At 68.7% G+C, this 82,228-nt stretch carries 67 protein-coding genes and 1 pseudogene (1 of these 68 running past the window's edge); 32 read left to right on the forward strand and 36 right to left on the reverse strand.

Going from position 1 to position 82,228, the window contains the following annotated elements; translation table 11 throughout:
• A pseudogene (locus KAH28_RS12415) lies at positions 1-119 on the reverse strand (PA0069 family radical SAM protein); its annotated part reaches 706 nt to the left of the window's first position; the annotation flags it as partial.
• 266 nt (positions 120-385) lie between these two features.
• Between KAH28_RS12415 and KAH28_RS12420 the strand changes: the two are divergent.
• Positions 386-1,552, forward strand: a complete 1,167-nt coding sequence (locus KAH28_RS12420) for a protein kinase family protein (protein WP_290577063.1) — start codon at positions 386-388, stop codon at positions 1,550-1,552.
• A complete protein-coding gene (locus KAH28_RS12425) occupies positions 1,539-3,365 on the forward strand; it encodes a hypothetical protein (protein WP_290577065.1) in 1,827 nt (608 codons plus the stop codon). Before KAH28_RS12420 ends, KAH28_RS12425 begins: the two co-directional genes overlap by 14 nt.
• Before the next feature lie 84 nt (positions 3,366-3,449).
• On the opposite strand, the gene KAH28_RS12430 is transcribed toward KAH28_RS12425, so the two are convergent.
• From KAH28_RS12430 to KAH28_RS12450, 5 genes are all read right to left on the reverse strand, one after another.
• Entirely contained in the window at positions 3,450-3,896 is a 447-nt protein-coding gene (locus KAH28_RS12430; protein ID WP_290577067.1) for a hypothetical protein, read from the reverse strand.
• Positions 3,893-5,812, reverse strand: a complete 1,920-nt coding sequence (locus tag KAH28_RS12435; RefSeq protein WP_290577069.1) for a hypothetical protein — start codon at positions 5,810-5,812, stop codon at positions 3,893-3,895. Before KAH28_RS12435 ends, KAH28_RS12430 begins: the two co-directional genes overlap by 4 nt.
• A complete protein-coding gene (locus KAH28_RS12440) occupies positions 5,812-7,878 on the reverse strand; it encodes a hypothetical protein (protein ID WP_290577071.1) in 2,067 nt (688 codons plus the stop codon). The genes KAH28_RS12435 and KAH28_RS12440 overlap by 1 nt, the downstream gene beginning before the upstream one ends.
• Positions 7,875-9,026 (reverse strand): tyrosine-type recombinase/integrase, encoded by a 1,152-nt coding sequence (locus KAH28_RS12445; RefSeq protein ID WP_290577073.1) that lies wholly within the window; start codon positions 9,024-9,026, stop codon positions 7,875-7,877. The genes KAH28_RS12440 and KAH28_RS12445 overlap by 4 nt, the downstream gene beginning before the upstream one ends.
• Positions 9,027-9,210: 184 nt before the next feature.
• Positions 9,211-9,477 (reverse strand): hypothetical protein, encoded by a 267-nt coding sequence (locus KAH28_RS12450; protein WP_290577075.1) that lies wholly within the window; start codon positions 9,475-9,477, stop codon positions 9,211-9,213.
• Positions 9,478-9,536: 59 nt separating this feature from the next.
• Between KAH28_RS12450 and KAH28_RS12455 the strand changes: the two genes are divergently transcribed.
• From KAH28_RS12455 to KAH28_RS12480, 6 genes are all read left to right on the forward strand, one after another.
• Entirely contained in the window at positions 9,537-10,475 is a 939-nt protein-coding gene (locus KAH28_RS12455) for a glutathione S-transferase family protein (protein ID WP_290577077.1), read from the forward strand.
• A gap of 667 nt (positions 10,476-11,142) precedes the next feature.
• Positions 11,143-12,459 (forward strand): acyl-CoA dehydrogenase, encoded by a 1,317-nt coding sequence (locus KAH28_RS12460; RefSeq protein ID WP_290577079.1) that lies wholly within the window; start codon positions 11,143-11,145, stop codon positions 12,457-12,459.
• Between the two features lie 43 nt (positions 12,460-12,502).
• Entirely contained in the window at positions 12,503-13,741 is a 1,239-nt protein-coding gene (locus tag KAH28_RS12465) for a thiolase family protein (protein ID WP_290577081.1), read from the forward strand.
• 15 nt (positions 13,742-13,756) lie between these two features.
• Positions 13,757-15,379, forward strand: a complete 1,623-nt coding sequence (locus KAH28_RS12470; protein WP_290577083.1) for an AMP-binding protein — start codon at positions 13,757-13,759, stop codon at positions 15,377-15,379.
• A 12-nt stretch (positions 15,380-15,391) separates the two neighbouring features.
• The gene (locus tag KAH28_RS12475) at positions 15,392-16,504 is read left to right on the forward strand and encodes a DUF5938 domain-containing protein (RefSeq protein ID WP_290577085.1); all 1,113 of its coding nucleotides are present in this window, start codon (positions 15,392-15,394) and stop codon (positions 16,502-16,504) included.
• 74 nt (positions 16,505-16,578) lie between these two features.
• The gene (locus KAH28_RS12480) at positions 16,579-17,346 is read left to right on the forward strand and encodes a glucose 1-dehydrogenase (RefSeq protein ID WP_290577087.1); all 768 of its coding nucleotides are present in this window, start codon (positions 16,579-16,581) and stop codon (positions 17,344-17,346) included.
• A gap of 848 nt (positions 17,347-18,194) precedes the next feature.
• Here KAH28_RS12480 and KAH28_RS12485 read toward each other — a convergent pair.
• Positions 18,195-19,376 (reverse strand): lipid-transfer protein, encoded by a 1,182-nt coding sequence (locus KAH28_RS12485; protein ID WP_290577089.1) that lies wholly within the window; start codon positions 19,374-19,376, stop codon positions 18,195-18,197.
• A 162-nt stretch (positions 19,377-19,538) separates the two neighbouring features.
• Between KAH28_RS12485 and KAH28_RS12490 the strand changes: the two genes are divergently transcribed.
• The 8 genes from KAH28_RS12490 to KAH28_RS12525 all read left to right on the forward strand — a co-directional run bounded on the left by KAH28_RS12490 (position 19,539) and on the right by KAH28_RS12525 (position 32,178).
• Positions 19,539-20,588, forward strand: a complete 1,050-nt coding sequence (locus KAH28_RS12490) for an NADP-dependent oxidoreductase (protein ID WP_290577091.1) — start codon at positions 19,539-19,541, stop codon at positions 20,586-20,588.
• 59 nt (positions 20,589-20,647) lie between these two features.
• Complete coding sequence (locus KAH28_RS12495) at positions 20,648-23,386, forward strand: LuxR C-terminal-related transcriptional regulator (protein ID WP_290577093.1); 2,739 nt, start codon at positions 20,648-20,650, stop codon at positions 23,384-23,386.
• A gap of 236 nt (positions 23,387-23,622) precedes the next feature.
• The gene (locus KAH28_RS12500) at positions 23,623-25,512 is read left to right on the forward strand and encodes a hydantoinase/oxoprolinase family protein (RefSeq protein ID WP_290577094.1); all 1,890 of its coding nucleotides are present in this window, start codon (positions 23,623-23,625) and stop codon (positions 25,510-25,512) included.
• A gap of 13 nt (positions 25,513-25,525) precedes the next feature.
• The gene (locus KAH28_RS12505) at positions 25,526-25,924 is read left to right on the forward strand and encodes an acetone carboxylase subunit gamma (RefSeq protein WP_290577096.1); all 399 of its coding nucleotides are present in this window, start codon (positions 25,526-25,528) and stop codon (positions 25,922-25,924) included.
• 17 nt (positions 25,925-25,941) lie between these two features.
• Entirely contained in the window at positions 25,942-28,092 is a 2,151-nt protein-coding gene (locus KAH28_RS12510) for a hydantoinase/oxoprolinase family protein (protein WP_290577098.1), read from the forward strand.
• A gap of 10 nt (positions 28,093-28,102) precedes the next feature.
• Positions 28,103-30,358 (forward strand): hydantoinase B/oxoprolinase family protein, encoded by a 2,256-nt coding sequence (locus tag KAH28_RS12515; protein ID WP_290577100.1) that lies wholly within the window; start codon positions 28,103-28,105, stop codon positions 30,356-30,358.
• Positions 30,355-31,086, forward strand: a complete 732-nt coding sequence (locus KAH28_RS12520; RefSeq protein ID WP_290577102.1) for a hypothetical protein — start codon at positions 30,355-30,357, stop codon at positions 31,084-31,086. The genes KAH28_RS12515 and KAH28_RS12520 overlap by 4 nt, the downstream gene beginning before the upstream one ends.
• A gap of 81 nt (positions 31,087-31,167) precedes the next feature.
• Entirely contained in the window at positions 31,168-32,178 is a 1,011-nt protein-coding gene (locus KAH28_RS12525) for a carbon-nitrogen hydrolase family protein (RefSeq protein ID WP_290577104.1), read from the forward strand.
• 9 nt (positions 32,179-32,187) lie between these two features.
• On the opposite strand, the gene KAH28_RS12530 is transcribed toward KAH28_RS12525, so the two are convergent.
• The 3 genes from KAH28_RS12530 to KAH28_RS12540 all read right to left on the reverse strand — a co-directional run bounded on the left by KAH28_RS12530 (position 32,188) and on the right by KAH28_RS12540 (position 36,130).
• Positions 32,188-34,191 (reverse strand): acetoacetate--CoA ligase, encoded by a 2,004-nt coding sequence (locus KAH28_RS12530; RefSeq protein ID WP_290577106.1) that lies wholly within the window; start codon positions 34,189-34,191, stop codon positions 32,188-32,190.
• 115 nt (positions 34,192-34,306) lie between these two features.
• Positions 34,307-35,320: an NAD(P)-dependent alcohol dehydrogenase gene (locus tag KAH28_RS12535; protein ID WP_290577108.1), complete on the reverse strand. Its 1,014-nt coding sequence runs from the start codon at positions 35,318-35,320 to the stop codon at positions 34,307-34,309.
• Positions 35,321-35,371: 51 nt separating this feature from the next.
• Entirely contained in the window at positions 35,372-36,130 is a 759-nt protein-coding gene (locus KAH28_RS12540) for a glucose 1-dehydrogenase (protein ID WP_290577110.1), read from the reverse strand.
• 183 nt (positions 36,131-36,313) lie between these two features.
• On the opposite strand from KAH28_RS12540, the gene KAH28_RS12545 reads away from it, so the two are divergent.
• Both KAH28_RS12545 and KAH28_RS12550 read left to right on the forward strand, forming a co-directional pair.
• Complete coding sequence (locus KAH28_RS12545) at positions 36,314-37,096, forward strand: SDR family oxidoreductase (protein WP_290577112.1); 783 nt, start codon at positions 36,314-36,316, stop codon at positions 37,094-37,096.
• 24 nt (positions 37,097-37,120) lie between these two features.
• Complete coding sequence (locus tag KAH28_RS12550; RefSeq protein ID WP_290577114.1) at positions 37,121-37,807, forward strand: GntR family transcriptional regulator; 687 nt, start codon at positions 37,121-37,123, stop codon at positions 37,805-37,807.
• Between the two features lie 6 nt (positions 37,808-37,813).
• Here KAH28_RS12550 and KAH28_RS12555 read toward each other — a convergent pair whose 3' ends face one another.
• From KAH28_RS12555 to KAH28_RS12595, 9 genes are read right to left on the reverse strand one after another with little or no spacing between them, the layout of a single operon-like run.
• Entirely contained in the window at positions 37,814-38,992 is a 1,179-nt protein-coding gene (locus KAH28_RS12555) for a thiolase family protein (protein WP_290577116.1), read from the reverse strand.
• Between the two features lie 4 nt (positions 38,993-38,996).
• The gene (locus KAH28_RS12560; RefSeq protein WP_290577118.1) at positions 38,997-40,460 is read right to left on the reverse strand and encodes a hypothetical protein; all 1,464 of its coding nucleotides are present in this window, start codon (positions 40,458-40,460) and stop codon (positions 38,997-38,999) included.
• A 4-nt stretch (positions 40,461-40,464) separates the two neighbouring features.
• On the reverse strand, positions 40,465-41,838 hold the full coding sequence (locus tag KAH28_RS12565; protein ID WP_290577120.1) for an acetyl-CoA carboxylase biotin carboxylase subunit: 1,374 nt from the start codon (positions 41,836-41,838) through the stop codon (positions 40,465-40,467).
• 2 nt (positions 41,839-41,840) lie between these two features.
• The gene (accB, locus tag KAH28_RS12570; RefSeq protein ID WP_290577122.1) at positions 41,841-42,338 is read right to left on the reverse strand and encodes an acetyl-CoA carboxylase biotin carboxyl carrier protein; all 498 of its coding nucleotides are present in this window, start codon (positions 42,336-42,338) and stop codon (positions 41,841-41,843) included.
• Positions 42,335-44,119 (reverse strand): pyruvate, phosphate dikinase, encoded by a 1,785-nt coding sequence (locus KAH28_RS12575; RefSeq protein ID WP_290577123.1) that lies wholly within the window; start codon positions 44,117-44,119, stop codon positions 42,335-42,337. The genes accB and KAH28_RS12575 overlap by 4 nt, the downstream gene beginning before the upstream one ends.
• Complete coding sequence (locus KAH28_RS12580; protein WP_290577125.1) at positions 44,116-44,730, reverse strand: hypothetical protein; 615 nt, start codon at positions 44,728-44,730, stop codon at positions 44,116-44,118. The genes KAH28_RS12575 and KAH28_RS12580 overlap by 4 nt, the downstream gene beginning before the upstream one ends.
• On the reverse strand, positions 44,727-46,208 hold the full coding sequence (locus KAH28_RS12585) for an AMP-binding protein (RefSeq protein WP_290577127.1): 1,482 nt from the start codon (positions 46,206-46,208) through the stop codon (positions 44,727-44,729). Before KAH28_RS12585 ends, KAH28_RS12580 begins: the two co-directional genes overlap by 4 nt.
• A 7-nt stretch (positions 46,209-46,215) precedes the next feature.
• On the reverse strand, positions 46,216-47,766 hold the full coding sequence (locus KAH28_RS12590; protein WP_290577129.1) for a hypothetical protein: 1,551 nt from the start codon (positions 47,764-47,766) through the stop codon (positions 46,216-46,218).
• Positions 47,763-48,518 carry a PEP-utilizing enzyme gene (locus KAH28_RS12595; RefSeq protein WP_290577131.1) on the reverse strand — a complete coding sequence of 252 codons (756 nt, stop codon included), beginning with the start codon at positions 48,516-48,518 and terminating at the stop codon, positions 47,763-47,765. The genes KAH28_RS12590 and KAH28_RS12595 overlap by 4 nt, the downstream gene beginning before the upstream one ends.
• A 183-nt stretch (positions 48,519-48,701) precedes the next feature.
• On the opposite strand from KAH28_RS12595, the gene surE reads away from it, so the two are divergent.
• Positions 48,702-49,496, forward strand: coding sequence for a 5'/3'-nucleotidase SurE (gene surE / locus KAH28_RS12600; RefSeq protein WP_290577133.1), 795 nt, complete (start codon positions 48,702-48,704; stop codon positions 49,494-49,496).
• A 13-nt stretch (positions 49,497-49,509) separates the two neighbouring features.
• Here surE and KAH28_RS12605 read toward each other — a convergent pair whose 3' ends face one another.
• Positions 49,510-49,926, reverse strand: coding sequence for a hypothetical protein (locus KAH28_RS12605; RefSeq protein WP_290577134.1), 417 nt, complete (start codon positions 49,924-49,926; stop codon positions 49,510-49,512).
• 642 nt (positions 49,927-50,568) lie between these two features.
• On the opposite strand from KAH28_RS12605, the gene KAH28_RS12610 reads away from it, so the two are divergent.
• Positions 50,569-53,310 (forward strand): LuxR C-terminal-related transcriptional regulator, encoded by a 2,742-nt coding sequence (locus KAH28_RS12610; RefSeq protein ID WP_290577136.1) that lies wholly within the window; start codon positions 50,569-50,571, stop codon positions 53,308-53,310.
• Between the two features lie 66 nt (positions 53,311-53,376).
• Here the strand turns inward: KAH28_RS12610 and KAH28_RS12615 are convergent, their stop codons facing one another.
• Entirely contained in the window at positions 53,377-54,933 is a 1,557-nt protein-coding gene (locus tag KAH28_RS12615; RefSeq protein ID WP_290577139.1) for a carbon-nitrogen hydrolase family protein, read from the reverse strand.
• Between the two features lie 126 nt (positions 54,934-55,059).
• Between KAH28_RS12615 and KAH28_RS12620 the strand changes: the two genes are divergently transcribed.
• Entirely contained in the window at positions 55,060-56,208 is a 1,149-nt protein-coding gene (locus KAH28_RS12620) for a glycosyltransferase family protein (RefSeq protein WP_290577141.1), read from the forward strand.
• 2 nt (positions 56,209-56,210) lie between these two features.
• On the opposite strand, the gene msrB is transcribed toward KAH28_RS12620, so the two are convergent.
• Positions 56,211-56,639: a peptide-methionine (R)-S-oxide reductase MsrB gene (gene msrB, locus KAH28_RS12625; protein ID WP_290577143.1), complete on the reverse strand. Its 429-nt coding sequence runs from the start codon at positions 56,637-56,639 to the stop codon at positions 56,211-56,213.
• Between msrB and KAH28_RS12630 the strand changes: the two genes are divergently transcribed.
• Genes KAH28_RS12630 through KAH28_RS12650 form a run of 5 tightly spaced genes read left to right on the forward strand, consistent with a single transcriptional unit; the run spans position 56,638 to position 62,934 of the window.
• Positions 56,638-57,645, forward strand: coding sequence for a hypothetical protein (locus KAH28_RS12630; protein ID WP_290577145.1), 1,008 nt, complete (start codon positions 56,638-56,640; stop codon positions 57,643-57,645). The two genes, msrB and KAH28_RS12630, sit on opposite strands and share 2 nt — an antisense overlap.
• Positions 57,646-57,676: 31 nt before the next feature.
• Positions 57,677-59,794, forward strand: a complete 2,118-nt coding sequence (locus KAH28_RS12635; protein ID WP_290577147.1) for a M13 family metallopeptidase — start codon at positions 57,677-57,679, stop codon at positions 59,792-59,794.
• Between the two features lie 57 nt (positions 59,795-59,851).
• A complete protein-coding gene (locus tag KAH28_RS12640) occupies positions 59,852-60,418 on the forward strand; it encodes a RimK/LysX family protein (protein WP_290577148.1) in 567 nt (188 codons plus the stop codon).
• A 36-nt stretch (positions 60,419-60,454) separates the two neighbouring features.
• The gene (locus KAH28_RS12645) at positions 60,455-61,975 is read left to right on the forward strand and encodes a UUP1 family membrane protein (RefSeq protein WP_290577149.1); all 1,521 of its coding nucleotides are present in this window, start codon (positions 60,455-60,457) and stop codon (positions 61,973-61,975) included.
• Positions 61,975-62,934 carry an alpha-L-glutamate ligase-like protein gene (locus KAH28_RS12650; RefSeq protein ID WP_290577150.1) on the forward strand — a complete coding sequence of 320 codons (960 nt, stop codon included), beginning with the start codon at positions 61,975-61,977 and terminating at the stop codon, positions 62,932-62,934. The genes KAH28_RS12645 and KAH28_RS12650 overlap by 1 nt, the downstream gene beginning before the upstream one ends.
• Here the strand turns inward: KAH28_RS12650 and KAH28_RS12655 are convergent.
• From KAH28_RS12655 to KAH28_RS12670, 4 genes are read right to left on the reverse strand one after another with little or no spacing between them, the layout of a single operon-like run.
• Positions 62,912-63,439: a DNA-deoxyinosine glycosylase gene (locus KAH28_RS12655; RefSeq protein ID WP_366918182.1), complete on the reverse strand. Its 528-nt coding sequence runs from the start codon at positions 63,437-63,439 to the stop codon at positions 62,912-62,914. The genes KAH28_RS12650 and KAH28_RS12655 overlap by 23 nt on opposite strands.
• A 43-nt stretch (positions 63,440-63,482) precedes the next feature.
• Positions 63,483-63,797 (reverse strand): hypothetical protein, encoded by a 315-nt coding sequence (locus KAH28_RS12660; RefSeq protein ID WP_290577154.1) that lies wholly within the window; start codon positions 63,795-63,797, stop codon positions 63,483-63,485.
• 54 nt (positions 63,798-63,851) lie between these two features.
• Positions 63,852-64,811 carry an MBL fold metallo-hydrolase gene (locus tag KAH28_RS12665; RefSeq protein ID WP_290577156.1) on the reverse strand — a complete coding sequence of 320 codons (960 nt, stop codon included), beginning with the start codon at positions 64,809-64,811 and terminating at the stop codon, positions 63,852-63,854.
• A gap of 1 nt (position 64,812) precedes the next feature.
• Positions 64,813-65,661 carry a class I SAM-dependent methyltransferase gene (locus KAH28_RS12670; RefSeq protein ID WP_290577158.1) on the reverse strand — a complete coding sequence of 283 codons (849 nt, stop codon included), beginning with the start codon at positions 65,659-65,661 and terminating at the stop codon, positions 64,813-64,815.
• A 161-nt stretch (positions 65,662-65,822) separates the two neighbouring features.
• On the opposite strand from KAH28_RS12670, the gene KAH28_RS12675 reads away from it, so the two are divergent.
• Entirely contained in the window at positions 65,823-66,458 is a 636-nt protein-coding gene (locus KAH28_RS12675; RefSeq protein WP_290577160.1) for a hypothetical protein, read from the forward strand.
• A 19-nt stretch (positions 66,459-66,477) separates the two neighbouring features.
• Here KAH28_RS12675 and KAH28_RS12680 read toward each other — a convergent pair whose 3' ends face one another.
• Positions 66,478-66,942, reverse strand: coding sequence for a hypothetical protein (locus KAH28_RS12680; protein ID WP_290577162.1), 465 nt, complete (start codon positions 66,940-66,942; stop codon positions 66,478-66,480).
• A 165-nt stretch (positions 66,943-67,107) separates the two neighbouring features.
• On the reverse strand, positions 67,108-67,641 hold the full coding sequence (locus KAH28_RS12685; RefSeq protein WP_290577164.1) for a GNAT family N-acetyltransferase: 534 nt from the start codon (positions 67,639-67,641) through the stop codon (positions 67,108-67,110).
• A 142-nt stretch (positions 67,642-67,783) separates the two neighbouring features.
• On the opposite strand from KAH28_RS12685, the gene KAH28_RS12690 reads away from it, so the two are divergent.
• Positions 67,784-68,539 carry an SGNH/GDSL hydrolase family protein gene (locus tag KAH28_RS12690; RefSeq protein ID WP_290577165.1) on the forward strand — a complete coding sequence of 252 codons (756 nt, stop codon included), beginning with the start codon at positions 67,784-67,786 and terminating at the stop codon, positions 68,537-68,539.
• On the opposite strand, the gene KAH28_RS12695 is transcribed toward KAH28_RS12690, so the two are convergent.
• A complete protein-coding gene (locus KAH28_RS12695) occupies positions 68,521-69,738 on the reverse strand; it encodes an NAD(P)-binding domain-containing protein (RefSeq protein ID WP_290577166.1) in 1,218 nt (405 codons plus the stop codon). The two genes, KAH28_RS12690 and KAH28_RS12695, sit on opposite strands and share 19 nt — an antisense overlap.
• 70 nt (positions 69,739-69,808) lie before the next feature.
• Positions 69,809-70,822: an IS30 family transposase gene (locus KAH28_RS12700; RefSeq protein ID WP_290577168.1), complete on the reverse strand. Its 1,014-nt coding sequence runs from the start codon at positions 70,820-70,822 to the stop codon at positions 69,809-69,811.
• 84 nt (positions 70,823-70,906) lie between these two features.
• Here KAH28_RS12700 and KAH28_RS12705 point away from each other — a divergent pair, with 84 nt between their 5' ends.
• Positions 70,907-71,857, forward strand: a complete 951-nt coding sequence (locus KAH28_RS12705) for an alpha/beta hydrolase (RefSeq protein WP_290577170.1) — start codon at positions 70,907-70,909, stop codon at positions 71,855-71,857.
• Positions 71,858-71,869: 12 nt separating this feature from the next.
• On the opposite strand, the gene speA is transcribed toward KAH28_RS12705, so the two are convergent.
• Positions 71,870-73,765, reverse strand: a complete 1,896-nt coding sequence (gene speA, locus KAH28_RS12710) for a biosynthetic arginine decarboxylase (protein ID WP_290577172.1) — start codon at positions 73,763-73,765, stop codon at positions 71,870-71,872.
• Positions 73,766-73,821: 56 nt separating this feature from the next.
• Between speA and speE the strand changes: the two genes are divergently transcribed.
• Positions 73,822-74,679 carry a polyamine aminopropyltransferase gene (gene speE / locus KAH28_RS12715; RefSeq protein WP_290577174.1) on the forward strand — a complete coding sequence of 286 codons (858 nt, stop codon included), beginning with the start codon at positions 73,822-73,824 and terminating at the stop codon, positions 74,677-74,679.
• 22 nt (positions 74,680-74,701) lie between these two features.
• Here the strand turns inward: speE and KAH28_RS12720 are convergent, their stop codons facing one another.
• On the reverse strand, positions 74,702-75,118 hold the full coding sequence (locus tag KAH28_RS12720) for a DUF4124 domain-containing protein (protein WP_290577176.1): 417 nt from the start codon (positions 75,116-75,118) through the stop codon (positions 74,702-74,704).
• Between the two features lie 55 nt (positions 75,119-75,173).
• On the opposite strand from KAH28_RS12720, the gene KAH28_RS17475 reads away from it, so the two are divergent.
• Positions 75,174-75,383 (forward strand): CDGSH iron-sulfur domain-containing protein, encoded by a 210-nt coding sequence (locus tag KAH28_RS17475; protein ID WP_366918179.1) that lies wholly within the window; start codon positions 75,174-75,176, stop codon positions 75,381-75,383.
• Between the two features lie 8 nt (positions 75,384-75,391).
• Here KAH28_RS17475 and KAH28_RS12725 read toward each other — a convergent pair whose 3' ends face one another.
• The 4 genes from KAH28_RS12725 to KAH28_RS12740 form a co-directional block, all read right to left on the reverse strand.
• A complete protein-coding gene (locus KAH28_RS12725; protein WP_366918183.1) occupies positions 75,392-76,984 on the reverse strand; it encodes a cation:proton antiporter family protein in 1,593 nt (530 codons plus the stop codon).
• A 74-nt stretch (positions 76,985-77,058) separates the two neighbouring features.
• A complete protein-coding gene (locus KAH28_RS12730) occupies positions 77,059-77,397 on the reverse strand; it encodes a P-II family nitrogen regulator (RefSeq protein ID WP_290577180.1) in 339 nt (112 codons plus the stop codon).
• A gap of 120 nt (positions 77,398-77,517) precedes the next feature.
• On the reverse strand, positions 77,518-79,986 hold the full coding sequence (locus tag KAH28_RS12735) for an acyl-CoA dehydrogenase (protein WP_290577182.1): 2,469 nt from the start codon (positions 79,984-79,986) through the stop codon (positions 77,518-77,520).
• A 22-nt stretch (positions 79,987-80,008) separates the two neighbouring features.
• A complete protein-coding gene (locus KAH28_RS12740; protein WP_290577184.1) occupies positions 80,009-80,668 on the reverse strand; it encodes a TetR/AcrR family transcriptional regulator in 660 nt (219 codons plus the stop codon).
• Between the two features lie 169 nt (positions 80,669-80,837).
• On the opposite strand from KAH28_RS12740, the gene KAH28_RS12745 reads away from it, so the two are divergent.
• Positions 80,838-82,202, forward strand: a complete 1,365-nt coding sequence (locus KAH28_RS12745) for a DUF1329 domain-containing protein (RefSeq protein ID WP_290577185.1) — start codon at positions 80,838-80,840, stop codon at positions 82,200-82,202.
• Positions 82,203-82,228 lie beyond the last annotated feature (26 nt).

Consider the following 82,228-nt stretch of genomic DNA (forward strand, 5'->3'; position numbering starts at 1 on the left):
TAGCCGCGGCGGCGCCAATGTCGGCATAGCAGCTCGACGGCGTTGGGCTTGTAGAGAAGCTGTGTCTCGAAGTCGAGCCCGGGCGAGTAGTCCCAGTAGGCGTGGCTGGGACGGGCGTAGGAACCGCAGGGTGGAACAAGCATGTAGACCAAACGCCCAAAACTGAGAGCCGACGGGCATTGAAGGTAGGACAGGGTAAATCTACAGTTCACAGTTCAGCGGCCCCAACTTTAGGGCAGATATGCATCTACACATGTTGAGTTGGCGCGAACGGTCGGAGTCGTTGGATGCGGCTCGACAAGAAGCCTCTGCTCACCGGAACAATTTTCGGTAACCTGCACTAAATGTAGTATTCCATTGGGGACAACCGAATAGGACTTAGAACTTGAGCGGATCTACGGGAAGCGAAATACTCATTGATGCTCTCGAAAATGGCGAAGTCTTGGAGGGCCGATACAGTGATTTGAGGCTGATCAACGGACGGGGTGACGCCCGTCGAGGCGTTTTTTCGCTGGTGTTCGTGGCTTGGGACAGAATCGAAGAACAGCATGTGGCTGTAAAGTTCTTTGATCCCGATGTGACTACTAATAGTTACCGTCTTGATGGTTTTTATAGAGAGCATGCACTTCTCAAAACACTAGTAAACAAGAAGCGCTGTTTGCAGGTGATGTCGGGTCTGAAAGATTACTCCCTTGCAATACCCAGCGCCAAGTTCAGTTTGCCCTGCAAGTACTTTGTCGTCGAGTGGCTTGAGTTTGATATCGAGAGTTTCTTCTGGTCGGACGACCGCCTCTCCCCAGAACAGGCCCTTCGTATCTTTCACGACCTCGTGCTTTCTGTGGAAGCTCTTCATCGCCACGATATCGCTCATCGCGACTTAAAGCCAGACAATTTAAGAGCTAGGAACGCCGCCCTCAAGCGAATAATCGTCGCGATCGACCTTGGAACGGCCGCTCGTTTGGATTCAACAGCACTTAAGGATGAGTACGACAAGCCTGTTGGCGCCAAGGGGTATGCTCCTGTTGAAGCGTTTGTTGGCTTCGCTGGTGATCGGGAAATCGGCGAAAAGGCGGATGCGTTTGCGCTCGGCTGCATGCTTTGGGAGCTGTTCAATGAGGGCTTCTTCTTTAAGTCCGGTTTGCTAGCACATAACACCCAACTTTCAGCGATCTATCAGGCTATCCATATGGAGGTGCACGGCCTTGGTGGTGCTACTTTTCCGAACTTAAACCGAGCAATAGACAAATACTCTCACGCAGTAAATGGGGTCAGATTGACCGAACCAGACTGTACGGTCCCGCCTGGAGTCGCGCCTTTAGTTGAAGAAGTAATTCAATCACTGACTAATATTGACTACAGGAAACGAATGGCGCTAGATGTTGTTCGTTCTCGCGTCTTGTCGGCCATTCGAGTCGTGGCCAACGAACGGCTCTACCAAAAGAGATTGGCTGAGCGGAGGGAAAGGCGGGAAAATAGACGTATTAAAAATGAGATGAAAGCAGCCCGACTTCGGGAAGCGATGGACTGCAGAGCCAAAGATGCAATTCTCTAAAGTGCAAAAAGACTTTAACGATGTAGAGGCGAGGTCTGAAGCCACGGAGGTTGTCTTTGCGGACGTAATAGGAATTGCTCATCGCTTAAAGTTGCCTCCTCCAGAAGAACTGGCCGAGATCGCGGAAATTCGATCTGAAATGGTCTCCCTAGAGGATAAACGCTCTCAGTTCACTAATGAACTCACAGATGCGATCGTCGCAGAGCTGGAGCGCCGGCTGTCCTCATTCGAAAGGTTTGGCACACAAAGTAAGTATCTGAGATCCGTCGCGGACTTGGCGGCGCTGGCGGGCAGAAGCGATGATGAGGCGCTTCACTTACGTGCAGCCCTATCTTACAAGGAATCCGTCTCGACAAAGAGGCAACTTGCAGAAAATCGGCTTCAAGCGAACGCTCTGGACGAGGCATTACACTTATTCTCCTCTCCTGAACTGGCTGAAGATGTCCCTTCCAGACTACGCCTCGGTTATATGGCCGTGGTGTCTATGGATCTCCAGCGCGCCATGGCTGAAGTTACTGAAGCACTCAAAATTGATTCAACCGATTATGCGGCTCGACTTTTCGAGGGAGCTCTCCATCTAGCAACTGGCCATCCCCAGTTTGCAATTCGCAGCTTTCGCGTTGCGATGCAAATGCGCCCAAGCTCTAGTGTTTTGTACTGCAATCTCGGTATTGCGTATCTCCAGCTTCGGCAGCGAGGGAAGGCTCTGGATATGCTGCGACGCGCTATTCAATTAAATCCAATAAATTCTGGTGCTATAAGGCTTTTCGCTGACCTTGCCAGAAATATGAATCGCGATGACCTGGCAATAGGGCCATTGGAACACTGTCTGCGGTTGCATGCGGATAGGGCGGATCTTTGGTCTAGGCTTGCGAGAGCAAAATATTTCTTGCGCGATTACATTGGCGCGTTGAATGCGCTTAAACATGAGTCTGCTCTTTCCGACAATAGCGCACTTTGGAATAACATGGGCGCGGTTTATGAAAAACTGGGGCAGCGTTCGCAGGCGATTAAGCGGGTAGCACACGCTCTGGCACTCGCCGAGACGGAAACTCCTGTTGATGCCCTGCGGGCAGCTAGGAATATGGCGCGATTGCTTGCCAGTCAAGGCGAGCACAAAGAAGTATTGGCGCTTACGGCCAGTATCGTCCACATAGATCCCGACCAACTACTGGTTCGTGATAAGGATTTATCGGACTTGACGGCTTTTCGACTTAGGGCGCTAATTAATTTGGAGGAGTTCGACGTTGTCAACCGTGAGATGCAAGCATTGCTTGAGCGTGAAGATACAGCGCCTCAGCTTCGGCGGTGGATGGCAATAGCGGGAATTGCCTTCTCTATTAACCGGAGCAGCCAAAGAGACTTGCTTGTCTATCTAACCGGTAAGGGCTGGGAGCTGGTCGAGGACAGTAGTTCCGTCAATACGGCTGAGCTTGTTCCGCTGGTCAATAATATTGCTTGTGCTTGCGCTGAACTCGGCGAAGTGGATGAAGCGGAGACGAGGCTTCAGCGGGTGTCATGGGCAATCGGGCGAGATCCGTTCGTTACTGCGACCAAGGGGTTAATAAGAATTAGAAAAGGCGATATTGATCGTGGGACCGCGCTCTATCGGAAAGCTATCCGGCTCGCGCATTCCCGGGCGGATGCCACCAAGATTAGACAAAAGATGAACCTAGAGTTGGGTATGGTCTACTTGGAGAAGAACCCTAAGACAGCTCAAAAATACCTGAAACAAGTTGTTCATCCTGCGCGCAACGCAGACAGCCTGTTGGCGGATCTCGCTCGTCGTTTGCTTCGATCATTGGAATCGTGATCATTCATTCGATCGATGCTGTCTAAATTGTCGTAAATCTGCTTTGAGCGGTTTCGTGGATAACCGAGGCCACCTCCAAGTGAGTTAAGTGCCCGAATCGGTGCGGTTTATGAAGTTGATTTTGGGGGTGTTGTCCGGACCTCGAAATATGCCCAATTCCTCAGTCATACGAAGGTGTCGCCTCTCTAGCGCGGCAATCCGGTTCAGCAGCACGCCCCGCTCTTCTCGTGCCGTCTCCAGTTTGGAACGGAGGTTCGCGTTTGCGACACGCTTCTTGTCGTAAAGTGATCGCATGCTCTGGCCAGGCTTCTTTTTGGCGTTTTGCTCGATCAGCTCCGCCAGGTCGGGGTACCGCTTGCGGCTCAGTGTGGAACGCTGAAACCCCGCCTCGACAGCGACGGAGGAAAGGGTCATCCGGGCTGTGGGCGACACTCGCTTCGGCTTGCCCTCCATCATTCGCTGGTAGGCCTTCCACAGGGCTCTGGCAGTCTTGTTGTTGACCCAATAGGGCGTTGAGGAACTTGTCGTCATTGTGGCTCCCGTTGGGCGTCGCGGTGGCTCTCAATGAGAGCGATGGCCTGTTCGACCATGGCCAGATCCGCCTTTTTCTGTTCGCGGGCGAACGCATCTCTGGCGGACAATTCTTCAAGCCCGTAGCGCACGCTGTCGCGCAAGGCGGTTAGCTCGGGTAGGCGGTGGCTGTCTATGATGGCCTTGCTGCACGGCTTTCCTTCAGCCTTGGTCATGCAGCCCCTCACCGTGAGGGCGCTCTGCCACTCGCAGTCATCATCCACCAGTGCGCACAAACCGAGTGTGTTGCGTTTCAGAGTGCCTGAGCGGGTGAGTCGCTTGATCTCGTCAAGGCTCAGTAGCGGCGTATCACCGACGACGGACCGCTTATGATCGTCGCCATAAGGCGAGAAGAATCGCTCGTCGTCAATGATTCGCGAGCGGGCCTGGTTGTAGGCGTCGGCATAGATGCGGGTGAACTCCTCAGCATTGGCACGTCGGGTGCCCGTGACCAGCGGGTGATCCGGGTGCGAGGCTGCGAGGTGCCAGTAGTTGCGACAGTAGTAGGCCGTCATCTGCCATGTCTGATGCTTAGCCTGGAAGCTCAGACTATCGGGACTGACCAGCCCGCTGGCAGCGGCGTTGACCAGCACCGTACGGCGGATCTGGTGGGCCGAAACCGGCCACTGCCGCCCTACGGCGTACTTTGTCTCGTCGAGGTCCGGCGTGAGTTGCTTGGCTTCGGCCCAATCCTCCTGAGTGATGCCCAGGTCTGCGTGCTGCGCGATTCGTGTCAGACCGGCGTTTGAGATAGGTTGGCCAAACTGAAGTTTCCCTTTGCGTTTCTCCGAGGGTGCACGGCGTCGGCCGAAGTCCATCTCCAGTACTTGAAACAAGTGGTCGCTCAAATGGGGCGGGTTCGGATGGACGGTGATGTAGGTGTCCAACAGCCGCTCTAGCGCCTGTGCTGCGGGGGCGACCTTAGGTGATGCAACCCAAATCGCATGCGGATTGTCTTGGGTCTTGGTGGTGGGGCCGGTCAGCAAATGAGTTAGGTTGTCGCCAATCTGCTCCTGGCGTAGACAACCCCGGCGAAGCGCCAGTATTTCGCTCTTGCGGGCGCAGGTGCCGGCGATGAGCGTCCAGAAGGCTGCGGTCCGCACCAGAGCAAAGTAAGAAGCCAGCGGGGTTGACACGTTGCCCACGCGATCCATCTGGCGCCGCAAGCGAGGTCTGTCTGACATCAGTGTCGCCCAGTGGACTTTCCCGCCTGGTCGTCTCTGATCGCATGTAGCGTGCGCCCAGGCCGCCAGTACCTCGGCAAGTTCATCGGCTACAGTAAGGTAGTCGGACAGAATCTCCTGTGCAGTGTCGTCGACGACCTGGTAGATCCGCCGTGGAATGACCGCATGCTGCCGATGCGACAGCGTGTCGATGTTGCGCAGCGCCCGGATCTGGTCGTGCTCCAGAAACGTCCAGCCGAGGGTGTCTCGCGCGGCCAGTGCGACACGCGCGATGCTGACGATGGCGCGCATCTTGTGATTGTGAGGCTTGCTCTGGCCGGGTTTCGGCGTGGCGACGAAGTCGATGACGACGTTGGGGTGGCGATGTAAATCTTTCAGCCTTACCCTCTGGTCGGCGCAATGAGCGGCGAGCCGGGCGAGATGCCAGCAAGTTCGAAACGCAGTTAAGGCAGCAAGGGTCTTACCGTGCGTCAGTCGCAGCAGGGCCAATCGCTTTGCGTCGTGCGAGTTATCCGGCCAGTTGACCGTTACGCGAAGACGCGGGCGCGACTTGTCGCTCGGAAACAGCCACACGTCGTCCGTGAGGCGGCTCAAGACATTGCCATGGTAGTCGACACTGACCACAGGGTTGTCTTCGGTCTCGATGCCCGTTATCTCGTGGTCCGAATAATCCAGCTTCAACGTCAGCGCCACTAGAATTCCTCCAGCCGAATGATCGTCGCGAACAGGGGATGCGGCTCGGTGCCGATTCGCTCACGCATGCGGTCGACATTTGTTTGCTGCTCCGGGTGACGCGTCAGGTAGTCCGTGACGATCGCGTCGATGAGCGCTATCGGTCGCTCACTCGCTGTGTTTGTCGCGACACGCCAACGGAGGACATGCTGGTAGCTCAGCAGGCGGTGGATGTAGTCCATCGAGTCCTCTCCCCGGTAATGGACACAGCCAAGGCATGCCGCCTCGTTGCAGCCTCCACCAGCGGTGTCGGCGGCAATCGGCTCACGGTGGCCAGGAGAGGCGCAGTTGCCTGGCGCCAGCGCGGAATGCTGTTCAGTGGCCCAGTGCCGGGACCATTCCAGCGTCGCCCAATGGAGGTTGCCTTTGCCGCCGTAGTGGCTCATCGCGACCTGCGGGGTATTGCCCAGATCGCGAGATACATGCAGCGAGTCGCCGCCGTAGCGCCGCAGTAGCCACTCGGCCTTGGCACGCCGCAAAGTGCGGGCGCCAAAGGCCGGCGCATCCGAGGCATCGAACCATGTTCTAAAACCCTTGATAGATTCATCAGAACACTGCTTTATGCGCCATGTGAGCGTACCGGTGCGCGCGGCGGCCTCCAGTGCCCTGCCACCGTTAGTGTTCGTAGTAATTGCCGGGAACATCGGCGTGTCGGTAGTGATGCCGCCCGGAACACATGCTTCAAGGAACTGTATGTGCTGGTCCAGCCGACGCGAATAGACGGTGCCTACACGGGGGCGGATGTGTCGGCCTGCACGCGCCTTCCAGATCGGCGCATTTGTCGCGTGCTGACCTACCGTGAGGGCGCGTGCCACCGATAGGTTGACCCCGGTAATGGCAATGAACCGGTGCAGTTCTGCGACGATGCGCAGGTTGATCATTTTGAGGTTGGCTGCCAGCGGATCGATAGCGGCGCCGTAGCTTCCGTATGGGGCGGGCAGTTCGGCGTCTACGCGCTGACCCTTACTGTTCCAAAGGCGGATGACTTCGTGGGCGCGGATTGCCGTGCACAGTCCATTGGCCGTCAGCGCGTCGATCACAACGTGCAGGTTGGCGCAGTACCGTTTGAGCTCGGCGTCGCCAGCGGCCTCCGTCGTCAGGCCGCTTCGTCGTAAGCGCGGCAGTGAGAGGGTCAACTTGATCTGATAGGCCGGCTGATGTATCGCGGCCGCAATGAAATGCAGCGGAGGCTGTATGTACTGGTGAACGGTTGCTGCACGGAGTTTTCCGGCGCGCCACTGCCTGACCAGATGCTGAGAGTAGGCTTGCAATGTCTCAACTGCGGTGTCCAGAGACAGCGTCTGGCATACCTCGTCAGCCCAGACGATCCAGCCGCGAAGTTTTCCCCACTGCGTTCTGAGAGATGTGGTCGATGGGCTTCGCTCGGTGAAGCGGGCACGAAACTCCTTGCTCAGCGCCTCTATCAAGCGCGGACGGGGCGCGGTCATATCAAGGCTATTCAGACGCGCTTGTCGAATGGTTCGCCACTGGTGGAGGGGCAGTCCAGCGTCACCGGGGATCAGAAGGCGAGCGAAATCTGCTTCCCTTGTACTGTGCTGTCCATCCAGCACAAAGCGCCAGTCGTCGTCACTTGGAGATTCTGCTTCGGTCGGCGGAAACAATACAGACCGCTCTGCGTCGGAGAGTGGAAGCGCTGTGACCGATCGGCGCAGGGTCGGACGGAATTTTTGTGATACAGCGTCACAGCGCGCCAGCAGCGGCACTATCGTTTCGCGCCGCAATGGCGCACCCGACTGATCCACCCACTGCACAAAGCGCCTCAGTGCGCCCGCGAGAGTGCCTGTGCTTGCGGGTGCCAGCCCCCAGCCCCGAATCTCGGCGACCATACCGGCCAGCACCGCGATGCGGTCCGGGTCAGTGACCCATGATGACGTATCGGTTCGCCGAAAGACGCGCGAGTCCATCGCTGAGCTTTCCGGCCAGATCAGGCGCTTCAGGTCTACGGGGGTGCCGTAACTATCTGTCCCAAGCTGCCAGTCGAATTTGTCCGGTGCCATGCCGGTCATGCGACTGGTTCCGGCACGCCGAGCCACTCTTCCCACGCGGCTGATGCCGCGTCCATGCGCTCGTCCTCCTCCACGAAATCGATGTAGAGCATGCTGCTGGCTGCGCTCGTGTGGCCCATTAGCCGCATCAGCACGGGCATTATTTGGTCGGGTGTGTGCCCGGCCTGCATCGAGGCCAGCACGAAGGCTGTTCCGAAGGTGGCGCGCGTGTCGTGGAATCGGAAGTTCTGGAGACGCAACCCTTGAGCCGATGCGAGCTTCCGCAACTGGGTCATGTCGTGCGAATAGGAGCGCGTGGACAGCGGCGCGCCTTGGTTGCTGAGTAGCACGAGGTCCTTCGCTTGCGGCGCCGCCTTTTTCGCACGCGCGTCACGACGGCCAGAGCGACAGTAGGTAAGCAACTCGCGCAACAGTGGCTCCGGGATCGACGGGTGATATGTCGCTCCGGCCTTGGTTGGGATCCCGTGCTCCGGCCCGACAGATATGGAGAACCAGCCCGGTATATCGTGTGACGGGAAGTTCTGACGCAGCGAGGTGTGCGTCAGACCCAGTATTGTTCCGAGCCGCATGCCTGAGAAGAATCCCAGTTTCAGGGTCAGCAGGAACTCCAAACGGAAATACTCTGCAGCGATCCCAAGTAGCGCGTCTCGATCAGTCATGCGCACCGGGACGCACCCTTCCTCGACGCCGCGACGACTCTGCTTGCCGCGCCGGATCGCCAAGTCGGACGAAACCACGTTAGTGACACGCTCGCGCCCAATGGCGTCGGCGTACCGAACTGCCACTACGCGAGGCCGATAGGGCTCGGCGGAACGGTGAAGATAACCAACGTAGGTCGCCCAGCCGTAGAAGGCCCGCAACACCGACATACGGTTGGCCGCAGTAGACCTGGCCAGGGTCTGGTCATGGATGCGGTCCATGACATGCCCGCGATACCGATAGGTCGGTCGCAGGGAACGCTCATTAGGGAAGTGGGACCAATCAAGTTCTTCCCTCTCCAGCCAGGAGGCATACCCCGCTAATGCATTGGCGTGCAGCATCACGGTCTTTGTGCTGCCCCGAGTTGCGTGGGCCTCGAAGGCCCGCTCGCGGAGGTATGCCATCGCAGGCAGCCAGGGCTCGCCATCACTCCAGATAATCGCGGGCATCTCCACCACCGGCCCGTGGGCCTCGTAATCGAGCTGTCCGTTTGATTCCGTTATCCGGAGGCGCTGACCTGGATACGTTTCTACTCTGGCAATGGGATTTCCCCGAGCTTGCACGGCAGCATCATGCGCGCGTTTGATCCCGATGTCTACGCTATGAATACTCACGCATGAAACGGCGTAGCGTTCACTCCACTGTGCAATAGATGCAGCCGTGCTCGCAGCCCATGTAGGGGTTGATGGAGTTCTCGAAGGGAACATCGGGCGAGCTGTTGCGGCTGACGATGCTGCGGCTCGTGACGGGGTGCAGGACCGTCTCCAGCCGTGGCGCCGGCGCTTCGGGGTCGTCGCCCGGCCAGCCGTCGTCGGCAGCCTCGCGCCCGAAGGCGCTGAAGCGGTGGCCGATATTGTCCGCGGCGCCGCGCCCCTTGCGGGGCGGAGTCTTCTGCGTCATGCCGTCCTCCTTGCCGCCGGCAGGGCATCATGAGCGCTCGAGTCCATCAGGGAAGCATCGTGGAAGGCAACGCAATCATCCTGCATCACTACTGGCTTTCCCCTTTCTCGGAGAAGATCCGGCTGCTGCTTGGCCATTGCGAACTGGATTGGCTCTCCGTCGAGCAGCCGCCGCGGCTGCCGCGCCCCGAGCTGACGCCCCTGACCGGTGGTTATCGCAAGATGCCGGTGATGCAGATCGGCGCCGATATCTATTGCGATACGCACGTCATGGTGCCCGAGTTGATGCGTCGCGGCGGACGGCCCGAGCTGCTTCCGGCAGCGCGCGCCGAGGAGATCACCGAGCTGGCCGACTGGGTCGACTCGCGGCTTTTCATGACTGTGATCACCGCCTCCATGGGGCTGTCCGCGGTCAATGCGCTGCGGCGCGACCACGGCTACGGCTGGGGCGAGCTGCTGCGCGTGATCACCGATCGCGTGCGCATGATGCGCGGCGCTGACGTGCCGCGCATTCCGCCCAAGCAGGCGCGTGCCGAACTCAAGGAGTTTCTCGGTCGCTTCTCGCAGGAGATGGAAGGCGCCTATCGCTTTGGTGAAGTACCCACGCTGGCCGACTTCTCGCTCTTTCATGTGCTGGGCTTCGGGCATGCAACGCTGCGCGCCGGCTTCCTGGATGCCTATCCGCGCCTGCTGGAATGGTACGCCCGCATGGGTGCCATCGGGCATGGCCGCTACCGCGACATCTCGCGCGCCGAGGCGCTGGCCGTGGCCGCGGAGAACGAGCCGGCCGAGCTGCCGGTCTTCGACGGTGGGGTGCCCCAGGGCCTAGCCATCGGCGATGCCGTGCGTATCGCGCCGGCGGATTACGGCACGACCCCTACCGAGGGCGAGCTCGTCGCCGCCACCGCCGAGCGCTGGATCATCGCGCGCGACGCCGGCGAGCTCGGCCGGCTGCATGTGCACTTCCCCCGCCAGGGTTTCCGCATAGCCACGCGCTAAGCGCTTTCATGAGCAACTGAGCCTCCCCGCATCACGGAAAGTTTGGTTCGGGGGCTGCCGTACCCCCTGACTTATTGATGCCTCCGGCAAGCAGGCGGAAGAGCTGCTGGAGCCCACAACAGGGCCGCGAGGCCGCCGGCGGAACGGAAGAGGCAGCGTTGTTAGCTACTGGCTGCAGCGGCGCACCGTAAGTGAGGTGCTTGCCGTCGTCGGAGTGATGGATCGCGAACGGGCCAATCGCTTGTGCTATGCCCAACCGTTTCGTGCCTTTCGAGGCGCTTCTCCGCCGGTTGGGCTGCAGGGGGCAGTGCTCCAGTCCGCGCAATGTGCTTCCCGTCGCCCTTTTGCGGGCGCCCTGAGGCCGCGTCATCGCCTTGGTGCGCAGCCCCGGAAGGCACGCCGGCGCGGGCTCTCGGCCCGCTCTGCCAAAACTACCCGGTGGGGTAGTGCCTGGCCCGCCGGGGCCTCCTAGCATCCCTTCCATAACGACTCGTCAGAGCGCCATGCAAAAAGGCGTCGTGGATGGAGGAGAATCCGGCCAGCGTAGCGCGTACCCGCTCAGGGATGCGGCGCACAGCCACCTCCGATGTCCTTCCGGCGGGTTCTCGGGATACCCGTAAGCAGCCGAAAGGCTGCGTACGCGTCGATGACGTCACAGGAGGCAGTCATGGCAGCAAGCGCCGAAGAAGTTCAGAACCTCACCAATGCAGAGGGCAGCGGGTCGCGGATCCATCAGTGGCCGGCATCCCCCAAATCCGCACTGGGCATCTCCGGCGCCGAGCCGCCGATGACCGATATCGAGGTGGAGTTCCAGCAGACGCTGCGACGCTTCGCACTGGAGGTCATGCGCCCGATCGGTCGCAAGCTCGACCGCATGACGCCCGAGGCGATCATCGCCGACGACTCCCCCTACTGGGAGTTCCGCAAGAAGTACCTCGAGCTGGGCATCGACCTTGCGCAGCTCTTCGAGATGCCGCCGGAAGTGCGCTCGCGCATGTTCTGCCTGATTTTCGAGGAACTCGGCTACGGCGACGGCGGCCTGGCGATCTCGGTGGGCGCCGGCGTGCTGCCGCAGTACCTGTCGGCGCTGTTCGGCAACCAGTTCCTGATGGAGCGCTTCCCGCAGGAAATGCTGGGCTGCTGGGCGATCACCGAGCCGGACCACGGCAGCGACACCCTCGACCCGACCGGCGCGGCACGCCACGCCGACGGCAAGGTCAGCCGCTCCAACTGCATCGTCAGCTTCAAGGGCGACAAGATGGTCATCAACGGCCAGAAGTCGGCCTGGGTTTCCAACGGTACGGTGGCCGAGGTCTGCATCCTCTACGCCGCGGCTGATACCGGCAACGGTGCCGACTACGAGCATGGCTGCGTCGTCGTGCTGCCGCTTGATCTACCCGGAATTTCGCGCGGCAAGCCGCTGGACAAGATCGGCCAGCGCGGTGACCCGCAGGGCGAGATCTTCTTCAATGACGTCGAAGTGCCCATGGAGTATCTGCTCGCCGGACCGGAGGACTTCCAGCGTGCTGTCTACTGCATTCACGCCGAGGCCAATGTGCTGATGGGCGCGACCTGGACCGGCGCCGCCCGCGCCGCCGCGGACATGGCCTTCGAGTACGCCCACGAGCGCAAGCAGGGTGGCGTGCCGATCATCCGTCACCAGCGCGTCGCGCAGCGCATCTTCGAGATGTACCGCAAGGTCGAGGCCGGCTGCGCGCTGACCCGCCGCGCGGCGCACTACAACCAGTCGGCCGATGTGCCGGCGCTTCAGGCCGCGATGATGGCCAAGGTGAGCGCCACGCAGTGGGCGCATGAGGTCACCAGCGAGGCGATCCAGATCTTCGGGGGCAATGGCCTCACGGCCGAGTACCCGGTCGAGAAGATGTTCCGCGATGCGCGTTCCTCGATGATCGAAGACGGCTGCAATGAGCTGCTCTCCATCAAGGGCGGTTACCTGATCAGCGACGCCCAGAAGGGCGCCTAGAAAGCCAGCGAGCCAACGGGCGCAGACCCGACACGGGGGCGGTATGAAACAGCAGGCCATTGTCGCCGGCGCGGGTATGACCCGCTTCGGCAATCACCGGGACACCGGACTCAAGGCGCTGGCGGGGGAGGCCATCCAGGCCGCCCTCGCCGACGCCGGCATCGACGCCCGGCAGCTGCAGGCCGCCTATATGGGCAATGTCGCCGCCTCGGTCATCACCGGTCAGGTCTGCGTGCCTGGCCAGATGGCACTGCGCGAGCTGGGCGTCGGCCGCATCCCCGTGGTCAACGTCGAGAATGCCTGCGCCACCGCCTCCACCGCCTTCGAGCAGGCCTGCTCGATGATCACGCTGGGTCGCTACGACATCGTGCTCGCCTGCGGCTACGAGAAGCTCTACCACGAGGACAAGCAGCGCACCTTCTCGGCCTTCACCGGCGCGGTGGACGTCGAGAACATGGAGGGCGTGCTGGCCGACATCCAGGCACGGGTGAAGGCCGTGGGCATGGACGCCGACCTCGAGGGAGCCGGCACCAAGCGCTCGCTGTTCATGGATATCTACATGGCGTGGGCCGTGGAGCACATGAAGCGCTACGGCACCACGCGCGAGCAGTTCGCGGCGGTCTCGGCCAAGAACGCCTTCCACGGCAGCCTCAATCCGCGCGCGCAGTTCCAGCAGGCGCTCACCGTCGAGGACGTGCTGGCGGCGCGCGAGATCGCCTGGCCGCTCACGCTGCCCATGTGCTCGCCGGTCGGCGACGGCGCCGCGGCGGCGGTGGTCATGAGCGAGCGCATGGCGCGCCAGCTCGCCATCGGTGATCGCGGCATCCGCGTCGCCAGCAGCGTGCTCGCCAGCGGCTGGGACTATGCATCGGAGGAGGAAGCCCAGCTGCCCGCCGTGGTCGCTAAGCAGGCCTACGAGGAAGCCGGCATCGGACCCGAGGACGTGAGCTGCATCGAGCTGCACGACGCGTCGGCGCCGTCCGAGCTGATCTATTACGAGCATCTGGGTCTGTGCGCACCCGGCGAAGGTGGTGCGCTGGTCGAGTCCGGCGCCACACGCCTCGGCGGACGCATCCCGGTGAACACCTCGGGCGGTCTGCTGCGCAAGGGGCATCCCATCGGTGCCACCGGCATCGCCCAGATCGTCGAGCTCACCGAGCAGCTGCGCGGCGAATCCGGCAAGCGCCAGGTCGAGGGCGCCCGCATCGGCCTCGCCGAGAACGGCGGCGGCTACATCGGCCGCGATGCCGCGGCGCTGGCCGTGACCGTCCTCACCAAATAGCAAGGGGGAGACGACATGTCCGAACACAACGAGTTGATACTCGGCCACATCGTGGCCGACTGGGTCGAGCGCGACCCGGACCGCACCATCCTGACCTTCGTGCAGGTCGCGCCCGACGGCAGCCTCGTCGACGAGACGCGGACCTATCGCGAGATCCAGGACAACGCGCACCGCATCGCGGGCGCGCTGCAGCAGGACGCCGGCATGGCGCGCGGTAGCCGCTTCGCGATCATGATGCAGAACCATCCGGAGTTCGTGGACACCATGGTCGCGAGCTCGATCGCGGATACCGTGTTCGTGCCCATCGATCCGCGCACGCAGGGCCAGAAGCTCCGCTACATGCTCGACTTCGCCGAGTGCGAGGGCATCGTCACCGCCGACTATGCGCTCCCGCAGGTGCTCGCCGTCGTGAAGGACCTGCCGCGCATCCGCTGGGTCTGGGTGGTCGGCGACGGGGTCATCCCGGACGGCCTGCCCGGCGTCCAGCGCATGGCCGACATCCTCGCGCGGCCGGTGCCCGACCTGCCCATGCTGGCGCAGGACCCGACCGCGCCCATGCAGATGCTCTATACCTCCGGCACCACCGGTGACCCCAAGGCCATCCTCTCGCCCTACGCGCGCTTCGGCGGCATCGCGTCGCTGGGGCCGGCGCTGGGTCTGCGCGAGGACGACCGCCCCTACACCGGCCTGTCGCTGACCCATGCCAACGCCCAGCTCATCACGCTCGGCAACGCCCTCAAGATGGGCACGCCGGCGGTGTTCAGCCGCAAGTTCACCAAGTCGCGCCTGTGGGATATCACGCGCCACTACGGCTGCACCATGTTCAACCTGCTGGGCGGCATGACCACCGCCATCTACAGCGAGCCGCGCAAGCCCGACGACGCCGACAATCCGGTGCGCTACGTGATCGCGGCCGGCATGCCCGCACAGATCTGGGAATCCTTCGCCGAACGCTTCGGCCTGGAGATCTTCGAGTTCTATGCCACCGCCGAGGGCGGCCTCTGCATGAATCCGCCGAACACCGGTCCGGTGGGCAGCATCGGCCGGCCGCCGCCCACGATGGTCGCGCGTGTGGTGGACGACGAGGGCAACGACTGCCCGCCCGGCGAGCCCGGCGAGCTCATCTTCCAGAACGCCGATGGCACCTGTGCCCCGGTCGCCTACTACAAGAACGAGGAAGCCTCGGAGAAGAAGACCGCCGGCGGCTGGTTCCGCTCCGGCGACATCGGCAGCGTCGACGCGGATGGCTGGTACTACTTCCATCACCGCAAGGGCAGCGCCATCCGCCACAACGGCGACTTCATCAACCCGGCCTACGTCGAGAAGGCGATGGCCGAGCACGACGCCGTCGACGATGTCTACGTCTACGGCGTCACCGCCGGCAACGGTGTCGCCGGCGAGAAGGACGTCGTCGCCGCCATCGTGCCGGCACCCGGAGTGCGGGTCGATCCGGCCGCGCTGTTCGCGCACTGCCGGGCCACGCTCGAGCCCAACTTCGTGCCGACCTATATCCAGGTCATGGACGAGATTCCCAAGACCGCCTCGGAGAAGCCGCAGGAGCGCTTCTGCGTGGAGGCCTTCGAAAACCACCCGGACCGCGTGCACACCGCACCGGCCGCCGCCAGAAAACACGCATAAGGAGACGCAGACATGAGCAAGCCCCAGGTCGTCATCTACGGAGCAAGCGGATACACCGGCAAGCTGGTCGCCTGGCACCTCGCCGAGCGCGGCATCCCCTTCATCGCCGCCGGGCGCGACGAGAAGCGGCTGCAGGAAGAGATGGCCAAGGTGCCCGAGCTGAAGGGCCACGAGTACCAGTGCGTGGCCTGCGATCTCGACTACGACAAGCTCAAGGAGCTGTTCACCGGCACCACGGTGGTCTACAACATCGTCGGCCCGTTCATGCAGCTCTCCGAGCCGGTCGTGAAGGCCTGCCTCGACGCCGGCGTGCACTACCTCGACACCACCGGCGAGCAGGACTGGATCATGATGCTGGAGGAGCGCTACGGCGAAGCCTTCAAGAAGAAGGACCTGCTGCTCTGCCCGGCCAACGCCTTCATGTGGACCGCCGGCGAGATCGCCGCCCAGGTCTGCCTCGAGTCGCCGGGCATCGACACGCTGGACATCCTCTACATGGCCGACTCGGCCACCAGCGTGGCGTCGACGGCATCCTTCCTGCGCATGACCTGCCGCGACCAGTACTACCTCAAGAACAACGCCTTCGAGGTCTGGCCGCACACCAAGGACTACAACGTGTCCGTCCCCGGAACGCACCAGACCTACCAGGCCCTGCCGTGGAGCGGCGCCGCCGAGCCGGTCTGGTTCCGCAACGACGACCGCGTGCGCAACTGCGAAGTGCTGGTCGCCTTCAAGAACCGCGACGTCATGAACTGGGTGGTCGAGCGCATCACCGAGTGGTATGACAACTACCGGGACATGCCGCGCGACGAGTTCGAGAAGATCAGCAACGAATGGGGGCGCGGCCTGGTGAGCGTCGAGCCGCCGCGCGAGATCCGCGAGGAGAACCGCAGCATTCTCTCCTGCCACGGTCGCGGCAACACCGAGTCCCGCACGGTGGTCCTGCGCGGCAACTCGCCGTACATCCAGGCCGGCGTGTGGTCGGCCGAGTCCATCCGCCGCATCCTCACCGGGCAGCTCCGAGCCACCGGCTTCGCCTCGCCGTGCCAGGCCTTCGGTCATCGCGAGCTGCTGGCGGCCACGGTCGAGTGCGGCTATCTGACCTGGACCGAGACCTCGCACTGACGTGCCGGACCGCCTGCGCCGCGACCGGGTGGCGCAGGCGGTAGCGCGATACAACAACAAACGGGAGACAGACCATGGCGCGCCTGACAGGCCGTAATGCCCTGGTGACGGGAGGTGCACGGGGGCTGGGCGCCGCGCAGTGCCTGACCCTGGCGCGCGAGGGTGCGCGCGTGGCCGTCGCCGATGTCGATGTCGCTGCCGCCGAGGAGCTGGCGAACCGCATCAATGCCGACGACGGCCACGCCGTCGCGGTGGCGCTGGACGTGACCCAGGAAGCGCAGTGGGAGCGCGCCCTCGATGAAGCCGAGGGCGAGCTGGGCGCGCTCGACATCCTCGTCAACAACGCCGGCATCGCGGCGCTCGGCAACGCCGAGGACACCACCCTGGAGGACTGGCGCCGGGTGATGGCGGTCAACCTGGATGGCGTCTTCCTCGGCACCCGTGCCGGCATACGGCGCATGAAGACGCGTGGCGGCAGCATCGTCAACATCTCGTCGGTGAAGGGCATCGTCGCCGATACCTTCACCGCCGCCTACGACGCCGCCAAGGCCGGCGTGCGGAACTTCACCAAGTCGGCGGCGCTGCACTGCGCGTCGAGTGGCTACGGCATCCGCGTCAACAGCGTCCACCCGAGCTACATCATGACCGACATGGTCAAGGACGCCGCCAGCACGGTGCCGGACCCCGACGGCTTCCTCGCCATGGTGCTCGCCAAGCATCCCATGGGCCGGCTGTGCGAGCCGGAGGACGTCGCCAACGCCGTGCTGTTCCTGGCCTCGGAGGAGTCGCGGTACATCAACGGGTCGGAGATCGTTGTCGATGGGGGGTACACCGCGCAGTAGTGGTTGTGCCCGCCAGGCGCTTGCTGACGTCTGGGCGTTCGGCGCTTGGGGCTTCCCCGTTGGTCCCGTCCGTGCTCGCGGGTTCCGCGCCTCGTGACCTTGGCGCTTGAGTCTTCCTCGTTGACCCGGTTGCGCTCCAGGGTTCCGCGCCACGGAACTTCGGTGCTACCGAGTGATGCCGCTCGACCGGCGCGGGTTCCTTTGGTTACGGCCAAAGGAACCAAAGCCATGGTGCCGCACGGGTGGCCTGCCGCGCCGGAGGCGCGGCAGGTGCCCGGCCCGGGAGTCGTGCTCGGGGGCACGGGTGAACAGGACATCCCTGTCCTGGTCACCCTTGCTCGACGTCCTGTCTCGCAGCCCCACTGCGCGCGCCTCCCGGTCCGGCCACCCGTGAAGGCACCCCCCTGAACGGCTCGTCGCTTCGCGACATCGCGGCAATGGAGTGGTGCTACTTCTTGGCTTTGGCGATGTTGCGAAGCAACGAGCCGACCATGTCCCCCTTCAGGAGGCGCGGCGACTGGTGGTGCGCGCAGGGAGTCGGCCGGCCAAGGATGGCCGGCCGAGCCGCGGAGGACAGGATGTCCGTCCGCGGCGACCCCGGAGCGCGCCGCCAGTCGCCGGGACTCCGGCCCGCCCTCCGGGCGGGCCGGAGCGCCTTCTGCGGGGTGCGCTCTTTTGGCAACTTTTCTGTCGCAAAACAGAAAAGTGGCCCGCGCCGGTCGAGCGGCAACGCCCGGTAGCGCTTTCGCTCCGCGGCGCGGAACCCGCGAGCACGGACGGGACCAACGAGGAAACCGCACGTGCCGAGTTGCCAAGCACAGAATCTGCGCCGATACCGGCCCGCGGCCTCAAACCCGCTCGTACATCGTCACCACGCACGCTCCCCCCAACCCGAGGTTGTGCTGCAGGCCGATGCGGGCACCCGCTACCTGCCGCACGCCGGCGTTGCCGCGCAGCTGCTCGGTGAGTTCGAAGCACTGTGCGAGGCCGGTGGCGCCCAGGGGGTGGCCCTTGGACAGCAGCCCGCCGGACGGGTTGGTGACGACCTTGCCGCCGTAGGTGTTGTCGCCGTCCATGATGAAGCGCTCGGCGGTGCCGTCCGCGGTCAGCCGCAGCGCTTCGTAGCTGAGGAGCTCGTTGGTCGTGAAGCAGTCGTGCAGCTCGCAGACGTCGACGTCCTCCGGGCCGACGCCGGTGCTGTCGTACACCGCATCGGCCGCGGCGCGCGCGAGATCGCTGCCGATGAGCTTGATCATGGAGCGGTCGTCGAAGGTGGATGCGAAGTCGGTGGTCATGGCCTGGCCGCGGATGCGAACGGTCGAGTCGATGCCGTGGCGCCTGGCGAAGGCTTCGCTGACGAGGATGGCCGCGCCGGCGCCGCAGGTCGGCGGGCAGCACTGCAGGCGGGTGAGCGGGCCGAAGATCGGCGGTGATGCGAGCACCTCGTCGACCGTCACCGGCGCGCGGAAGATGGCGCGCTCGTTGTGCTCGGCGTGACGCCGGGCCTTCACCGAGATGCGCGCGAAGACCTCGGGCGCTGTGTCGTGCGCGTCGGCGTATTCGGCGCCGGCGCCGCCGAAGAGGTGCGGTGCCATGAAGGCATTGGGCGCCGGCTGCAGTTCCTGCGCGAGCTCGGTGAAGCGGTCGAGCGGGCCCGGGCGATCCTCCCACAGGGCGCGCAGCGCACCGGGCACCATCTGCTCGAAGCCGACGGCCAGCACGCAGTCGGCGACGCCGTGCGCGATCGCCTGGCGCGCGAGGTAGAGCGCGCTGGAGCCGGTGGCGCAGTTGTTGGTGACGTTGATGACCGGGATACCGCTCATGCCGACGCGGTAGAGGGCGCGCTGTCCACAGGTGCTGTCGCCGTAGACGTAGCCGGCGTAGGCCTGCCCGATGGCGCGGAAGTCGACCCCGGCATCGGCCAGCGCGTCGCGGACGGCCCGCTCGCCCATCAGGTCGTAGGGCGCGCTCGCGCCGGGCTTCACGAAGGGCGTCATCGCCACGCCCGCCACTACCACGTCGCTGCCCATCGCCGCGTCTCCTCTTTCATTGTCGGGCCCGGCAGCCTAATCTGGACGTGCAGCCGGCGCCCCCGCCCTTAGGAGTGGGGCGGGCATGCGGCAGCGGGGCGGAGACTCGCACGAGCAGACCGCGGAAAGCGGCCCCGCCCTTCGTTTCGAGGAGACAATCCGATGCTGGACACCGTGACCACCGTCAACCGCCAGTGGCACCTTGCGCGACGCCCCGAGGGCGTCTTCAGCGAGGCCGACTTCGTGCTGCGCGAGGCCGAAGTGCCGGAAACGCTCGCGGATGGCGAGCTGCTCATCCGCCTCGTCTATCTGTCCATGGATCCCACCAACCGGGTCTGGACGCGCGAGAAGTACACCTACATGGATCCGGTACCGGTGGATGGCGTCATGCGCGGCATCGCCATGGGCGAGGTGGTGCGCTCGCGCAACGCCGACTTCCCGGAGGGCGCAGTGGTCACCGGCGTTCTGGGCTGGGAGGACTATGCGGTCTCGGATGGCACCGGTCTGTCCATCGTGCAGCCGCAGGAGGGCGTGCCACTGCCCGCGCACTTCGCGCTGTTCGGTCACATCGGCATTCCGGCGCATGTCGGGCTTACCGAGATCGGGAAGCTCAAGGCCGGCGAGACGCTGGTGGTGTCCGCCGCGGCGGGCGCGGTCGGATCGCTGACCGTGCAGATCGGCAAGATCCTCGGCGCGCGCGTGGTCGCCATCGCCGGCAGCGACGAGAAGTGCCGCTACCTCAAGGAGACGCTCGGCGCCGACGCCACCATCAACTACAAGCGCGGCCCCATCGGCGAGGCCATGGCCGCCGCCTGTCCCGACGGCATCGATGTCTACTTCGACAACGTCGGCGGCGAGATGCTGGAAGCCGCGCTGGATCTCATCAACATGCACGCGCGCATCGTCATGTGCGGCGCCATCTCCATCTACAACAGCGACTGCGACGTGCCCGGGCCGCGCAACCTGTTCAATCTGCTGTTCAAGCGCGCGCGCATCGAGGGATTCGTGTGCTTCGACTACGCGGCGGATCCGGCGCTGTGGATGCGCGTGCACGAGGACATCGCGCGCTGGCATCGCGAAGGGCGTCTGACCTATCGGCTCGACATCGTCGAGGGCCTGGAGAACACGCCTGCCGCGGTCGCGCGCCTGTTCACCGGCGCCAATCAAGGGAAGCAGCTGGTGCGCGTTGCCGATGAGCCGGTGGCGGCCTGAATGCGCCGGCGGCGCGCCGCGGACCGGGCAGTCGTCGCGCTGATGCATCGGCGGGTGCCATGAGCGCGCCGCAGCGCCGCGGTCGGACATCGCGGGCGGCGGCGGCGCCGCCCGTCCCGCAGCGCGCCGCAGTCGACGTCGAGATCCCGCGTCGCGAGCTGCTCGACCGCATGCTGCAGCACGCCGCGACGCAGCTGCTGGTCGTGCAGGGGCCGGCCGGCTACGGCAAGACCGTGCTGCTGCGCCAGTACTGCGCGTCCCGCGGCGAACGCGGCGATGCGGTGGCGTGGGTGCGCGTCGAGCCGGGCACCACCGATGCGGCGCAGTTCCTGCACATGCTCTGCGATGCGGCACGCAGCCTCACCGGCCGCGCCGAGCGCAAGACGCGCGGCCGCGAAGCGCCGGCCCCGTCGATCCGCGACTTCGCCGACATCGTGGCGCGCGTGCGCAAGCCTGCGGTGCTGGTGGTCGACAATTTCGAGCAGGGGGCCAACGTCGAGTTCGGTCGCGTGCTCTCCCAGGTCATCCGGCTGCTGCCGCCTTCGCTGCAGCTCTGCATCGGTACCCGCGTCATGCCGGTGACCCGGCTCGCGCGCATGCGCGTGCAGGAGGAAAGCTTCCTGCTCGACGAGGCGGATCTGCGCTTCCAGCCCGCCGAGACGCACGAGTTCTTCCGCGACACCGGCAACCTGCCAGGCGAGGAGATCGACAAGCTGCATCAGCGCACCGACGGCTGGCCGGCCGCGCTGCAGTGCTTCCGGCTGTGCATTCAGCGCGGGCGCGTGCAGCGTAGCGCGGCCTATGCGGGCGAGGGCGTGACCCCGGAACTCATCGACTTTCTCGCCACCGACGTCTTCGAGGCGCTGGAGCCCGATCAGCAGCATTTCCTGCTGCAGGCGTGCGTGCCGGAGAAGATCAACCGCGCGCTGGTCGAGCGCATCACCGGGGTCGTCGACGGCGACCAGCGCATCCGCGAGATCGAGCGCGCCGGGCTGTTCCTGACGCCCATCGATCTCGAGCGCAACTGGTACCGCTTCCACAACCTGTTCCGGCAGTTCCTGCTGGCGCGCGTGCGCCGGCAGGTGTCGGCCGAATCCCTGCGCCAGCAGCACCAGCGCATCGCCGAGTGGTTCGCGCTCGCCGGCTATCGCGAGGAAGCCATCCAGCACTACATCGATGCCGGTGATGTCGATGCCGCCGTCACCCTGCTCGACGGCGCCATCGACCGGCTGGTAGCCGAGGAGCGCCTGGGGCTGATCGAGCGCATCGTCGAGCAGATTCCCGAGGAGGCGCTGCTGGACTACGAGCATGTCTTCGATGCCGCCGTCATTGCCTACGGTTTCCGGCGTCGCTTCGACAAGGCCAACCGCCTGCTGGCGATGCGCGATGCCGCGCAGCCGGACGATGGTCTCGACGAGCATGCGCGCGGTTTGCGCAACTACGTGCGCCTGTTCGTGCTGGTGGCCGAGGATCGCGTACAGGAACTGGGCGAGGTCGCCGAGGCGACCCGGGCGCAGCTCGACGAGCGCGACGGCTTCAAGTACGCGGTCACATTCAACGCGCGTGCCCTCGGGCTGATCGCCGATGCGCGCTTCGAGGAGGCGCGCGACCTGCTGCTGCAGGCCCGCCCGCTGCACGACCAGGACCGTCATCTCTTCGGTCAGGCCTACCAGGAAGCGCTCTACAGCATGGTGCTGAGCCAGCAGGGGCGGGTCACCGACGCCGTGCGCGGCCTGGAGGCGGCCCTGCGCCGCACCGAGGCCGGGGCGTCCGGATCGGCCGCCGCCGGCTCGGCGATCGCCGCCTACCTCGCCGAGGGCTTCTACGAGCAGAACCGCGTCTCCGAGGCCGAGGCGCTGGCGCATGACTACGCCCAGCTCGCCGAGCAGCAGGCCATCGTCGATGCCGAGGCGGTGATGTGCCAGACGCTGGCGCGCATCGCCTTCAACCGCGGCGACGAGGGCGAGGCCGAGGAGCTGCTCGACCGCGCCATGTACCTCGGCTACCGCCACAAGCTGGACCGCATCGTCCGCTACGCGCGCGCCGAGCTCGTCCGGCAGGCCACCCTCAAGGGTGATCTCGCCACCGCCGAGCAGCGCCTCGACCAGCTCTTTCCGGACGGCGCGGCGGCGCCGGACGACGCGCTGCTCTTCCACGCCGGCGAGTGCGAGGTGCATGCCATCACGCGCGCACGCTTCCTGATCGCGGCCGAACGCCACCGCGAGGCGCGCGCGCTCCTCAATGCGGAACTGCGCCGCGCGCGTGCGCAGCGACGGCAGCGGCGCGTGCTCAAGCTCAACCTCATGCTCGCGCTGGCGCTCAACGCGGACGGCGAGGTCAATGCGGCGCGCCGGGCGCTGATATCGGCACTGGAGATCGGCGGACCGGGCGGCTTCGTGCGCAGCTTCCTCGACGAGCGCCAGCCCGCGATCCGGCTGCTGCGCGAGACGCGCCAGTCGCTCGCGCATCTGCCCGACCTCCTCGAACGCGATGTGGTGAGCGGCCATCTCGACGACCTGCTGATCGCCGCCGGCGAGAGCGCGCCGGCGGAGTCGCGTGCACGCGCCGCCGCCGGAGAGGACGCCTTCTCCCCGGACCTGCTCGAGCAGCTCACCGAGCGCGAGCTCTACATCCTGCAGCACGTCTCCCGCGGGCTCTCGAACAAGGGGCTCGCCGAGCGGCTGTCGGTGTCGGTGAACACCGTCAAGTGGCATCTGCGCAACATCTTCGAGAAGCTGCGCATCAGCAATCGCGTGCAGGCGGTGGCGGTCGCTCGCCACTTCGGCCTGATCGACTGATCGACCCCACCCACCCGCCGCCGCCGGGTGGGGCGCGGGGTGCGGCGGGTCCGCGGCAGGGCCGCATTCCGCTTCATCAAGTGCTTCATAAACAGCGGCTTGTCGCTGTTCCGTCGCGTCTCGCGGGGTTGCCGCCGCTTCAATCCTTTCGGGTGGGGACGCTTCGCGGCGCCGGGCGCAATCTCGTCGAAAAGCTCGCTGCCGGTCGCGGCGGGCATATCGACGAGGAGACGCAAGTGGGACTACTGGTCAGCATTGACAACGGCGGCACATTGACCGACGTCTGTGCCACCGACGGCGCGCGCACCGTGCACGCCAAGACACTCACCACGCCGCACGATCTGACGGAGTGCTTCGTCAAGTGCCTGGAGAGCCTGTCCGAGAAGCTCTACGGCGAGGTCGACCTGCCGCGGCTGGTGACCGCCGCCGACTACATCCGCTACTCGACCACGCAGGGCACCAATGCGGTGGTCCAGCGCAAGGGGCCGAGCCTCGGCTGGATCGTTGACGATGCCGCGCTCATCGAGCGGGTCGCGAGCGCCGCACCGGAGCTGCACGAGACCTTCATCGGCGACCGTGCGCGCGTGGTGCCCGTCGACAGCGACGAGGCGGCGTACCGCAGCGCGCTCATCCGCGCCACCGCCGAGCTGGTGTCGGCCGGTGCCAACCGCATCGTCATCGGCTTCGCGGGCGATCACCCGGCGGATGCCGAGAAGGCCGCCAAGCGCATCCTGTACCGCGCCTTCCCCCGGCACCTGCTGGGCGCGGTACCGATGCTCTTCGCGACCGAGCTGTCGAAGCTCGGCACCGATGTGCAGCGGATCTGGGCGGCGCTGCTCAACAGCTTCCTGCATCCGGCGATGGAGGGTTTCCTCTACAACGCCGAGAACAAGCTGCGCGAGCACCGCGCGCGCAAGCCCCTTCTGATATTCGCCAACGACGGCAACTCGACGCGCGTGGCCAAGACCATCGCCATCAAGACCTACTCCTCTGGCCCGCAGGGCGGGGTCGTGGGCGGCGAGGTGCTGCTGGGCCACTACGGCCGCAGCTCGGCGGTGTCCATCGACATCGGCGGCACCACCACCGACGTCGCGCTCTTCAAGCAGGGGCGCGCCGAGGTGCAGCCCAGCGGCGAGATCGCCGGCGCGCCGGTACCGATTCCGCTGGCCGAGATGAAGAGCATCGGTGCCGGTGGCGGTTCCATCATCCGCGCCGTCGAAGGCCGCATCGCGGTCGGGCCGGAGAGCGTCGGCTCGGCGCCCGGACCGGCCTGCTTCGGGCGCGGCGGCACCGAGGCCACCATCACCGACGCGCTGCTGCTGCAGGGCATCCTCGATCCGGAGTCCTACTTCGGCGGGCGCCTCAAGCTCGACCGCGACCGTGCCGAGGCGGCGGTCATGCGCAACGTTGCCGAACCGCTGGGCCTGTCGCTGGACGAGGCCCTCGACGCCATGTCGGACGCCTATCACCGCAAGGTGGCCGATGCGTTGCCCACCGGCGGCGACACGGTCGAGCTGCTCATGGCCTTCGGCGGCGCCGGTCCGATGAGCGCCTGCGGTGTGGCTGAGCTGGCCGGCATCGACGAGATCCTGGTGCCGCGCTATGCGGCCGTCTTCTGCGCCTACGGCATCACCTTCAGCGACATCCAGCACAGCTATGTCGGACGGGTCGGCGGCGGCAGCGAAGCGGACCTCGCGCAGGTGCGCGAAGCGCTCGACGAACAGGCGCGCCGCGGCATGCTCGCCGAGGGCTTCCCCATCGAGAGCTGCACGCGCGACTACCACCTGCTCGAGCGCGACGGTGATGCCTATCACCGCTCCGAGCTCAACGGCGCGACGGCGGTCAATGGCGCCGAGTCCTGGGTGGAGCTTCGCGCCACCAGGCAGATCGACAAGATCGCACTGCCGGCCGGTGCCACGGAAGAGACGCGGCAGGCCGAGCCGGACGGCGTGCGCAAGGGGCGCCAGACCCTGCCGCTCTACCGCCTCGAATCGCTGCAGCCGGGCGACTGGGCCGACGGCCCGTGCCTGGTCGAGGAGGCCTTCTTCACCGCCCACGTGCGACCGGGGTGGCGCTTCGTCGTCAGCCCCGCCGGCGATGCGTTCATGCGTCGCCAGACCCGATAGACAGGAGACCACCATGAAGGTATTCATCACCGCTGCGCTGGCCATCGACCTGGACAGCGAGCGCTGGCACTGCACCCGCTGCGACGGCGCCCTGGGCAACGCCCGCGAGAACTACAAGAAGGGGCTGCTGGTCGCCGACCGCGATCCCTCCGAGGTGCATGCGCCGATCCTCGACGCGGCGCGCTACGAGCACACCTTCGCGCCGGATCCTAACTGGTGCCGCATCGTCGAGTACTGCTGCCCGCACTGCGGCCTGCTCGCGGAGGTCGAGTACCTGCCCCCGGGGCATCCGCTGACCCACGACCTCGAGCTCGACATCGATGCGCTCAAGGCGCAGTGGGCCGAGCGCGAGGCGCCGACGGCGCCGGTCCTCGGGCCCGACTTCGTCGCCCCGCCCGTTCACCAGCACTGAGTCCGGAGGTCATCCGCATGCGTCGTGTATCCGTGGATATCGGCGGTACCTTCACCGACTGCTCGCTGGTCTGGGACGGCCAGTACGTCGAGGCGAAGGCGCTCACCACCCATCACAACCTCTCGCTCGGCTTCAATCAGTCGCTGAGCAACGCCTACGAGCAGATCGGGTTGTCGCTCCAGGACGTCATGGAGAGCGTCGACTCGGTGCGCTACGCCACCACGCTCGGCACCAACGCGCTGATCGAGCGCAAGGGCCCGCGCGTCGGCGTCATCATCACCGCGGGCTACGAGAGCATCATCCCGCTGTCGCGCGGTCGCGGCTACGGCGAGGGACTTCCCGAGCGGCTGCAGCGCGACCTGCCCATGGCCGAGCGGCCGGAGCCGCTGGTGCCCATCCGGATGATCGCGGGGCTGCGCGAGCGCATCGGCGAGAAGGGCACCGTGCTGCTGCCCATCGACCCCGAGGACGTGCGCGCGCAGGTGCGCCGCCTGGTCGACAACGGCGTGCAGGCATTCGTGGTGTCGCTGCTCAATGCCGTGGTCAACCCCGAGCACGAGCGCATCGTCGAGGAGATCATCCGCGAGGAGTTCCCCGAGCACATGCTGGGCTCGGCGCCCATCGTGCTGTCGCACCTGGTCGGCGGCCGCAAGGGCGAGTACGCGCGCACCTCGTCGTGCATTCTCGACGCCTTCCTGCACCAGGTCATGTACCACGGCCTGTCGACGCTGGAGCGCAATCTGCGCGACAACGGCTACACCAAGCCCATGCTGGTGATCCACAACTCCGGCGGCATGGCGCAGCTCAACTCCACCGATGCGCTGCAGACCATCCATTCCGGTCCGGTGGCCGGCATCTACGCCTCCGAGCATCTCGCCGAGCAGGCCGATCTCGGCAACATCGTCTGCACCGACATGGGGGGCACCTCCTTCGACATCGGGCTGGTGGTCAAGGGCGGCGTCAAGTTCTACGACTTCAACCCCACCATCGACCGCTGGCTGGTCAACATCCCGATGGTGCATCTGGTGACGCTGGGCGCCGGCGGCGGCTCGATCGCGCGCTTCGACCGGCTGCGCCAGGCGGTGGCGGTGGGCCCGGAGAGCGCCGGCTCCGACCCCGGCCCGGCCTGCTACGACTTCGGCGGCCGCCACGCCACCGTCACCGATTCCGATCTGGTGCTCGGCTATCTGCTCGCCGATCAGTACGCCAACGGTCGCATCACGCTCTCCGACAAGCGCGCCCGGCGCGCCATCGACAAGGCGGTCGGCGAGCCCATGGGCATGGATACCGTGCAGGCGGCGCTGGCCATCCGCGAGAAGGTCGACAACGACATGGCCAACGGCATCGCCCAGGAGCTGCGCTCGCGCGGCTACGAGCCGAGCGCCTTCACCATCCTCGCCTACGGCGGCAACGGGCCCATGCACGGCTGCGGCATCGCCCGCGTGCTGGGTGTGCAACGCATCCTCATCCCGCCCTTCTCCTCGATCTTCTCGGCGGTGGGCGCCGGGAACATGGACCAGATGCACATCCACGAGAAGTCGGTCTACCTGTCGCTCTACGATTCCAACACCCGCGAGCTGTTCTCGGACTTCGAGAGCCTCAACGCGCTGGTCGCCGAGCTCGAGGCCAGGGGGCGCGAGGATCTGCTGCGCCAGGGCGTGGCGCCGGAGTGCATCCATCATCGGCTCGAGCTCGACATGCGCTACGGCAATCAGCTGGCGCAGACCGCCGTCATCTCCGGCAAGACGCGGCTGGAGTCGGACAGCGATCTCATCGAGCTGATGGAGACCTTCTCGCACGACTACGGCCATCGCTACGGCGAGGGCAGCCAGGCGCCCGAGGCCGGCATCCGGGTCAATACCGTGCGCGTGGCGTCGTACTCGCAGATGCCGACCCTGGATCTGCACCAGGTGCTGGCGAAGGACAGCGAGATCGGCACCCCGAACGAGCCCTTCCTGCGGCGCGACTGCCACTTCGTCGACGTCGACGGGCCGGTCGAGACGGCCTTCTATCAGCTCGAGGATCAGTCCATCGGCGCGCGCATCGCCGGGCCGGCGGTGGTGCTGTCCCCGGCCACCACCTTCCTCGTCGAGCCGGGCTGGCATCTGACCATCGGCCGCTACGGCAGCGGGCTGCTCGAGCGCAGCGACGCGACCCCATCCCATTAGGAGACACCCCATGCCAGACGACAAGAAAGCCCTCGGCGGCACCGAGGCCGTCGATGCCTTCCTCAAGGGCGCCAGCCTCTTCCTCAAGCCCGACCCGGAGATCATGGAGTACCACGGTCTCGAGCCGCGCACGGACTTCGAGGACCAGTGCATGGCGAAGGAGAACGACCCGCACCGCCTGGAGATCGTGCGCGAGCGCCTGCAGGCCGGCATCAACGAGAGCTTCGACATGCTCGAGGGCATGGGCGCGGCGCCCGGCGCCAAGTGGGGCGACTGCTGCTCTGCCGCCTACACCGCCAGCGGTGACCTCAGCGTGGCCAGCTCCGGCGGCGTGGTGATCTTCTGCAACCTGGTGCAGTACCCCATCAAGTTCTGCAACAAGTACTGGGCCGACGAGCCCACGGTGGGCATCAACGAGGGCGATGCCTTCCTGGTCAACGACTGCCGCTACGGGCAGGCGCACAGCACCGACCAGTCGCTGTTCATGCCGGTGTTCCACGACGGTCGCATCATCGCCTGGGCCGGCGCCACCGTGCACGAGGGCGAGAACGGTGCCATCGAGCCCGGCGGCATGCCGGGTACCGCCGAGCAGGTCTGGGACGAGGGCCTGCGCATGCCACCCTTCAAGGTGGTCGAGAACTACCGCCTGCGGCGCGACATCGTGACCTTCCTGCAGAACTCGGTGCGCGAGCCCAAGCTGCAGTACTCCGACATGAAGGTGAAGCTCTACGTGTGCTGCCGCGTCGCGCAGCGCATCAAGGAGGCGGTGGCCGAGTACGGCGTCGAGGCGGTGGTGGCGTGCCTGCGCAACAACCTCGAGGCCACCGACAAGGAAGTGCGCCGCCGCCTGCGCGAGTGGCCGGACGGCACCGCGCGCCATGCCTGGTTCACCGACCACACGCTGCGCGAGCATGCCCAGATCAAGATCAATCTGGAGCTCACCAAGAAGGGCGACGAGCTGACCTTCGACTTCCGCGGCTCGTCACCGGAGTTCACCAACCGCGCCATCAACAGCCTCGACATCACCAACAAGGGGATGCTCTCGCAGCTGTTCCTGACCTTCATCTGGCCGGACATCCCGCGCAACCAGGGCGTGCTGGCGCCGGTGAACTTCATCTTCGACCCGGGCTCGGTGCTCAAGCCCACCGAGCTCACACCCAGCTCGCAGACCATGATGACGCTGTTCACGGCGTGGAGCTGCGGGCAGGTGTGCGCAATGAAGCTGCTCTACAGCAACCCGCACAAGTACACCCGCGTGGTGGCGCCCTGGTTCAACATGATCAACACCTTCATGTTCGGCGGCCTCACCCAGCACGGCGAGATGGTCGGCAACGTCTGCGCCGACATCAACGGCATGGGCGGCGGCGCCCTCGCCGACCGCGACGGCCAGCACTCCATCGCGCCGATCTTCGCGACCATGGCCGACCTCGCCGAACAGGAGTTCATGGAGGAGGAGATGCCCTTCGTGCAGCTCGTCTCCAAGAAGCTCATGCGTGACAACCAGGGCTTCGGCCGGCATCGCGGCGGCATGGGCTACCAGATGATCCTGGCGATGACCGACAGTCCGATGTGGGGATTCATGCTCACCGCCATCGGTTCCAAGTTTCCCAACGTGCCGGGCCTGTTCGGCGGTTACGGCTGTCCGACCTACCCGCTGGCGCGCATCTCGGGCGTCGACGTCTTCGAGACCTTCAAGAGCGATCCGGGCGCCTTCCGCTACAGCATCGAAGAGCTCATGAACGAGCGCCCCTTCCCCGATGCCCGCTACAGCACGCACCCCATGGCGCTGCCCTTCGCGCCCGCCGAGCGCGGCGAGCTCTACATGATCGCGCAGGGCAGCGGCGGCGGCTTCGGCGATCCGCTGGAGCGCGACCCGGCCGACGTGCTGAGCGATCTCGACGACGACCTCATCTCCGATGACGTCGCCTGGCGCGTCTACCGCGTGGTGGTCGACGCCGAGACGCGCGCAATCGACGACAAGGCCACTGCCGAGGCCCGCGACGCCGAGCGTGCCGCGCGCATCGAGCGCGGTCGTCCCTATGCCGAGTTCGAGAAGGCCTGGACGCGCCCGGGGCCCAGTGGCGAGGTGCCCTACTACGGCAGCTGGGACGACAGGACGCGCGTCTATGCGGGTGATCCGTCGCAGACGCATCCGGCGGGCGCGGTCAATCCGCCGCTGATCATGCCGCACCCGATGCAGGTCGAGATCGAGCGCCTCAGGGCCGAGCTCGCCGACTGCCGGGCGGCGCAGGGCAACGCGCGGTGAGCGCGCTGCCGCCGCTGTGGCTGGACGCGCACGACCTCGGCGTGCGCATTCTGCGCAACGGCGACGACCCGTGGCTGACGCCGGGCGAGTTCGGGCTCTTCCAGCGCGAGCTCGCCGGCTGGCTCGGACTCGACCTGGTCGATCTCGGACTGGGCCCGGCGCTGGAGATGGCGCGGCAGGACGCGGGCGAGGCGCCGGCCGACGGCGGTGACATCGAGGACCTGCTCGACGGTCGTGCCCTGCAGGCGCGCATCGTCGAAGCCGTCACGGCGGTCTCCGGCGCCCTGCCGGGCCGGCCGGTGGTCCTCCGCCTGCCGGGGCCGGCGGCCCTGGCACGGGCGTGGCTCGGCGACGACGCCGACGACGACGCCATCGACGACACCGCCATGGCCCTGGCCGGACTGGCACGCGCCGTCTTCCGGCCGGGCCTCGCCAGCATCGCCGTCGAGGAGACCGACGCCGCCGGCCTTGCCGCGCTGCAGCCGCTGATCAACCTGGCGCGCCACTACGAGACGCCGCTGGTGCTGATACTCCACGGTGCCGATGCGCCGGCCGACGGTTTCGCGCAGGTCTATCGCCCGCAGCCGGCGGACGGCGACGGCGCCATCGTGCCCGCCGCGTTCTGGCAGGGCGACGGTGCCGCGCCGGCAGCGGGCAACCGATTCGGCCGCGTACCGCCGGACCTGCATCCGGACGCGGTGCTCGCCGGGATTGCGCGGCTGCGCTGACGCGCGGGTAGCCCCGGGGCCGCGCTATGGTGCGGTCGCGCGGACCGCCGTCGCGGCCCGCACTGTACGGGAGACAAGCCGATGGTTACCGACACCTCCGCGCCGGCCGCGCCGATCCGCGCCGCGGCCGTCCAGCTCGAGGCCGAGGTCGGCGATGTCGCCACCAATCTCGCGCGCATCGAGCGCCTGGTCGACGACGCCGCGGCCGCGGGCGCCCGCCTGATCGCGGTGCCGGAGTTCTGCACCTCGCGCCTGCCCTTCGACGTGCGTGCCCACGATGCCACCCTGCCGCCGGACAACATCGCGCTGGACTGCTTCCAGCGCCTGGCGGCGCGGCACCACTGCTGGATCGGCGGTTCGATGCTGATCGCCGAGAACGGCGCCATCGCCAATCGCTATCACCTGGTCGAGCCCGACGGCACGGTGCACCGGCACGACAAGGATCTCCCCACCATGTGGGAGAACGCCTTCTACGGGCCGGGCCATGACGACGGCGTCTTCGACACCGCGCTGGGCGGTGTCGGCGCGGCGGTGTGCTGGGAGCTCATTCGCACGCAGACCGTGCGCCGCATGCGCGGCCGCGTCGGGCTGGCGATGACCGGCACGCACTGGTGGACCATGCCGTCGAACTGGGGCACGGCGGTGGCGCGCGGGCTCGCCGCCATCGGGCAGTACAACCGCTATCTCTCCGAGAACGCGCCCGCCGAGTTCGCCCGGCGCCTGGGGGCACCGGTGCTGCAGGCCTCGCACTGCGGCCGCTTCCGCACCGGCTTCCTGCTGATGCCCGGACTGGATCGCGCCCCGCCCTACGACACCGAGTTCGTGGGCTGCACGCAGATCGTCGACGCCGAGGGCCGCGTGCTCGCCCAGCGCCGCACCGAAGAAGGGCCGGGCTTCGTGGTCGCCGATGTCACGCCGGGCGCACGCGAGCCGGTGCAGCCGCTCGAGGACCGCTTCTGGATTCCCGAACTGCCGCTGTTCCTGCGTGCCTACTGGCACCACCAGAACCTCTGCGCCCGGCGCTACTACCGCAGCCGTGGGCGGGCCGCCGGGCTCGCCGCCGCCGAGCGCCACGCCGCGGACCGACGCTGACCCGAGGCGTCAGGCGGTCTGCGCTTCGGGCACTTCGTAGGCGTCCTGGCGGGCGACGAAATCCTCGAACCAGGCCAGCGCATCGGGATTGGCCATGGCATCGCGGCTGGCGACCCTCTCCGCGGGCTTGCCCATCAGGATCTTGCGCACCGGCACCTCCATCTTCTTGCCGGTCAGCGTGTAGGGCACGGCCGGGATCGCGTGGATGGCGTCCGGCACGTGACGCGGCGAGTAGCGCGAGCGCAGCGCCTGCCGGATCTCCTCGCGCAGCGCATCGTCCAGCGGGCGGTCGTCGGCGGTGACCACGAACAGCGGCATGTAGAAGCCGCCGTCGGCGAGGTTGAGGTTGACGATGATGCTGTCCTGCACGGACTCGATCGCCTCGATGACGCGATAGACCTCGGCGGTGCCGATGCGCACGCCGTGGCGGTTGAGGGTGGAGTCCGATCGGCCGAGGATCATGCAGCCGCCGCGCTGGTTCACCTTGAAGTAGTCGCCGTGGCGCCACTTGCCGGGATAGACATCGAAGTACGAGTCGAAGTAGCGGCTGCCGTCGGCATCGCCCCAGAAGTAGAGCGGCATCGAGGGCATGGGCTGGCAGACCACCAGCTCGCCGACCTTGTCGACGAGCTCGTTGCCGTCGTCATCGAGGGCGCGCACGTCGACGCCGAGCAGGCGCGTCTGGATCTCGCCGGCGTGCACCGGCAGCAGCGGCGAGCCCCCGACGAAGCCGGTGGCGACGTCGGTGCCGCCGCTCTGCGAGGTCACCCAGATGTCGCGATGGATATGGTCGTAGCACCACTGCATCTGCTCGGGCATGACCGGCGCGCCGCCGAGCAGGATGCTGTTCAGGCGGGACAGGTCGTAGGTCGTGCCGGGCTCGATGCCGAGCTTCATCTGCTGGCTCAGCCAGGCCGGGCTGGCACCGAACAGCGTCATGCCGGTGTCCTGTGCGAGTTTCCAGAGCGCGTCCGGCTCCGGGTGCATGGGGTGGCCGTCGTACATGATGATGGCCGCGCCCGCGATCAGGCCCGAGAACAGGATGTTCCACATCACCCAGCCGGTGGTCGTGAAGTAGAACATGCACGACTGCGGGCCGAGGTTGAGATGGAAGTGCGTGAACTTGAGCGCTTCCAGCAGGATGCCGCCGTGACCGTGCACGAAGGGCTTGGGCAGGCCGGTGGTGCCGGAGGAGTACACCACCCAGAGCGGATCGCTGAAGGCGGTATCGGCGAAGCGGAAATCGGCCTCGGCGATATCGGGGCCTTCGAGCAGCGACGACCAGGTGCGGTGCGGCTGGGCCAGCGGCGCGGCGTCGACGCTGCAGGGCAGGTGCACCACCGTCTCCAGCGAGTCCAGCGCGCCGATCATGTCGGCCACCGGCTCGCGGCGGTCGAAGAACTTGCCGCCGAAGGTGTAGCCGTCGGTGGCGAAGAGCAGCCGGGGGCGGATCTGGCTGAAGCGGTCGATCACGCTGGCGGCGCCGAAGTCCGGCGAGCAGCTCGACCACACCGCGCCGATGGCGGTGGTGGCGAGAAAGGCGACCAGCGACTCCGGCGTGTTCGGGACGTAGGCCGCGACGCGGTCGCCGGGACCGATGCCGAGCTCGCGCAGGGTGGTGGCCAGCCGGCGTACCTGGCGGCGCAGTTCGCCGCGCGTGATCGTGCGCAGCGGCGCGGTCTCGCCGCAGGCATGCACGGCGATGTCGCGGTCCGGGCCGGGGGCCAGCAGATGCGCGGCATAGTTCACGCGCGCACCGGCGAACCACTCGGCGCCGGGCATGCTCCGGCTGCTGAGCACCTTCTCCACGGGGGTGGGGCTGTGGATCCCGAAGTAGTCCCAGACGGACTGCCAGAAGGCCTCGATCTCGGTGCGCGACCACTCCCAGAGGGCGTCGTAGTCGGCGAAGTCGCGGCCGCGCTCGCGGCGCAGCCAGTCCATGTAGCGCGTGAGATTGGCCGTCTCACGCAGCTCGGGGGAAGGCTCCCAGAGCCGGTCACCTGCTTGGATCATGCCGCGGTCTCCTGCGCGTGTCGTGATGCGCGCCCGGGGGCGCGTGTTTCGACGAACGCTAGCAGTGGCGCCGCGGCGCCGGCCCACCCTTATTGGCGGGCCGGCAGCGGGGACATCAGTCGCCGTAGCTCAGGCAGATCTTGCCGAAGTGCTTCTGCGATTCCTGGTGGCGGAAGGCGTCGGCGATGTCGGCCAGCGGGAAGCGGCTGTCGATCACCGGACGGATGTCCATGGTGTCGAGGCCGCGCACCATCGCTTCCTGCTGTTCGCGGCTGCCCACCGTGATGCCGTGCAGGCGGATCTGCTTGATCACCAGCCCACCGGTGGGCACTTCCGCCGACATGCCGGTGAGCACGCCGATGAAGGCGACGTGGCCGCCGGTGCGGCAGGCCTCGATGGACTGGCCCAGCGTCGCGCCGCCGCCCACCTCGACGACGTGATCGACCCCGCCGCGCGGACACAGTGCGGCCGCCGCCTTGCCCCATTCGGGGGTCGCGCGGTAGTTGATGCAGTGGTCCGCGCCCAGCGCGCGCAGCCGCTCGAGCTTTTCGTCCGACGACGAGGTCGCGATGACCGTGGCGCCGGCGGCCTTGGCCATCTGCAGCGCGAACACCGAGACGCCGCCGCTGCCCTGCACCAGCACGGTCTCGCCGGGCTGCAGCTGGCCCTCGACGAAGAGCGCACGCCAGGCGGTCAGTCCGGCGCACGGCAGGGTGGCCGCTTCCTCGAAGGAGTAGCGCTCGGGGATGGCGGTGAACGCGGTCTCCGGGCCGCAGACATACTCGGAGGCATAGCCTTCGGCTGTGTCGCCCGGGATGTGCGACCAGCACTTCGCGAGACTGGGCTCGCCACCCAGCCAGCGCGGGAAGAAGGTGCCCATGACGCGGTCGCCGACGGCGAACGCCGTCACCGCATCGCCCACGGCGGTGACCTCGCCGGAGACGTCCGACATCGGGATGCGGCCGTCCGGCACCGGCGTCGCGCCGGACACCACCAGATAGTCATGGAAGTTGAGCGAGCTCGCGGCAGCGCGCACGAGAATGTCGTTCGGCCCCGGGCTGGGCGTGTCGGTGTCGACCAGCTCGAGGTTGTCGAGGCCGGCCGGTGACTGGATGCGGATCGCTTTCATGGGAATCGGAGCGCCTTGCAGTGGGATGAGTGGGGATGCGGTGCCGGGCGGCTAGCCGGCGGTGCCGCCGTTGTCGACGGGCAGGGCCACGCCGTTGATGAAGCTCGCGGCATCCGAGGCCAGGAAGACGGCGGCGTCCGCCACCTCGCGCGGCTCGCCGAGCCGGCCCTGGCGGGGGATGATGACATCCGATACCGGGATGCCGTAGTCCTTCTCGTAGCGTTCGATGAAGCGATCGCCCATCTCGGTGCCGATGACCATCGGGCACAGCGCGTTGACGCGCACGCCGGCCTCCTTGAATTCCTGCGCCAGCGCCTTGGTCATCTGCACCACCGCGCCCTTGGACGCGCAGTACAGCGACAGCAGTGGCATGCCGATGATGCCGGCCGCCGATGCCAGGTTGATGATGTTGCCCTTCGAGGCGGTCAGGTGCGGGGCGGCGTGCTTGCAGCCCAGGAACACGCCCTTGACGTTGATCGCCATGAGGTTGTCCCACTCCGCCTCGGTCAGATCGGTCACCGGCTTGATGATCTCGATGCCGGCGTTGTTGATCAGGCAGTCGATGCCGCCCATGTCCGCGGCCGCCTGCTCGACCATCGCCGCCACGTCCTGCTCGCGGGTGACGTCGGCGGTGTTGGCGTAGGCGGTGCCGCCCTTGTCCGCGATCTCCTTGACCACCTTGGCGGCGGCGTCGCCGCTGAGATCGCTGACCATGATGACGGCGCCCTGTGCGGCGAATGCCAGCGCCATTTCGCGGCCGAGTCCGGCCCCGGCACCCGTGATCAGGGTGCGCTTGCCCTTGAGCTGCATGGTGTCTCCTCGTTGTGTTCGTCGTTCGGGCCGGAGCCCCGCACTATCCATAGCGCGTCTCGTTCGCCGGAGCACCACCCCACCGGGTAGCGTTCGGTCAAATTATAGGACAATATTGCCCTATAAAAGTGGAAGCACATTCACGGCCGCGCGGTGCGGCGGTCCGGACGAGGAGACGATGGCATGACGCGACTGGCAGACAAGGTGGCAGTGATCACGGGCGCGAGCTCGGGCATCGGGCGGGCCTGCATGGTGCGGTTCGCGCGCGAGGGGGCCCGGGTGGTGGGCTGCTCGCGCACCCAGTCCCGGCTCGACGAGGCGCTCGCCGAGGTCACGGCGGCCGGTGGCACCGGCATGGCAGTGGCCGCCGACGTCGGTACCGAGGACGGGGCGGCGCGGCTGATCGAGGCCGCCATCGCCGCCTACGGCCGCATCGACATCCTGGTGAATGCCGCCGGCGTGGGCTATTCGCTGAGCGCCACCAATCCCGGCGCCATGGGCGATATCGTCGAGGCGAGGCCCGAGCAGTGGCGCGAGGTCATGGGCATCGACCTCGATTCCTGTTATCTGACGTCGCGGCTGGCGGTTCCGCACATGCGGACCCAGGGTGGTGGTGCCATCGTCCACGTGTCGTCGATCCTGGGGCTCACCGGCCACCCCGATGCGCACGCCTATACCTCGGCCAAGGGGGCACTCATCAATCTCACGCGCTCGATGTGCGCGGCCTATACCAAGGACGGCATCCGGACCAACTGCGTCGCGCCGGGCTTCATCGACACCCCCATGATCGCCAGTCACATCTCGGCCTTCGAGGACGAGGCGGTGGCGGACCGGCTGTGTCCGATGCACCGTGCCGGCACCCCGGAGGAGGTCGCCAACGGCTGCCTGTTCCTGGTGTCCGACGAGGCCAGCTACTGCAACGGCACAACGCTGGTGCTCGACGGCGGCAGCATGGCGCGGCTGTGAGCCGAATCGGGCGACAATCCGCGCATGAGCTCGCGCACCGATAGCGGACCCCGCGGCAGTTCGCCGGACGGCGTCGTCGACGCCATCCTGCAGCGCATTGCCGCCGGCCGGCTGGTGCCGGGTCAGCGCCTGGTCGAGGCCGACCTGACGCGTCAGCTTCAGGTCAGTCGCGGCCCGGTGCGCGAGGCCTTCAAGCGGCTCGCTGCCGAGGGCATCATCACGCTGTCGCGGCACCGGGGTGCCTGCGTGCGGGCATTCTCGCGCCAGGCGGTGGACGACGTGCTGCGCGTTACCGAGGCGCTCTCGGCGCTCGCGTCGCGGCTGGCGGCGCGGCGCATCGACGAGGGCGATCACCGCGCCCAGCTTGAGGAGGCCTTCCGCGTCCTCATGGCGTGCAGCGGCCAGACCGACTCGCAGGCCTACCAGGAGGCGCGCGGCCGCTTCTACGACACCCTCATCCGCATCAGCGGCAATCGCGAGATCCATCGCGTCATGCCGCGGACGCAGGTGGTGCTGCTGCGGCTGCAGTTCCAGGCCTATCTCAGCGGCGCGCAGCGCGAGGCCCATTTCGCGGACTACCGCGCGATGACCGAAGCGGTGCTCGCCGGCGACGCCGAGCGCGCCGAGCATGCCACGGCCGACCATATCCGCCGTCGGCGCGAGAACCTCACCCGGCTGCCGCGCGAGGCCTACGCCAGCGACGACGAATGAGCGCGGTCAGAGTCGCTCGATGAGCGTGGCGTTGGCCATGCCGCCGGACTCGCACATGGTCTGCACGCCGAAGCGACCGTCGCAGGCTTCCAGCGCCGCCAGCAGGTTCGCGGTCAGGCGCACGCCGGAGGCCCCCACCGGGTGCCCCAGCGCGATGGCGCCGCCGAGCACGTTGACCCGCTCCGGGTCCACGTTCATCGCGCGCTGCCAATCGAGGACCACCGACGCGAAGGCTTCGTTGACCTCGAAGCGGTCGATCTGCCCGGCGTTCAGCCCGCCGCGCTCCAGCAGTCCGCGCGTGGCCGGGATGACGCCGGTGAGCATCATGATGGGATCGTCGCCGACGACGCGGAAGTGGGTCACCGCTGCGCGCGCGCGCAGGCCCATCCGCGCCGCGGTACCGGCCTCGGCGAGCAGGATGGCGCCGGCGCCGTCGCTGATCTGGCTGCTGTTGCCGGCCGTGACGCGCCAGTCGATCTCGGGAAAGCGCTGCGCCAGGCGGTCGTCGCGAAAGGCCGGTGAGAGCGCGCCCAGCCTGGCGGCATCGGTGTCGCGGCGCAGGCCCTCGTCGTGCGTCACGGTGCCGCCGCCGGCCGCGATCGGCAGCACCGCGTCGCGGAGCAGGCCGTCGTCCTCGGCGGCGGCGGCGCGCCGGTGCGAGCGCAGCGCATAGGCATCGAGCTGCTCGCGCGACAGCCCGCCGCGCGCCGCGATCCGCTCGGCGGCGATGCCCTGGTGCACCAGACCGCCCGGATAGCGCGCATGCACGCTCGGGCCGAGCGCGTCGCGGTCGAGCCGGTTGGCACGCGCCGGGACCCGGCTCATCATCTCCACGCCGCCGGCGATCACGATGTCGGCAGCGCCGGCGATGATGGCCTGCGCGCCGAAGTCCATCGCCTGCTGCGCCGAGCCGCACTTGCGGTCCAGGGTGACCGCCGGTACCGATTCCGGCAGGCCCGCCGCGAGCACGGCGTGGCGGCCGATGTTGCCGGCCTGCTCGCCGGCCTGGGTGACACAGCCGGTGATGACGTCGTCGATGCACGCCGGGTCGATCCGGTTGCGCGCCACCAGTGCCGCCAGCACCGCGGCGTAGAGATCCACCGGATGCATCGCGGCCAGCGCGCCGTCCGGGCGCCCGCGCCCGAAGGGCGTACGCAGCGCGTCGACGATGACCGCCCGTCGCACGGGATCAGCCGCGCGCGCCGCGCAGCGTCAGCGACAGCGCTTCCGAACGCAGCTGCACGAGCGGCGTGCTGGCGGTGCGGATCAGGCGGGCGACTTCCTCCAGCGCCGCCGACGACATCAGCGGAAAGTCGCGCTTCACCGGGCCGGCCGCGCGCATGCGCTCGAGATCGGCCTGCGGCACCAGCGCGCGGAGGATCAGCTCGTCGTCGTCGTCGGTGCCATAGCGCCGCCGCAGCTCGGCGATGTCCGGCTGCTCGGGTGGCGCGCCCGCGACCGTCTTCGCGCGCGGAGTGCTCATGATGCGGTCGAGCACATCGGGATCGATGGGAGCCACCGGCTCGCCGTAGAAGCCGGCGGCGTACTGCACCACCTCGTCCGGCACGATGCGGTAGCGCTCGCCGTTGACGACATTGAGCACCGCCTGGGTGCCGACCAGCTGCGAGAACGGCGTTGCCATGCCGGGGTAGCCGAGCTCGCGGCGCACCGCCGCGGTCTCGCGCAGCACCGCGTCGAGCCGGTCGATCATGTCGTACTGGGTGAGCTGCGCCTTGAGCGTGCCCACCATGCCGCCCGGCACCTGGTGCTCGATGGAGAGCGCGTCGTATTCGCTGTGCTGGTGCACCGGGAAACCGGCGGCGCGGCCGACGCGTTCGAAGTGCTCGGCCACCGGCGGCAGCAGCGAGGTGTCGAGATCGTGGCTGTGGCCCAGCGTCTCGAGGTTCTTGACCATGATCTCGGTGGACGGCACCGAAGGGCCGTTGGCCATCGGCCGGCTGGCGGTGTGCAGGATCTCGACACCCAGGTCGATGGCGTCGAGATAGGCGCGCGCGGACATGCCGAGCAGGTTGTTGGAATGGAACTCGATGGGCTTGCCGCGCGCCTTCTCCCGGATCGCCGGAATCAGCGTCGCGAGCCGGTCGCGCTCGAGCACGCCGGCGGTGTCGTAGAGCAGCAGGGTATCGATGTCGTCGCAGGCCGAGAGCTTGTCCGCCTTGTCGGCGTAGTAGGCATCGGTGTGCACCGGGCTCAGCGTGAACATGATGGCCCCCGCCACCTCGGAGCCGTATTCCTTGGCCACGCCGGCGAGGCGGTGCATCTTGTCGATGTTGAACAGCACGTCGTAGATCCAGAACGAGCGGCAGCCGTGCGCATTGAGCTGCCGCATCCAGGCATCCATGAGCGCGTCCGGCGTCACGCCGAAGGTCACCGAGGCGTTGGCGCGCATGCCGCCGCGGATGCGGGTGCGCGGCATCGAGGCGGTGAGCAGATCGAGCCCCTCCCACGGGTTCTCGCGGCAGTGGCGGATGAGCACTTCGAACATCGACGACCCGGTGAGATCGATGACGCGGAAGCCGCTGCGATCGAGCACCGGCGACACCGGCAGCGCCATCCCCGCCTGCATGCGCATGCCCCACAGGCTCTGCTGCCCGTCGCGCAGCGTCTCGTCCACGAACTGGATGTGTGCCATCGGCTCAGGCCTCCTCGGTGGCGCGGGCCGCTTCGGGCAGCAGGATCTGCTCCAGCCAGCGCGTGTGAATGCGGTTGTCGGCAAAGTCGGGATGCGCCGCGATGCGGGCGTGCAGCGGCAGCGTGGTGGCGACGCCCTCGAGCCGGAAGTCGTCCAGCGCCGCGCGCAGACGCGCGACTGCCTCCCGCCGGTCGCGGCCGTGGACGACGAGCTTCCCGATCATGCTGTCGTAGAAGGGCGGCACCATGGCGCCGCCGCGGCAGTGCGTGTCCAGCCGGATGCCCGCTCCCGACGGCGGCGCCCAGGTGGTGATGCGCCCGGGCGCCGGCCGGAAGTCGGCGTCCGGATCCTCGGCGTTGATGCGCACCTCGATGGCGTGCCCGTCGATCGCGATATCGGACTGGCGCAGCGGCAGGATCTCGCCGCCGGCGATGCGCAGCTGGCAGGCGACCAGATCGCGGCCGGTGACCATCTCGGTGACCGGATGCTCGACCTGGATGCGGGCGTTGACCTCGATGAAGTGGAAGTCCTGGCGCTCGACGTCGTAGAGGAACTCCACCGTGCCGGCGTTGCGGTAGCGCAGGCCGGCGGCGAGCTGGACCGCGGCCTCGTGCAGGCGCGCGCGCACGGCCTCCGGCATCACCGCGCACGGTGCCTCCTCGACCAGCTTCTGGTAGCGCCGCTGCACCGAGCAGTCGCGCTCGCCGAAGTGCAGCACGCCACCTTCGCCGTCGCCGAGGATCTGCACCTCGACGTGGCGCGCGGTCTCGATGAAGCGCTCCAGGTAGAGCGTGCCGTCGCCGAAGGCGGCCTGGGCTTCCTGGGCGGCGCGCTCGAAGCCGGTGCGGACCGCCGCGGCGTCGCGCGCCATCACCATGCCGCGGCCGCCGCCTCCGGCCGAGGCCTTCATCACCACCGGATAGCCCAGCGTCGCGGCCTCGCGCACGGCCGACTCCGCATCGGCGACATGCGCCGAGCCGGGCACCAGCGGCACGCCGTTGCGCTGCGCGATGGCGCGCGCCGAGAGCTTGTCGCCCAGCTGTTCGATGGTCTCGGCGCGCGGCCCCACGAAGACGATGCCGTTGTCCTCGCACAGCCTCGCCAGTCCGGCGCGTTCGGACAGGAAGCCGTAGCCGGGGTGCAGCGCGTCGCATCCCGTCGCCAGCGCGGCGTGCACCACCAGCTTCTCGTCGAGATAGCTGCGCGCCGCCGCCGCCGGGCCCAGCGTGACGCAGCGGTCGGCGAGCTCGGCCCCCAGGCTGTCGCGGTCGGCCGCCGAGCAGCCCAGCACCGTCTCGATGCCGAGGGCGCGCGCGGCGTGGATGATGCGCACCGCGATCTCGCCGCGATTGGCCACGAACAGGCGGCGAAGCGCCATGATCAGTCCCCGGGCGCGATGTGGAAGAGTGCCTGGCCGTGCTCCACCATGTCGCCGTCCTCGACCAGCACGCGCTGCACCGTGCCGGCAACCCCGGCGACCACCGGCGTGAACAGCTTCATCACCTCGATCAGGCACACCTCGGTGTCGGCCTCGACCCGCTGCCCGACCTCGACGTAGGGCGCTGCGCCCGGCTTGGGCGCGCGATAGAAGGTCCCGAGGTTGGGTGCGTGCACCACCGTGGCGTCGTCGGCGGCCGCCGGTTCCGGCCCGGGCGCCGGAGCTGCATCCGGCGTCGGCGGTGCGGCGGTCGTGGCCGGTGCGGCGGCCGGCGCCGCTGCCACCGCGGCGGTGCCGCCCGCCGTCTCCAGGCCGGGGGCACCGGCGTCGCGGTCGAGATGCAGCTCGGTATCGCCCACCCGCAGGTGCAGCGAGCGCCAGTCGGACTGTTCGAACAGCGTGAGCAGTGCGTGGATATCGGCCGGTTGCAATCCGTTCATGCGGTAGCGCTCTCGACGGGGGCGGATTCGGTGACGTGAATGGCCGCGAGCAGGGCCGGCAGGCGCGGCTCGGCGACGATGAAGGCGAGGCCCGCGCGCATGGCTGCCGCCACGCCGGCCTCGCTGGCGATGGCGCCGCCGCGGGCGCCGTCGAAGCGGTCGGCGAGACCCGCCAGCGCGGTCGCCACGGCGTCCGGGTCGGCGCCGCCCTCGATGCCGGCGAGGTCCGCGACGCGCGCCCCCGCCGGCACCTCGTGCGGCGCCAGCACGCGCAGCGGGCTGGCGGTGCGCGCCCAGGCCAGCAGCTCGGCGAGCGCGGCCTCGTCGTCCTCGTGCGGCACTTCCACCGACAGCGCGCCGTCGTAGACGCGACCGGCGCCGCCGTCGACGGTGACGGTGCGACCGGCGAGCTGTTCGCAGGCACCCGTGCCGCAGCCCACCACGCAGGGGACGCCGAGCGCGCGTCCCACCACGGCGGCGTGCGAGGTGCTGCCGCCGAGCTCGGTGACCACCGCGCGCGCGGCCAGCATGCCGTGCAGATCGTCGGGGCTGGTCGACGGGCGCGCCAGCACCACCGCCTCTCCGGCAGCCGCGCGGCGCTCGGCCTCGTCGCTGTCGGTGACGACGACGCCGCTGCCGACGCCGGGCGAGGCGGCCTCGCCGTGCAGCAGGGACGCGGCGTCGTCCGCCGCATTCGCCGTCAGCCGGGGGCTGAGCAGGGCATGCACCTGCGCCGGCGTGACCCGGCGCAGCGCTTCGGCGGTGTCGATGCGGCCCTCGTGGCAGAGGTCGACGGCGGTGCGTACGGCAGCCTGCGCCGAGCGCTTGGCGGCGCGCGACTGCAGCAGGAAGAGCCGGCCGCGCTCCACCGTGAACTCGATGTCCTGTACATCGCCGGCGGTCGCTTCCAGCGTCTCCGCGGCCTCGAGCAGCGCAGCGTGCACCGCCGGTGCCGAGGCCGCCAGCGCATCCAGCGACTGCGGCGTGTGACTGCCCGAGACCACGTCCTCGCCCTGGGCGCAGGCGAGATACTCGCCGTAGGGTTCGGGTTCTCCGCTCAGCGGATTGCGCGAGAACAGCACGCCGGTGCCGCTGTCGGCACCCATGTTGCCGAACACCATGGCCTGCAGCGTCACCGCGGTGCCGAGGTCGTCGTCGATGCCGTGATGGCGCCGATAGCGCTGCGCGCGGCGCGAGCGCCAGGAGTCGAAGACCGCCCCCACCGCGCCCAGCAGCAGCGCCTCGGGGGTGCGCGGCACGGCTCCGGCGGCGGCATCGATGGCGGCCCGCCACTGCTCCGGGGTGCCGTCGGGATCGAGCGCGGGCGGTGTCGCCTTGAGCACCACGCGCGCATAGAGCTCGAGGAAGCGCCGGTGGGTGTCGCGCGCGAAGGCGGCGTCGCCGCAATCCGCGGCCAGCGCGGCCTCGGTGGTGTCGTCGATGCCCAGGTTGAGCACCGTGTCCATCATGCCGGGCATCGACACCGGGGCACCCGAGCGCACCGACATCAGCAGCGGTCGCGGCCCGGCGCCGAAGCGGCGGCCGGTGGCCTGCTCCAGCCAGGCGACGCCGTCGCGGATCTCGTCGATCAGGCCCTCGGGCAGCGCGCCGTCGCGCAGATAGTCCCGGCAGGCGGCGGTGGTGATCACCACCGCCGGCGGCACCGGCAGACCCCGGGTCGCCATGTGGGCCAGCGACCATGCCTTGCCACCGACCACTGCCCGCGGCGGCAGCTCGCTGCCGTCGAGCCGGATCAGCCGGCGTTCGGCGGGCGCGCTCACACCGTCTCCTCGCGCTCGCGGCCCAGCAGGCGCAGCAGGTCCTCGTGCAGCTCGAACCACACGGTGTGGTAGCTGTCGCGGCGGGCGTCGCTGACCCATTCGTGGGCGCCGTCCTCGGCCTGCTGCAGCGCCGCGTCCAGGCGCTCGCGGTAGCGGTCGAGGCGCGGCACGTTCGCAGCGAGGCTGCGCAGCACGGTCTCGGCGCGCTCGTGCAGGGCGCCGAGGTCGTCGATGACGGCCTCGTCGTAGTCCGGATCGGAGTGGTCGTTCGGCACGGTCTGGCCGGCCACGGTCATGGTCTGCCAGCGCGTGATCAGCGCCTTGAGCTCGGTGTTGACGCGCTCGAACTGCGCGCTCGCTTCCAGGAAGGCGTCGTCCGCGCGCAGGGCTGCGTAGTGGCGCGCGTAGGCGCCGCGCAGTGCCATGTGGGCAGCCGGTGTCAGGGCATAGCGTCCGCCCTGCTCGACGGCGCGGCCGCTGTCCACCGCCGCCTTCAGCTGCTCGCTCACGGTGGCGTCGTCGAGGTCGCAGATCACGGCGATGTCGTCGGCGCCGCCGTGCTTCCGGACGGCCAGTGCGTGCAGCACCAGATGGGAGGCGGGTACCGTCATGCCTGTTCCTCGCGTGCTTCCAGGACGCGCTCGCGCACGGCGCGGCGCAGGATCTTGTTGGCGGCGCTCTTGGGCAGCTCGGACCAGATGTCGATGCCGCGCGGCCGCTTGTAGTCGGCCAGCCGCTCGCGCATGCGCGCCATGAGCGCGTCGGCATCGAGGCCGTCGCGTCCGGCCACGACCGCGTGCACGCGGTCGCCCCACTTGTCGTCGGGCAGGCCGACGACGGCGGCCTCGACCACCCCGTCGCAGCCCAGCAGGGCATCCTCGACCTCGCGCGGATAGACGTTGAAGCCGCCCGAGATCAGCAGGTCGTTCTTGCGGTCGAGGATGGTGAAGAAGCCGTCGGCATCGCGGAAGCCGACATCGCCGGTATGCAGCCAGCCCCCGCGCAGCGCGCGTTCGGTGGCTTCGGGCCGGTTCCAGTAGCCGCTCATCAGCTGCGGTCCGCGGCACACGATCTCGCCGATCTCGCCGGGCGGCAGCGGCCGGTCGTCGTCGTCGAAGACGGCGACGTCGACCATGGTGAACGGCCGGCCGCAGGCGCCGGCCCGGTCGTGATCCTCGGGCTGCAGGCAGGTGATCACCATGGGGCTCTCGGCCTGTCCGTAGACCTGCGCGAAGACGCGGCCGAAGCGGGCCTCGGCGCGCTCCAGCAGTGACGGTGCAATGGGCGAGGCGCCGTAGCAGATGCGCCGGAAGCGGCCATCGGCATCGTCGATGCCGGGGGCTTCCAGGATCATCGCCAGCATGGTCGGCACCAGGAAGGTCATGGTGGCGCCGCTGCTCTCGGCCAGTGTCAGGAACTCGGCGGCGTCGAAGCGCGGCATGACCACCGAGGTCGCGCCGCGCGCCACCGCCGGCAGGAAGAACGCGCCCGAGGCGTGCGCGATGGGGGCGGCGTGCAGGAAGCGGTCGCCGGCGCGCAGGTCGGGCACGAGATCGGTGAGGAAGGCGGACAGCTCGGCGAGCTCGCCGCGCGTGGTCAGGGTGACGCCCTTGGGACGCCCGGTGGTGCCGCCGGTGTAGCCCAGCCGGTAGGGCGCATCGAGCGCGCGCTGGCGCTGGCAGGGGCGGTCGTCGCCGTCCGCCATCCATGCGGCCAGCCGCTCGTCGTCGATGCGCACCGGTACATCGACGGCGTCGGCATCGATCAGCGCGGCGGCGTGGATGAGGCCGCGCGCACCGCTGTCGGCGAGCTTGTAGGCATGGTCGTCGGCGGTCTCGCGGCCGTTGAGCGTGACCCGGACGAGGCCCGCCTTGGCCAGGGCGTAGTACGCCACCAGGCAGTCGATGCCGTTGGGCAGCAGGACGCCGACGCGATCGCCCTCGGCCAGGCCGGATGCCAGCAGGGCGTTGCCGACGCGGTCGGTGAGGCGGTCGAATGCGCGGAAGCTGACCGTGCGCGCACCCTCGATCAGGCAGGGTGCATCGCCGTGGTGGACCGCCGCGCGGCGGATGAGCGAACCGATCTCCATGACGCTCTCAGTCGCGCAGCGCGGCGATGTCGGCGCGGCCCAGGCCGGCGCCGCGGTCGCGCAGGTTGCGCGATTGCGCCTGGTGCAGCCGGTAGAGCTCGTCGGCAAGCGGGGTGCCGGCGTTGTACTTGATCCAGCGCTCGCACAGGAAGCGGAACCGCTCCCCGGCCAGCGCCGGCACCTCGTCGCGCGCGCGCCGGTTGTAGGTGGCGATGTCGAGCACGCCGCGGGTGGTGCGGTAGCGGTCCTGCTTGGCGTCGAGGTAGGTGACGCCGCGCTTCAGATCGCCGACCGAGGGCACGTAGTCGCCGTCGCCGAGGATGGAGTACGGGATCGGCGAGTAGATGTGCTGCGGCTGATCGGAGTGCCGCATCATGCGGTAGTCGTGGTCGCGGTGCTGGGCGCCCATGCCGACGCAGAGCTCGCCCAGCACGTCCCGCCCGTACTCGTCGTTGAGCAGCGGCCGGAGCCGCTCGGCGCGCGCATCGACCTTCATCCAGTCGTCCGGGTCGTAGCAGCCGGCGATGTGGGCGAGGTCCTTGACGATGGCGTAGTAGGTCATGGCGCCGGCGTCCAGCATCTGGTCGCGCGTGTAGCCGGCGAAACGCTTCCACAGGCGGGTGGTGGCATCCTTGATGCGCGCGGTCAGGTCGCGGAAGGTCTCGGTGAGCGTTTCGGCGCTGTCCATGCCCACCGGCTCGTAGCCTTCGGAGAGCACGTCGGAGGTGTACAGACCGACGCCGCACAGGTGGTGCGCCTGCAGCTCGGGCTCGGACTCGAAGCTGCCCCAGTCGTCGACGATGTTGAAGTGGCAGTCGCGCACCGCCATCGTCACGGTCAGGTTGTTGTACGGGATGTCCGAGGCGACACCGTCCAGCCAGGGAAGGTCGCCTTCGGCGAGGTCGAGGAAGTCGCGCACCAGCAGCTCCTCGTTGTCGCCCAGCTTGTAGGGGCCGGAGTTGTGCAGGCTGATGCGCGACTCGCAGGCGATCAGGAAGGCGTACTGCTGCGCCGAGGCCATGAAGGCGTGGGCCGCTTCGTGCAGGGCGTCGCCCTCCGCGCAGGCGTAGAGGTCGGCGTGAAAGACCTGCAGCTGGCGCTCGGGAAGGATCTGCGACCGGTGTCCGGCCTGCTCGGCGGTGAGGTAGCCGTGGTTGCGCCGCCAGGCGAGCTCGAACCGCTTCCAGAAGTCGAGCACGTAGATGACGTCCTCGGCGGCGTCCTGCGGGCGGATCAGGCCCAGGTCGATGAGCCATTCCCGGCCCAGCAGATAGAAGCAGGGCAGCCCCCACATCGCCGGTGTCTGGCAGCGCGTGCCCATGCTGCGCGCACGGTCGCCCAGGGCCTCGGCGGACATGTGGGTCTCAATCTTCCGCAGCAGCGCCGGATAGCGATAGAAGGCCATCGCGTAGGACAGCATCATGTACGACGGCACCGGGAACAGCTTCGACTCCTGGACGGTGCGGGTGACGCACAGCCAGTAGGTCTCGTCACCGTTGATCTGCAGCAGGTTGTTGGTCTCGAGGAGCTGGGCGTAGCTGATGGCGGGCGCACTCATGAGCGGTCTCCCTCGGGCAGGCGCCAGACGCGGGCGGTGACCTCGCGGCCGCTCTGGTAGTCCTCGGCGGTCTTGGCGGTGGCGGTGCATTCCATCTCGACGCGGTCGCCTTCGCGGATGCCGTCCACGCGCGCGTTCATGAGGCACGGAATGCCGTATTCGCGGGTCAGGATCCCGAGGTGCGAGCGCACCGTCCCCCCGGCGCATATCACGCCCTTGAACTGCTCCAGGATCGGCGCGGTGAGCGTGCCGCCGGAGTCGTCGATGACGGCGATGGTGTCGGGCGGCACGCCGTCGGAGAGCCAGGCCAGGACACGGTCGTTGGAGCGCACGTAGCGCGCCGTGCCGATGCGGTTCTCGCGGTAGCGCACGACGTTGTCGCCGACGCCGCGCTGCTCGCGGCCGTCTTCGTCGGGCGCGCCGACCGGGGCGTCCGGATGGTGGAAGCAGAAGGCCGCGGGGTCCTCGCCGTCGCCTGCGGTCGGCTTGTAGGCCTCGGGCCGCTCCTGCGGCGAGATCGCGGCCGACCAGTCGAAGCGGTGCCCGCTGTCCAGCAGCTGCTGCTCGACGGCGCGGAAATCGTCGCCGCTCCCGCCGGCGGCGCTGTCGCCGGTCACGAGCGGACGCCAGTCACCGCCCGAGGCATCCAGGCACTGCCGTGCCAGTTCGCGGGTGGCGCCGTGGAACGCCTCGACGACGGCGGAAGGCGATTCCTGGCCGTACTTGTCGGCATCGGTGGTCAGCCTGGCCATGCGGTCTCCTCATTCTGTGGCCGGTCACCGCCCGGGAATCTGACGCCCCGGTGCAGGCGAGCCGGTGATGGTCTCGTGCCGATATCGCGGCACTATGGTACAACAAGGTTGTAGGACAATATCGCGCGATGGGGCCGCTGGCAAGCACCCGTGCGCATCGACACGATCGATCGGGAGAGGGCGATGGACGAGGACGGCAGGGCCACCGGCACGCTGCTGGTGAACGACGACGGCATCGACGCCCCCGGTCTGCGCCTGCTGGAGGCGGCGGTCGGCACCGACTTCGGCGCGGTCACCGTGGTGGCACCGACCGACGAGCGCTCCGGGGCATCCCACGCCATATCGGCGAGCCATCCGGTACGCCTGCACCGTCGGGACGACAGGCACGTCGCGGTGCACGGCACGCCCACCGACTGCGTGCTGCTGGCGTGGTACGAACTGATGGCGCGGGCCCGGCCCGGACTGGTGCTCTCGGGCATCAACCGCGGGGCCAATCTCGCCGAGGACGTCATCTACTCGGGGACCGTGGCTGCGGCCATCGAGGGGGCGCTGCTGGGCGCGCGCTCAGTGGCGCTCAGCCAGGTGGTCAGCCTGGAGGCGGGCGCGCGGACGCAGTGGGAGACGGCGCGACGCATGCTGCCGGAGGTGCTGGACTTCCTCGTCGCGCAGCCCTGGCCGGAAGGGGTTCTGTACAACGTCAATTTTCCGGACTGTCCGCCCGAGGCGGTGCGCGGCATGCGCATCACCGCCGCAGGCCGTCGCCCGCCCGGCGCCTTCCAGCCGCTGCGCGCGGTCGACGGCCGCAACGTGCCGCTCTACTGGATCCGGCTGTCCTATCCGGAGGGAGCGGCCCCGCCGGGCAGCGACCTCGAGGCCATCGCCGACAACGCCGTCTCGATCACGCCGCTGCAGCTCGATCTGACCGCGCACCGTCATGCCGCGCGACTGGCGGACGCGCTCGGCGGGCACGGCGGCTGACCGGTGCGGTCGCTCAGTGCGCGAACGACGCCCCGGCGCGCGCGCTGCTGTCCTGCCGGAGGAACCACAGGAAGAGCAGCGAGAACAGCAGGTCGCCGACCGCGATCAGCTCGAACAGGATGGGCACATCGCCACGCACCCACAGCACGGTCGCGATCACCCAGACGCCGACCTTGCCGACGAAGCCCATGAAGGCGATGCCGCGGTTGCCGACCGGATCCCGGCTCACCATGTAGTAGCCGATGCCGAAGACCGTCACCAGCCACCAGAACAGGCCGTACCAGACCGGATTGGCCGGGACGCCGCCCTCGATGGCGGCAAAGCCCAGCAGTTGCAGGGTCGCGGTCGGGAACAGCACGAAGGCTCCCGCGACCAGCAGGTTGAATACCGCGCCCACGAGAAAGATCAGCTGCCAGTTCTGTCGGCTCATGTCAGGTCTCCGGACTGTCGTTGGAATGGTGCCGCCGCCGGCATCGGCGGACGGCGGTCTCGAACGCGGGACGTTGCGCCCCGTCGTGAAGGTGGCCGGGGGCACCGTTCCCGCCGACCGGATACAAAACACCGCATGCGTTGCGATCGACCGGGCGTGTCCGCGCGTCGCCCGAGGGGCGAGGGAGGAGAAGGGCGCGGGCGCGCCGGGGGGACGGTGATCGCGCCAACTGCGGAATCTGTCGAACCGGCTGCACCGCGGCTCGCGCGGGGGGACGGCGGCGACCGGAGCCACGAGTCGGACGCGGGTCGGCGTCGGCGGCATCCGCGGCACCCTGCCGGGCCGCTGGCGTCCTCGCTGCGCTCATGTGTCGCTCCTCGTTCTTGCGCGCGGGGGAACGCGCGGGTCGCCGGCGTCTCGCGCACCGGTTCTGATGGTTTCGAGTCTAGGAAGGCCCCCCGGACCGGGCACTACACCAATGGGTAGTTTTCCGGTGGCGGCGCCGCGCGATGGCGCGGTGCACCATTTGCAATCGGCCCGGCGTCGGGGCATTGTCCAGCGCTGGGCGCCCTCCCGGCCCGCCCCGGCCGTGCCGCCCGGCGCGGCGCCGTGAACCCTCGCCGCGGAAACCGATCGCCGCCGATGCAGCCCGTATCAGAGCCGCCAACCGTCGCTGCCCGCCCCGACGCTCCCGAGTCGTCGGCACCCGTGCTGCTGGGCCCGAACGGCACGGTCCTGCGCACCGACATCCTGCAGCGCGTGTTCGGCGAGCCCCGGCCGCGCGTGGTGCTGCTGCAGGGGCCCGCCGGGCACGGCAAGACCACCCTCATGCAGCAGATCCGGGCGCGCATGGACGAGCGCGACGCGGCCACCGGCTGGGTCTCGCTGGAGGAGGGCGACAACGACACCAGCCGGCTGTTCGGCCATCTGCAGACGCTCCTGCAGTCGGTGGAGGCGCAGTCGGCGAACTCCGGCGCGGCGCCGTCGGCGCCCAAGGTCAAGGCGGGCCGCGCACCGCGCTCGGACTGGATGGTCGACCGGCTCGATCGCCTCGAAGGCGAGGTGGCGCTGTTCTTCGACGAGTTCCAGACCCTGCACAACCGCTCCATCCTCGATTTCTTCCGGACGCTGCTCGAGCGGCTTCCGGAACGCGTCACCGTGGTGATCGGCTCGCGCACCATCCCGGAGATCGGCCTGGCGCGGCTGGTGGTGAACCACCATGCGCTGGTGCTGCGCGCCCAGGATCTGCGCTTCTCGCTGCAGGAGGCGACGGCCTTCTTCGCGTCCACCGAGGGGCTGGCGTTGAGCCGGCAGGAGCTCGAGCAGATCCACGGTCGCAGCGAGGGCTGGCCGGCAGCGCTACAGCTCTACCGGCTGTCGCTGGCGAGTCCCAGCGTGCGGCAGTCGCTGACCGACATCGCCAGCTTCCGGCCGCGCGAGCTCGCCGATTACCTGGCCGACAACGTGCTCGGCCTGCAGTCCGAGGACGTGCAGGGCTTCCTGCGCGATACCGCGCCGCTGCGCCGCCTGTGCGGCCCGCTGTGCGATGCCGTGCTGGAGCGCGACGACGCCCAGCGCATGCTGCTGCATCTGGAGCGCGCCGGCATGTTCCTGCGCAGCCTCGATTCCGACAACTACTGGTTCAAGTACCACACGCTGTTCTCGGGTTTCCTGGCCGAGCAGCAGCGCGAGCAGGCACCCGAGCGCGTGCAGGCCGTCCATCGCCACGCCGCCCGCTGGTTCGCCGACAACGCGCACTACGACGATGCCATGCATCACGCCATCGCCGGCCGCGACTTCGCGCACGCCGCCGAGGTGCTGGACCACTGGGCGACGCGCCTGGTCATGGACGGCGATCTCATGACGGTCGAGCGCTGGTACGACCGGCTGCCGCTCGACGAGATCGAGGCGCGTCCGGACCTGGTCGTGAAGGTGGCCTACTCGCTGGCCTTCCTGCGCCGCCGCCAGAAGCTGGGGCAGGTGCAGGCCATGCTCGAGCGCCAGGCCGCCAGCAAGGATCCCGGGCTCGCCGCGCGGCCCTCGGTGGTGCGCTCGATGATCCTGATCATCCAGGACGACGTCAGCGGCGCGCGCGACGTCATCGAGACCGTCGACCTGCACGCCGGCGACGCCACCGGATTCCGCGCCTTCGAGCTCGGTGCCGGCGCCAACCTGGTGGGCTATCTCGGCATCGCCGCCGGCGAGTGCGAACGCGCCCACGAGTACCTTTCGCTGGCCCGCGCGCACAGCGACCGCGCCGGCGCCGCCTTCAGCTGGGGGTACTCGGTGAGCACGGCCGGCGTCAATCTCATGGTGCAGGGGCTGCTCCAGGAGGCGCTCGAGAAGTTCCGGCAATGCATCGCCGAGCCGCGCATCACGCTCGACGAATCGGTGGCCTCGGCGGTGCTGGTCGCCTGCCATGTGCAGGCGCTCTACGAGACCAATGCCCTCGACGAGGCGCGCGCCCAGTTCGAGCAGTTCCGCGACGTCATCCGCAACGCGGCGCTGCTCGACTACATGGCGCTGGCCTACATCGCGCAGGCCCGCATCCACGATGCGCAGGGCGAACCGGCGCTGGCGCAGGAGCGTCTGGACGAGGCCGAGTCGGTCGCGCACGCCAGCAACTGGCCGCGCCTGCTGCGCCTCATCAACTGGGAGCGCGTGCGGCGCGCGCTGGTGCGGCGCGAGCTCGACCGCGCGCAGTCCATCGCCAGCCGCATCTCGGCGGCGCCGCTGTCGCGGCCCGAGGGCTGGCTGCCCTTCTGCGAGGACGCCGAGGGCGACATCATCGGGCAGATCCGGCTCGACATCGCCGAGGGCAGCGCCGAACGGGCGCTCTCGCGCACCGGCGAGGCGATGACCGCGGCCATCGCGCAGGGGCGCGTGCGGCGCCAGATCAAGCTGCTCATCCTGGAGGCCCTGGCGCATCGCGTGCTCGGTGCGGAGAAGCTGTCGCGGCGTGCCATGCAGAAGGCGGTCGCGCGGGCGGCGCCCGGCGGATTCCTGCGCACCTTCGTCGACGAGGGGGCGGAGGCGCTGGCCCTGGTGCGCGACGTGCACGCCGCCGTGTCGGATGCCGGCGCCGGCAGCGGCTTCGAGCAGGTGCGCGACTTCACCCAGCGCGTGCTCGCCATCTCCGGTGTCGAGTGCGGCACGTCCTCGGTGCTCGAGGGCGCGCACTTCCAGCCTCTCGAGCCGCTCACCGACCGCGAGCAGCAGATCCTCACCCTGGTCGCCCAGGGCGCGTCCAACCGGCGCATCTCGGACGCCATCTTCGTGTCCGAGAACACCGTCAAGTTCCACCTCAAGAACATCTACTCGAAGCTGGCCGTGGGCAGCCGCGCGCAGGCGATCAACGCCGCGCACCAGATGGGCCTTATCTGAGCCGGCGCTTCCCCGCCCCGTCCGTCTCCCGGGAGGACGGGGAGACGGACGGGGGCGGGCCCGTGCTCAATCCTCCCCGGCCGGCCCGCGCCACAGCACCTCGTAGAGGTCGTGGCGCCGGTCCTTCCAGTTCTGCACGGTGCCCGACTGGCGCGCCTGGTGAAGCGCGTCGAGGTCGAGATCGGCGAAGGCGATCTGCTCGACGTTGGGCGTGGTGTCGGCGGCGACGCCGTCGCGCGCGAACGGGAAGTCGCACGGCGTGATGATGGCGCTCTGCGCGTAGTGGATGTCCATGTTGTGGAAGCGCGGCAGGTTGCCGACGTTGCCGGCGATGGCGACGTAGACCTGGTTCTCGACCGCGCGCGCGTGCGCCGAGTAGCGCACGCGCAGGTAGCCGTTGCGCTCCTCGGTGGAGTACGGCACGAACAGCATGGTGGCGCCCTGGTTGACCAGATGGCGTGCCAGCTCGGGGAACTCGCTGTCGTAGCAGGTGAGCACGCCGATGGTGCCGCTGTCGGTCTCGATGGCACGCACCACGTCGCCGCCCTCGATCTGCCACCAGTAGCGCTCGCCGGGCGTCGGATGGATCTTGGGCTGCTCGTGCACGGCGCCGTCGCGCAGGAAGACGTGCGCCACGTTCTGCAGCGCGCCGTCGCGCGTGAACTGCGGGTGGCTGCCGGCGATGATGTTGACGTTGTAGCGGATCGCCAGTTCCTGGAAGAGCTCCTCGAGCTGCTCGTTGTAGTCCGCCAGGCGCCGGATGGAGTCCTGCGGGGACATCTCGCGGTCCTCGATGGAGAGCAGCTGGAACGCGAAGTACTCCGGGAACAGGACGAAGTCGGACTTGACGTCGGCCACCGCATCCACGAAGTGGCGCACGATCTTGGCGAACTCGTCGAAACTCTCGATGCCGCGCTGCAGGTACTGCACCACCGCCAGGCGCACGACATTGGCCGGCCGGTCGGGCGCCGACGAGGTCTTGGTGGTGGTGACCTCGGCCTGGCGGTTGCGCCAGACCATGTGCGTGGCGTGGCCCACCGACTCGCGGTCCGAGGGAAGGTAGTTGCGGAGCACGCCGATGCACTCGAAGCCCTGCTGCAGCTGGAAGCTCATCACCGGGTCGCGGATCTTGCGCTCGCGCACCGCCTCGCAGTAGGCCTCGACATTCTCGTAGCGCTTGCGCCGGCGCGCGTAGCCCGGGATCCGCCCGCCGAAGACGATGCCCTTGAGCATCTCGTCGACGCACAGCTTGCGGCGTGCCGAGTAGAGCCGGTGGCCGATGCGCAGGCCGCGGTAGTCGGGGTCGACGCAGACCTCGTAGGCGTAGAGCCACTCGCCGTCCGGGTCGTCGGTGGTGCCGTAGCCGCCGCCGGTGATCTGGCGCCAGTTGTGGTGCGCCAGCGCGCGTTCCTCGGAGATGCGCAGCGATGCCGAGTAGCCCACGATGGCGTCCTCGTAGATCGCCAGCATGTGGCCCTTGGGGAAATGGTTCAGCTGGCCGCGGAGCTGGTCGGTGCTGTACGGCCCCATCTCGGTGTAGACCTTCGCCACCAGCGCGTGGATGGCGGGGATGTCGTCCGGGGTGGCCTGTCGGATGTAGAGCTTCTGGCCGCGCTTGGGCATGGTGGAACTCGCTTGTGGGACAGGACGCCGCTGGCGGGCGTCATGGAACCGTCATCGCACTGTCACGGAGTGACAACGCCGGCGTCATAGGCTCGCGCCCATGCTCGTCAGGTGCGGAGTGCGGACATGCGCATAGCTTACGGGGTCATGGGATACGGACGCGGACACGCCATGCGCACGATGAGCGTGCTGCCCGCCCTCATGGCCGAGCACGAAGTCACGGTCTACGCCGGCGGCGACGCCTTCGATGTGCTCGCTCCTCTCTTCCCGACCGTCCGCATTCCGACCATCGGCTACCGCTACAACAACCGCGGCGGGCATTCGGTTCCCCGCACGGTCCGCGAGAATCTGGCGCCGATGGCCGATCTGCTGCTGCGCGGCCCGGGCACCGATGCCCTGGAGCGCGAGCTGACCAGCCGCGGTACCGAGCTCATCATCTCCGACTCGGAGGCCTGGACGCACCGCGCCGGGCAGCGTCTCGGCATCCCGCGCATCAGCTTCGACCATGTCGGCATCATTGCCTGGTGCCGCCCGCACTTCCCGACCGACCTGTGGCTGGCCGGCCAGCGCGATGCCTGGGGCTACCGCACCCTGATGGGCGAGCCCGACCGCGTGCTGATCTCCAGCTTCTATCCGGCCGAGCCGTACCGCGACGACGCGCGCATCGTCGGACCCATGCTGCGCGACGTGGTCAAGGCGCAGAAGCCGGCGCGCGGCGACTTCCTGCTGGTCTACTTCAACAAGGGCATGCACCAGTACCGCGCCCACGTCGACCGCACCCTGCGCCTTCTGGAGATGCCGGTGAAGGTCTACGGCACGCCCTGGGAAGGCAGCAGCGAGAACATCGAGTTCTGCGCCCCCAGCAACGAGTGGTTCGTCCGCGATCTCGCCCAGTGCCGGGCCGTGCTGTCCACCGCCGGCAACCAGCTCATCGGCGAGGCGCTTCACCTGGGCAAGCCCCTGCTCGCCGTGCCCGAGGACGCCTTCGAGCAGCGCCTCAACGCGGCGATGGTCGAGCGCATGGGCGTCGGCATGCGGGTCGGCGCCAGCGCGCTGACGCCGTCGCACGTCGACCGCTTCCTGTCGCAGGAGGATGCCTTCGCCGCACGCACCGCCGAGTACGCCGGCGATGGCCGCACCGAAGCGGTGGCGACGCTCGACCGCTATATCCAGGAGCTCGGCGGCGCCCGCCAGCCGCGCCGCCGGCCCGCCGGGGCGGCGGCACGGCGCGCGCCGCGCGATCGCGCCGCGGGCGACCACGCCACCGCGCACTGAGCCTAGTCGCGCGCGCGGAAGTCCAGCGCTGCCGAGTTGATGCAGTAGCGCTTGCCGGTGGGCGCCGGTCCGTCGTCGAAGACGTGCCCCATGTGCGCGTCGCAGCGCGCGCAGTGCACCTCGGTCCGCGTCATGCCGAGCGAGGTGTCGGTCGTGGTGGCGACCGGTGCGTCCTCGGCGGGCTGCCAGTAGCTCGGCCAGCCGGATCCGGAGTCGTACTTGTGGACCGCATCGAACATGGGCGCGCCGCAGCACACGCAGTGATAGCGCCCGTCGGCGTGATGATCGTGGTAGGCACCGGTGAAGGCGCGCTCGGTACCATGCTGGCGCGTGACGCGATAGCTTTCCTCCGGCAGCTGCTCGCGCCAGGCGTGATCGCTCTTCTCCACCCGTTCCGCCGCGGCGGATCCGGGACTTTCGGAATCCTGCATGCTCCACCTCCGGTTGGTTGACGGCGCCGCGAGCCGCGCGGCGCCATGCCACGATGATGCCGCACCGCGGCCGGGCAATGGCGCGCGTATCGCGCTCGTCGCCGCGTGCGTGCTCCTGGGCAGCTGCGCGCGCGCCTTCGGCGGCGATGCGACACCGCTGCGATCGCCGGCGCTGGTCGAGCTCAGCGGCCTGGCGCCGGCGACCGGTTCGTCCGTCCACTGGGGCCACAACGATCACGGCAACGCGGCGCGGCTCTACCGGGTGGGCCCCGACGGCGCCGATCTCGGGACGGTCGCGGTCGAGGGGGCGCGCAACCGCGACTGGGAGGATCTCGCCTGGATGGATACCGCCGAGGGGCGCTGCCTGCTGGTGGGCGACATCGGCGACAACCTGGCGCGGCGCGAGCATGCTCGGGTGTACTTCGTGCCGGAGCCGGCGGCCGATGCCGACACGGTCGCGGCCGCCGGAACCCTGACGGTGCGCTACCCGGACGGCGCGCGCGACGCCGAGGGGCTGGCCTTCGATCCGCGCGAGCGCGCGCTCTATCTGCTCAGCAAGCGCGAGACGCCGCCGGTGCTCTACCGGTTGCCGGTGGGAGCGACCTGCGCCGCCGGGAACGATGCCAGCACCGTGGCCGAGCGTGTCGCCGACGTCGTGCTGCCGCCGCCACCGCCCTGGCAGCTGTTCTCCGGGCCGCACTTCGGTCTGATGTTCAATCTGCCCACCGCGCTCGATATCAGCACCGACGGCGCGCGCCTGGCGGTGCTCGCCTACGGCGCGGTGGTGGTCTACGACCGCGCCGACGGCGAGGGCTGGGCGTCGGCGCTGCTGCGTCGCGGCGCGCGCGTGATCTTCCCGCCGATGGAGCAGGCCGAGGCGCTGGCACTCTCGGCGGACGGTACCAGCGCGCTGATCGGCAGCGAGGGGGAACCCGGGCACGTGCAGCGGGTCGTACTGCCGGCCTTCGATGCGAAGCGCCCGCGGCGCGCCCAGCCACTAGACTAGCGCGCACCCTCGAACGCAACCGGGAGCCTCCATGCTGTTGTCGTCCGCGCGTGTCCTTGCACCGGCGCTGCTCGCGCTCACGATCTCCCCGGTCGCGCCGGCGACACCGGCAGGCGCCGGGACGGAGCCGTCGTCGGGCGTGATCCGGGCCAACATGGATCCGTCGGTGGATCCCGGCGACGACTTCTACCGGTACGTCAACGGCCGCTGGCTGGCCCGCACCGAGATCCCCGCGGACCGCTCCAACTACGGCACCTTCTCGATCCTGCACGACCGCACCCGCGAGCAGCTGCGCGCCCTGGTCGAGGCCATTCCGGCCGAGGGAGCCGATACGGAGAGCGCCAAGCTGGCGGCGCTGTACCGCAGCTACATGGATCTCGGCGCCATCGAGGCGCGCGGCATCGCGCCGCTGCAGCCGCTGCTGGACCGCATCGCCGGCATCGACGCGCGCGATCAGCTGCCGGCGCTGCTCGCCGATCTGCAGCGCATCGGCGTCGAGCTGCCGGTGGGGCTGTCCATCTACCGCGATGCGCGCGCGCCGGAGCGCTACGCGCTGTACCTGAGCCAGTCCGGGCTCGGGCTGCCGGATCGCGCCTACTACCTGTCCGACAAGGCGCGCTTCGCCGAGCTGCGGCCGGCCTACCGGGCCCACGTCCGGCGGTTGCTGGCCCTGGCCGGGGTCGCCGACGCCGGCCGGCGCGCCGAGGCCGTCATGACGCTGGAGCGCGACCTCGCCGACGCGCACTGGACGCGCGTGGCGTCGCGCGATCGCGAGGCGACCTACAACCCGGTGCCGCTTGCCGAGCTCGGCGAGCGCGCGCCCGGCTTCGACTGGCGGGCCTTCTTCGCCGCCCTCGGGCAGACCGAGCCCGAGCGCGTCATCGTGCGCCAGCCGGAAGCGGTGGCGGCGACCGCGCGCATGCTCGGCGAGGCCGACCTCGACCGGCTGCGCGGCTGGATCGCCTATCACACCGTCGCCGCGCTGGCGCCCTATCTGAGCTCGCCGCTGGTGGACGAGCACTTCGCCTTCCACCAGGCCACGCTGAGCGGCGTCGAGCGTCAGAAGCCGCGCTGGAAGCGCGCGCTGAGCCTGGTCGAGGACGGCATGGGGGAGGCGCTGGGCAAGCGCTACGTGGCGGCGCACTTCCCGGCCCGCCAGCGCGCGCGCGTGCAGCGCATGGTCGACTACCTGACCGAGGCCTACCGCCAGCGCATCGCGGCGCTGGAATGGATGAGCCCGGACACGCGCGCCGAGGCGCTCGACAAGCTGTCGCGGTTCACCACCAAGATCGGCTATCCCGACGAGTGGCGTGACTACGGCGGGCTGGAGGTGCGCGCCGACGATCTCTTCGGCAATGTCCTGCGCCTGCGCCGGCACGAGTTCGCGCATCACTACGGCAAGCTCGGCCATCCCATCGACGAGGACGAGTGGTTCATGACGCCGCAGACGGTCAACGCCTACTACAGTCCGGGCGGCAACGAGATCGTCTTTCCGGCCGCCATCCTGCAGCCGCCGTTCTTCCATCCGGACGCCGACGACGCCATCAACTACGGCGCCATCGGCGGCGTCATCGGCCACGAGATCGGGCACGGCTTCGATGACCAGGGCTCGCGCTTCGACGGAACCGGCCGCATGCGCGACTGGTGGACCGAAGCCGATCGCGAGCGCTTCGAGGACCGCACCGGTGCGCTGGTCGCGCAGTACGACGCCTTCTGTCCGCTGCCCGACCACTGCGTCAACGGCGCGCTGTCACTGGGCGAGAACATCGGCGACCTCGGCGGCCTCGGCATCGCCCGGGTGGCCCATGGCCTGGCGCTCGCGGATGCCGCGCAGGAAGGCGACGCGGATGCCCTCTTCAGCGGCGAGATCGGCACCGGCCGCGCGCGCGGCACGGTCAGCAACGCGGTGATCGACGGCTTCTCGCCCGAGCAGCGCTTCTTCATCGGCTGGGGGCAGATCTGGGCGCGCAAGTACCGCGAGTCCGAGCTCATCAACCGGCTCAACAACGGTCCGCATTCGCCCGACCGCTACCGCGCCAACGGCGTGGTGCGCAACATCGATGCCTGGTACGCGGCCTTCGACGTCCAGCCCGACGACGCGCTCTACCTGCCGCCCGATGCGCGCGTCTCGATCTGGCGCGGCGACTGAATGCCACCGGCGGTCGACTGCGCGGGCGGGTGGCGGTGGCACGCGGCGATAGCGACGATGGTCGCGGCGCTGGGTGTATCCGCGACCGCGCCGGTGCGGGCCGCGGAGGATGCTCCGGTTTCGCTGCGCATCCTGGGGTTCGTCGAGCACGTCCGCATCCTGGAGTCGCCTCCGCTGCGCGTGAAGGCGCGGCTCGACACCGGCGCGCGGACCTCCTCGCTGACCGCGCGCAATCCGGTCACGACCCAGCGCAACGGGGTCGAGTGGATCGCCTTCGAGGTCGACGACCCCGATGATGGTGTCGAGGCGGTGCGCTACCAGCTGCCGGTCGAGCGCTATGTGCGCATCAAGCGCCACGACGGCAGTCACCAGCGCCGCCCGGTGGTCCGCATGCACTTCTGCCTGGCGGATGTGGCACTGGTGCGCGAGGTGTCCCTGATCGATCGCAGCGAGCTCATGTATCCCATGCTGATCGGGCGCAATTTCCTCGCTGGCCGCATACTCGTCGACGCTTCGGATAGTCTGACCACGGATCCGGCCTGCCCCGCCGACGGCGGAGCACGCGAAAACGGCAAGAACGACAGCGGGGACGAGCACGATGACGACGGCGATGAAGCCGAGTAGCGGAAGCGCGCACGCGCCTGATCGAAGCACCGCGCCATGAGGCTGCACGTCTGGCTGCTGGCGCTCTCCCTGGTGGCGCTCGGTCTGGGTATGGCGTGGTACAAGCACAGCGCGCTGGGCTTTCCGCTCACCGCTCAGGCCACCACCGATACCTGGATCGTGGAGGCCCGGCTCGGATTCGTGCCCATCGGCGGGGCAGTCAAGGCCGAGCTCATGCTGCCCGAGGATCCGCCCGGGTACCGGGTGCTCGAGGAGAACTTCATATCGCGCGGCTACGGTGTCGCCGTCGAGCGCATCGACGGCCAGCGCACGGCGGTGTGGACGCAGCGGCGCCCCAGTGGCCGCCAGGCGCTGTTCTACCGCGCCACCATGCTGCCGCAGGAAATGCAGCGCGAGGCCGAGGCGGAGTCACCCGCCCCGCCCCCGGTTCCCGAGTACGAGGAGCCCTATCTGCAGGCGGTCAACTCGGTGCTGGACGAGGTGCGCAGCCGTTCCGCGGATGTCGCCACCTTCGCCTCGATGCTGATGCAGATGCTCGCCAGCCCCGAGGGCAACGACAACATCCGTCTGATGCTCGAGGGCAAGCGCTCGGATGTCGACAAGGTGGCCACTGCCATCCACATGCTGGCGGGTGCGCGCATCCCGGCGCGCATGGTGCGCGGCATCACGCTCGAGGACGGCGCGCGCGATCTGCAGCCCTCGACCTGGCTGGAGGTCCACAACGGAAGCCGCTGGGTGCCCATCAATCCGGCCAACGGCAACACCGGCTATCCCGACAACTTCGTCAAGTGGTGGAAGAGCGAGGCCGATCCGGCGCGCGTCACGCGCGCCCGCGAGGTCAACGTGCGCTTCGCCTCCAAGCGCAGCCAGCTCGATGCCATGGAAGCGCTCAGCGAGGGCACGCAGACGGGTACCTCCGGGTTCGTGGAGTTCTCCCTGCTCAACCTGCCGGTGCAGACACAGAACCTCTACCGCATCCTGCTGCTGGTGCCGCTCGGCGTGCTGCTCATCGTGGTGCTCCGCAACGTCGTCGGGGTCAAGACCTTCGGCACCTTCATGCCGGTGCTGATCGCCATCAGCTTCCGCGAGACCCAGCTCATCGGCGGCGTCGTGCTGTTCACCATCGTGACCGCGCTCGGGTTGTCGGTGCGCTTCTACCTGGAGCGGCTGAAGCTGCTCCTGGTCCCGCGCCTGGCGGCCGTGGTGGTGGTGGTCATCCTGCTCATCGCGATGCTCAGCGTGCTCAGCTACCAGCTGCGCCTGCCCACCGGCCTGTCCGTCTCGCTGTTCCCCATCGTCATCCTGGCGATGACCATCGAGCGCATGTCCATCGTCTGGGAGGAGCACGGGCCCGGCGAGTCGCTGCGTCAGGGGCTCGGCAGCCTGCTGGTGGCGGTGGCCGCCTATCTGCTCATGTTCCAGAGCAACATGGAGCACCTCATGCTGGTCTTCCCGGAGCTGCTGCTGGTGGTGCTCGCCATCGTGCTGCTGCTCGGGCGCTACACCGGCTACCGCCTCACCGAGCTGGTGCGCTTCCGCAACATGGAGTCCGATTGATGCGGTGGATCGCGTCGCCCTGGGCGCTGCGCCGGGCCGGCATCGCCGGGATGAACTGGCGCAACGCCGAGCTCATCGCCGAGCAGAATCCGCGCCGCTTCTATCCGCGCGTCGATGACAAGCTGCTCACCAAGAAGCTGGCCCAGGCCGCCGGCATCTCGGTGCCCGAGCTGTATGCCGAGGTGCGCACCAACCATGACGCCGCCGACATGCGGGAGATCCTGCGGACCCTCGACGATTTCGTCATCAAGCCCGCACACGGCGCCGGCGGCGAGGGTGTGACGGTGGTGGTCGGCCGTTCCGGCGAGATGTTCCGCAAGGCCAGCGGCGCGCTCATCGGCGAGGATGCGCTGACCCATCACGTCTCCAACATCCTCTCCGGGATGTACAGCCTGGGCGGGCGGCCGGACACGGCGATGATCGAGCAGCGCGTGATCTTCGACCCGCTGTTCGAGCGCATCACCCATCAGGGCGTGCCCGACATCCGCACCGTGGTCTATCGTGGCGTGCCCATCATGGCGATGGTGCGCCTTCCCACCCGCCTGGCCGACGGCAAGGCCAACCTGCATCAGGGCGCGGTGGGTGCCGGTGTCGACATCGGCAGCGGCACGCTGATGACCGGCATCTGGCAGAACGCGCCGACCGAACACCACCCCGACACGCACAACCGCATCGCCGGTCTGCAGATCCCGCAGTGGGAGCGCCTGCTGGAGCTCGCCGCGCGCTGCTACGAGCTCACCGGGCTGGGCTATCTGGGCGTCGACGTGGTGCTGGACGCCTATCGCGGCCCGCTCATGCTCGAGCTCAATGCGCGCCCGGGGCTGAGCATCCAGCTCGCCAACCGTGCCGGTCTGCGCACGCGCGTCGGCACCGTCGACAGCGATGCCCCGCACGGCGCGCCGGCACCGGCCCGCGTGGCCTTCGCCATGGACGCGTTCAGGAGCGCGGCGACGGCGTAGCGGCGGTGCCCGCGTCGGCGTAGTCGGCGATCACCGACCACGCCCGCTCGCGCTCGGGCAGCGGGATGGACTGGTTGGCGGGGCTGGTCGACGGCAGGGCGTGCAGGCGCAGCGCCGGCCGCAGCCGCGTGCACTCGTCGGCGAGGTGGCGGCGGAACATCGCAACCGTGCGGCCGCCGTTCAGCAGGATCGCGCGGATGCCCGGATGGCGCTGGAGCAGACCGGGGATGTCGTTGGGCACTTCGCTGTCGCGTGCGATGGCGCCGTCCAGACTGCCGCGCCGGCGACAGCACGCGAGCACGTCCCAGAGCGCCACGCCGCGCGCGCACAGTGCCTGCATGCGGGCCTCGTAGGGCTGGCGTGCATCGATGCCCAGATGCAGCGCCATCATCGGCCAGAACAGGTTGCGCGGATGCGCGTAGTAGCGCTGGGCGCGCAGGGAGGCGGTGCCCGGCATCGAGCCGAGCACCAGCACCCGCGGCGCTTCCGCAGCCACGGGCGGCATGCTGACGAGCGCGCTCGCCGCGCGCTCGTCGCGTGCGGCCGTGCTACTGGAAGCGGCCGCCAACGATCCGGTCCCGGTCGTCGAGCTCGGCGAAGAAGCGGCTGTTGTTCATGCGCAACTCCTTGGTCGCGATGTCTCCGGGCAGCACCAGCGTGATGTCGGGATAGACGGCGCGGAACTCCTCCGGTGTCGGGGCGTACTCGTCGATGAAGGTGTGGAACTCCGGCACTTCCTGGACATTGCCGGGCCGCGGCGCAGGCAGCGAGCCGGTGCGCTCCTCATACACCACGCAGGCGGCGAGCAGCGTGGCGGCGAGCGCGGGCACGAGGAAGCGGGCGAAACGGAGCGAGAGGGTCATGATGGTCCCCGATCAGGATGGATGTTCCCATTATGCGGTGTCGGTGCATCGACGCTACCGTGCCAGTGATACCGGCTGCCCCAGCGGCAGCGTCGCGAACCGGATGCCCGGGCGCGCCGCGCGCGCGGCGGACAGGAAGCCGGGCAGGTCGACGCCCAGCGGCAGCGGCTGCAGCGGCGCCGAGAGCGGGCGGGTGAAGTCGTCCCAGTGCACGGCATAGACTTGGTCGGCGTCCACCGTGTCCACCACCGCCGCGAGATAGCGCGGCAGGTCGTCGATCATCGCGACCCCCAGCAGCACGGTATCGGCCCTGACCGCGCGCAGGGCGCCCGGCTCGAAGCCCGCGCTGCCGTGATGCAGCACGCTCCCGTCCGGGTGCGTCACCGCGATCGACCAGGCGCCGCCGAGGCGGTAGGCCAGCGCCGTCGCCGGCGGTGTCAGCGGGGCATCGATGGTGCCGCGCGGGCGCCCGCCGGTGGCGCCGGCGTGCCGGGAGGGATGGAAGCGCAGCGTGAAGGCGCCGGCATCGACCGCCATGCCCGGCGCCACCGTCACGATGCGCGACTCGGGCAGGCCCGCGCCGCGCCCGATATTGGCGGTGCTCGCCGAGCCCACCAGCCGGGCGCCGGTAAGCCGCGCGACCAGGCCGGCGTCGAGAGCGTGGTCGTAGTGGGAATGCGATACCGCGACGGCGTCGAGGCGCTGCACGCCGAGGCGTTTCAGCCACGCCCGCACGCGTGCCTCGTCCGGTGCGACCGGCCGGTTCAGCACCAGGCCGAGCTTGTCCGGCCGGCGCGTGAAGAAGGGGTCGATCATGACCGCGCTGTCGCCGTTGCGCAGCAGTGCGCCGGAGACGCCGAGCCATGTCACGGTGGTGGCGCCGTCGGCAGCGGTGGTCGCGACGTCCGTCGGCGCCGGGCCGGGGCGCGGCCAGTGCAGCCAGACGACCAGCGCGACGGCGCCCAGCGCGATGCCGGTCAGCGCAACGAACAGGATGCGACGCAGCGTGCGCATGTCAGGCCCCCGGCAGCCGGTCGTGGGCGCTGGCGCAGAGGATGCGCACGCGTCCGGTCGCCCCGCTGCCGCCCGCTCCGGAACCCGTGACGGCGTCCGGCGCCAGCAGCGCGCTGCTTCGCCAGCCATCGCGCCTGGCGCGTGCGTGCAGCGCCCCGGCGTCGGTGAAATGCAGCCGCACCGCGCCGCGCACCATCACCGACAGGGCAGCCAGGAAGCCGCGCGTCAGCAGGTCGCCGTTGTCGGAGGCCAGGTAGGTATCGGCGAGATAGAGCGATGCCGGGAAGCGCCGCATGCCGGCGCTGGCGTCCTGCCAGAGTTGATCGACGGTCTGGAGCGGGAGGTAGTTCAGCAGCCCCTCGCTGATGATGGCGACGCCGCGGTCGGGCGCGAGCGCGCCGAGCAGCGTGCGCAGGCTCAGCGGGCCGGTGGTGACGCCGGCGTCGAGCGCGCGCACCTCGTGGCCGCTGCTGAGGAGCCCGCCCCGCTGCAGGGCGCGCTGCTTGCGCGCCGCCATCGCCGGCAGATCGGTCTCGATGTAGCGCAGGCCGGTGCCGAAGCGCTGCTTGAAGCGCCAGCCGCGGGCCGACTGTCCCGCGGCGAGCTCGATCACCTGCGATACGCCGCCGTCGACGATGGCGCGCGTCAGCAGCGCGTCGATGGCCACATGACGGGCGAGCAGCAGGCCCTCGAGCAGCGGGTCGGGGCGCAGCGGGGCCGACAGCCGCATGCCGGCCGCGAGCACCCTGTCGGGGAGCGGATGCAGCGCCGCCGGCGACAGCCCGTGTCGCCGCCACACCGCGCCGGTGTAGCGCGCCGTGGGACTGACGCGGGCAAAGTTCGACCACATGCGGAGCCTCCTCTCGCGGTGCGCGCGCCAGCATAGCGTCACTCCCGCACGGCATGACGCGGCGGTATTCTCCCGCCGCGCGGATGACACGAACGTGACACACTGTGCCGGGGCGTGCCCGGCGCGCCCACAGGTCCAGGTCAGGCACGACCCGCGGAGGAATGGCAGAGCACTTTCGCTATTTGCGGCGCTTCGTCGCCGCGCCGGCCCGCATCGGCAGCGTGGCACCGAGCTCGCAGTCGCTCGCCCGGGCCATGCTGCGCGGTATCGACTGGGACGCGACCGGTGTCGTCGCGGAGCTCGGTGCCGGTACCGGCGTGTTCACGCAGGCGGTGGTCGGCGCGCTGGCGCCGGATGCGCGTTTCCTGGTCTTCGAGACCGAGCCCGCGCTGCGCCGCGATCTGCTGCGGCGGTTCCCGTCACTGGAACTGCACGAGGACGCCGCTACGCTGGGGGCGACACTGGCGGCGGGCGGACTCGACGGCGCCGACTGCATCATCTCGGGCCTCCCCTTCGCCAACTTCCGCCCGCTGGTCCGGCAGAAGCTGCTTCGCGCCATATTCGGCGCCCTGCGCCCCGGTGGCGTGTTCGTGGGCTTCCAGTACTCGACCCAGCTGCGGCGCGAGCTGCGCGCCTGCTTCGGTGCCGTCGAGACCGAAGTGGTCCTGCGCAACGTGCCGCCGGCGGTTGTCTACCGCTGCCGGCGGCAGCCGCTCGACGCGCTGCACGGCCTGCCCGGCGACGCGCCGGCGGTCGACGCCGGCGCCCCCGTGATGGCGGCGCGCGCGGCCGACTGAGGTCCGGAGCGCGCCGCCCTCAGGCGGGCCGGCCGCGGTACATGCGGGAGAAGCCCGCCGGCGCCGCGTGGTCGTGCGTCTTGGGTTTCGGCGCCGGCCCCTCCAGCGCGTGGCCGCGATAGCTGCGGCGCTGGACGTCCTCCTGACTGGGCGGCGGCCGGTCCAGCACGTGCTTGAGGGCGGTCATCAGGGCGTCCTGCAGCGCGTTCATGCGCAGCGGGCGCGCGATGCCGTGCTCGGGACAGTCGCCGTGCTCGGCATAGGGCACGATCACGGCATCGTTCTCGGCCGCGAAGCGGCTGGCGAGATTCTGGCCATCCGGAGCGCCGGTGTTGAGGATGATGATCTCGGCCTGGGCGGCGTCCGACTCCCACTGCAGATCGGCGGGGAGTCGGCTCTGGATGACGGAGCTGGCCGCGACAAGAGCCCGCGATTGCGTCTCTGCGACGCCGATCACGGCCACGCTGACGGTATTTCGCTTCATCTCGGGTCTCGCGATACTTGGTACCCGTATGAAGCAAGGATCGGGCCAGTTCGCCGTCGGCTGCAAGGTGATGATTTTGTTGCGGTCGGCCTGCGCGCTCCGGTGTGCCGTGCGCTATCGCAGCGCAGCAAAGGCCGCATCGGGCCGCCGCGTGCACCTAAATGATCATTCGGTCAGATCGCGGAACATGACGAAGGCGTCCACGAATCCGTGGCGCGGATGCCGGAACGCCCCGGGCAGCCGGCCCACCGTCGAGAAACCCATGCGGTCCCACAGCGCCTTGGCGCCGGTGTTGGTCGCCACCACCAGGTTGTACTGCATGGCGCGATAGCCGAGGCGCCGGGCTTCCGCCAGCGAATGCGCGCACATCGCGCGGCCGATGCCGCGGCCGCGCGCTTCGGGGGCGACGATGTAGCCGCAGTTGCAGACGTGCGCACCCAGGCCGGGCTGGTTGGGCTTGATGAGATAGGTGCCGACGATGACGCCGCCGCGATCCTCCGCGACGAAGGTCGCCTGCGGGGCCTCGATCCATGCCTGATGGGCCTCGTCGATCCCGATGGCGGGATCGTGGGGATGGCTCTCGCCGCTGCGGAACTCGTTGCGCAGGACGGGCCATACGGCCTCCCAGTCGGCCGGCGCGAAGGCGCGGATGGTGCAGCCGGTGTCACTGCCGGATGGTGGTGCGGATCGCGCGGGCATGCTAGAACGCGATGGATGGCCACGGGTGGAGGGCGCATCGTGCCACGCGCCGGCGCGGCGCGCGAAGGATGGCACGCGTCCTGCTTGGTGGCAGATGGACACCGCGGCCGTTCCCGATCGCGGTTGCCCCGCTGGAGGAGCCGTGAAACGACTGAATGACAACAGCGGCTATGTGGCCTGGGCCGCTGCGCTGCTCTCCGGCCTGCCACTGTTCGCGTGGCAGGCCTATCGTCTGCGACGCGACACGCCGCGGCTGGAGGAAGCCCCCGGCCCCCGGGAGGGCGAGGTGACCGGCGAGGCGCCGGTCATCCGGCTCGCCGTCATCGGAGAGTCCACTGCCGCCGGTGTCGGCGCGCCGGACCATGCGCGCGGACTCGCCGGCCGGAGTGCGGCGGCGCTGGCAGCGCGCACCGGGCGCGCCGTGCGCTGGAGCGCGCACGGGCACAACGGGGCCACGGCGCGGCAGACGCGCTATCGCCACGTGCCGGAGGTCGATCGCGGCACCGGCGTGGTCGTGGTGGCCCTCGGCGTCAACGACGTGCTCTCCGGATGTGCGCCGGAAACGTGGCGGCACAACCTCGAGAAGCTGCTGGCCTCGACGCGGCGCCGTGCCCCGGGCGCCATCATCGTGGTGAGCGCGGTGCCGCCGATGGGGCACTTCCCGGCCATCCCGCAGCCGCTGCGCGCGCTGCTGGGCGTGCGCGCCCAGGCCTTCGACCGCATCAGCGCGCTGGTCGCGGCGGCCTGCCCGCGGGCGCTCTATGTGCCGCTGCCCTACGAGGGCGGCAGCGACTATTTCTGCGAGGACCGCTTCCACCCCTCGGCGCTGGGCTACGACCGCTGGGGCACCCTCACCGGCGAGGCGGCGGCACTGCGCATTCAGTCGGCCGCTTCCTGATAGCAGCCGGGACGGAAGCGGGGCGTGCACACGGCGAGGAAGATCAGCTCGCCGTCGCCGGTGTTGGTGATGCGCTGCGGCGCCTCGGGCGGGATGAGCAGCGCATCGCCGCGCGCCAGCGGGTGGCGCTCGCCCGCGACTTCGGCGGTGCCGGTACCGGAGAGCACCACGTAGCGCTCGGCGGTGCCGGTCAGCGCGTGCATGCGCGTGCTGCCACCCGCCGGTACGCGCGCCTCGACGATCGACACGGCGTCGTCCTCGCCGGCATTCCACCACTCGCTGATCCAGCAGCCCTCCTCGAACCAGTAGGGCTCGGGTGCCGGTGAGCGCCGCGGGCGCGTGCGGCGCGCGCGCAGCTGGCGGTAGAGCCCGGAGATGTCGTCGTCGCCGTGCCCGGCATCGACCAGGGCGGCGTAGTCCGCCACCGTGCGGTCGACCACCGGCAGCGGCAGGTCGCGATCGGCGGCCATGCGCTGGCTGATGCGCAGATCCTTGAGATGCAGGTCCATGCGGAAGCCGGGCGGATACGCGCCCGCGACCATCGTGCGTCCGCGGTTGTTGACGAACCAGGAACCGGCGGCGCCGCTGCCCACCACCTCCACCACCTGATCGGGGTCGAGGCCGCTGGCCTCGGCCAGCGCCAGGCCCTCGCAGACGGCCTGGTTGATGCCGGCCGCCATGACCTGGTTGACGGCCTTGCAGGCCTGGCCCGCGCCGATCGCGCCGAGGTGCACCCAGCGCTTGCCCATGGCCTCGAACAGCGGGCCGGCCTCCGCGACATCGGCTTCGGCCCCGCCCACCATGAAGGTCAGCGTGCCCTGGCGCGCGCCCTCGGCACCGCCGGTGACGGGGGCATCGACGAAGCGCGCGCCGACGCGTGCCAGTCGTGCCGAAGCCTCGCGTGCAGTGGCGTCCGAGACGGTGGAAGCGTCGATGACGAGCCTGCCCGCGGCCTCGGGCACGCACAGCGCATCGACCACCGCCAGCACCTCGGCATCGGCGCGGACGCACAGCACCACCGCGTCGGCGCCGTCCCAGAGGGCAGACGGTGTGTCCGCCCGCGTGACTCCGAGCTCGCCGGCACGCCGCGCGGCCTTCTCGGCGGTATGGCTCCACAGCCCCGCAAGGCAGCCCGCGGTGTGCAGATGCCCGGCCATGTGCCAGCCCATGGTGCCCAGTCCGATGAATCCCGCCCGCATGTCCTGATCCTTCCGTTCGTCGATCGAAATGGTTGGTGGATTCCAGGCCCAAGTGCAACACCGTTGGTCATCAATGTTGTGTTGTTGCATAGGCGGCCTCGAAGAAGACCTCAGCCGGTGTCCGAAAGCCCAGCGATTTGCGCGGTCGGTTGTTGAGCTGCCAGGCAATGGCATCGAGTTCGCGCTGGGTGTAGTTCGACAGGACCTGGCCCTTGGGCAGGTACTGGCGGAGCAAGCCGTTGGTGTTTTCGTTGATACCCCGCTGCCAGGGGCTGTTCGGATCGGCGAAGTAGATGCTGAGGCCGGTGCGCTCAGCCAGCTCGCTGTGGCGCGCCATTTCCTTGCCCTGGTCATAGGTCAGGGTGCGCCGCTGCGCCTCCGGGAGGGCATTGAAGGTCGTGCTGAACCCCTCCAAGGCGGCCTCGGCGGTACAGCCCTCCATCTTGGCGAGCATCACGAACAAGGAGTGGCGGTCCACCAGCGTGCCGATCGCCGATTGATTGCGGCGCCCGACGATGAAGTCGCCTTCCCAATGTCCCGGCACCAGCCGGTCTTCAGCTTCCGGCGGGCGCACATGGATGCTGACCATATCCGTGAGCCGGCCGCGCCGGTCCCTGCCTTGGCGGCGCTTGCGCCCGCTGCGATGCCCTTGTCGCAGCAGCGACGTCAGCTCGCGCCGAAGCTGGCCGCGCGGCGTGGCGTAGATCGCGGTGTAGATTGTTTCGTGCGACACCCCGCCCAGTCTGCCGGCGATCTGTTCCGGGGACCAACCGCGATGCAGACGCTTCACCACCATCGGCCAGAGCGCGCCTGTGCGGGCCAGCTTGCGTTCGACGCGCGGCTTGCGGCGCAGCCGTCGGGCACGCTGGCCCGCGCTCGGCGCGTCATATCGCGGGATCTTGCGCGGACGCCCCTTGAGCGGCTCCGACTCCCGCCGATAGCCATTGCGCCGAAGCTCCCGCTGGATCGTGCTCGGCGATCGGCCAATAGCTTCAGCGACCCGGCGCATGCTCGATCCGCCCAGGATCATCGCCATGATCGTGCCCCGTTCCTCCGCACCCAAGTGTCGATAGTGAATCCCCACAGCACACCTCCTTTGCCGGAAGTGTTGCACTTGCGGATTGAATCCAAGGTTGCAAAAAGTTGTCCGACGGGCATGATGGCCGCCATGGCCAGAATGCGTATGCGCGACGGCGCCAAGCTGCACTATCTTGACGTCGGACGCGGCGACCCGGTGGTCCTGTTGCACGGTTTCGCCATGCACGGCGCCATGTGGCTGCCCTTCGTCATGCGCTACGCACACCGGCACCGCTTCATCCTGCCCGACCTGCGCGGATTCGGGCGCTCGCACGAACTGCCGCTGGTCCAGCCCGTGCTGCTGGACCAGCACGCCGACGATCTCGCCGATCTGGTCACCGGTCTCGGGCTCGGCCGCTTCACGCTCGGCGGGCTGTCGATGGGGGCCTGCACGTCGCTGCAGTATCAGCAGCGCCACGGCTTCGATCGGGTGGGCGCCTATCTGCACATCGACCAGGCGCCGTGCGTGCGCAATCTGCCGGACTGGCGCTGGGGGCTGCTCGGCGACGAGCAGGAAGTGCGGCTGGCGCCCTGGGCCGATCTGATGGAGAAGGTCGCGCCGTGGCGCGGGCGTTCCTTCGGCGCCATCCCGCGCGAGCTGCGCCGGCGCTTCTGGGCGGCCATGGCCGAGTTCTACGGGAGCGGTTTCCATCGTGCCGGATGGCGACACGGACTGCGCCTCACCCGGCACGAGCGCTTCGCGCGGCTGGCGGCGCCGACCACCAACTGGCCGGTCTACATGGACTGCCTGCACGCGTATCTCACCCACGAATACGACTGGCGCGAATCGATGCGCGACATCGCGGTGCCGATGACCGCGATGGTGGGCATGGAGTCGGAGCTCTATCCGGCGGAGGGGCAGCTGCGCATCAACGACTTCGTGCCGCACGCCGAGATAGTCCGCTTCGAGCGCTGCGGGCATGCCGTGCCCTTCGACGCGCCGGTGCGCTTCACGCGTGCACTGGGCACCTTCCTGGAAGCGACGCGGGCGCTCCGGCACGCGGACGCGCCGGTCTCCGCCCGGCAGCGTCGCGCCGCCTGATCGCGCTGCGGCTCAGGACTCCGAGAGATAGGTGTAGCCGGACAGGCCGGCCTCGAGCTCGGCGAGCAGTGAAGCCGCCGCGCGTCGCGGCAGTCCGAGCGCGTTGATCTTGCTGCGATAACTCCGGGATAGTGCCTCCGGCGCGAAGTGCACGTAGCGCAGCAGGTCGCTGGTGGCGTCGCCCTGCTCTGGCGATTCCAGCCGCCAGCCTTCGGCGCTGTGCGCGTCGAGCACCACGTTGACCGCGTTGGTGTCGCCGAACAGGTTGTGCATGTCGCCGAGGATCTCCTGATAGGCCCCTACCATGAAGAACCCGAGCCAGTAGGGCGCATCGTCGGACAGCGCGTGCGCGGACATGGTGGCCTCGATGCCGCGGCGGTCGACGTAGTGATCGATGCGTCCGTCGGAATCGCAGGTGAGGTCGCACAGCGATACGCGCTGGTCCGGGCGCTCGTCGAGACGGTGGATGGGCAGGATCGGGAATACCTGGTCGATGGCCCAGATGTCGGGCAGCGACTGGAACACCGAGAAGTTGCAGAAGTACTTCCGCGCCAGCCGCTGCTCGAGCTCGTCGAGGGCGTCGCGATGCGCCCGGATCTGCGGATCCAGGCGCGAGCGCACGCCGTGACAGACGATGGTGTGGAGCTGCTCGGCGCGGGCCCGCGCCGCCAGCCCGAGCTGGCCGTGCGTGTACTGGCTGTGCGCGTCGGACAGCCAGGCACCGGCGTCGTACAGCAGCTCCAGCGGCGGCCGGCGATCGAGGTCGGCGACCATGCCGTGCAGTTCCTGCAGCGGCGCGGGATCGTCATCGTCCGGCGGCGGCGGCGCGCCGTCGTCGCTGGTCTCGACATCGACGACGTCGGTGATGAGGACGGCGTGATGGGCGGTCAGCGCGCGGCCCGATTCCGAGATCACGTCCGGTTCCGGCTGCCCCGTCTGTGCACAGACATCCTTGAGCGAGCGCAGGATGGCGGTGGCGTACTCCCGCGTCGAGTAGTTCATCGAGCAGTACGAGCGCGATCGCGTGCCCTCGTAGTCGACCCCGAGGCCGCCGCCCACATCCAGCACGTGGATGGCGGCGCCGAGCGCGCGCAGCTCGGCGTAGAAGCGTGCCGCCTCGCGCATGCCGCGGTGCACGTCGCCGATGTTGGCGACCTGCGAGCCCAGGTGGAAGTGCAGCATCTGCACGCTGTCGAGATGGCCCGCCCCGCGCAGCGTGTCGAGCGCGCGCAGGACCTGCCCGGCGGAGAGGCCGAACTTGGAGCGCTCGCCGCCGGTGTTCTGCCACTTGCCGGCACTGATCGCGGCCAGGCGAACGCGCAGGCCGATGCGCGGCGCCACGTCCAGCGCCGCCGCCTCGTGCAGCACGATGCCCAGCTCGGAGAGCTTCTCGATGACGATGTAGACCCGGTGACCGAGCTTCTCGCCGATCAGCGCGCGCCGGATGTAGGTGCGGTCCTTGTAGCCGTTGCAGACGATCACCGACCCGGGCGTGGCGATCCCGAGCACGGCCGCCAGTTCCGGCTTGCTGCCGGCCTCGAGCCCGACGCGCGTGCCGCCGGCGCGCACGATGCTGTTCACCACGCTGTGCTGCTGGTTGACCTTGATCGGGTAGACCGCGGTGTACGCGCCGTCGTAGCCGAGCGCTTCGCGCGACTCGGTGAAGGCGCCCACCAGCGCGGCGATGCGATCGGCCAGGATGTCGCTGAAGCGCAGCAGCACGGGCAGCTCGAGCCCTTCCTCCGGCAGGCGGCGGGTGAGCTCGGCGAGGTCGATGGCGGGGCCGTCGGCACCCCGAGGTCGCATCAGCACATGCCCGCTGTCGGCGACGTCGACGTAGCCTTCGCTCCATTCGGGGATGTTGTAGAGGGCGGCCGCGTCGGCCGCGCGCCAGGCACGATCTGTCATTAGGGGTGCGCGCTGTTTCCTTATACTCGGCTGCCGCTTTTCAGGGAGTGCGGCTCATGACGCTGGACAAGAACTGGTTCACCGAGATGGACGAAGCCACCGGCACGGCATTGTCGCTCAGACTCGGCGAGCACGTGCATGGCGAGCAGACGCCCGTACAGCGCATCGACATCTACCGCACCGAGACCTTCGGGTACCTGATGACCATCGACGGCTGCACGATGGTCACGACTCGCGACAACTTCCTCTACCACGAGATGATGGCGCACCCGGTGCTGAACGCGCATCCGGCGCCGAAGCGGGTCGCGATCGTCGGCGGCGGGGACTGCGGCACGCTCAACGAGGTGCTCAAGCACCCGGAAGTCGAGTCCGCCGTGCAGATCGAGATCGATGAGCGGGTCACCCGCCTGTCGGAGCAGTACTTCCCGGAGCTGTGCGAGCGCAACGGCGATCCGCGAGCGGAGCTCTTCTTCGGCGACGGCCTGCAGTGGATGCGCGATGTCGCGCCCGGCAGTCTCGATGTCGTCATCGTCGATTCCACCGACCCGGTCGGGCCGGCCGAGGGCCTGTTCGGCCCGCGCTTCTACGGCGACGTGCTGCGCGCGCTGGGGCCGGACGGTCTGCTCGTGCATCAGTCCGAGTCGCCGCTGCTGCATCAGGCGCTCATCGGCGCCATGCATCGCGCCATGCGCGAGGCCGGATTCGCGCAGACCCATCTGCTGCACTTCCCGCAGCCGATCTACCCGTCCGGATGGTGGAGCGCCTCGATGGCTTGCAAGCACGCGCGCCCGATCGGGGAGCGCCTCGACGAGCGCGCCATCGCGGCACTGGACACGCGCTACTACAACGCCGCCACCCATCGCGCCGCCTTCGCGCTGCCCAACTACCTGCGCGAGACGCTCGACGTCCTCTGAGTCCGGGCTGTGGGCGCCGGCGTCAGCCGCCGGCGCCGCAGGCGGCGTCCACGATGCCCTGCTGGCGCTCCACCAGGCGCTCGCGTTCGTCCGCCGTGAGCTCGCGCTCCTCGCCGAGCGCGTTGGTCTCCACGATGCGCTCGGCAACCCGGTATTCCGCGAGGCGGTCACGGGCGTCCCCGCAGTCGGGGCCGTCCGCCTGCGCGGTCTCGTCGCCCCGCGCCTCGGCGCTCCCGCTCCGGTCGTCCATGTTCTTGATGCCGGCGCGCGGCTCGAAGCGTTCGAAGCGCACGTTCGCCGGCGGCCGGTCGCCGAAATGCAGCTGGCCCTGCGCGTCGCGCCAGCGATAGACCTCGGCCGCAGCCGGGAGGCTGACGGCGAGGGCCAGCACCGGCAGTGCCAGACAACGGATGCGGGAAGCGGCAGCACGCGCGGACATGCCGCTAGTGTATCGGGCCATGGACCCCGACAGGCAAGCGCGCGATGGCCGGCCGATGCTGATCACCCCGGCGGCGGGCACGCATCGCGCCTGCGGTTGCGGCCGGAGCGCGACGTGGCCGTTGTGTGCCGCTGACTGCACGCGTCCCGAAGCCTCGGCGCCATTCCGCGTGCGGCGCGACGGTGCGCGCATCTGGCTCTGTCGCTGCGGTGCCAGTCGCCGGCTGCCGCACTGCGACGGCAGCCACAACCGGCTTTCCGATTGAGTGCGCGGTCACGGCGAGCCGGGCGGCAGCAGCCCGATCTCCTCGGCGGCGTGATCCGCGAGGCCGGCGCCGGCTTCTTCGTAGACATGAAACACCGCGTCGGCGCCGCGCGCCTTGAGCGGCGCGATCTCGTCCTGATAGTTGACCATGGCCGCGATCCGGCCGGGAAACTCGCGGTGGCGGAGCTGGTCGATGGCGAAGAGGTTGCCGGCGTGATGCGGCATCGCCAGGACCACCAGCTGGACCGTGGGTGATACCAGCAGCTTGTCCCAGAAGTCGGAGTCGGTGGCGTCGCCCTCGATGACGCGGTAGCCCGCGCCCTGCAGCGCGTGCACGCGTTTGCCGACGTTGTCCACGCCCAGCAGGCGCTTGCCGAAGATGCCGCTGAAGCGATCGTAGGCACCCTGGCCGATGCGGCCCATGCCCAGCACGACGATCTCGGCATCGCCGAGGTCGATGGGCCGGTCGCGCTCGTGCAGCTCGCGCGCCTCCAGGCGCTTGAGCGCGCGCCCGTAGCGCCGGTACACGGTTTCGCCGACGCTGTTGAGCGGGGCGCTGAGCACGAAGCTGGCGGCCACCGCCAGCGACAGCACGGTCAGCCAGTCGGCGCTCAGCAGCCCCTGCGATGTCGCCACGGCGGCGACGATGAGGCCGAACTCGGAATAATTGCTCAGGCTGAGCGTGGCCAGCACGCTGCTGCGTGCGCGCATGCGGAAGAACAGGAAGATCGCCAGGTAGAAGAGACTCTTCACGGGCAGCAGCAACAGCAGCAGGGCGGCGATGCCGATCAGTTCCCAGCTCGGTGTCGCGCCCAGTCCGAGATTGATGAAGAAGCAGACCAGGAAGAGCTCCTTGAGGTTGAAGAGCGCGCGGGACAGCGCCGCCGCCGCCGGGTGCGGGGCCAGCAGCATCCCCACCAGCAGCGCGCCGAAGTCGCCCTTGATGCCCAGCGCCTCGAACAGCGCGTAGCCCACCACCAGTGCGAAGGTGATGCCGAACAGCACCTGCACCTCGCCGTGGCCGGCGCGGTCCATGAGGCGCTGCAGCATGGGCGCCGCCGGGACCAGTAGCAGGAGCAGTACTGCCCACGGGCTGGGCAGCTTGCCGGAGGATGCCGCCATGAACAGCACCGCGAAGATGTCCTGCATGATCAGGACGCCGATGGCGATGCGCCCGTAGAACGAGTTGCTCTCGCTGCGATCCTCCAGCGCCTTGACGACGAAGACCGTGCTCGAGAAGGACAGCGCGAATGCGAGCAGCAGCAGTCGTATTCCGTCGAGCTCGGCCAGCATGGGCCACGCCAGCCAGCGCGCCAGCAGCATGAGCAGCAGCGCGAAGACGCCGGTGGTGGCGGCGATGTGCAGGCTGGCCGATGCCCAGACCGTGCGGTCGAGCAGCGTGCGCAGGTTGAGCTTGAGGCCGATCGTGAACAGCAGCAGCGTCACGCCGAGATCGGCCAGCAGCGTGAGGCCGTCGCTGCTCTCGATGCCGAGCCCGTTGAGCCCGAAGCCCGCGAGCAGGAAGCCGAGCAGCGGCGGCAGCCGCAGGGCGTGGGCCGCGAAGCCGCCGATGAACGCGGCCACGATGACGATCGGATCAATGCCCATGACGCTCGCCGTGGGCGCGGGCGTCCGCGGCGATGCGCGCCACCGCCGCCCTCACCGCGCGGGTGCGATCAGACCGCGCCGTCGCCGGTCTCGCCGGTGCGGATGCGGACGGTCTGCTCGAGCGGGCTGATGAATATCTTGCCGTCGCCGATCTGACCGGTCTTGGCAGCGTTCTGGATGGCCTCGATGGAACGATCCACCATGTCCTCGGGCAGCGCGACCTCGAGCTTGATCTTGGGCAGCAGGTCGACGGTGTACTCGGCGCCGCGGTAGAGCTCGGTGTGGCCCTTCTGCCGGCCGAAGCCGCGCACCTCCGTCACTGTCATGCCCTGGACGCCGATATCGGCCAGTGCCTCGCGCACGGCGTCGAGCTTGAAGGGCTTGATGATGGCAGTGAGCATTTTCATGAGCGGAATTCCGGTCAGGCTTTGCCCGAGTGTATCAGCAGGTCGCGCATGCCCCGGCCCGAAAGGAAAACGGCCGACCCCGTAGGGGCCGGCCGTTCGGCAACGCGCGTGCGACGGGGCTCACGCGACCTGGCGGTGCTCCGAGGCCACGTCCTCGTGCGAGGTCTCCACCGCGAACTGGGCGATGTACTCGGGCGGGAAGTCGTCGGTCTGGATGGCGTCGTAGCGCGCGGCGTCGTACTCCGCCACCAGGGCCTGCTCCTCGGCGGTGATCACGCCCTGCGCCACGGCATCGGCGAGCTTCTCTTCCGGCGTGTCGCCGCCGAGCCTGCCGGCCGACAGCGCCTTGAAGTACTTCAGGTAGGGCGCTTCGGCCTTCTCCAGCAGGTTGAAGGTGTACTCCATCCGGCCGACGGCGTCGTCCCTGCCGCCGTTGACGTAGACCAGCGAAGTGAGCTCGTCGCGCAGCCGGCTCGGCTGCATCAGGCTGTCCGCCAGCTCGCCGGTGAGCGCGTCCGAGGGCGCACGGTACGGGCGCCCGAACGGGAACACCATGGCGCGCATGGCACCGCCCACGAAGCGGTTCGGGAAGTTGGCGAAGAAGCCGTCGAAGGCCGTGTGGATCTCGGCCAGGCAGTTGTCCAGCGCCCAGCGGGCGTGCGCCAGATGGTCCTCGCGGCTGCCCATGTGGCGGTAGTACCAGAGCACGCCGGAGGCGATGTAGAGCTGCGACAGCACGTCGCCGAGGCGCGCCGACAGGCGCTCCTTGCGCTTGAGGTCGCCGCCCAGCATGCCCATGGTGACGTCCGACACGAAGGCCAGCGACGCGCTCATGCGCTCGAGCTGCCGGTAGTAGTCGGCCAGCGGCCCGCCTTCCGGCGCGCGCGCCAGGCGGGCGCCGGTGAGGCCGAGGGTGAAGGCGCGCACGCCGCGGTTGACCGAGTAGCCGACGTGCGACCACAGCTCGCGGTCGAAGGCGGCGAGGTCGTCGGCGCGCGCGGCTTCCATCTCGGGAAAGACGTGCGGATGGCAGCGGATCGCGCCCTGGCCGAAGATCATCAGGTTGCGGGTGAGGATGTTGGCGCCTTCCACGGTGATGGCGATGGGCGCCGACTTGTAGCCCGCGGCCAGATAGTTGCGCGGCCCCTGCTGGACGCCGCGGCCGCCGTGGATGTCCATGGCATCGATGATCACGCGCCGCATGATCTCGGTCATGTGGTACTTGGCGATGGCGGTGACCACCGACGGCGCGCAGTGATCCACGCCCGAGGCGGTCAGCAGACGCATCGACTCCAGCGTATAGGTCAGGCCGGCGATGCGGCCGCTGGCCTCCTGCACGCCCTCGAACTTGCCGATGGCGAGCTTGAACTGGCGGCGGATGCGGCCATAGGCGCCGGTCATGCGGTAGGCGGTCTGCCCCGCTGCCACCGCCAGCGCCGGCAGCGAGATGCCGCGACCGGCCGACAGGCATTCGGCCAGCATGCGCCAGCCGCCGCCGGCCTTCTGCGGGCCGCCGATGATCCAGTCGATGGGGATGAAGACATCAGTGCCGAAGATCGGCCCGTTCATGAAGGCCGAGCCGGGGTAGTGGCGGCGGCCGATCTCGACGCCGGGATGGCTCGCCGGCACCAGCGCGCAGGTGATGCCGTAGTCGGTCTTGGAGCGGTCGCCCAGCAGCCCCTCGGGGTCCTCGAGCTTGAAGCCGAGGCCGACGACCGTGGCGACGGGCGCCAGCGTGATCCAGCGCTTGGAGAAGTTGAGGCGGATGCCCAGGGTGCGCTCGCCCTCGTGCTCGCCGTAGCAGACCACGCCGCTGTCGGGCATGGCCGTGGCGTCCGAGCCGACCTCGGGGCCGGTGAGGCCGAAGCACGGGATTTCCTCGCCGGAGACCAGGCCGGGCAGCCACTTCTTCTGCTGCTCGGGGGTGCCGTAGTGCACCAGCAGCTCGCCCGGACCGAGCGAGTTCGGAACCATCACGGTGACCGCCACCGCGATCGACTTGGTGGCCAGCTTGGTGACCACGGTCGACTGCGCCACTGCCGAGAATCCGAGACCGCCGTGCTCCTTCGGAATGAGCATGGCGAGAAAACCGTTGGCACGGATGTACTGCATCACCGGCTCCGGCACGTCGCGTGTCTCGAAGTCGATCTGCCAGTCGTCGATCATGCCGCAGAGCGTCTCGACCTCGTTGTTGAGGAAGCGCTGCTCGTCCTCGGTGAGCTGCGTGCACTGGAAGTCGTGCAGCTGCTTCCAGTCCGGGCGGCCGCGGAACATCTCGGCTTCCCACCACACGTCGCCGGCCTCCAGGGCCTCGCGCTCGGTGGCGGACATCTCGGGCAGCACCTTCTTGAAGCCCGCGAAGATCGGGCGCGTCACCAGTGCCGCGCGCAGCGGACGAAGGCAGAAGAAGGCGAGCAGCGCGAACACCGCGCCGACCACGCCGGTCCCGACCGGCCCGAGCGTGCCGGTGGCCACGCCGGCGGCCAGCGCGACACCGGTCACGCCGGCCCAGGCCAGCAGCGGTGCGCCGGTATAGGCCAGGGTCCAGGCGACGGCGATTGCAACAACAGCGATGATGAGGGTCGTCATATCGTCACTCCGTGTGAGTCCTTCACACCACGGCCTGGAGGGGCGGATCGTTCCGGTCCTCCGCCGCGGCAGGGTGCTGCTCCTCTCTCCGCACGCGGGGTATCAGCGTCTCGATCATGAGACGCAGGTAGTCGTTGAACTGCTGGTTCTCGGGGATCGCCTCCGGCACGTCACGCCGGATCTGCAGGTTCCCCATGAAGGTGGCGTAGGCGAAGGTCGACCAGCGCCGGGCATCGGCTTCCGACAGCCCCAGCGCGCGGTAGCAATCGAGCAGATAGGCCATCCGGCGCTCCGAGACGCGCCGTACCGCCTGCTGGATCGCCGGCCGGTCGCTGGCCGCAGCCAGGGCGAGATAGAGCCGGCCGGAGCGATAGCTCGCGTTCGCCGACTTGAACACGCGCACGATGCGCTCGTACGGGTCGGCAGCGTCGCCGACCCGGGCGATGATGTCGTCGGTCTCCTCGCGCTCCCAGCGCTCCAGGGCGGCGCGGATCAGCGCATCGCGGTTCGCGAAATGCCAGTAGAAGCTGCCCTTGGTGACGCCGAGCTGGCGCGCCAGCGGCTCGATGGCCACCGACTCCAGTCCGCCCGCGGCCATGGCATCGAGTGCCGCGGTCGCCCAATCGTCGGCGGTCAGGCTCTGGCGCTCGCCGTTGGCGGTTTGTGCGGGGCGTTGTTCCATACCGGGGTTCCATACGCTTTCGTATGGAGTGTAGCATACGCCCCCGTATGGTCAACGCGGGTTCAGGTCGTGTCGGCAGTATCGACGGTGGCATGGATGCGCTCGCCGGATTTTGCAGGGCCGATCGCGGCCAAGTATCGTTCCTTCCTCTGAACTGGAGATGAGCAGGATGTTGAAAAAGCTATGGGTTGCCCCGGCACTCGCGCTGATGCTGGCGCCGACCGTGACGTTCGCCGGCGTCTCGGACGACGAGGCCGAGCGGTTGGAAGAGGACGGTGATCTCACTCCCTGGGGTGCCACCCGCGCGGGCAATACCGATGGCTCCATTCCGGCCTGGGAAGGCGGCCTGAAGCAGGTGCCCGACTGCTACGAGGGCGAGGGGTCGTGGTACTGCGATCCGTTCCCGCAGGACGAACCCAAGTTCGTGATCACTGCCGAGAACGTCGAGCGCTACCGCGACATGCTGTCCGAGGGGCAGCAGAAGATGTTCGAGCTGCATCCCGAGACCTACAAGATGCCGGTGTTCGAGACGCGCCGGACCTTCGCCAATCCGGAGTGGATCTACGAGGCCAGCCGCGAGAATGCCGAGGAGGCCGAGCTCGGCGGCAACGGCGAGGCGCTGGTGGGCGCCATGCACGCCTATCCCTTCCCCATTCCGCAGAGCGGCCACGAGGTCATCTGGAACCACAAGGTGCGCTACCTGGGGCGCTGGGTACAGCGCTGGAACAACCAGTTCGCCGTGACCCAGAGCGGACGCTACAACCAGGTCACCATCCGCGAGGACGTGTACTTCCCGTACAACGATCCCGAGAACGATGTCGACGACCTCGAGAACATCATCATCTACTTCCTTCAGGTGGTCACCGAGCCGCCCCGGCTGGCCGGCACCATCACGCTGGTCCACGAGACCATGGACCAGGTCAAGGAGCCGCGCCGCGCCTGGCAGTACAACCCGGGCCAGCGCCGTCTGCGCCGTGCGCCCAATGTCGGCTATGACAACCCCGGCACGGCGGCGGACGGTCTGCGCACCAACGACCAGACCGATACCTTCAATGGTGCGATGGACCGCTACACCTGGAAGCTGGTGGGCAAGCAGGAGATGATCGTTCCGGCCAACAGCTACCGGCTGCACAGCGACGAGCTGAGCTACGACGACATCGTCAAGGAAGGCCACATCAATCAGGACGTGACGCGCTACGAGCGCCGCCGCGTCTGGGTGGTCGATGCCGAGACCAAGCCCGGCACCACGCACATCTACAAGCGCCGCAAGTTCTACGTGGACGAGGACGGCTGGCAGATCCGTCTGGTCGACATCTACGACCGTCGCGACCAGCTCTGGCGCTTCCAGGAGACGCACAGCGCGCTGGCCTACGACAAGCCCTTTGAAGTGCCGGTGGGCGAGACCATCTACGACCTGCAGAACGGCCGCTATCTCGTGCAGGCGCTCAACAACGAGCACGACGAGAATGTCGAGCGCGAGTTCGACCGCGACTACTTCAGCCCGTCGAACGTCTCGCGGCAGGCGGCGCGCTAGGTGTGATCTCTCAATAGGTTGTTCAT

The sequence above is a fragment of the Algiphilus sp. genome (genome assembly GCF_023145115.1).
In the GTDB taxonomy this organism is placed as follows: Bacteria; Pseudomonadota; Gammaproteobacteria; order Nevskiales; family Nevskiaceae; genus Algiphilus.

Excerpts from the sequence above, each read along its gene's own strand:
- KAH28_RS12425 (WP_290577065.1), top strand. The coding sequence starts at position 1,539 with ATGCAATTCTCTAAAGTGCAAAAAGACTTTAACGATGTAGAGGCGAGG.
- KAH28_RS12430 (WP_290577067.1), bottom strand. The coding sequence starts at position 3,896 with ATGACGACAAGTTCCTCAACGCCCTATTGGGTCAACAACAAGACTGCC.
- KAH28_RS12440 (WP_290577071.1), bottom strand. The coding sequence starts at position 7,878 with ATGACCGGCATGGCACCGGACAAATTCGACTGGCAGCTTGGGACAGAT.
- KAH28_RS12445 (WP_290577073.1), bottom strand. The coding sequence starts at position 9,026 with ATGCCCGCGATTATCTGGAGTGATGGCGAGCCCTGGCTGCCTGCGATG.
- KAH28_RS12450 (WP_290577075.1), bottom strand. The coding sequence starts at position 9,477 with ATGACGCAGAAGACTCCGCCCCGCAAGGGGCGCGGCGCCGCGGACAAT.
- KAH28_RS12460 (WP_290577079.1), top strand. The coding sequence starts at position 11,143 with ATGGCAGCAAGCGCCGAAGAAGTTCAGAACCTCACCAATGCAGAGGGC.
- KAH28_RS12465 (WP_290577081.1), top strand. The coding sequence starts at position 12,503 with ATGAAACAGCAGGCCATTGTCGCCGGCGCGGGTATGACCCGCTTCGGC.
- KAH28_RS12470 (WP_290577083.1), top strand. The coding sequence starts at position 13,757 with ATGTCCGAACACAACGAGTTGATACTCGGCCACATCGTGGCCGACTGG.
- KAH28_RS12475 (WP_290577085.1), top strand. The coding sequence starts at position 15,392 with ATGAGCAAGCCCCAGGTCGTCATCTACGGAGCAAGCGGATACACCGGC.
- KAH28_RS12480 (WP_290577087.1), top strand. The coding sequence starts at position 16,579 with ATGGCGCGCCTGACAGGCCGTAATGCCCTGGTGACGGGAGGTGCACGG.
- KAH28_RS12485 (WP_290577089.1), bottom strand. The coding sequence starts at position 19,376 with ATGGGCAGCGACGTGGTAGTGGCGGGCGTGGCGATGACGCCCTTCGTG.
- KAH28_RS12490 (WP_290577091.1), top strand. The coding sequence starts at position 19,539 with ATGCTGGACACCGTGACCACCGTCAACCGCCAGTGGCACCTTGCGCGA.
- KAH28_RS12495 (WP_290577093.1), top strand. The coding sequence starts at position 20,648 with ATGAGCGCGCCGCAGCGCCGCGGTCGGACATCGCGGGCGGCGGCGGCG.
- KAH28_RS12505 (WP_290577096.1), top strand. The coding sequence starts at position 25,526 with ATGAAGGTATTCATCACCGCTGCGCTGGCCATCGACCTGGACAGCGAG.
- KAH28_RS12510 (WP_290577098.1), top strand. The coding sequence starts at position 25,942 with ATGCGTCGTGTATCCGTGGATATCGGCGGTACCTTCACCGACTGCTCG.
- KAH28_RS12515 (WP_290577100.1), top strand. The coding sequence starts at position 28,103 with ATGCCAGACGACAAGAAAGCCCTCGGCGGCACCGAGGCCGTCGATGCC.
- KAH28_RS12525 (WP_290577104.1), top strand. The coding sequence starts at position 31,168 with ATGGTTACCGACACCTCCGCGCCGGCCGCGCCGATCCGCGCCGCGGCC.
- KAH28_RS12530 (WP_290577106.1), bottom strand. The coding sequence starts at position 34,191 with ATGATCCAAGCAGGTGACCGGCTCTGGGAGCCTTCCCCCGAGCTGCGT.
- KAH28_RS12535 (WP_290577108.1), bottom strand. The coding sequence starts at position 35,320 with ATGAAAGCGATCCGCATCCAGTCACCGGCCGGCCTCGACAACCTCGAG.
- KAH28_RS12540 (WP_290577110.1), bottom strand. The coding sequence starts at position 36,130 with ATGCAGCTCAAGGGCAAGCGCACCCTGATCACGGGTGCCGGGGCCGGA.
- KAH28_RS12545 (WP_290577112.1), top strand. The coding sequence starts at position 36,314 with ATGACGCGACTGGCAGACAAGGTGGCAGTGATCACGGGCGCGAGCTCG.
- KAH28_RS12550 (WP_290577114.1), top strand. The coding sequence starts at position 37,121 with ATGAGCTCGCGCACCGATAGCGGACCCCGCGGCAGTTCGCCGGACGGC.
- KAH28_RS12560 (WP_290577118.1), bottom strand. The coding sequence starts at position 40,460 with ATGGCACACATCCAGTTCGTGGACGAGACGCTGCGCGACGGGCAGCAG.
- KAH28_RS12565 (WP_290577120.1), bottom strand. The coding sequence starts at position 41,838 with ATGGCGCTTCGCCGCCTGTTCGTGGCCAATCGCGGCGAGATCGCGGTG.
- accB (WP_290577122.1), bottom strand. The coding sequence starts at position 42,338 with ATGAACGGATTGCAACCGGCCGATATCCACGCACTGCTCACGCTGTTC.
- KAH28_RS12580 (WP_290577125.1), bottom strand. The coding sequence starts at position 44,730 with ATGACGGTACCCGCCTCCCATCTGGTGCTGCACGCACTGGCCGTCCGG.
- KAH28_RS12585 (WP_290577127.1), bottom strand. The coding sequence starts at position 46,208 with ATGGAGATCGGTTCGCTCATCCGCCGCGCGGCGGTCCACCACGGCGAT.
- KAH28_RS12590 (WP_290577129.1), bottom strand. The coding sequence starts at position 47,766 with ATGAGTGCGCCCGCCATCAGCTACGCCCAGCTCCTCGAGACCAACAAC.
- KAH28_RS12595 (WP_290577131.1), bottom strand. The coding sequence starts at position 48,518 with ATGGCCAGGCTGACCACCGATGCCGACAAGTACGGCCAGGAATCGCCT.
- surE (WP_290577133.1), top strand. The coding sequence starts at position 48,702 with ATGGACGAGGACGGCAGGGCCACCGGCACGCTGCTGGTGAACGACGAC.
- KAH28_RS12605 (WP_290577134.1), bottom strand. The coding sequence starts at position 49,926 with ATGAGCCGACAGAACTGGCAGCTGATCTTTCTCGTGGGCGCGGTATTC.
- KAH28_RS12610 (WP_290577136.1), top strand. The coding sequence starts at position 50,569 with ATGCAGCCCGTATCAGAGCCGCCAACCGTCGCTGCCCGCCCCGACGCT.
- KAH28_RS12615 (WP_290577139.1), bottom strand. The coding sequence starts at position 54,933 with ATGCCCAAGCGCGGCCAGAAGCTCTACATCCGACAGGCCACCCCGGAC.
- KAH28_RS12620 (WP_290577141.1), top strand. The coding sequence starts at position 55,060 with ATGCGCATAGCTTACGGGGTCATGGGATACGGACGCGGACACGCCATG.
- KAH28_RS12630 (WP_290577145.1), top strand. The coding sequence starts at position 56,638 with ATGCTCCACCTCCGGTTGGTTGACGGCGCCGCGAGCCGCGCGGCGCCA.
- msrB (WP_290577143.1), bottom strand. The coding sequence starts at position 56,639 with ATGCAGGATTCCGAAAGTCCCGGATCCGCCGCGGCGGAACGGGTGGAG.
- KAH28_RS12635 (WP_290577147.1), top strand. The coding sequence starts at position 57,677 with ATGCTGTTGTCGTCCGCGCGTGTCCTTGCACCGGCGCTGCTCGCGCTC.
- KAH28_RS12640 (WP_290577148.1), top strand. The coding sequence starts at position 59,852 with ATGGTCGCGGCGCTGGGTGTATCCGCGACCGCGCCGGTGCGGGCCGCG.
- KAH28_RS12645 (WP_290577149.1), top strand. The coding sequence starts at position 60,455 with ATGAGGCTGCACGTCTGGCTGCTGGCGCTCTCCCTGGTGGCGCTCGGT.
- KAH28_RS12650 (WP_290577150.1), top strand. The coding sequence starts at position 61,975 with ATGCGGTGGATCGCGTCGCCCTGGGCGCTGCGCCGGGCCGGCATCGCC.
- KAH28_RS12655 (WP_366918182.1), bottom strand. The coding sequence starts at position 63,439 with ATGCCGCCCGTGGCTGCGGAAGCGCCGCGGGTGCTGGTGCTCGGCTCG.
- KAH28_RS12660 (WP_290577154.1), bottom strand. The coding sequence starts at position 63,797 with ATGACCCTCTCGCTCCGTTTCGCCCGCTTCCTCGTGCCCGCGCTCGCC.
- KAH28_RS12665 (WP_290577156.1), bottom strand. The coding sequence starts at position 64,811 with ATGCGCACGCTGCGTCGCATCCTGTTCGTTGCGCTGACCGGCATCGCG.
- KAH28_RS12670 (WP_290577158.1), bottom strand. The coding sequence starts at position 65,661 with ATGTGGTCGAACTTTGCCCGCGTCAGTCCCACGGCGCGCTACACCGGC.
- KAH28_RS12675 (WP_290577160.1), top strand. The coding sequence starts at position 65,823 with ATGGCAGAGCACTTTCGCTATTTGCGGCGCTTCGTCGCCGCGCCGGCC.
- KAH28_RS12680 (WP_290577162.1), bottom strand. The coding sequence starts at position 66,942 with ATGAAGCGAAATACCGTCAGCGTGGCCGTGATCGGCGTCGCAGAGACG.
- KAH28_RS12685 (WP_290577164.1), bottom strand. The coding sequence starts at position 67,641 with ATGCCCGCGCGATCCGCACCACCATCCGGCAGTGACACCGGCTGCACC.
- KAH28_RS12695 (WP_290577166.1), bottom strand. The coding sequence starts at position 69,738 with ATGCGGGCGGGATTCATCGGACTGGGCACCATGGGCTGGCACATGGCC.
- KAH28_RS12705 (WP_290577170.1), top strand. The coding sequence starts at position 70,907 with ATGGCCAGAATGCGTATGCGCGACGGCGCCAAGCTGCACTATCTTGAC.
- speA (WP_290577172.1), bottom strand. The coding sequence starts at position 73,765 with ATGACAGATCGTGCCTGGCGCGCGGCCGACGCGGCCGCCCTCTACAAC.
- speE (WP_290577174.1), top strand. The coding sequence starts at position 73,822 with ATGACGCTGGACAAGAACTGGTTCACCGAGATGGACGAAGCCACCGGC.
- KAH28_RS12720 (WP_290577176.1), bottom strand. The coding sequence starts at position 75,118 with ATGTCCGCGCGTGCTGCCGCTTCCCGCATCCGTTGTCTGGCACTGCCG.
- KAH28_RS17475 (WP_366918179.1), top strand. The coding sequence starts at position 75,174 with ATGCTGATCACCCCGGCGGCGGGCACGCATCGCGCCTGCGGTTGCGGC.
- KAH28_RS12730 (WP_290577180.1), bottom strand. The coding sequence starts at position 77,397 with ATGAAAATGCTCACTGCCATCATCAAGCCCTTCAAGCTCGACGCCGTG.
- KAH28_RS12735 (WP_290577182.1), bottom strand. The coding sequence starts at position 79,986 with ATGACGACCCTCATCATCGCTGTTGTTGCAATCGCCGTCGCCTGGACC.
- KAH28_RS12740 (WP_290577184.1), bottom strand. The coding sequence starts at position 80,668 with ATGGAACAACGCCCCGCACAAACCGCCAACGGCGAGCGCCAGAGCCTG.
- KAH28_RS12745 (WP_290577185.1), top strand. The coding sequence starts at position 80,838 with ATGTTGAAAAAGCTATGGGTTGCCCCGGCACTCGCGCTGATGCTGGCG.